This window comes from Zoogloea sp. JDB1, from assembly GCF_056724025.1.
In genome coordinates, this window is record NZ_CM161496.1 from 3,565,910 (window position 1) to 3,680,063 (window position 114,154).

A 114,154-nucleotide genomic window follows, 5' to 3' on the forward strand; every position below is an offset into this window, starting at 1 on the left:
GCGATGGCCTCGTCGGCGTGCAGCCGGCGCAGGCCCGTCACGCCGTTGGCCGCGGCACGGCTCGCAATGGCGTCCAGTTGCGGCAACTGGGCGTCGTCCGTCGCCACCAGCAGCTTGCCGGTGCGGCGGTGGGGAATGGGGCGCTCGGCGCAGTAGGCGTACAAGGCCTGGCGGCCCGCTACGCACAGGCGCGCGCGCCAGGAGTTCGTCGGGTAATAGAGCCCGGCATGGATCACCTCGCTGGAGCGGCTTGAGATGCCGCTGCCGAAACGTTCCGTGGCTTCGAGGATCAGCACTTCACGTCCAGCCTGGGCGAGGGCGCGGGCACAGGCCAGGCCGACGACCCCAGCGCCGATCACCACGCAGTCCACGCGCTCCATCAGAAGGCGATCCGGCCATCCGGCAATTGACCCGATTTCTCCAGCCGTTTGAGGCTCGGCTTGAGGTCGAGGCCGCTGGCGGCCTTGAGCTGCGCGGCGCGTTCGAGGAGTGCGGCCAGCGTGGTGTCCACCGGATTGCCGCCGCGGGCGAAGGCCACCACGTTGCCGCTGGGGCAGGGCGGCAGCGCGAACACGCGCCCGTCGAAGGCCTCGCCCAGGCGCTTGAGCTGCGTCTTGAAACCGCGGATCTGCCCGAACAGGTTGACGCTCAACAGGCCGTTAGGCGACAGCCGCGCCTTGCAGGCCTCGTAAAAGGCCTGGCTGGCAAGTTCGCCGGCGCGGGCATTGCGATCGAAGCCATCCACTACGATCAGGTCCCATTGGCTGTCATCGTTGGCGACAAAATGCGCGCCGTCGCCGAGCATCACTTGCAAGCGCTCGTCCTCGGGCGGCAGGCGGAAATACTGGCTGGCCACCGCGTGGACTTCCGGTGCGATCTCGACGACGGTCGTGCGGGCCTGGGGCAGGTGGCGATGGATGAACTTGGCGATGGAGCCGGCACCGAGGCCGATCAGCAGCACCCGTTCCGGCCAGGGCTCGGCCCTCAGCAGCAGGCCAGCCATCATCTCGCGGGTGTATTCGAGTTCGAGTGCGTCCGGTTTGCGGATGCGCATGGCGCCCTGCACCCACACCGAGCCGAAATGCAGGTAGCGGACGCCGGATTCTTCGCTGATATCGATGGGTACGGTCATGACGATTTGTTTGTTGCGCTGCGGTAAGATGGGCTTGAAATCATTGCGGAGCCTTACACCATGGCCACCTTCGAAAACCACGACGCGGAACTTCTGTCCATCGACCTGGAAATCGCCCGCCTGGCCCAGCTGTGCGACATCAGCCTGCTGGAGCCCGGCATCGCCGAGGCCGTGCTACGCGGCGACCAGAGCCTGTGCCCGTCGGAGAACCCGGTTGCCTGGGGCAAGCTTCGCGGCTTGTTGGTGCTGCATTATCACGTGGTCAGCGAAGTCGCGGCGACCGATGGCGTCGACGCGGCGGCCGACAGTGTACGGCGGGCGCTGGAACTGGTCATGGGGCGCATGAATCCGCAGCAGCGCTAACGCATTTCAGTTGGCGTTGTCTGCCCGGGCCGGGCTGTAAGGGAGCACGGTATAGCGGAACAAGGGCAGCCGCCCCGGCTCCACGTCCACCTTCACCCAGCCCATGAAGGGGGAACCGAACGTTTCCAGGCGGGTGAAGTTCTGTACCACTTCCCCGCTGGCCGGATCGCGCAGAGGTTTGTCGATGCGCTGGAAGTGCGTGTCGCCGTGCACCAGCAGGACCTCGCCGGCAAAGTGCTTCGTCTCGGCGAGGATCTGCTCCAGCTGCGCCCGGTAGCCCTTGTTGGGCTTGCCCTGGCTGAACTCTTCGATATCCGGGTTGGCCTGCATCGCCAGCATGACGCCTTCGAGGCCCCGGCTGCGGGCCAGCGCAAAGCCGTCGGCAATCCAGGCTTTCAGTGCCGCGCTGCGTTGCATGTATTCATCGCTGGGCTGGTTGCCGCGACCGTAATTGTTGTCGCTGCCGGGCACATTGAGGGACAGGAACAATACGGGGCCGATCTGCCAGCGCAGGTTCTCGCGGTAAGCCGCATGCTCGGGCACGCTGGCCTGGGACTCCACTTTCATCCGGTTATGTCCCAGCGTCCGGCCCGGTTCGGCAAAGAACATCCGGCGCAGCGTGGCGAGCCGCTCCAGCGGGTCGTAACCGCCGTTGCTGCTGCGGTGGCAGTCGGTCCATTCGTTGTCGCCGAAGGCGAAGACGAGCGGATGGAAGCTGGTCTGGAACAGCTGCAACCGGTCTTCGAACAAGGCGTCGTCGCAGCGCTCGCCGCCGTTCTTGATGTCGCCGTCGTGGAGCACGAACTTGAGCGGCTCGGCATTCATCTCGGCGATCAGGCCGGGCAGGGCGAGGCGCTCGAAGCGGTTGTACGGCGTATCGCCGAACAGGCCGAAGCTGAACGGCTCGGCGGCGGACGCCGATAGCGCAAACAGCGCGGCAGAGCCGGCGAAGGCGAGGCGGGCGAGGATCTTCATGCGGTCAGGCGTTTGAGTTCGTAGAGGGCTTCGAGGGCTTCCCGTGGCGACAGGGCGTCCGGGTCGATGCCCGCCAGCGCGCCGAGTACCGGGTGGCCGGTGGTTTCGGGCTCTTCCGGCGGCAGGCTGGCGAACAGGTCGGCTTGCGGGCCGGCGCTGATCTCGCGGTTCTCCAGCGCCCGCAGGCGGCGCTTGGCGTCGCGCACCACGGCCGCTGGAATGCCCGCCAGCGCGGCCACCTCGATCCCGTAGCTCTGGCTGGCAGGGCCTTCCTCCAGCGCGTGCAGGAAGACGATGCCATGGTTGTGCTCGACGGCGTCCAGGTGCACGTTGGCGCACTCCGGGTAATCCTGGGCCAGGCGGGTGAGCTCGAAATAGTGGGTGGCGAACAGCGTCCAGCAGCGGTTCTTGTCGAGCAGGTGGCGGGCGATGGCCACTGCCAGCGCGACGCCGTCAAAGGTGGAGGTGCCGCGGCCGATCTCGTCCATAAGCACCAGGCTCTGGTCGGTGGCGCCGTGCAGGATGGCGGCCGCCTCTGTCATCTCGACCATGAAGGTGGAACGGCCGGAAGCCAGGTCGTCCGAGGCGCCGATGCGTGTGAAGATCGCATCGACCGGGCCGATGCGCGCCGTGCTTGCCGGCACGAAGCAGCCTACGTGGGCGAGTAGAACGATCAGCGCGACCTGGCGCATGGTGGTCGATTTACCGCCCATATTGGGACCGGTGATCAGCAGCATGCGGCGGGTCGGGTCGAGGCGGGTGTCGTTGGCGATGAAGTTCTCCACCTGCCGTTCGACCACCGGATGGCGGCCGCCGACGATCTCGATGCCCGGCTGCTCGCTGAACGCCGGCATCGCATAGTTGTAGCGCGCCGCCGCTTCGGCAAAGGCCGACAGGCCGTCGAGCAGCGCGCAGGCGCGGGCGATGCGCTGGAAGCGCGGAATGTCGCCGGCGAGCTGGTCCAGCACGCCTTCGTACAACAGCTTCTCGCGGGCGAGGGCGCGCTCCTGGGCCGACAAGGCCTTGTCCTCGAAGGCCTTCAGTTCCGGCGTGATGAAGCGCTCGGCGTTTTTCAGGGTCTGGCGGCGGCGGTAGTCTTCCGGCAGCTCGCCTTTGGCGGCGTTGGCCGCGGAGATCTCGATATAGAAGCCATGGACCCGGTTGAACTCGACCTTCAGGTTGGCGATGCTGGTGCGCTCGCGCTCGCGGGCTTCCAGTTCCAGCAGGAAGGCGCCGCAGTTGGTCTGGATGCCGCGCAGCTCATCCAGGTCCGAATCGAAGCCTGCGGCGATAACGCCGCCGTCGCGTAGCACGGTGGACGGCTCAGGCGCGATCGCGCGGCTCAGCAGGTCGAGGGCTGCGTCCGGCGTGGCCAGTTCGTCGAGCATGTGCCCGAGCAGCGGTGCCTGCGGTGTGCCGAGGGCCGCGCGCAGCTCGGCCAGGCGGCCGAGGCTGTCGCGCAGCGCCGACAGATCCCGCGGACGGGCGCTGCGCAGCGCAACGCGGGCGGTGATCCGCTCCACGTCCGACACGCCGCGCAGGATGCGGCGCACCGGTTCCACCGGGCCTTCGCCCAGCTCACCCACCGCCACGTGGCGGTGGGCAGCGGCCGAGCGATCACGTAGCGGGTGGTGCAGCGCGTGGCGCAGCCAGCGGGAACCCATGCTGGTCGCGCAGGTGTCGAGCAGCGACAGCAGCGTTGGCGCAGCTTCGCCGCGCAGGGTTTCGGTGAGCTCGAGGTTGCGCCGCGTGGCGGCGTCCAGACGCAGGTAAGCGCTGTCCCGCTCGGCGACAAGGGCTGTGATGTGGGCCAGGGCCTGGCGCTGGGTGGCACGGGCGTAGTCGAACAGCGCCGCGGCGGCGGCGAGGGCCACCGGCATCTCGTCGGCGCCGAAGCCGGCCAGATCGCGGGTGCCGAAGTGGGCGGTGAGCAGGCGGCGGGCGGTTTCGGCATCAAACTGCCAGTCGGCCAGGCGGCGCAGGCTGGGGGCCAGGTGCTCCAGCAGCGGCAGACGCAGGCCATCGGGGATCAGCACTTCGGCCGGGCGCAGGCGCTCGAACTGGGCGGCCAGTTGCGGCGCATCGCATTCGAGCACGCGGAAATCCCCGTTGGCGAGGTTGAGCCAGGCCAGGCCCAGCACGCCCCGGTGCAGGTTGATGGCGAGCAGCGGCGCATCGGCCTTGTCGTCGAGAAGCGCCGCGTCGGTGAGGGTGCCCGGCGTGACGATGCGCGACACCGCGCGCTCCATCGGCCCCTTGGTGGCGCCCGGGTCGCCGACCTGTTCGGCAATGACCACCGACTCGCCCATCTTCACCAGCCGTGCCAGATATTGCTCGACCGCATGATGCGGCACGCCGGCCATCTTGATCGGCTGCCCGGCGGAGCTGCCGCGGGTGGTCAGCGTGATGTCCATCAGCCGCGCTGCTTTCTCGGCGTCCTCGAAGAACAGCTCGTAGAAATCGCCCATCCGGTAGAAGAGAAGGGTGTTGGGGTGCTCGTACTTGATGCGTAAGTACTGCTGCATCATTGGAGTATGGCCCTGCAGGAGCTCTTCGAGCGACTTCTGGTTGCCCATTTGTTCTTTTGTAATCAATCTATTGCCCAACTCTTCTAAAACTTGCCCGGCCTGCGGGCGAAGGAAAATCGTGCCGATTGCGCCGTTCGGCGTAACTTTTGGCGTAACCCGATAGTCTACCGGGGCAGGCGGTGCTGATCCACGGCGGCATTGCATCTTTTCCACATACGGGCAGGAGGTGCGGCGGATGCCCAGGTTTCCGGATGACTGTGGCAAGGGTGGCCGGGCGCGGATGCTGGCGGACATCGCAGACGAACTGGCGGCCACCCGTTGGGAGACGGGGCTGGATGCGCTGGCCCCGCGCGTTCTGGCCGCCTTGGCGACGGTGCCACGGGAAGCCTTCGTGCCGGAGGACGTGCGCTACCTGGCTTTTCGTAACGGACCGGTGGGTATCGGCCACAGCCAGACGATCTCGCAGCCCTTCATCGTGGCGTTGATGACCGAACTGCTCGCGCCGCGTGCTGGGCAGACGATCCTGGAGGTCGGCACCGGCTCTGGTTACCAGACCGCTGTGCTGGCCGAATTGGCAGGGCAGGTGTTCAGCGTGGAGATCATCGCGGCGCTGGCGCAGGAGGCGGGGCCTCGCCTCGCCGGCCTTGGCTACGCCAACGTGGAGGTCCGCCATGGCGATGGCTATGACGGTTGGCCTGAGCACGCACCTTACGACGGGATCATCGTCACCGCGGCGGCGCCGACCGTGCCGCCGCCTCTGGTCGAGCAACTCAAGCCCGGTGCGCGGTTGGTCATTCCGGTGGGCTTGAACCATGCCTTCCAGACGTTGAAACTCATCGAGAAACACGTGGATGGCGGCATCTCCAGCCGCAACGTGCTGACCGTCACTTTCGTACCGCTGACCCGGGATCTGCGGGACGACTGAGTCATCATGCACGTCCGCTTCCATTTTCTCGGTGTGCTGAATGACTTTCTGCCGAGGCCGCGGCGGGGGCGCCCGCTGGATGTCGAGTTCGTTCCGACTGCGACGCTCAAGCATGCCGTCGAGGTGCTTGGCGTGCCGCATACGGAAATCGGCATGGCGCGGGTGGGTGGGAAGCCAGCCGCGCTGGAAAACAGGCTGGAGGAGGGCGCGGAAGTCCGGTTGTATCCGGCTGATGCCTCGACGATGCCGCCAGGCGAGCTACGCTTCATCGCCGATGCCCACCTCGGCGCACTGGCCCACCGCCTGCGCATGGCGGGCTTCGATACCCTGTTCCGCAACGATTACGCCGACCCCGAAATCGCGGCTATCGCCAAGGATGAACAGCGCATCGTGCTGACCCGCGACCGGGCGCTGTTGATGCACAAGGCGATCGCCCGCGGCTGCTATGTGCATGCGCTCGAGCCGGATGCGCAGTTCCGCGAGTTGGCTACCCGGCTGCCGTTGGCACCGGCCTGCCGGCCGTTTTCCCGTTGCCTGGAATGCAATGCGCCGCTGCATCCGGTGCGGAAAGCCGATGTGCTGTCGCAACTGCCCGAATCGGTTCGCCTGAAGCACGAACGCTTCACCCGCTGCGAGGGCTGCGGGCGGGTGTTCTGGGAGGGGTTCCACTGGCGGCGCATGCGCGGCCTGCTGAGCGCCGTAGTCGATCGCGCAGGCGACAACGTTCAGGCAGGGCGTCCTGGCGCCTCAGACGCTATAATTCGCGATTACTCGTTTTCATCCAACGGAACCGCTGTGCACAAGAAAATCCTGATCCTCGATTTCGGCTCCCAGGTCACCCAGCTCATCGCCCGCCGCGTGCGCGAACAGCAGGTGTACTGCGAAATCCACCCGTACGACGTGTCGGACGACTTCATCCGTAACTTCGCGCCCCAGGGGATCATCCTGTCCGGCGGACCGAACTCGGTCTACGAGGCCACGGAATGGAAGGCGCCTCAGGCTGTCTTCGAGATCGGTGTGCCGGTTTTCGGCATCTGCTACGGCATGCAGACCATGGCTAGCCAGCTCGGCGGCAAGGTCGAGAGCTCCGGCAAGCGCGAGTTCGGCTACGCCGAGATCCGTGCCCGTGGCCATTCCGAGCTGTTCCGCGGCATTCAGGATCGGACCAACGACGAAGGCCATGGCCTGCTGGACGTGTGGATGAGCCATGGCGACAAGGTCACCGAGCTGCCGCCGGGCTTCAAGGTCATCGCCTCCAACGAATCCACGCCGCTGGCCGCGATGGCCGACGAAGTGCGCAAGTTCTACGCCGTACAGTTCCACCCGGAAGTCACGCACACCATCAAGGGCAAGGACATGATTGCCCGCTTCGTGCACGAGATCTGCGGCTGTGAGCACGACTGGAACATGCCGGACTACGTGAACGAAGCCATCGAGAAGGTCCGCGCCCAGGTCGGCACCGACGAGGTGATCCTCGGCCTGTCCGGCGGCGTCGACTCCTCCGTGGTTGCCGCGCTGCTGCACAAGGCCATCGGTGACCAGCTCACCTGCGTGTTCGTGGACAACGGCCTGCTGCGCCTCAATGAAGGCGAGATGGTCATGCAGATGTTCGCCCGCAACCTGGGCGTCAAGGTCATCCACGTGGACGCCACCGAGCAGTTCATGGGCCACCTGAAGGGCGTCTCTGATCCCGAAGCCAAGCGCAAGATTATCGGCCACGAGTTCGTCGAAGTCTTCCAGGCCGAAGCCGCCAAGCTGCCCAGCGCCAAGTGGCTGGCCCAGGGCACCATCTACCCGGACGTGATCGAATCCGCCGGCGCCAAGACCGGCAAGGCCCACGCCATCAAGAGCCACCACAACGTCGGCGGCCTGCCGGAAACCCTCAACCTCAAGCTGCTCGAACCGCTGCGCGAACTGTTCAAGGACGAAGTCCGCGAACTGGGCATCGCCCTCGGCCTTCCACATGAAATGGTCTACCGCCACCCGTTCCCCGGCCCCGGCCTGGGCGTGCGCATCCTCGGCGAGGTGAAGAAGGATTACGCCGACCTGCTGCGCCGCGCCGACGCGATCTTCATCGACGAACTGCGCGCCGCCGACTGGTACGACAAGACCAGCCAGGCCTTCGCCGTCTTCCTGCCGGTGAAGAGCGTCGGCGTGATGGGCGACGGCCGCACCTACGAGTACGTCGTCGCGCTGCGCGCCGTGCAGACCCAGGATTTCATGACCGCCCACTGGGCCGAACTGCCCCACAGCCTGCTCGGCAAGGTCAGCAACCGCATCATCAACGAAGTCCGCGGCATCAACCGCGTGGTGTACGACATCAGCGGCAAGCCGCCTGCAACTATCGAGTGGGAGTGATCCCAATGTTGCCGACGGCTGTCGGCAGTCGTGAGTAGCTTAGTAAGAACCCCGGCATTTGCTGGGGTTTTTGCTTTCAGGGACCACTGCATGGTCGCCAGGCACCCCAAGCCCCGACTATTGGGTGAGCGTCTTCTGGCGCCGGCGGATGTGTATCGGGTCGTGTCGCGCCGGACGTGGATTCGGCGCAAGTCCGAGGGGGGCCTCACGAGCACCGAGTTCGATGGGCTGTACCGGATGCTCCGCTGGCAGAGTTGGTGTTTGGCGATGCCCGGCGTGCCAGCGACTGGTGGCATTCCCCGAGAATGCGCCTCGATGACGCGACGCCGATGGATTTCGCGACCGACTCCCTCGGTTTCGAGGCCATCGAAAACTGGCTTCACGAGATTGACCAGGGGTATTTCGCTTGATCCTGTGGCGGATCAGCAATTACGCCGATCTGTCGGGGGTAAGGGGCCTCGTCCATCACGGGCGTTGGTCCCCTTCATCCAGCGGCCCTGGATTGCAGGATCATTTCGGCCGCTCGCTATCCTTTTGACGAACGGCTGTTGTCGAAGTGGCTTAAGCGGTTCCCATTTGCGGCGCACCGCCCACTCTTGATCCAGCCCAATATTTGCGTCGATCTGACGGTGGTAGACTACCCACCTCGGGCTTGATACTTGAATACGATGAGTTCATATCCGATCGACGTGATCAATCAGGCGTTGCATGCCCACGACCCCGATTGCGCTTACTGGCTGGAGCGCATCAATGCCTTGTTGAGGGATCCGGCCAACGGTCTGCACCGCAAGGCGCTGGAGCATACGCGGGATTATCTCGAGGATGCTTCCGGACTGGCTGATGGAGCCTGCGGCCGTCCCCCCAGCGACGACTGCCAATAGCCTCAACGGCTGGAGGGTGCCGGCCATGGACAAGGATGTCGAGCGTTACTACCGGAACTGGCGTGACGAACAGGACGGCGCCGCCCTGTATGCCGGACTGGCCGGTGCCGAAACCGATCCTGTACGCCAGGACCTGTTCCACCAGTTGTCCCAAGCCGAACTGAGCCACGCGGCCCACTGGCGTGGCAAGCTTGATGAAGCAGGTATCGGCGTCGAAGCCCATGCGCCGGGGCTGCGCACGCGAATGCTGGTGTGGCTGGCCCGGCGCTTCGGGCCGCACTTCGTGTTGCCGGCCCTGGCCACGGCGGAGTTCGCCGATCGCGACAAGTATGCCGGCCAGCCGGATGCGGAGGCCTTGTCCGGTGAGGAGCGTTCTCACGCGGCGATCATCGAGGCAGTCAATCGGCGGGGCGGGCATGTCGGCGCCGATATTGCGCGGGCCGAGCGTTGGCATGGCCGTGGTTCGGGCAACGAGTTGCGTGCGGCTGTGCTCGGCGCCAATGACGGCCTGGTCTCCAGCCTGTGCCTGGTGATGGGGGTTGCCGGTGCGGGGGCGTCGCCCAATACCATCCTGCTGACCGGTCTGGCCGGCCTCATCGCAGGGGCGGTCTCGATGGCGCTGGGGGAGTGGCTGTCGGTGACGAATGCCCGCGAATTCGCGTCTGCCCGCGTCGCTCAGGAGCGCCAGGAACTGGAGGAAAACCCGGAGGCCGAGCGCAAGGAACTGGCGTTGATCTTCCAGGCGAAGGGCCTGGCCCGTGCGGACGCCCAGCGGGTGGCCCACGACATGATGCGCGATCGAGATACGGCCCTCGATACGTTGGTGCGAGAGGAACTCGGCATCGATCCCGCCGAGATGGGCGGCAATCCGTGGAGCGCCGCGGCGGTGTCCTTCGCGTTGTTTGCGACCGGTGCGATCTTCCCCGTGCTGCCGTATTTCTTTACCGGCGGTTCGCCGGGCTTGGCCTGGAGCCTGTCCCTCAGCACGGCAGGACTGGGCGGGATAGGGCTGGCGACGTCCCTGTTCAGCGGGCGTGGCGCCGTGTATTCGGTGGTGCGGCAGATCCTGATCGGCGCGGCAGCGGCCGGCGTGACTTACGGCAGCGGTGCTTTGATCGGCGTGTCCATCGGCTGAAAGGCGCGTCTTGTCTTGCGTTCGGATGAACGGAGGTTCATGCTGAACGCGAAAGGAGGCGGTCAAAAATGCGTATCAGCTTCTTTGGTGCGGCCGGTGAAGTGACCGGCTCGTGCACCTTGGTGGAAACCGGCGACGTACGTTTCCTTGTCGATTGCGGCATGTTCCAGGGCGGTGGCGAAGCTCGGCTGAAGAATCAGCGCGCGCTGGATTTCGGCTTTGATGTCCGCAAGATCGACTTCGTGCTGTTGACCCATGCCCATATCGACCACTCCGGGCTATTGCCGCGCCTGGCCGTGCTGGGCTTCCGCGGACCGATCTACGCGACACCGGCGACCATAGACCTGCTCGAAGTGTTGCTGCTCGACAGCGCCCATATCCAGGAAAAGGAATCCGAGTGGCAGCTGCGTCACCAGCGACGCAGCGGCAAGAACGGGCGGGGCGTGCATCCGCCGCTGTATACGGTGGCTCAGGCCCAGACGACGCTGCCGCTTCTGCGGCCGGCGGCTTACGGCAAGCCCATCCGGCCGGCCGAAAGCGTGCAGGTGTGTTTCCACGATGCGGGCCATATTCTCGGTTCGGCCTGGCTGGAAGTGACGGTTGGAGGAGAAGGTAAGCCGCGCAAGCTGGTGTTCTCGGGCGATCTGGGCATGCGCGACCGGCCGGTCTTGAATGACCCGGAGCCCGTCGTGCCGGCCGCCGATGTGCTGCTCATCGAATCGACCTACGGTGATCGCCTGCACCGGCCCCTGCAGGAAACGGAAGACGAGATCGTTGCTGCCTTCGGCAGGACCCACGCCTGCCATGGCAACCTGATCATCCCGTCTTTTGCCGTCGGGCGTACCCAGGAGATCATCTACATTCTGGCGGATCTGGTACGCCGGGAACGGTTGCCGCCACAAAAGGTGTATGTGGATTCGCCGATGGCCAACGAGGCCACCCGCATTACGCTGGCCCATCCCGCGTTGCTCGACGATGAGACCCACGAGCTGACCGCCTGGCTGCGGGAGCACCCGGACAGAATGAAGGTGGAGTTCATCGCGGACGTCGAGGCGTCCCGCGCCCTCAACGAAGTCCGCAGCGGTGCGGTGATCATCTCTGCCAGCGGCATGTGCGAGGCAGGTCGTATCAAGTACCACCTGCGCGAGAACCTGCCGCGCAGCGAGTGCAGTGTGCTGATCGCCGGCTTCCAGGCCGCGGGAACCCTGGGGCGACGATTGGTGGACGGAGCACGGCTGGTACATATCTTTGGCGAAGCGGTGCCTGTGCGGGCGCGCATCTACACCGTGGGTGGTCTCTCGGCCCATGCGGACCAGGCCGGGCTCATCGACTGGCTCAAAGGCTTCCATGCGCCGCCGCGCCACACCTTCGTGGTTCATGGCGAAGCCGATGCGGCAGCCCACTTTGCCGAGGCGATCGGGGTACGGCTGGGGTGGCGCGATGTACATGTGGCGCAGCAAGGGGAAAGCGTGAACCTGTGAGTGGAGGAGAGTGCGGTGCCATCGCTCGTCTTCTTGCCCAGGATCAAAGTCAGGAGGAAATAGCTGAGTAAACTGCTCAACAATATGTGTGAGGAGCAGTGATGGCAAAGAAATTTCCGCTGCACCCGGCCCATCCGGAGCGCATCTGCTGGGGCTGCGACAAGTACTGCCCGGCGGATTCCTTGGCCTGCGGCAACGGATCGGGGCGTACCCTGCACCCGGCCGAGATGCTCGGTGACGACTGGTATTGCCATGGGGACTGGGGGTTCGGCCTGTCCGACGACGACGCCTCCGTCAAGAAGGCTGACTAGCAAACGCGTCCCCGCTTCCTTGCTATATGTGCAGCGTCGTTTCGCCTGTGTGGGAGATCGTCGCTGGGGATGGCCTCAGGGCTATTCGGTGAGGGCCTGCAGTAGATCGAGCGCGGGTTTGAAACGCAGGCCTTCCACCGCTGTCGCGATGGGGTCGATCGCGGCAGCGCCGAAACGCGCCACCAATCCGGCATGCAGGGCTTCGAACTCGCCGAGTGCAGCGAAGTCGTTGCTCCGGAGGGCGGCCATCAGGTGGGACAGGGTTTCGTCAGTAATCGGTGCGACGTTGTCAGCGGCTGCCGTCGCGGGGGACGATGACAGCCAGGGCTTGGCTGCGCGGAATAGCTGCGTCAGGGCTGCGTCAAGCTGAAGCAGGTCGGCCTCGCCAGCCGCTGCATCGCCGCCTTCGTAAACGGTTTCGAGCCGCGCGGCGAACTTCGCGACCGCCATGGCCGACAGATTGCCAGCACCGCCGCGCAGCTTGTGCATGCGCTGCCGTGCCGTATCGAGATCATGGTGCGCGAGCATCGTGCGGATTTCGTCGACGACATTGGAGAACTCGTCGCGCAGTCGCGTCAATGCAGACAGGAACAGCGCGCGGTCCCCGAGCAGGCGTCGGCTGACCGAAGCGGTATCGATGCCGTCGATGTCCGGGAATGCGTCTGTCACTCCCCGTTGTGCTTGGGGCACAGCGGCTGAGCCGGCCCTGATTGCATGACTCGCCCAGCGATGGGCGGTGGCGACCAGAGTGTCGAGTTCGAAGGGCTTGGTGAGAAAGTCGTTCATGCCAGCGTGCATGGCGCGCTCCCGCTGACTCGGCAAGGCGCCGGCAGTCAGTGCGATGATGGGAATTGTGGCCAGTGCGGGCACGGACCGGATCGCCTGCGTCGCGTCGATGCCGTTCAGCTCGGGCATCTGCACGTCCATGAGGACCAGATCGAAGGCATCCGGTGCTGCCGTGAGCTTGGCGATGGCAGCCCGGCCGCTTTCCGCCACCATGCAATTGGCACCTTCCAGTTCGAGCAGACGGCGTGCGATGTCCAGGTTCACGGGGCTGTCGTCCACGACCAGGACCCGCAGGCCGGCGAGCCGGGGGCCTTCGTGGTCGGCGAGCTTGGTCGGCAGTTCCTGAACCGCAGTGCCGTCCACTTCGAAGGGCACTGTGAACCAGAACTCACTCCCTTCGCCCAGTTGGCTGTCCACTCCGATGTGCCCACCCATCAGGCCTACCAGCTTCTGGCAGATGGCCAGCCCCAGGCCCGTACCGCCGTAGCGACGCTGGGTCGATTCATCGGCCTGCACGAAGGCGTCGAAGACCCGATCCCGTTGCTCGGGGGCAAGGCCGATGCCGGTATCGCGAACCGCGAATCGCAGGGTGATCCAGCCCGCCTCCTCGGTGAGCGCCTGTACGGACACCGCCACGTGGCCTGCCGACGTGAATTTGAGCGCATTACCGGTAAGGTTGTAGAGCACCTGGCTGACCCGCTGGGCGTCGCCGATCAGTGTGGAGGCGACTTCCGGCAGGGGCGCCCACTCCAACGCAATGCCCTTGGCGGCCGCCACCGGTGAGAGCACGTCCACCAGGTTGCTGACCACATTGTGGAGGACGAAGGGGCTGTGCTCCAGCTCGAAGTGACCGGCTTCGATCTTCGACAGATCGAGCACATCGTTGATCTGCTCCAGCAGTCCACGTCCGGCGGTGCGCAGATTGCGGACCAGATGGCGTTGGTCGTCGTTGAGGATGCCGCGCTCAAGGATCTGCACGGTACCCAGAATGGCATTGAGCGGCGTGCGGATCTCGTGGCTCATGGTGGCCAGAAAGGCGCTCTTGGCGGCGCTGGCTTGCTCGGCTGTCTCCTTGGCGGCCTGCAGCTCCCGCTGGCGCTCGAACAGCTCCGCGGTGCGCGCCTCGACCTCCCGTGCCAGATCCTGGTTGTAGTTGATCAGGCGTTGCCGGCTGGCCTCCAGTGCCGTTTCGGCGGCCCTGCGGGCCGTGATGTCCTCGATGGCGCCGGTCACATAGCTGACGGCGCCGTTGGCGTCGAGGACAGTGGATGCGGTGATGTGTACCCAGGCGATCTGTCCATCCTTGCGGATGAAGCGCTTCTCTGCGTCGTAGAGATGTCCGCCAGCCAGCAGGCGGGCGATCCGTTCGCGGTCTGCCGGCAGGTCGCCTGGATGGGTGATGTCCATGGGCCCCATGCCGTTGAGCAGTTCATCCCGGCTGTAGCCGGTAATCTGGCAATAGCGTTCGTTCACATCCAGATAGCGGCCACGGGCGTCGAGCTGGCCGGCTCCGACCGCCATGTTCTCGAAGAAACTGCGGAATCGCGCTTCGCTCTCCCGCAACTCCTCTTCATGCTGTCTCCGTTCCGTGACGTCGAGTACGACACCGCTGATGCGAAGCGGGGCGTGCCCCAGTTCCTCTCGCGATGCGTGGCCGAAAGCCGCCAGCCAGTGCAGCGAACCGTCGGGCCACACGACGCGGTACTCGCAGCGGTAGACCGTGCCGTTCGAGATGGCGTCGCCCAGGGCTGCTTGCATGATCTCCCGGTCCCCGGGATGAATGCGGCGGACGAAATCTTCCAGCGGTATGCTGCTGCGGGGCTCGATGCCGAACAGCTCCAGACAGCGAGCTGAAGCGACCACCATGTTGGTCTCTATTTCCAGGCTCCAGGTGCCGAGGTCGGCGCCGGCAATAGCCAGCGTCAGTGCGTTATCCCGTTCGACGACCAGTTCTTCAAGCTGCGCGCGGTGTTCGCGCAGCGCAGCCTGGCTGGCCTGTCGGCGGGTGTTCTCGCGCCATAGCATCAAAAAAATGGCGAGTAGGGTGAAGATGCCGAAGATGCCCCCTCGGACCAGGGTCGTGAGGGCATGGCCGGCGGTCTGCTCCTTGGTTTCCTGGCGTTGCCGGAGCAGGCGTTTTTCTTCGTCCAGGATGTCGCTGACAGCCAGCCGGATGTCGTCCATGTGGCCTTCGCGCCAGAAATCCCGGAGAGATGCCTGGCCGGCTTCGGTACCCAGTTTCTGGCGCTGGGCGATGGTGAGGTCCATGCCCGCCAGCTTTTCTGTGAGCGGGATTTCCAGTTCCTGCAGCCGCCGTTGCTGGGCTGGATTGTCGGCGGTGAGGCGCCGCACCTCGTTGAGGTGAGCGCGCAGGTCGGCAAGCGCGGCCCGGTGTGCCGTCAGGAAATGCTCGTCGCCGATGCCTGTATATCCTCGCTCGGCCGATTCTGCGGCGAGCAGGCTGGCCATGAACTGCTCCACCTCTAACATAACCTGCCAGGTGTGGTTTTCAAGGCGGTCGGCTTCGTCAACGCTGCGCAGGCGGTCGGTGACGATCCCGCCGACGATCAACAGTGCTGCAATGGCAGTGGCTACCGCAATCCGCGACAGCCAGCCGAAGCCGCCGGAGGGAAGGCGGTGAAGAACGATGCCGAGGGCCAGCAGCACGGAGCCAAGCGCCGTGTGTCCTGCCATGTTGCTGTACGGCCCGAGGCGATAGAAGGATTCGACATCGAAGAGATAGCCGAACACCGTCGTCAGTCCGAGGAAGCCCGCCAGCCCGGCGGCGTAGCGGCACAGGCGGTCGCCCAGCGGACTGCGGCTGGCCGCCAGGGCCAGGCCGCTCAGGGTGAGGCACATCGCCGATGCGGCAGACATCCGTCCTGACGTTTCACCGGTACCGCGACGGAAATCGATGAGCAGGTTGTCCAGCCCCAGGTCGAGCGTGAAGATCTCCTGGGCACCCAGGGCCAGCCCGAGCAGTGCCAACACGAGACCCATTCCGCGGGCGAGCTGCTGCGTGCCGGGGCGGGTAACGCAGAACAGGGCGACCCCAGCCAATATGAAACCCGCTGCGGTGTTGGCCTTCATCGATGCCAGCCCGGGGCTCAGCGAGCGCACTGTGGGGATATCCGCATACCAACCGGCGAGAACCACGATGCCGAGGAGTGTGACGCATCCGGCAAGAATGCGGATGACGCGTGCGAGCCGGCGTGCGTCGACTGGCTCGACGAAACCGGTCAGTGATGCGTGTTGGCTTGCAGTCTGTTGCATCGGCTCGCCCTGACGGAAGAGAACCTTATCTGGCGTACCGCCTTCCGGTTGATCCTCAGACGGCGGAGCGTTCAGCCGTATCGACCCGTTTCACGGAGGGCGACAGCAACACCTTGTCCACTCGGTTACGGTCCATGTCCATGACCTCGAAACGCCAGCCGGCGGCTTCGAAATGATCGGTTGGTGCAGGCACCCGGCCCAGCGCGTACATCAGGAAGCCTCCCAGCGTGTGGAAGGAACGTTCTTCCTCGCCCGGCAGATCGTCGGCGATGTCGAGCCCGGATTTCAGGCGCTCGATGCCCACGTCGCCGTCCACCAGCCAGGAACCGTCTTCCCGTTGCAGCATATCCCTGTCCTCCGGCGCGTCCGGCACCGACAGTTCGCCTACGATTGCAGCCAGCACGTCGGTGAGGGTAACCAGGCCCTGCACGTCGCCGTATTCGTCAATGATGAGTGCAAATTGCAGTTTTGCCCGCCGGAAACTCTCGAGCAACTGGGTCGTGGTGACCGATTCGGGCACGAACAGCGGCGGATGCAGCACGGATTCCACATCCGCCACCGAAATCCCATGGCCTGGCAACGCCTTCTTCAGCAGATCTCCGGTCTGCAGTACGCCGACTACGTGCTCCAGGCCACCGCGACACACCACCAGGCGGGAGAACTCGGTATCGACGATGCTCTGGCGGATCGCGACTTCGTCTTCCTCCAGGTCGATGAGCGACATGTCCCGGCGCGGCGTCATGATCGACGAGATGCGCTGTTCGTCCAGCCGGAGCACGTTGGAGACGATCTCCTGCTCGCTTTCGTGAAAGACCCCGGCTTCGGCGCCTTGTTCCATCAACACCTTGATTTCATCGTCGGTGACCGGTGGCTCCTCCTTGCGGCGGGCGCCGACGATGCGCAGGATGGCCGAACAGGAGCCGGACAAGATCACCACCAGCGGGTGGGTGAGGCGGGCCAACAGCATCATCGGGCGGGCGATGAGTGACGCGATGCCTTCCGGCGCCAGCAGGGCCAGGCGCTTGGGTACCAGTTCGCCGACAACGACGGAGAAATAGGTTAAGCCGATCACCGTGATGGTCAGCGCGATCCCCTTGGCGTAAGGGGCGAGGAGGGGGGCGCCAGCGAGCATTTCGGCCAGCGGATCGGCAACCGCGGCTTCGCCAATCGCACCGTTGAGAATGCCGACCAGCGTGATGCCGACCTGGATGGCGGACAGGAAGCTGGACGGCTCTTGGTGCAGGGCCAGCGCGGCCTGGGCCCCCAGGCTGCCGTCGTCGGCAAGGTTTTGCAGTCGCGCCTTGCGGGACGAGAGCACGGCGATTTCGGACATGGCGAAAACGCCGTTGAGAAGAATGAGCAGCAGGACGAGGACTAAATCCATCAGGTAAGCCGCCCTGCGGGATTGCAGGCAGCTTGTGTGTTGGGACGGCCTGCATTCTAGCGGGATGGCCCGCGGTTTGGGCCGTCCTGGTGCTGAGTGCGCAGGCGGGCAGGCGCCGCGCGTGACTGAATTCTCTGTAACCTACGCATCGTTGGATGCATGGCACGGACCAAGGCTGCAAGAAGGATGAAGATACTGATCGTCGAAGACGAGGCGAAGACCGGGAACTACCTCCGGCAAGGGCTGGCCGAGGCGGGTTTTTCCGTCGATCTCGTGCGGGATGGCATGGACGGCGTGCATGCCGGCCTGACCGAGGACTATGACCTGATCGTGCTGGATGTGATGCTGCCCGGCCTCGACGGCTGGCACGTGCTGCAGACCCTGCGTCGGGCCGGCAAGGAGATGCCGGTGCTGTTCCTGACCGCGCGGGACAGCGTGGACGACCGGGTCAAGGGCCTCGAACTTGGCGCCGACGACTACCTGGTCAAGCCCTTCGCCTTTTCCGAATTGCTGGCCCGCGTGCGGACGTTGTTGCGGCGGGGTGTCCGCAGCAAGGAGGCCGATGTGCTGCAGGTGGCCGATCTGGAGCTGGACTTGCTGCGCCGCCGGGTTTCCCGTGCCGGTCGGCGCATCGATCTGACCGCCAAGGAGTTTATGCTGCTCGAACTGCTGCTGCGCCGCCGCGGCGAGGTCCTGCCCCGTTCCCTGATCGCTTCCCAGGTGTGGGACATGAACTTCGACAGCGACACCAATGTGATCGAGGTGGCTGTGCGCCGCCTGCGCGCCAAGATCGATGACGATTTCGAACCCAAGCTGATCCGCACCGTGCGCGGTATGGGTTATGTACTGGAAGAACAGGAGGCGCAGTGATCCGCCGCCATTCCCTGACCTTCCGCCTGACACTGCTGTTTGCACTGGCGTCCACCGCGGTGCTGCTGGTGCTGGGTTTCATCGTCAAGGCTTCCGTCGAGCAGCATTTCCAGGAGCAGGACATGACGCTGCTGGAAGGCAAGCTGGAGTTGATCCGCCATGCGCTGGAGAGGGTACATAGCCCGGACGACCTGGATACGTTGGTGCAGCAGATGGACGATGCGCTGATTGGCCACCATGGGCTGGCGGTGGCACTGACCGGTACCGACGGTCGCACCCTCTTTGCAACCCGCGACAGCCCCTTCCCGCAAGCGCTGCTGGAACGGGTCGGCAAGCCGGATGCCGGCCGCCCTTTTGTGTGGGAGACGGCGGACGGGGTGCCGTTCCGCGGTATCGTCAGTACGTTGCCCAGCTGTATCGAAGGCGCACCGCCGGCAGTCGTCGCTGTGGCTACGGATATTTCCCATCACCGTCATTTCATGGATGGCTTCCTGCACAGCCTGTGGCTGGTGGTTCTTGGTGGCAGCGTTGCTACGGGGCTGCTCGGCTGGGTTGTAGCCCGCCGTGGCTTGGCGCCGCTGCGGGGAATGGGCGCGCTCGCAGCCCAGGTCAGTGCCCGCAGCCTGGACCGGAGACTGTCGGCGGAGGCGGTGCCCGTCGAACTGGCGGAGCTGGCCCGTTCCCTCAATGCCATGCTGGGTCGGCTGGAGGAGTCCTTCCTGCGTCTGTCGGATTTCTCTTCCGACCTGGCCCACGAGCTGCGCACGCCGGTCAGCAACCTGATGACCCAGACTCAGGTAGCCCTGAGCCGGACGCGTACGGCCGATGAGTATCGCGAGGTGCTGGAATCCAACGCCGAGGAATTCGAACGCCTGTCGCGGATGATCGGCGACATGCTTTTCCTGGCCAAGGCGGACAACGGCCTGATAGTGCCGGCCTACGAGACCTTCGAGCTGGCCGACGAGGTTGCGGCGCTGTTCGAGTTCTATGGGCCGGTTGCCGATGAACGGCACGTGGTGCTGCGTCTGCAAGGGCGGGGCACGGCGGGCGGCGATCGTCTGATGCTGCGCCGGGCGGTCGGCAACCTGTTGTCCAACGCCTTGCGTCACACGCCTGAGGGCGGACGTGTCGATGTGAAGATCGACACTGCTCCGGACTGCATGACCCGCCTCTCAGTGGAGAACAGCGGCGAGCCGATTCCAGCCGAACACCTGCCGCGCCTGTTTGACCGCTTCTACCGTGTTCGACGCGTCCCGCCACCACGAGGGCGACGGAGCCGGCCTGGGCCTGGCGATCACCCGCTCCATCATCCAGGCCCATGGCGGAACGATCGGGGCTCGGAGTGTCCCTCGGGGAAATGTCTTCGAGTTCGTTCTCCCCCCGGATTGAGTGGAAGCAAGTGCCTGCCGGGGCCCTTTGCGTACCTTGAAAATTTTTTTGAAATCCTGTCATCCAGCTTGCTGACGTTTGCGTTAAGGGAGTACAGGTGAGCGATCACCGGATTTAACAGGAGAAGTCGATGGGCAGTTATTGCAACGAGTCCTACGCAGAGTTTCTGGATTCCCTCAAGGCCGCGGGCGTCGTGATCCGCAACGAAAGCGAAGTTCGCGAACGTCTGGCAGAGTCCCAGCGCTGGCGTAGTGCCTTCATGACCCTGGCCGCCAATGGTCGTACGATCGGTATCGAGTTTTCGGTGGACAACAACAGCGCACCGACGGCTGTTCAGCGCATCATGGCAGCACATGCTTTCCCGGCCGAAAAGGAAGCTGCGTTCCTCGCTCAGCTCACCGCCGACCGTTAAGCTGTAACGCACCATCCGCACCGCAATAGTCCCGCGGTGCACGGAAAAAGCCTCCTACCCGCGCAAAGCGGGCGGAGGTTTTTTATTGCCTGAAAATCTTGAGTCCAGACAAAAAGGGGGGCGATCTGTTCGCCCCCCTTTTTGCGGGATTGCTGCTTGTACCGACGTCTTCACTGTGCTCCGGGCTCGGTCACGAAGGCGATCTTGCCCAGTCCCAAGCGGCTGGCCGAGGACAACAGCTGGGCGACGTGGTCGTACTCGGCGCGCTTGTCCACCTGCAGATGAAGTTCTGGCTGCGGCTGACGGGTCGAAACGCCTTCGAGGCGGCTCTGCAACTCGTCGGCAGCGACGTTTTCCCCATTCCAGGACAGGCTGCCGTCCGCCTTGATGGACAGGTTGATCTTGTCCGGTTTCACGTCTTCCTGCTGGCTGCTGGCCTTGGGCAGGTCGAGCTTGACCGCGTGGTTGATCACCGGGACGGTGATGATGAAGATGATCAGCAGAACCAGCATTACGTCCACCAGCGGCGTCATGTTGATCTCCGACATCACCTCGCCATCGTCGTCGAACTGGTTGCTGAAACTCATTGCGCTTCCTTCCGGGTCGGCAGGGGATGGATGCTGGCCGGGTTCTTGCGGACCTTGCCGCCGGTCACCAGGAAGGCATGCAGGTCATGGGCGAAGTGCTTGAGGCGGGCCAGGATTTCCTTGTTGCCGCGCACCAGGGCGTTGTAGCCCAGCACGGCAGGAATCGCGACGGCCAGGCCACCGGCCGTCATCACCAAGGATTCACCCACCGGGCCGGCGACCTTGTCGAGGGTGGCTTGGCCGGCGGCGCCGATGCCCATCAGCGCGTGGTAGATGCCCCACACTGTGCCGAACAGGCCGATGAAGGGAGCCGTGGCGCCGACCGAGGCCAGGATGGACAGCCCGCCCTGCATGCGGCCGGTGGAATCGTCGATGGACTGACGCATGGTGCTGGTCAGCCAGTCGTTCAGGTTGAGCACGCCGTGCAGCTCGTTCTGATGCGTGACGTGATGGGCGACAGCTTCGGTGCTGCGGCTGGCCAGGTCGTGGAAGGGGTTCTCGGCGGAGTTCGGGGCCAGTGCGGCCATGCCGGCGTCCATGCTGGTGGCGTGCCAGAACTGTTTGGCGGCGGTGCTCATGCGTCGCAGGCTGATGAGGCTCCAAGCCTTGACGAGGATCACCGACCAGGAGGCCAGGGACATCAGCGCCAGGATGATGGCGACACCGTGGGAGACACTGTCACCCTGGGCCCAGATATGGCCGAAACTGAAAGTGGATTCGTTCATGGGGATTCCTTCTTAGGACGCGGGGTTGAGTGTGAAATCGATGGGCACCTTGACGGTGCCTGCAACCGTCTGGTCGCCCTGGCGGGCAGGCACGAAGCGCCAGCTGCGCAGGACGGTGTCGCGGGCGCTTTCGTCCAGGCGCGTGAAGCCGCTGCTCTTGAAGACGCTGACGTCGGTCGGGCGTCCGTCGGCGCCGACCTGGACCTTCAACAGCACCCGTCCTTCCTCGCCCATGCGGCGGGACAGGCGCGGGTATTCAGGCGCGGGATTCGAGAGATAGGCTGCATCGAAGCGCGGCGGCACGATCGCTACCGGCGCCTCCTTGGCCGGGGCCTGGACGGGCGGCGCCGGAGGAGCCGGCTGCGCAGCGGGCGCCGTGGCTTCGACGGCGTTGGTGGCGGTTGCGGCGGAGGTCAGCGTCGGTTTACTGGGTGCAACGGTCGGCGGGGCAGGGCGCTGCTTGGCAACGGGTTGCTGCGGGCGCGGCTGAGGTGGCGTCGGCTTCGGGGTGTCGGGGGACACGAGGCTGACCGTCATGTACGGCTGCGGCGGCGTGATCGGCGGGGTCGAGCTTTCGAACTGGTAGGCGAACAAGCCCAGCAGTGCCAGGTGCAGAACGACCGCGACGCCGGTGCCCACCATGCTGCGACGCACAGGCAGGGGATTGTCCTGGCGCGAGAGCATCAGGACGGGGGCGGGCAAGGTTTGTTGCGGGTGAGCCGCCAGGGGCATGGCTGCGTTCATGTCAGTCTCCAGTCGGGCTTGCTTCCTGGCTGGCTTGCGACATGCCTGGGGCAGGTAGCTGGCTGGCTGAGAGTTAACGCATTGGTGTACTTCGGATGATCGACGAAATCGCTCGACTCAGAGCCCGAAATGCAAATGCGAACGATTCCTATTATATGGATGCCAAATTCCACCGTCAACGCTTTGTCCATACGGTCTTTGCTGTCTTTTCCCGTGTCATCGGGAATTTTTCCCATGGCGCACAGGACTGCCCTTGCGTAACCTGCGCTCGATCATAAAAAGGGAGACAAGCCTCATCATGCAACACGTCCGTCGTCAGCCAGCTCCATTTGCTTCCGTGGTTCTCCGCCCCCGTCTTCATCCCCTGGCCCTTGCCGTTCTGGCTGCATTTGCTGCCAGTGCTCAGGCCAACGACGACACCGTCGCACCGACCGTCGTAGTGATCGGCCAAACTCCGCTTCCGGGGTTGGAACTGCCGCTCGCCAAGATCGCTGCGCCGGTACAGACCGCCACGGACAAGGACATCGAGAAGCGACGTGCCCTCGATGTGGCTCAGTTCATGAATCGCCAACTCAGTGGCGTGCATGTCAACGAGGTGCAGGGCAATCCCTTTCAGATGGACGTCAACTACAGGGGCTATACCGCGTCGCCGCTGCTCGGAACACCGCAGGGCCTGTCGGTCTATCTCGATGGGGTGCGTATCAATCAGCCCTTCGGGGACGTGGTCAGCTGGGATCTGATCCCAAAGGCGGCAATTGCCTCGATGAACATGATGCCGGGCTCCAACCCGTTGTTCGGCCTCAATACCCTGGGCGGCGCGCTGGCCATCCAGACCAAGGAAGGGCGCACCCATCCCGGTACTTCGGTGCAGGTGACTGCGGGCTCCTACGGCCGTCGCTCGGTTGAGTTCGAACATGGCGGCTTCAACGACAAGGGGCTCGAGTGGTATGTCACAGCCAACCAGTTCCACGAGAACGGTTGGCGTACCAATTCGCCGTCCGACGTCCGCCAGGCGTTCGGCAAGTTCGGCTGGCAGAGCGCCAGGACTGACCTGGATCTGACCGTTTCCTACGCCGACAACCGCCTTACCGGCAACGGCCTGCAGGAGACCCGCTTCCTCGACCAGGATTACAGCAGCGTATATACCCAGCCGGACATCACCAAGAACCGCTCCCTGTTCTTGAACCTGACCGGCAAGCACAGCCTTGACGACACGACACTGCTGTCGGGCAATGTGTATTACCGCAAGATCAACACGTCCACCTACAACGGGGATCTCAACGAAGGCGCGCTGGATCAGTCGATCTACCAGCCCAGCGCATCGGAACGCGCCACGCTGGCCGCCGCCGGCTACTCCGGTTTCCCCACCAGCGGTGCCAACGCCGGCAACACGCCGTTCCCGTACTGGCGTTGCATCGCCAACGCGCTGGTCAATGAAGAACCCAACGAGAAATGCACGGGGCTCATCAACCGGACCCGCAGCGATCAGGAAAACCTGGGTTTCTCGGGGCAGGCCTCCTTCTCGTCCGATGTCCTTGGGCGCCGCAACCTGTTCATCGCCGGTGCCGGCTATGATCAGAGCAACGTGAGCTTCCAGCAGGGCGCCCAGTTCGGTTATGTGAATGCGGACCGTACGATCACGCCGGTCAATGCCTTTGCCGATGGTACGCAGAACTCCGAGGACGCCTTCGACTCCCGCGTGAGCCTGAACGGCCACACCCGCACCTGGAGCCTGTTCGCCACCGACACCCTGTCCATCAACGACTACTGGCACGCGACGGTTTCCGGCCGCTACAACCGGACGACGGTGAAGAACCGGGACAATCTAAATCCCGGTGGTGGTGCCGATTCCCTGGATGGCAATCATGTCTTCGACCGTTTCAATCCTGCGGTGGGGCTGAGCTTTACACCGTCCCGCGCATGGAACGCCTATGCAGGCTACAGCGAGGGCAGCCGCACGCCCACCGCAATCGAACTGGGCTGCGCCAACCCGGACAATCCCTGCAAGCTGCCCAACGCCATGGCGGGCGATCCTCCCCTCAAGCAGGTCGTGACGAAGACCTGGGATGTGGGCATGCGCGGCCAGATTGGCTCTGCGAGCCGCTGGAACGTCGGCCTGTTCCGCTCCGACAACCGCGACGACATCCTGTTCGTCGCCGATCAGCAGGCGGGTTACGGCTACTTCAAGAACTTCGGGCAGACCCGACGGCAGGGCGTGGAGGCCGGCGGCAGCACCCGCATCGGGTCGCTCAGCCTGGCGCTCAACTACACCTACCTGGATGCCACCTATCGCACCGCGGAGACCGTCGGTGCCGCCGGCAACAGCACCAACAGTGCCGGCCCGGGCCTCGAAGGCACTGTGGACATCAAGCCGGGTGACCGCATTCCGCTGATTCCGAAGCACATGGTCAAGGCATCGGTCGATTACGAGTTTGGCGAGGCGCTGTCGCTGGGTATGGACCTGATCGGCGTGTCGGGCTCCTATGCACGCGGCAACGAGAACAATCAACACCAGCCGGATGGGGTTTATTACCTGGGTAGCGGCAAGTCCGGCGGCTACGCGGTCACCAACCTCACCGCCAACTACAAGGTGAATCGCCAGGTGCAGCTGTTCGGGCAGATCAACAATCTGTTCGACCGGGAATACAGCACTGCAGCCCAGCTCGGCGCCACGGGTTTTTCAAGTAGCGGCGGCATCGTTGCCCGGCCTTTCCCAGCGGTTGGCGGCGAGTATCCGCTAGTGAGCTCTACCTTCTTGGCTCCCGGTGCGCCCCGCACCCTGTGGGTCGGCATCCGCTACAGCCTGTAATCGTCAGTTCCGGTTGCGGCAGATGGGTCGTGAAGCGGCCTGTCTGCCGTTTTGCCATGGGTGCGGCGTGGTCTTGCACGTCGGCGCAGGGGAGGGCGCGGGACTCCGCGCTTCGACAAGCCCCCCAAAAGCTGGCAGGATTCGGCCGACTCATGCAGCTGCCGGCAATGCGCTCGTCCGACCGCAACTGCCGTGGCTGTGTCGTAAACCCGGCCGAACTTTCATTGCATGATCTTCGAAGCACCTCCTCTTACCGCCCGGCCCTGCAGGCAGGAAACGCCATGAGCGCACGCCTGCGCGTCGTACTCGCGGATGACCATTCCGTCGTCCGCACCGGCTACAGTCGTCTGCTGGAGCTGGAGCCGGACATGGAGGTCGTCGCCGATTTCGGCGATGCGGATGCTGTCTGCCAGTGGTTTGCCGACCACACGGCCGATGTGCTTGTCCTCGATCTGTCGATGCCCGGCCGCGGCGGCCTGGAAACGCTGGCACGGGTCAAGGCACGCCAGCCCGGGCTTCGGGTGCTGATCTTCTCGATGCATGACAGCGCCTCGATGGTCGGCCAAGCGCTGCGTGCCGGGGCGGACGGCTACCTCACCAAGAGCAGTGAGCCCGATGCGCTCATCGAAGCGGTGCGTCGGGTCTCGCGTGGTGAGCGGGCCCTGTCGCCGGAAATCGCCGACGCGCTATCGTCGGATGCTCAGCATGCTCCACATCTGGCCCTGTCGCCGCGGGAGTTCGAGATCTTCAGGTTGCTGGCCGCCGGACGTACGGTGGAAGAGATCGCGGCCCGGCTCTTCCTGAGCGCCAAGACGGTTGCCAATTACCAGACTGCCATCCGCCAGAAGACCGGGTTGAACACCGCGCTCGACATGTACCGCCACGCCGAGGCCCACAGATTGCTCGGCGACACGGAGTAAGACGGGAAGGGAAGAAGGTTTCAGGCGAAAGGGCCGCTGAGGCCGCCCCGCCTCGACATTAGTGGTGAATGTCTTCCAGGCTGGCGACGGAGTCGAACTCGCGCTGGTTGGCCTCGTGGCGGAGTTTCACGAGGTACATGGTTCCCGCCACGAACAGCCCGAAGGCCACAACGACGGTGCTGATCGAGAAGCCGGAATGGATCAGGAAGGCGTACAGCCCGGTCATCACCAGGATGGACAGGTTCTCGTTGAAGTTCTGCACGGCGATGGAGTGGCCGGCGCCCATCAGAATATGGCCGCGATGCTGCAGCAGGGCGTTCATCGGCACCACGAAGAAGCCCGATAGGGCGCCGATCAGAACCATCAGTGCCATGGCCAGGTTCATGTCGGTCACGAAGATCATCACATTGACGATGACCCCCATGATGATGCCTAGCGGGATCACGCGTACCGAGGCCTTCATCGTGATCATCTTGGCAGCCATCACGGCACCGATCGCCACGCCGACGGCTACGACACCCTGCAGCATCGAGGCCCGGGACAGGTCGAGGTGCAGCGCCTGTTCCGCCCACTTGATCACGATGAACTGCAGCGTGGCGCCGGCGCCCCAGAACAGCGTCGTGGTGGCCAGGGAGATCTGTCCCAGCTTGTCGCGCCACAGCAGCTTCAAACAATGATTGAAGTCATGCAGCAGATAGACGGGATTCTTGCGCAGCACCTTGTGATCAACGCCCGTGTCAGGCACCTTGAGGTTGAACAGTGCGGCGGTCAGGTAAAGTAGGCCAACGATGGTCAACGCCATCTCGGGGACGGTATCGATGCCGGTGTCCACATAGGGTAAGTCGATGCCCAGCAGCGTTTGGGCGATGGCAGGCTTGATCAGCATGCCGCCGACCAGGGTGCCGAGAATGATTGCACCGACCGTGAGCCCTTCAATCCAGCCGTTGGCAACCACCAGCAGTCTGTGGGGCAGGTACTCGGTGAGAATCCCGTATTTGGCCGGCGAATAAGCCGCTGCGCCCAGGCCGACGATGGCGTACGCAGCCAGCGGATGCAGCCCGAAGAACATCGACGCACAGCCGAGTATCTTGATGGTGTTGCTGATCAGCATCACCCTCCATTTGGGCATGGAGTCGGCGAAGGCGCCGACGAAGGCGGCCAGCAACACGTAGGACAGCGTGAAGAAAAGCTTGAGGAGCGGCTCGTATTCCTGCGGCGCTTGCATCTCCCGCAGAACGTAGATCGAGGCGATCAACAAAGCATTGTCGGCAAGCGCAGAGAAGAACTGCGCCGCCATGATCATGTAGAAACCGAAAGGCATCGCTGGGATACGAGAGCGCGGTGATTTATTTTTTGGACCGCGCTTTATACCACGAAGGTTGTGACCTCTTCTGGCGACTGGATCAATGTTGTGATCCAATAGGGTATACATAAACCGGATTTATGAGCCATGGCTGATCGTCGACTTCAGGTGTTCCACGCGGTTGCCCGCCACGGATCCTTCACCCGCGCTGCAGAAGCGCTGTTCATGACGCAACCGGCCGTCACTTTCCAGATCAAGCAGCTGGAAGAGCAGTTCAACACACGCCTGTTCGACCGCGGGCACGGCCGGGTGGTCCTGACCGCCGCGGGCGAACTGGTGATGGCCTACGCAGAGCGGATCCTCGGTCTCACCGAAGAGCTGGAATCGCGCGTGTCCGAGCTGACCGACGAGTTGTCGGGGGTGCTGCATTTGGGTACCAGCACCACCATAGCCGGTTACTGGCTGCCTTTTCTGCTCGAAGGCTTCAAGCGGCGCTATCCGCGGGTGATCCCCAGGGTGTCGGTGGGTAATTCCCAACTCATCGAATCCCGCGTGATGGACCGCAACCTTGACGTCGGCCTCATCGAGATCGTCACCGAACAGCCGACGCTCGATCGGCGCGGTGCCGGGCAGGACGAACTGCAGCTGATCGTCGCGCCGGATCACATGCTGGCGCGGGAACTCAGCGTGCGTGCCGAGCAGATCGCACCGCATCCGCTGATCCATCGGGAGCCGGGCAATGCCATAAGGGATCTGGTGGACCAGTTCTTCGCTACTGCCGGGATTCCCTATGAGGATCTCAACGTTGCGGCAGAACTCGGCAGCCTTTCGTCGGTCAAGCATCTGGTCGCCCAGGGCTTTGGCGTCGCCATTGCATCGAAGGCGGCGATCCAGAGTGCGGTGAAGGCCGGACGTCTGGTCGGCATTCCGCTTGAGCCCCGCCTGCACACGCCGCTGGAAGTGATCCTGCTGAAGGACAAATTCCGCTCCCGCCTGGTCAATACCTTTGCCGATTTCGTCACCGAGGAGATCGGCCGCCTCGCATCGTCAAGAAACAACTGAAAAACCACCATGCCCCGTCCGATACGTGCCTCGATCAACCTCGAGGCCTTGCGCCACAACTATCAGCTCGCAAAGAACCGTTCCGGTAACGCCAAGGCGTTCGCCGTCATCAAGGCCAACGCCTACGGTCATGGGCTAGCCAATGCGATGGCTGCATTCGGCGACATCGCCGACGGATTCGCTTTGCTGGATATCGAAGAGGCGCGCCGGCTAAGGGATGCGGGGCTGCAGCAGCCGATCGCGCTGTTGGAGGGGTTTTTCGAGCCGGCCGATCTGGCCGAGGTGGTGGCGCTGGGGCTGATCCCGGCGATCCACGGCGAGGCCCAGCTCAAGATGCTGGAGCGGGTCCGCCTGGACGCGCCGATCGATGTGCTGCTGAAGATCAATTCCGGCATGAACCGTCTAGGCTTCACCGCCGACAACTTTGCCGCGGCTCTGGCCCGGCTGCAGGCCTTGCCGTGCATCCGCTCCATCACGCCGATGACCCATTTCGCCCGCGCCGATGACGAGGTGGGTATCACCGGCCAGCTCGGCGTGTTCCGCGCCCTGACCGCCGGCCTCGACCTACCGGTGAGCCTGGCCAATTCGGCCGCGCTGCTGCGGTTTCCAGAGGCCGCCGGACAGATCACCCGCCCGGGCATCATCCTGTACGGCGGCTCGCCGATGCCGGATCAGCAGGCCGCCGAGGACATCGGCCTGCGTCCGGTGATGACGCTGAGCAGCGAGATCATAGGGACGCAGAGCATCCAGGCCGGGGACAAGGTCGGTTATGGCGGCACCTTCACGGCCGATGGGCCGATGCGCATCGGCACCGTCGCCTGCGGTTACGCGGACGGCTATCCGCGCCATGCGCCTAGCGGCACGCCGATCCTGGTCGGCGGGCGACGGACCCGCGTGCTCGGCCGCGTGTCGATGGACATGCTGGCCTGCGACCTGACCCATCTCGAGGAGGCTGGCGTCGGCACGCCGGTCACCCTGTGGGGCGAAGGCCTGGCGGCGGACGAGGTGGCCACGGCTGCCGGTACGATCAGCTACGAGTTGTTCTGCGCATTGGCGCCGCGCGTGCCGGTGCAGGTGAAGGGCCTGGGGCGCTGATGGCCAAGGTCAAGACGGTGCATGTGTGCACCGAGTGCGGCGGCAAGTCGCCGCGCTGGCAGGGGCAATGCCCGCACTGCAGTGCGTGGAACACGCTGGTCGAGTCTGTCGTCGAGCCGGAGGCCCCGGTCGCCAAGCGCTTCTCCGCGCTGGCCGGAGATTCCGGCAGGCTGCAGACGCTGGCTGACATCCAACCGAAGGAGTCAGCGCGGGTTCCGACCGGTATCGAGGAGTTCGACCGTGTGCTGGGCGGTGGCCTGGTGCCCGGCGGCGTGGTACTGATCGGCGGCGACCCCGGCATCGGCAAGTCCACCTTGTTGCTGCAGGCCCTGGCCTTGTTGTCGAGCCAACAGCGTGCCCTGTATGTGAGCGGTGAGGAGTCCGCAGAGCAGGTGGCGCTGCGCGCCGCCCGTTTGCAGCTCGATGCTCGTGGTCTGCAACTGCTGCCGGAGATCAATCTCGAAAGAATTCTAGGCAGTCTGCGGGACGTCAAGCCCGATGTGGCGGTGATCGACTCGATCCAGACCATCTACTCGGAGACTCTGGGCTCAGCGCCCGGCTCCGTCGCCCAGGTGCGTGAATGCGCGGCCCAACTGACCCGCTTTGCCAAGCAGGGCGGCAGTACCCTGATCATGGTCGGTCATGTGACAAAGGACGGCACGCTGGCCGGGCCGCGCGTGCTCGAGCACATCGTCGATACCGTGCTGTATTTCGAAGGCGATACCCACTCCAGCTTCCGCTTGGTGCGGGCCTTCAAGAACCGTTTCGGTGCGGTGAACGAACTGGGCGTCTTCGCCATGACCGAGAAGGGGTTGAAAGGTGTGTCCAACCCATCGGCAATCTTCCTGTCCCAGCACGGCCAGCAGGTGCCGGGCTCCTGCGTGCTGGTTACCCAGGAGGGCACGCGGCCGTTGCTGGTGGAGATCCAGGCACTGGTGGACAGCGCCCACAGCCCCAGTCCGCGGCGCCTGTCCGTCGGGCTGGAGCAGAACCGGCTGGCCATGCTGCTGGCGGTGCTCCACCGTCACGCCGGTGTGGTGTGCTTCGACCAGGACGTGTTCGTCAATGCGGTCGGTGGCGTCAAGATTACCGAGCCTGCGGCGGACCTGGCTGTGCTGCTGGCGATCGTCTCGTCGCTGACCAATCGGCCCCTGCCGGCGCAACTGGTGGTGTTTGGAGAGGTTGGTCTGGCCGGTGAGATCCGGCCGGCGCCACGGGGCCAGGAACGCCTGAAAGAGTCGGCGAAGCTTGGCTTCACGATGGCGCTGGTGCCCAAGGCCAACGCCCCAAAGCAGGACATCCCGGGCATGCAGGTGATCGCCGTGGACCGCATCGACGAGGCCCTTGAGCGCCTGAAGGAGCTTGCGGATGCCTGATGGGCCCGCCGCAGCCCCCGAAATCTGCTGAAAAGCGCGTAAAACCTTGAGATTCGTGCCACAGGCGGAAAAGAGCAGGGTAAGCTACCGCCCGCGGGTGTGTAGAGCGCTGCAGGCGCAATGCGTCACCTGTTGCAGCTCCTGTATCCACCCATTTCTTTCACTACAAAAGACGAGCTATGAACAAGACTGAACTGATCGATGCACTGGCTGGCAAGAGTGGTCTTACCAAGGCCGACGCTGGCCGCGCGGTGGACAGCCTCACCGAAATCATCACCGAAACCCTGGCCAAGGGTGAGAGCGTGACCCTCGTCGGTTTTGGCACCTTCGCCGTTGGCGAGCGCGCCGCCCGCGTGGGCCGCAACCCCCAAACCGGTGCCGAGATCCAGATCGCTGCTTCCAAGCAGCCGAAGTTCTCTGCCGGTTCGAAGCTGAAGGACGCGGTCAACAAGTAAGCCGTCCATCGCGTGCCCGGGCACGCAAGGCAGTACCCAAGTGGCGACTCCGATGGAGCCGCCACTTTGCGTTTCAGGGCGTAAAAAAGCACCACCCGCGGGCGGTGCTTTGCTATGGTCGGATGCGTGATCAGCGGGTCACGATAGGCGCAGCACCGGTGCGGTTGCGCATGGCAACCTGGGCGTTGCCGGAGAGGAGGTTGACTTCGTCAGCGACGATGCGTGCCGCCTCGTCGAGCAGCAAGTCCTTCACGTCTTTGCGCGCCTTCTCGGCCGCCAGATCGGCCGCCAGGCTGCGTTCGCCGGACTGCAGGCCATCGTCCCGCAGCGCGGCCAGCTTGCCCTTCAGGTCGCCTTTTTCACGCTGCTTGAGGCGGTTTTCCCGGACCTCCTTTTCCTTCCGGCGTTCGGTTTCGTTGAGCGAGATCGACTTGCTTTCCCGTTGCCGGCGGACGTCGGCAATATCGTCCAGCAGGCTCTGGAAATCCTTGTCGGCAGCGGTGCGCGCCTGGTAACGGGTCTGCAGCGCCGGGATCACGTCCTTCAGATTGCCGGCCGGCTTGAAGCTGGCGGCGTCGATCTGCACCCAGGGCAGGGCGTTGTCGTAGCTCGACTCCCCGTAGTTGTCCGTGTCGGAAGCGGATGGGAACCGGATGTCGGGCGTCACGCCCTTGAGCTGCGTCGTTCCGCCGTTGATGCGGAAGAACTGGGCGACGGTCATCTTCAGCTCACCGAACTTCGGCTTGCTGTTCTTGGCGATCTCGTCGAGGTTGACCAGCGTCTGCACCGTACCCTTACCGAAGCTCGGCTCGCCGATGATCGGTGCGCGGCCGTAGTCCTGCAGCGCGGCGGCGAAGATCTCGGAAGCCGACGCCGACGCTCGGTTGATCAGTACGGCCATCGGACCGTCCCAGGCCGTACCGGCATTCTCGTCGCTCTCTACGCCGATCTTGCCGTCCGTGCGGCGCTGCTGCACAACCGGCCCCTTGTCGATGAACAGACCAGTGAGCTCCACCGCCTCACGCAGGGAGCCACCGCCGTTGTTGCGCAGGTCGATCAGCAGGCCGTCCACCTTGTCCTTCTTGAGCTCATCGATCAGGCGCGCGACGTCGCGGCTGGCGCTGCGGTAGTCCTTGTCGCCCTTGCGGCGGCCTTCGAAGTCTTCATAAAAGGTCGGCAGCGTGATGACGCCGATGCGGCGGGCGTTGGCGCCATCGCCGGACTTGATCACGGTTTTCTTGGCGGCCTGCTCCTCCAGTTTGATCTTGTCCCGGATCAGCGAAACCAGCTTGTGCTTGCCGTCCTGACCGGCGTCGGCAGGCAGGATGTCCAGCGTGACCTTGGTGTCCTTGGTGCCGCGGATCAGCTTGACGACCTCGTCCACCCGCGACCCGACAACATCCGCCGGCGCACCCTCCGCCTGGCCAACCCCGACGATGCGGTCGCCGACGGCGAGTTTGCCGGAGCGGGCGGCCGGGCCGCCGGGCACCAGCTCGCGGATCGTGATGTAGTCGTCCCGTTCCTGCAGCACCGCGCCGATCCCCACCAGCGACAGGCGCATGGAGATGTCGAAATCGTCCGATGCGCTGCGCCCAAGGTAGTTGGTATGGGGTTCGATGGACATCGCGAAGGCGTTCATGAAGATCTGGAACACGTCGTCGCTCTTGTTCTTCGACGCGCGGGCCAGATAGTTGTCGTAACGCTTGATGAGGGTTTCGCGGATTGACTTGTCGTCCTTGCCGGCGAGCTTGAGGCGCAGCCAGTCGTTCTTGACCCGCTTGCGCCACAAGTCCTGCACCTCGGCCTCGTCCTTCGGCCAGGGCGCCTTGTCGCGCATGTAGGGGTAGCTCTCGTTGACGCTGAAATCGAAGTTCTGGTTGAGCAGCTCGCGAGCCTTTTTCAGGCGCTCGGCGGAGCGCTGTTCATAACGCTGGAAGATCGCGAAGGGGATGGCCAGGTTGCCGCGCTGGATCGCGTCGTCGAGCAGTGTTCGTGCATCGGTAAAGGAGTCAATGTCGGCCTGGGTGAAATACAGGCGTTCGGGATCCAGGGCCTTCAGATAGCGGTTGAAGATCTTCTCGGACAGCGCATCATCGAGGGGTTGCGCCTTGTAGTGATAACGCCCGAGCAACTGGGCGCTCAGATACGCGGTCTGGGCCTGCTCGGTGGTCGGGGCGAGGCGCTGCGCAGCCGGAGCCTCCAGGGCTGTCGCCGGCGCCGAAAGCAGGACCGGTGTGGCGAAGGCGAGGGCCAGCAAGGACCGGATCAGGCTGATTTTCACTGTATTACTCCAGGAATGCGGGTGTTGCGAAAGGGAACAAAGCTACATGCTTCCGTAAGCCCCGTCGACAGCAGAAATTGCGAGATGTTCGTAAAGTTAGGCCAAATTTGGCGAGAATCTGTGTCGCGTGAACTTCTGCGACGCCACGCACTCACTTCGAATGGGTATGCACCGAGGCCCTTAGGTATAAAGCCACTCATCTCCCTGGAGGAAAGTCCGATGAATCAGGAAAGCTTCTGGAGCAAGCGTTATCAGGACGCCGGCGACGATTATCTGTTCGGCACCGAACCCAACCGCTTTCTGGCCCGGCGGGCTGAGCGTCTGCAGGATGGCAGCCGGGCCTTGTCGGTTGCCGATGGGGAAGGGCGGAATTCGGTGTGGCTGGCTGAGCAGGGGCTGGATGTGACGGCCATCGAGATCTCCGCGGTCGCTGTTGAAAAGGCCCGCCGCCTGGCTGCCGGGAAGCAGCTGGACGTACGTTTCCTGCAGGCCGACATGCTTGCACCGGGGTGGTCGCCGGCCGAATTCCAGGCGCACTTCGACTGGGTCGTCGGTATTTTCATCCAGTTCGTCGGCCCCGAGTGGCGGGAGCGGCAGTTCGAAGTCATGAAACAGATGACCCGGCCCGGTGGGCGGATCCTGCTCCAGGGCTATACGCCGAAGCAGCTCGAATACGGTACGGGAGGGCCGTCGGCGGTGGAGAACCTCTACACCGAGGAAATTTTGCGGGAGGCCTTCAGTGGCTGGGAAGTCGAGGAGCTCGTCGAATATGAAGAGGAAATTACTGAAGGCAGCGGCCACAAGGGGCGTTCAGCGTTGATAGGTCTGATCGCGCGAAAGCCATCTGTAGCGGGCTGAGCGGAATCCCACCTGGGGTATTTCACTTTACAGTCGTGAAATACCCCAGGTGGATCGAGCTCTTGCCGGCAGTAGGCTGTGGGGCTCGGCCTGCCCTGCACCCGCGAGGCTGCGCCCAGGATCGCGGTCCGCGTAATAATGATGCTTCAAACCAGATCCAGAAGGATGACCATCATGAGTACAAATCTCACGCGCCGCCGCCTTCTCCAACTCGGCATCAGTGGCGTGACAGTCATTCCGTTGGCGATCCTGGTCCGGGATGCCGGTGCAGCCACCAATCAGACACTCCGCGTGCAATTCAAGTATCAGGACAGTCCGGTGGACGGCAAGAGCTGTACCTCGTGCCTGGAATTCGTGCCGGGTAGCTCCCCTACGGCACCGGGCCGCTGCAAGCTCATTCCCGGTGACGATGAGATCTCGCCGAACGGCTACTGCACGTTGTGGAACACGATGTAGGCCGGCACTGGGACGACGGTCCGTGTGGAAAGCCATACGAAGCTGGTCGGCATCAGTGCGTATCACCGTCTTCGGGCTTAACCTGCGGAGGGTGGGGAGCGCTGGCTATCTGAGCCAGAAGATCCAGTGTGCGCGTCTCGGCATCCTTCGCCCGGACCGATTCCCGTTCGAGTTGCCGCTCAAGCATGTCAATTCGAGCTGCATGGGCGCTACTGATCGCGGTGCGCTCCAGCAGGGAACTATTTAGCACTGTAACTTCGGCCCTTAGGGCGTTGATGTCGGAGTCTTTGGCACTGGCTGCGGCGGCCTGTTCACGTGCATGTGAGGCCTGAGCCGCCGCGCGCTCCTCCGCTTCGTCGGTCTTCTTCCGTTGGGCGACAAGGGTGCTTTCCAGTGCGGCGGCGCGCTGCCGCCATTCCTGCACCGCTGCAGCGTGATCCTGGCGCAGCTGGTCGGTCTGGCGCATCAGATGCTCCCGCTCGCCGGCGGCGCGTTCCCGCTCGATGCGCAGCTCGTCGATCAGGCGATTGCGTTCGGCGGTGGCCTGTACGCTGAGCTCCATGAGCTGCAGGCGGTGCTCGTCGCGCAGGTTTTCGAGTTGCCGATGATTCTCAGCGATCGTCGCCACCTGCTGCTCACGCTGGGCCAACAGGTCCGCAATCATTGCTTCGCGGGCCAGCTCGGCTTCTTTCAGGCTGTCGAGCTCGGTCTGCAGGCGTGCGGTTTCCGCGCGTTCGTCACGTAGCCTGTCCTGGGCTTCGGCGCTTTCCCGGCGCGCCTGATCCGTGGCCAGCTGAAGTTCTTCGGCCTGCTTGTCGAATCCGGCTTTCAGCGTTTGCTCGGCGGCGGCCGCGCCTTCCGCCGACAGGGCGAGCAGGGCGTCGAAGAGGCTCTTGGCCTTGAGCTGCAGGCTTTCCGGCCAGCTTCCGAAGAACGGATGTCGACTCAAGGCCGAGGCTTGTGCCTGAGCTTCCCGCCATTCGCGGATGTAGGCCGAGACGATGCGCGTTGCGCCTTTGCCCAGTTGCTCATGGACCTTCAGATAGGTCGGATTCTCTCCGGCGGCAGCGAGGTCATTGCACACCGCTTCAACCATCTCATAGCTCACGGCGCTGGCCATCGCTTCATTTCCTTTGCTTTTGCATGGGGCTTTCGGGTCGTCCACATTACGTGGGCATGGTTTCATATATTGCGCAATTGCGCAATGTTTAATCCGGCAAGATGCAAATAATGTCGAGTTCTGTAATTATCGTTACTATATGCACATGATCAGCCGTGATTGGCTGCGAGATGTTTGAAGAGTCGATAGGCCACGATGATGAGCAAGACCAGATCCTCCCAAGATAGCGAAGCAAGCTTCGAACTCGTGGTGCCAGACGTCGGTCTGCGCATGGGCGCCAGTTTCCTGGCGCCGAACATCACCAACTCCCTTGGCGTAAGCAACGACAGGGACGCCGTGCTGGTGTGGCTCAACACCCGCGCCAAGAATGCCCACACCCGCAAGGCCTATCTGCAGGAGCTTCGTCGTTTTGTCACTTTCCTGGCGTGCCTGCGTGGCGTCGCGCTGGCGCAGGCGACAGTGGCCGATCTGGAAGCTTTCCGTGCGTGGTTGGCGATGCCCTACCTGCCGGAACAAGGCTGGCCGGCGGGCTACTTGCCGTTCAGGACCGATGGAGCCGGCAAGCTGCTGGGTTTGTCCATCGGTAGCCGCCGCCGGGCCGATATCACGGTTCGCGGTCTGTACCGTTTCCTACATGAGGGCGGTTACCTGCTCACCAACCCCTTCCTGCAGCTCGGTAAGCTGACCGGAGAGGAGATTTCCTTTGAGGAGTTGTCGCGCCTTGGCATGTCGCCCCAGCAGTACGCGCGCAAGCTGCGCCAGGACGCGATACGGGAAGACAACCTGGCGGCCGACAAGGCCTTTTCCTTCGACCTGTGGCGGTGGTTGCGTGTATTCCTCGATGCGCCGGAAAACACCTGGAGGATTCCGTCCGCGGATGACGAGCTAGAGCAGGGGGCTGATGCGGTTGAGCCGTGGCCGCTGGAGCGCCGGGCCCGCCTGCGCTGCATCCTGCTGTTCAGTTATGCGGCCGCGAGCCGGCGCGCCGAGCTGGCCGAGGCCACGATGAGCGCCGTCGTCAAGAGTGGTTCGCGCTGGGTCTGGAAGGTCGTAGGCAAGGGACGCAGCGCCACCGATGGCCCTGATCGTGTGACGCTGGACGAGGATGCCGTCGCGGCCTTGCAGCATTACCGCCAGACGCGTGGCCTCGGCAGCTATCCAGATAGCAGTGAATACGGCATCCCGCTGATCGCCAAGCTGAGTCCCAAACGGGCCCGCCGGGTCGAGCTCAAGACGGGCGAGGGTGTCACTCCCGGCTATCTGAACTCGGAGCTACGCCGCTTCTTCAATTTTGCCGCCCCCTTTGCCGCCCAGGTCGAGCCTCACTGGGAGATCGACCTCCGGAGCGCAGCGTCCCATTGGTTGCGTCATACCCGCGGTAGTCATTTCGCGCTGGGACATGTGTCTTTGGCGAGGACCGCCGAGCAGCTCAGGCACAAGGACCCGCGCACCACCAGCCGCTACTACGTGCATATGAAGGACGAGGAGCGCGGCGAGGCGGTGGATGAAGTCACTAGGCTGCTGAACGGCGTTTAGCCAGTGTGGGCTCCCGTCATGGGCGGTGATGGCGGCGTCTTGTCGCTGCCCCATCGGAGTCGATGTCCGTGTCCGCCCGGAGACTTCACGATTGGCGACGGGGCGGGTAATGTTCGCCTCAATGAGCAATGAAGAGCACGCAATCATTGGACATGAAGACTTGAGTTGGCTGTTGCCGGGGGCCACCGTCGCGCACTTCGCCAGGGTACTCCTGTGGCTGCTTGTGGCCGCGGTGCTGACTGGCCCGCCATGCGCTTGGGCCGACGAGGTGCCGCTACGTTATTTCCCTGCAGGTCCGATTTATGAATATCGCTGGAAGCTCCTTGAATTGGCGTTGGCCCATGGGGTTCCGGCAGGCGCGCCGCGGGTCCGACTCGCCCCCTATCCGGAGGAGGTGACCCAGAACAGGGGAGTGGCCTTGCTGCAGTCCGGCGCGATCGACGTCGTCGCCCTTGGTACCAATGCCGAGCGGGAAGCTCAGATGCGCCCGGTCCGGATCGACATCCTGCGCGGCATTGTCGGTTACCGGCTGCTTGTCATCCGTGCGGTGGACCAAGCGCGCATTGCCGGTATGGACGACCGGGCATTGCGTGCGCAACTCATTTTCGGCCTCAACAGCCAGTGGGCCGATCTGCCCATCCTGCGGGCCAACGGTTTTACGGTCGTTACCTCGAGTCGTTACGAAAATCTCTTCGGCATGCTCGCAGCGGGGCGCTTCGATGCCTTCACGCGGGGGCTCAACGAAGCCGCTAGGGAACTGGGCGAGCGCCGGGCGAGATATCCCGGCCTTGCGGTCGAGAACACGCGGGCGCTGTATTTTCCTTTTCCGGTGTACTTCTGGGTCCGTAATGACAACCAGGCGCTGGCCGGGCGGATCGAACGGGGCCTGCGACTGGCTCTGGCCGATGGTTCCTTTCGCGCCCTGTTCGAGAGCTACCATGCTGCGGAGATCGCCCGGCTCGTCCACGAACGGCGCCATGTGATCCGCCTCGCCAATCCGATCCTGCCCAGTCCGGCTGACGAGCCGGACACGCGCTGGTGGTGGCGGGATGGCGGTGCCTCCCTGGCGGGGCGGTGAAGAATGGCGACACCTCAGACTCTTTCCAAGCGGCTGCTCCGCACCATGTTGCCGGGCTATCTGATCATCGCACTGACGATGACGGCGGCCCAACTGACGATCCAGTACGTGAACATCAGCCGCAGTGTTGACGATGACCTGATCTCCCTGGCGCGAACGGTAGAACCCGGTATAACCACTGCGGTGTGGGAGCTCGATGCTGTACAGCTTGCGTCCATCGCCAAGGGTGTGCGGCAGAACGCCATCGTCACCGGCGTCCGCGTCGACTCCGCGGAAGATCAACAATTGGTCGAGGACGGCGATGTGCCGAGACCGGGCGACTCGGCGGGCCGGGCCATACTGAAGCGTTACAAGAGCACAACGCTGCCACTGGTTTACCAGGCCAAGGGTGTGGCACCACGCAGGGTCGGGCAGCTCACCATGTACTCGAATCGGGATGTGGTTCTGGACCGGGTGGCGTATGGATTTGGAGTCGTGCTGCTCGACTCCGTGCTGTTCACTCTCGGTCTGTGGCTGATCTTTCAGTGGACAGTCCGCTTTCGCCTGTCGCAGGCGGTCACCCGCGTTGCCAAGGCAGTGAAAAGCTGGCGCTTTCGTCCGGACGACGCACCCGTGGACAACATCGACTATCCCTACCGGGACGAGCTGGGTGAGTTGGTGAGCGCCTTCAACGACAGTCGCCGGCGGCTCTTCGATTCCTTGCGTGAACTCGACGCCCTCAACCGTAACCTCGAGACGATGGTTGACGCGCGCACGGCCGAGCTTACGAAAGCCAAGGAAGACGCCGAAGCGGCGACCCGCACCAAGTCGGAATTCCTCTCCAACATGAGCCATGAGATCAGAACGCCGATGAATGCCGTCCTCGGCATGCTCTACCTTGCACAGCAGGCCGAGCTGACGCCGGACCTGCGCAGCAAGCTCGCCAAGGCGCAGGGAGCTGCCCGCTCCTTGCTCGGCATCATCAACGATGTTCTCGATTTCTCGAAGATCGAGGCAGGCAGGCTGGAGGTGGAGGAGGTCGAGTTCGCCCTCGATGACGTACTTGAGCAGGTCACCGACGCGATTGGCTACGAGGCGGCCCGCAAGGGCATCGAATTCCTTATCCGCTACGACCCGGCGATTCCCACCCGCCTGCTGGGAGATCCCCTCCGCTTGGGGCAGATCCTTCTCAACCTGTGTGGTAATGCGGTGAAATTCACGGAGCAGGGTGAAGTGGAGCTGGCCCTTCACGCGCTCAGTATCCGCAACGATGCGCTCAGCCTGCAGGTGTGCGTGCGCGACTCCGGCATTGGCATGTCGGAAGAGGCGCAAGCGCGTATGTTCGAGCAGTTTTCCCAGGCCGACCAATCCACCACGCGCCGTTTCGGCGGGACTGGCTTGGGCCTGGCCATCAGCCGGCGTCTGGTTGAATTGATGGATGGGCGAATCTGGGTCGAGGAGTCCCGCCCGGGCAAGGGCACTTCGATCTGCTTCACGGTGCATCTGCGGGTCCCGCCGCAAGCCGGAACCGCCGCGCGGGGGCTGGCCGAACGGGCCGGACCACTGTTGAAGGGCGTGCGTGTGCTGCTGGTCGAAGACAACCACGCCGCCCGGGAGATCCTCGGCGAAATGCTGCATTTCCTTCACGTGGAAGCCACTGCGGTCGGCACGGGGATCGAAGCGCTAGCCGCGCTGCGCAACCCTGGCGCCACGCCTTACGATCTGGTCCTCATGGACTGGCACCTGCCGGGCGTGCACGGCGACGAGGTCGCCCGGTTGATTGGCAGCGATCCGTCCATTGCGCAGCGTCCGAAGGTAGTCATGGTCACTTCCTACGGTCGCGACGACGTCATGCGTCTGGCCGAGCGGGCTGGGGTCGAAGGCTTCCTGGTCAAGCCGGTTTCCCCGTCCATGCTGCTCGATACGTTGCTTTCGGTTCTGGGACGAGTCCGCCTCCTGCCACCCGCATCGGAAGGCCTGCCGATGGAGACTGGCGGCGGGCATGGCGGAACGGCTCGTCTGGCTGGTGCACGGGTGCTGCTGGTGGAAGACAACGACATGAATCGGGACTTCGCGTCGGAGCTGCTGCGTAGCGAAGGGATCGAGGTGGATGAGGCGCACAATGGTCAGGAGGCCGTGTTCAAGGTCAGCGAGCACGACTACGACGCCGTGCTGATGGACATTCAGATGCCGGTCATGGACGGACTCGAAGCGGCCACGCGGATCCGCGCGCTCACCTCTAGTCCTGCCCGCCAGCGTGTAGCCGAGGTGCCCATCATCGCTATGACGGCACTGGCCATGGAGCAGGATGCAGCACGCTGCCTGGCTGCGGGCATGAACGACCATATCGCCAAGCCCATTGACCCGCAGCGGCTATTCGAGGTCCTGCTCGCCTTCGTGTCCCCGAAGCTGGCGCAGCGTGGTGCCCTCCGGGCCTCGGAGGCGGTGTCGATGGCGGCCGGAGCCTGCCCGCCGGATCTGCTGGCGCTCACGTGTTTCGATGCAGAAGGGGGGATCCGCCGCATCGGCGGACGGCCCGAAGCCTACCGGCGGCAATTGAAGCGTTTTCGAGAGCACTATAGCAACGCGATCAGCGAGTTGCGCCGTCTGCTCCGAGAACGAGGCACAGCGGCGGCGGAGGCCTATTGCCATGCATTGCGGGGCGTGACCGGCAATCTTGGCGCCGGCCCGCTGTATGCTCAGCTCATGCTCGTCGATGAAGCCCTCAGGAATGATGTCCTGCCCGACGAAGTGGTGCTGCTCCGGGCAGAAGCGCAGTTCGTCGAGGCCATCGGGGAAATCGATGCGCTGACGTCCGCCAACAGCCGACTGGCCCAGGGAGAAGCGCGGCGGCTGGCGCCCGACGCGCTGCAGGAATTGCTGAAGCGCTTGGGTGATGCGCTGGAGTACGATCTAGGGGCTGTGGACGGTTTGCTCGGCGAACTGCGGGCCAGGGTTGCAGATACGCCGCTGGCGGCCGATATCGATGCACTGGCCGCCGAGATCGATATCTTCGACCTCGATGCGGCGCGGCACCGACTGGGCGAACTGAAGGCCGACGAGCGGACACCGAAAAATGAGTCAGCAGACAAGCAATAACAGACCTGTGGAAGAGCGCCCGCGCGTGCTGATCGTGGATGATGTCCACGAGAATCTGCATATATTGGTCGGTATCCTGCGTGACGAGTACGCCATTTCCGCCGCGACCAGCGGGGACAAGGCCCTCGCACTGGCCCATCGGCATCCGCAGCCCGACCTGATTCTGCTCGATGTCCGGATGCCTGGTATGGACGGCTATGAGGCGCTCGCCCGGCTGAAAGCCGACCCCGCCACCATGGGAATTCCGGTGATCTTTGTGTCGGCCCTGTCGGATCCGGAGGACGAAACCCGTGGGCTGGCAATGGGCGCCGCTGATTTCGTCACCAAGCCGGTCAGCCCGGCCCTCCTCAAGGCGCGCATCCGCAGCCAGCTCGAATTGAAGCGCTACCGCATCCCGCAGCCACTGGTGAGCATCGCGCCCCACGATGGCGGCGACCGCCAGAAGGCGATCCTGATTGTGGACGACGTGCCCGAGCACATCCACGGGCTGCTCGAAGCTTTGAAGGACGAATACCGCATCCTCGTGGCCTGTAACGGGAGCCAGGCGCTCGAAATCATGCAAGGCACGTCGCCCCCGGACCTGATCCTGCTCGATGTGGTCATGCCCGACATGGACGGCTACGAGGTGTGCCGCCGCGTCAAGGCGACCGCGGTCGGCAGCCGTATTCCGGTCATCTTCGTGACGGTCGTTGATGAGACCCGCGACAAGGTGAGGGGCTTTGAACTGGGCGCCGCTGACTACATCACCAAGCCCTTCGACATCGACGAGGTGCGTGCGCGCATCCGCACCCATCTCGAGCTGGCGCGACTGCGGCACGTGCTTGAAGACGTGGTCAGCCAGCGCACGACCATGCTGCAGCTCAGCGAGGAACGCTACCGCCACCTGGCCCATCGAGACGCGCTAACTGGCCTGCCCAACCGGATGCTGTTCGCTGAACAACTGGCTCACGCCATTCTGTCAGCGGAGCGGAGCGCTACGCCCTTCGCGCTGCTCTTCATCGACCTGGACAACTTCACAAGCATCAATGAAAGCCTCGGCCACGGCGTCGGCGATCAGGTGCTGCTGGAAGTTGCCAACCGCCTGCGGGTACTCTTTCCCGACAACGATGCCATCGCCCGCATCGGTAGCGACGAATTCAACGTGGTGATGGACATGGCCGTCTGCCATTCGCCGGTGGACCTCACTGCCCAGCGCGTGATCGATGCCCTGGCCAGGCCGTTCCAGCTGAACGGTGACAGCGTATATGTGGGCGCCAGCCTCGGCATCGCCCTCTATCCCAGTGACGGCACCACCGCCGAAGCCCTGCAGAGCAACGCCGACGCCGCGCTGCACCAGGCCAAGGCTCAGGGCAGGGGAAGCCTACGCTTCTTCTCCCCCGAGATGACCAACCGTGCCCGCCAGCGCCTGACGCTGGAAGCCGAACTGCGCCGCGCCCTCGACAGGGGCGAATTCCGCTTGCACTACCAGCCGCAGATCGACCTCGCCGACAATCGCCTCATCGGCCTCGAAGCCCTGGTGCGCTGGGTCCATCCCGAGCGTGGCATCATCTCGCCCGCCGAATTCATTCCCCTCGCCGAAGAAAACGGCCTCATCGTCCGCCTCGGTGACTGGGTGTTGGATGAAGCCTGCCGGCAGATTCGTGCCTGGTGCGACGCCGGACACGCACCGCGCCGCACGGCAGTTAACGTCTCTGCGGTGCAACTGAGCCGCGGACGCCTCGTAGACTCCGTCAAGGGCGCGTTGCAGCGCAGCGGCATCGCCCCGCAGCAATTGGAGCTGGAAATCACCGAGAGCTTCGTGATGGCCAACGAAGACGAGGTTTTCCGCTCCCTCGCCGAGATCAAAGCCCTTGGCGTGCGCCTCTCAATCGACGATTTTGGTACCGGCTATTCGTCCCTCGCACGTCTGCAACGGCTGCAGGTCCATAAGCTCAAGATTGACATGTCCTTCGTGCGGGATATGACCACCAACAGCGGCAACGCTTCCATCGTCAAATCCATCATCGCCCTCGGCCATGGGCTGGGCCTCGAGGTCGTTGCCGAAGGCGTCGAGACCACAGCCCACGCCGACCGACTGCGCGCGCTACGTTGCGATGCCGCGCAAGGCTACTGGTTCAGTCGCCCCCTGGCCGCCGATGCCGTGCCTGGCTTCATGAACAGCCACAAGGACGCACATCCTATTCCCCAGCCGGAGGTCCCAGGCGCGTTGCTGATCGTAAACCGGGAGCCCAGCGTCCGGTCGGCCCTCAGGCGTGCTCTACGCCGGGAAAACCGTCACACGCTGACTGCGGCCAGCGGGGAGGCTGCGTTGGCGCTGCTCGCGGAACATCAGATTGGCGTACTGATCGCCGATCAGCGCACGCCGGGGACAGGCGGGGCAGACCTGCTGTCCCAAGTCAGGCAAGACTATCCTGAGGTAGTGTGCATTGCCCTTTCCACCGTCGAGGACGAGGACGTGGCCCGCGAGGCTGTCCTGCGTGGGGATATCTTCCGTTTTCTTGCCAAGCCCTGGTCGGATGCCGAGTTACTGCAGGTAGTGGGGGCAGGGCTGCAGCAATGTGCGGCGCGGAGCGCTGTGTCAAAGAAGTGCTGAACACACGCTTTAACGCATTCCTGTATCTGGCTAATGTGAACACGTCCTAACGCGCTCACCGTTCTGCGCCACCGTTGCGCTTGCGCAGCCCCTGTGGAGGCAGCCCGTAGCATCGGTGCGGACCGGGACGTGGGTGTGCGTCGGCGTATCGCCGATGCGTGGGTCGGCTTGCGGGCGCTCCGCATCTTCGCGCGTGGCGAGAAGGCCACCGGACCGGAGGCGCTGAGCTCAACATCATCGCCGAGCGTGGGTTGGGGATGCCCAAGGCTTAGAGAGACGCAGCCTCCTCGCTACGCCCATTTTGGGTGTTATGCTCATCTGCAAAAAAGAAACCTCCGGCAGCGCTGGAGGTTTCTTTTTTTTTGGTGAATCCCGACGCGTTTCAGGGGTGAATTGATGTTGTGCTGCAGCATCTTTTCTGGAGCCCAATGAGACCGAATTGGAATCCGATGTCAGGATTACGAAAGGTTAAATGAAAAAAACGATATCCGTTGTAAAGAAATTCTGACAGAATCGCGCCCGAAATTCTATCAGGCAGATTCGGGCAGGAACAACGTCATTATTTTGAAATGCTTATCGATAAAACCTGAATAGGCTGGCTTTCATGTTGCATGCGCCACATTGGTGCGGGCAATTTGTCACTTTTGGTGCGTAGTGGGGAGAGGCGTAAGCAGGCCAATCGTCGCCGAGGCTGGCTTCCACAGCACTCAGGGGCGTTTCAGGTTGTGAGCAAATAAGCATTTCATGATGGTCTTAATTTCATCCTTTCATTGCTCGGTATCTGCCGGCGGATGGCACGCATGTATGGCCTTCAATTGGCAAGGCGTGCGATCCATTTTGCCGTGGGCAGACATTATTGCGGGCCGGAGCGTCTGGCAGGGTGCGATTGCCTCTGTCGCCGGAGGCTTGCCCGGGTGAAAACATGGCGTGCTGATTGTGGCTTTTTGCACCCGGATTCTGAGCACTCGAAAACTGCCGCATTTACTCAGTAAATGCAAAATGCATATTCACATTTGTATTTGAACTCTGAAAGAGGAATTGAACATGCTCGGCGCACAGGACGATCGGCCGGATGGAGGGGAAACCGCATCTGAACCCTATTCGCTCACCGAATTGCAGCACGCCTATTGGGTGGGGGAGCAGGAGGCCTACCGGTTTCATACCGTACCTTTCCTGTATCTCTGCTACTTCAGTGCGGAACTCGATATCCCGCGGCTCGAGGCCGCTCTTGGCACCGTACTGCAGGCCACGCCGGAGCTGTCCATCGAATTCCTGCCGGATGCCAGCCAGCGCATGGTGGAGCCGCCGGCTGGCGCCATTTCCTTAACGGTGACCGATTGGCGGGATCGCCCGCCCATCAGCGCGCTTGAACTGCAGGAATTCAACAAGCGGCAGATGGAAGACAAGCTGGAACTGCTCGGCAAGCACGTCCAGCTGACGGCCTTTCTCGACCGCGTTGCGGAAGGTTATTACCTCAATTTCGCCTTCCGCCTGATTTCCTTCGATGCCTATTCGGTCCGTCTTTTCTTCGACGCGCTGGCCCGCGTCTACAACGGGATGGGGTTGCCGACGCATCCGCGGGCGCCGTTCCCGGAGTTCATCGAGAAGCGCCGCAACGTGAAGGAAAGCGCGGCCTTCGAGCGCTCCTTCAAATACTGGCAGGACCGCGTCGAGTCCCTGCGCCATGCGCCGGAACTGCCGGTGGTCGAGCACGAGCGCATGCCCGAGCGGTCGAGCTTCAAGCGCGTGCGTTTCCTGCTCGCGCCGGAGCGCGTCGCGCACATCAACGCGCAGGCGCGTCAACTGGGCGTCAGCCTGAGCGCCGTGTTCTGCACCGCCTACGCGGACGTCCTGCGCCTGTGGTCGCGCAATCCGTCTTTCGCCATCAACATGCTGATGAGCCACCGGCCGTCGAACGACCCGCGCTACCAGCGGGCCTACGGCAACTTCGGCAGCACGCTGCTGCTGGAAGCTGCGGACACCCGCGGCAGCTTTCTGGAGCGGGCCAAGGCGCTGCAGATGCAGCTGGCACGGGACATCCGTCATGCGCGGGTGGCCGGCGTGGACGTGATCCAGGCCATGGGCCGCGTCGGGGCAGGCCTGCCGGTGATGCCGGTGGTGTTCGCCAGCTCGCTGGGCCTCGACATGCCCGAAGACATCCTGCTGCCGAGCGCGGCGGGCTGGGCCAGCTGTGGGGGCGGGCTGCACACGCCGCAGGTGTGGCTCGACTGCCAGGTCTACATGTACGGCGACGAGCTCGTGATGAACTGGGACTACGTCGAGGGCCTGTTCCTGCCCGGCGTCGTCGAGGAGATGTTCGAGACCTTCCAGCGCCACGTCGAAGCGATCATGGCGGCGGACGTGCCGGAGGAGGCGATGCTGCTGCCGCAGCTGCCGGCGGCCGCATTGCAGGCCCGCGAGACGGCCAACCGTACCGACAAGTTGCTGCCGGGGGGGCGCCTGCAGGATTTCTTCGCCGAGGCCTGTACGCATCATGGCGACCGGCCGGCGATCATTGCCACCGACCGGACCGTCGCGTACAAGGACCTGTGGTGCTGGACCACGAACCTTGCGGCGCGGCTCCGTACAGTGGGCGTCGGCCCCAACGATCTGGTGGCGATCGTGTCACGGCGCAGCTGGCGTCAGGTGGCGGCGACGATGGCGGTGGTGCAGTCCGGCGGGGCCTATCTGCCGATAACCGCCGACCAGCCCGTGGCACGCAAGGAATGGCTGATTGCCCGTCCGGGCGTGAAGGTCGTGCTGATCGAGCGCGATCTGGCCGACGGCCTCAAGGTGCCGGCCGGCGTCACGGCGATGCTGCTCGACGAGGTGTTGCCGGATGTGGTGCCGGAAGCTGCCGCCATCGAGCCCGTGCAGTGCGAGCAGGATCTGGCCTACGTGATCTTCACATCGGGCTCGACCGGGCAGCCGAAGGGCGTCGCGATCGACCATCGGGGCGCCGTCAACACCATCCAGGACGTCATCGCGCGCTTCGGCCTTGGCTGTGAAGACCGCCTGATCGGCCTGTCCAGCTTCAACTTCGACCTGTCGGTGTACGACATCTTCGGCGGTCTCGGTGCCGGTGCGGCGCTGGTGCTGCCGCCCCACAGCGAGACGCCCGCACCGGACGAATGGGCGGCTGTCGTGCGTAATCATGGCGTAACCGTCTGGAACACCGTGCCGGCGTCCCTCGAGATGTTGATCGAGTTCCTCGGGCCGCTGGCCACGAGCGAGCTGCAGTCGCTGCGCCTGGTGATGCTGAGCGGCGACTGGATTCCGGTGACGCTGCCCGAGCGCTTGAAGCACACCGTGCCGGGCGCGACGCTGATCAGCCTGGGCGGCGCGACGGAAGCGTCGATCTGGTCCAACTACTTCCCGGTCGACGGCGTGCCAGCCAACTGGAAGAGCATTCCCTACGGCTGGCCACTGGCCAACCAGAGCTTCCACGTGCTGAACCGTGATCTGCAGCCGGCGCCGGACTGGGTACCGGGCGACCTGTACATCGGCGGCATCGGTCTGGCGCGGGAGTATTACGACGATCCGCTGCGTACCGCCGAGAGCTTCATCGTCCACCCGCAGACCGGCGAGCGCCTGTACCGCACCGGCGACGTGGGGCGCTACCACGAGGACGGCTGCCTGGAATTCCTCGGCCGCCTGGACGGCCAGGTGAAGATCCGCGGTTTCCGCATCGAACTGGAGGAAATCGACGCCACGTTGGTGCGCTGTCCGGGCATCCGGGCCGCGGCGACGGTGGTCGTCCGCAAGGGCAGCGACAGCCGCCTGGTGGCCTTCTATCAGCCGGCCGGTCCGCGTCTGCCGCTGGCCGACGAGATCCGCGCCCACCTGGCCGCGAGCCTGTCCCCGTACATGGTGCCGTCCCAGTTCATGGGGCTGGATGCGCTGCCGGTGACGCCCAACGGCAAGGTTGACCGCAAGGCACTGACGGCATTGGCTGAATCGCTGAGCCATGAAGCCGGCCCGCGGCGCATGCCTGAGAGCGAGACCGAGCGGTGCCTGGCGACGCTGTGGTGCCAGCTCCTGGGCGTCGAATCCATCGGTGCCGAAGAGGAGTTCTTCGATCTGGGCGGCACTTCGCTGCTGGCAGTCCGCCTGATCAACGCCATCACCGCCGAGTTCGGCCGCAGCCTGCCGCTGGTGTCCCTGCTTCGCCACGGCACCATCGCCGCGCAGGCCCTCATGCTCGACAAGGACGTGAATGCGCGCAGCGAGCAGCGCAGCGCGCTGGCCGTGCTGCGTGAGGGGGAGCAGGGCGTCCTGGCGGTCGTGCATCCGGTGGGCGGCAACATCCTGTGCTACCGGGAACTCTTCGACATGCTGCCGCCGGGAATGGCATTGCTCGGGCTGCAATCGCCGGGCAACGGCAGTAAGCGGGATCTGCCGGGCCTGGCTGCCAGTTACGTGGATGCCCTGGCGGCGTGGACCAAGGGCCGGCGCATCCACCTGCTCGGCTGGTCGATGGGTGGCGTGATCGCCCAGGAAATGGCCCGCCAGCTGGAGATAAGCGGAATGGCGCCGGCCAGCGTGACGATGATCGACAGCTGGATGGGCGCGCGCCAGGGCGGCGAACAGCGGCTCGAAGGCGAGCTGCTGCTGCGCAACTTCCTGCGCGACCTGATCGGCGGCGAACTGCCACGGGACTTCGACGCGCTGGCGGAGCTGTCCGAGGCGGACCGCCCGGCCTTCGTCGTCCATACCCTGCAGCGCACCGGTGGGGTGGCCGTCTCCGAAGACGAGTTCCGCGTACTGCTCGCCGAGTACCAGGCCAACTACAACGCGTTGGTCAATCATCAGGCGCAGGTCACCGCGACGCCGGTACGGCTGTACCGGGCCAGCCGCAGCATGGACTTCCCGCTGCTGGCGCCGTTCGCCGTTCCGGAAATGGCCAACCTGCAGGTGATCGACTGGGAAGGCGACCACTTCTCGGTGGTCGGCCGCGCCTCCCTGGAGCGGATCGTGGTGCAGTCTCTCGGCCTCGCCGACGACGCCCGCTGCGCACAGCCGGAGGACGGCGCTTTACTGCCGGCCGGCAAACGTGTCTCCGACTCGGACAACTCTCAAATGGAATCGACCCTTCAATGAGCGAACACTTCGACACCCTCGTCATCGGCGGCGGACAGGCCGGGCTGGCGACGAGCTACCACCTTTCCCTCCAGCAGCGTTCGCACCTGGTGCTCGAACGGGGCGACATCCCCGCGCCGGTGTGGCGTGATGACCGCTGGGACTCCTTCACGCTGGTGACCCCGAACTGGGACTTTCGCCTGCCCGGCGCACCCTATGCGGGTGAGGCGCCGGACGGCTTCATGCCCCGCGCGGACATCGTCGGCACCTTCAAGGACTACGTGGAGCGTTTCCAGCTGCCGCTGCGCTGCCGGACCGAGGTGACGGCGGTCGAGGCCGACCCGCTCGGCTTCCGCGTGAGCACCGGCGACGGTGTCAGCTACACCGCGCGCAACGTGGTGATGGCGACGGGCCTGTTCCAGTTTCCGCGCCGCCACGGCATGGCCGACAAGCTGTCGCCGTCGGTCGCGCAGATCCATTCCGGCCTGTACCGCAATCCGGACGCCCTCGCGCCGGGCGGCGTGCTGGTGGTCGGCAGCTCCCAGTCGGGCTGCCAGATCGCCGACGAGCTCAATCGCGCCGGCCGCAAGGTCTTCCTGTGCGTCGGGCCGCACACCCGGGCGCCGCGCCGTTATCGGGGCAAGGACATCTTCGAGTGGATGAAGCTGTCGGGCCTGGCCGACCAGACCGTGGACACCCTCAGCTCCCCGAAGTTGAAGTTCGCGCCGAACCCGATCATGGCCGGTCGGCCCGATGGCAGCATGAACCTGCACCAGTTCGCCAGGGCCGGCATCCGCCTGCTCGGCATGCTGCAGGACATGGATGGGACGGAGATCCGTCTGGCGCCTGACATGCACGACAACCTGGCCGTCGCCGACCGCTTCGAGGCCGGCCTGCTGCGCCAGATCGACCAGTTGGTTGCCATGCGCCAGCTCGACCTGCCGGAGGAAAGTCTGCCGGCCGGCGACGAGGGTTTCGCCCAATCTCAGCCGAACCGCATCGACCTCGCTGCGGAAGGCATCACCACGGTGATCTGGGCCACCGGCTACGGCTTCGATTTCGGCATGGTGCGCTTCCCGGTGTTCGATGAGGACGGTTATCCCGTGCAGAAGCGCGGCGTCACGGCGCAGGAGGGCCTGTATTTCATCGGTCTGCCGTGGCTGCACAACAAGCGTTCCGGCCTGCTGAGCGGGGTCGGCGAGGATGCCGCCTACGTGGCGGAGCACATCCGTGCCCGTGACCTGAACGGGGAGGCTGCGAGTGAGTGAGTCCGCCCCGGCTCCGGCCGTTCCGCCCGCGTCCGGCCCGACCCCGAAGTCGGCCAGGAAGGTCAAGCTGATCCTTCTCGTCCTGCTGCTCGCCGCACTGGCCGTCGCCGGCCGCATGTGGTGGCGCAGTACCTACTTCGAGGAGACCAACAACGCCTACGTGGACGGCCACATCAGCGCCATCGCGCCGCGGGTCGAAGGCGTGGTCACCAAGGTGAAGGTCACCGACAACCAGCTGGTGAAGGCCGGCGATGTGCTGGTCGAGCTCGATCCGGCCGACTTCTCGGTGCGCGCGGACAAGATCAAGGCGCAGCTCCAGGAAGTGGAGGGCGAACTGCTGAAGCTCGATGCGCAGATCGAGCAGGGCGAGGCCCATGCGCGTGCGCTGGATGCCCAGTCGGCCCGCAACCTGGCGCAGATCGCACGCTTCAAGCGCGACGCCGAGCGCCAGATCGCCCTGAACAACAAGGAGATCAAGGCTGTCACCGAAACGGAGCTGAACGCCGCCGTCGCGGCGCGGGACAGCGCCTACGCCGACGAGGCCGCCCAGAAGGAAGAGATCAAGGCCGCCAAGGCCGGCGTGCGGGCGCTCCAGTCCGGCCGCGAGGCGCTGCTGGCGCGCAAGAAGGCCCTGGAGGCGGAAGTCCGCAACGCCGGCCTGCAGCTCGGCTACGCCACCATCAAGGCGCCGGTCGACGGCCGCATCGGCAACAAGGCGGTCGAGGTGGGCGCCCACGTGGCGGTCGGGCAGCGTCTGTTCGTGATCATCCAGGATGGCGTGTGGATCAACGCCAACTTCAAGGAGACCCAGCTGCGCGACCTGGCGCCGGGCCAGAAGGTGAAAGTTGCCCTCGACAGCCTGCCGGGGCAGGACATCGAAGGCCGCGTGGACAGCTTTGCACCGGCCTCCGGCGCCAAGTTCGCGCTGTTGCCGCCGGATAACGCGACCGGTAACTTCACCAAGATCGTCCAGCGGGTGCCGGTCAAGGTCACCTTCGCGCCGGAGACGCCGAAGGCCCTGCTGGACAAGGTGGTGCCGGGCATGTCCGCGCAGATCGAGATCGACCTGCGCCAGGGGCAGCCCGGGGCGGGCGCCCGATGAGCACTGCGCAGGCGGCGGGGGCGGCCGAGGTTTCCGGCCGGACCTGGCTCGCCATCGGCGCGGCGATCCTCGGCGTCTTCATGGCGGTGCTGGATACGCAGATCACCAACGCGTCGCTGCCGGAAATCCTCGGCTCCCTGTCGGCGTCCATGGAGGAAGGGTCGTGGATGAGCACGACCTACCTGGCAGCGGAGGTCGTGGTGATCCCGCTGACCGGCTTTTTTCTGCGGGTCTTCGGCGCGCGCGCCTACATTCTGGTCAATACGGTCCTGTTCCTGGTGCTGTCCACCTTGTGCGGCTTCGCCTGGAACCTGGAGTCGATGATCGTCTTCCGGGCCCTGCAGGGTTTCTTCGGCGGGGCGCTGATCCCCACTGCGATGACCCTCGTCATCACCCGGCTGCCGCCCGGCAAGCGTCCAATAGCGCTGGCTTGGCTGATGCTGGCCAGTACGCTGGCCCCGACGCTGGGGCCGACCGTCGGCGGCATCCTCACGGAGAGCTACGGCTGGCCGTCGATCTTCTTCATCAACTGGGCTCCGGGTATCCTGATGTTCGCGGGCGTCGCCATCGGCCTCGATCCCCAGAAGCATCACCTCGACCTGCTGCGCAAGCTGGACTGGGCGGGTATCGGCGGCATGATCCTCGGCCTCGGCGCACTGATCGTGTTCCTGGAAGAGGGCAACCGCAAGGACTGGTTCGACTCCAACTTCATCCGCACCATGGCCTTCATGGCCTTCGGTGGCATCACGATGTGGATCGGCACCCAGCTGCTGCGGGCCGAGCCCTTCGTCAATGTGTGGCTGTTCGGGCGGCGCAACTTCACGGTGTCGTCGGTCGTTGGCGCGGTGGTGGGCATGGGGCTGTACGGCTCGACCTTCGTGCTGCCGCTGTTCCTGGCCCAGATCGCCGGCTACAACTCGCGGCAGATCGGCGAGGTCATCATGTGGATGGGCCTGCCGCAGATCCTGGTCACGCCCTTCGCCGCGGTGTTCGCCAAGAAGTTCGACAACCGGATCATCTGCTCCATTGGCCTGATGTTGTTCTCGGTGTCCTGTTTCATGAACTCGACGATGACGGCCAGCACCGGCTACGACCAGCTGGTCACGTCGCAGGTGTTCCGCGCCCTCGGGCAGCCGCTGATCATCATCACCCTGTCGAACATCGCCATTCATCGCATCGAGGCCCTCAATCTGTCCTCAGCGTCCAGCCTGTACAACATGAGCCGGGTGCTCGGCGGCGCAGTGGGCACGGCCATCCTGTCTACGGCGATCACGATGCGCGAGCATTTCCATTCTGAGCGGCTGGTCGATTCGGTCACGCTGTTCTCGACTTCCACGCGGGAATACCTCGCCGCCTTGACGAAAGTGCACTTCCAGGCCGGCGGCGACGCGGTGCACGCGAGCCATCAGGCACTGGCCAGCCTCAACGGGCTGGTGCAGCGGGAAGCCTATGTGATGGCCTTCAACGACAGCTTTTTCATCCTCGGTTGCGTCTTGCTGGCTTCGGTGGGCCTGGTCTGGCTGGCCGACCGCATCGTCGCACCGAAGGACAAATAGGAGTGCCCATGAACAAGACACGTCCGCTGATCATCGCGCTGATGTCCCTGCTGGGCGGCTGTGCCGCCCAAGGGAACTTCGCGCCGGCGCCCGAACCGGTGACGCCGCCGAGCTACCGCAACGCACCGGCCGAGGTTCCGAACACGCTGCAGGCCGACTGGTGGCGGATCTACCAGGACCCGGTGCTCAACCACCTGGTCGAGACCGTGCAGGCGCGCAACCCGTACACCGAGGTGGCCCTGCTGCGTGTCGCGGAGGCCCAGGCCGGCGTGCAGTCGGCATCCGCCGATCTCCTTCCCAACGTGGGTTTCGGCGCCAGCGCCGACAAGAGCCACACTTCCGTCAACACGCCGCTGGGCAAGCTGTTGGGCGGGCGCACCATCGCCGGCAAGACCTACAAGCTCGGCGTCAGCGCCTCCTGGCAGCTCGACCTGTGGGGTCGCGTCGCCCAGGCCGTCGAGGCGGCCAAGGCCCAGGCCGGTGCGGCCGAGGCCGTCAAGCGGCAGATCGCGCTGGTGCTGGCCAGCGAGGTGGCTGTGGCCTATTGGCAGTTCCGCGCGGCGGACGCTGACCACGCACTGCTCGCAAAGATCCGCGAAGAGCGGGCGGAGGCGGTCAGATTGGGCGCGCTGCGCCTGGAGGCCGGGCTGGGCACCGAACAGGACTGGCTGGATGCCAAGGTCGAGCTGGCCAAGGTCAAGGCCGAGATGAGCGAGGTCAACGTCAAGCGGGCGATGGCCGAGCAGGAACTGGCCACGCTGATGGTCGAGCCGGTCAAGGATTTCCGCGTGCCTTCCGACCCGGCCTACCGCTTGCCGGCGATTCCGCAGGTGGCGCCGGGGCTGCCGGCCGTCATCCTGGCGCGGCGGCCGGACCTGATGGAGTCGACGCAGAACATCCGCGCCTTGCTGGCCGTGGAGCGCATCGCCGAAACCGCCTTCTACCCGTCGATCAGCCTCACCAGCGCCTATGGTTTTGCGTCGTCCCAGTTGAAGAGTGCGGTCAATCACAGCTCCCGCGAGTTCTCCATCGGGCCGCTGGCGCTGTACCTGCCGCTGTTCGACGCCGGCCGCAACCAGGCCAATCTCGACGCGGCCCGGTCCCGCTACCGGCAGGCGGTGGATGTGCACCAGGTCAGCGTGCTGATCGCGCTGCGCGAGGTGGACGATGCGCTGGTGCAGGTTGAGGCGGCCAACGAGCAGATGCGCACTCTCGGCTTGTCGCTGGCGGCCAGCCAGCGGGCGTCGGCGGTGGCCAAGGCGCGCTTCGAGCACGGCCAGAACACCTACCAGAAGGTCGCGTCGGCGCGGGCCGGCGCGCTGGCCGTCGAGCGCAGCCTGGTGCGCAGCCAGACGGAAGGGCTGCTTGCCACGGTCCGCCTGGTCGCCGCATTGGGCGGAGGCTGGGAGGCTGCGGAAGGCGCGAAGCCAGCCAAGGACGTGGTGGCCCGTTCCGACTGATGTTCCCCTACATCGGCGGGATGCTTACCGATGCAAAATCCCGCCAGCCGTCTTGTCCTGCCGCGTGCCGCTGTTTTCTGTGGGCACACTGAACGAGTTCTCCAGCATCCGCAATTCGGGTTGGTGCAGAACCGCCAGGTGCTCCAGTACTTTCTCGCCCTCCGGCAGGAGATGAATTTCCACCTGACGCCGGTCCTCCTGATTGACGCGTCGCTGGATCAGGCCCAGTTTCTCGCAACGATCCAGCAGGGCCACAACGCCATGGTGTTTGGCCTGCAGCTTTTCGGCGAGCTCGCTCACGCTGGCCCAGTCCTTTTCGCGCATGGCCTTCACGTGCAGGAGCAGCTGATACTGAAGGGACGTCAGGCCTTCCGCGTGGCAGATATCTTCGCTGAATCGCAGAAAGCGCCTCAGTTGGTAACGGACATGGGATAGCCGCCGGTAGTCGTCCTGGGAGAGGGCGACGGGCAGGTCGGAGGGGCTGTCCGATGAGGGCGAATTCGTGGGATTGCGGGGATCGGAACGCGACATTCGTATCGTGTGCAGCTGAATGAATCCCCGGATTCTAAAACGTCACCGCCTACGATTTCACATGATCTGCAGTGCCCACCGGAGCCGGATCGTCTCCCAGGAGCCGCTGCAAATCCCCGCTCCACCAAAGATCACAACACCACGCGAGAAACGCCAGCAGCGCTGCGACCACCAGCCAGAGTCCGGCGTTGATCTGTTCGTCGGCCAGATAGACGGCACACAGACGGGTTGGCGCGTCCTGATAAAGCAGGCCGACCACGGCTGCCATCCAGCACCAGTTGCCAAGAAAGAAGGCCTGCACGATGCGACCTGCCCGCGGCCACGAGTATCGAAATGCGGCACCGGCGGCGAGCAGCGAGGCGAACTTGGCCGCCTCCGCCCAAGGCAGGAGGCGCGCCGCGTCGATGGCACGGGGAATCATCCAGAACGACGTTGCCAGCACGCTGAGTGATAGCCCGGCGAGGCCGTAGGCATTCCACGCGCGGAGCGGCGAGGCTTGCGCTGATCCTCGGCCGCCGGCCAGCAACCATCCTGCGGCGGTAATCAGCGGCAACTGGACAAGCATGTGCCGCGTCATATGGCTTTCAAGCCAGTCGCGCACGGTGGGTATCGCCAGGAACAGCAGCAGACCAAGGGCGATAAAGACACTAGGGCGGTTTTTCATGAGCCGGCCCCGGGACGCGCTTCCGTGGCGTTGGCAGCCCCAACTCTTGCCAGCGCCTCGGCTAGTGCTGCGGCCGGATTGGCAAGGTCCATGATCCGTACCAGGCGGCCACGCCGGTCCACCACGTGTATTGCCGCATTGTGCTCGAAGCCGCCCAGCCCATCGGGGATGACGACGATCCCGAAGTTGCCGAGCAGCTTTGGCAGATCCGCGGCGTTGGCGAGCACTGCGAATTGCCACACGGCGCTGTCGGCGCGCTGGTGGCGAGCATAGGCAGCAAGCCCGGCTGGCGTGTCGTGCTCGGGATCGAAGCTGATGCTGAGCAGGCGGATACGGTCCTGCAAGCCGCGCGCACGGATCTCGGTCTGCAGTTGCTGGAACTCGCTCCCGAGCGCGCGGCATACCGTTTCGCAGCGGGTGTAGACGAAGTCGAGAAGGGTCACGCGCTCCGGATCGCTCAGGGACACGGATCTGCCGTCCGTGCCCAGCACAGCCAGAACGGGCAGCTGAACCGGGGCCTCCGAAACTTCAAGCCGGCGCGCATCTTCGCTGGTGAAGGCGCGCAGCCCATCGGTTGTCAGCGCCAAGGCAGTGCCTCCGGCCAGCGCAACGCAAAGCACGGCAAGCAGGGTCCGCATCTTGTCCCGTCCCGACTTCCGGCTAGCGGAATTGCGCCAGCTCGTCGCCCCCGGTCCAGGGCTTGCTGCGCGCCTTGGTGGCGTCACGTTCGGTCGCAACCGTCGCCGGACTGATTGGACTGGCCGCATTGCCCCACTGTTTCCGGACGTAGCTCGTCACTGCAGCGATTTCGGCGTCGTTGAGCTTCTCGCCGAAATTCGGCATGGCGCCCTGATAGCTCGCACCTTTCACCGTGATCGGACCATCGATGCCATGCAGCAGGATTTGCACAATCAGGCGCTCCTTCCCCGTGGCCCATTCCGAGCCGGCCAGCGGAGGGAATACGCCAGGAATCCCCAGCCCGGTGGCCTGGTGACAGGCCGAGCACTGCGCTGCAAAGATCTGAGCGCCATCCACCGGCGCGCCAGGTGCGGCCGCTACGGTGGCGGAAAGGTCCGAGAGCGTGCGCCGGTCGCCGAATTGCGGCGGTGTGCGGGGATTCGCAGTCGCTATGTAATAGATGGCCCAGCCCAGCAAGATGGCGACCAAGCCCAGCAGGAGCACGGGAATTGGCGTCGACGACTCGTGGGGTTCGGGGTTTTCGCGCAAATGGGAGTCATGAATGGCCTGCCCACGCTTTGAATGTAAGGTCATGGCTCTGGATTCCTATTTCGCCTGTGCGGCGTCTGGAATGGGGTAGGTGTGGTCAAGCGACAGGAGGTACTTGGCCAGCGCGATGGCTTCCGGCTTGGCGACGATGACGCCCTTGGCCGGCGCGAACGCAGGGGGGAGCGTCACGACCTTGTCGCCCGCAGCGGCCTGGGCCTTCAATTCGAACAGATACGGGAAGCCCGGCATGATGCTGTTCGGGGTATAGGCCCGCGGCTGGTACAGGTGGCCGAGTTGCCAGTCGATGCTCGGCTGGCGGGCGCCGATGTTGAACAGATCGGGGCCTGTCCGCATGGTGCCCAGCAGGTGAGGCTTGTCGTAATAGTAGTCGCCCGGCACGGGGGCTCTGCCCCAGCCACGCTTGGCATCCGGCGCCTGGCTGGCATCGCGTGGTTGCTGGGAATGGCAGTACACGCAGCCTTCGCTGATGTATTGCTGACGCCCGCGAGCTTCTTCCGGGCTGTAATCCTTCAGCTTTTGGGGAGGCTGGACCGACTGCAACTGGAAATAGGGCAGCACGACCAGGGCGCTGGCGGAAACGGCGAGGGTGACCAGGGCGCCGGAGATGAGCTTGAATTCGTTTTCCATGATTCAGGCCGCAAAAGGATTGCCGAGAATGACCGAGCCGGTACGCTTGGGACCATAACGCAAGGCCATGGCTGCGAAATGGAAGGCGAAGACCAGATGGCCGGCCGTCATCAGCGTGCCGCCGACCGAACGCGCTTTCAGATAAGGCAGGGTCACCGTCACCGAATCCATGAACGGACGCGTGGCATCGACCATGGCGAGACCTTGCAGGATGCCGCCGATGGTCAGGCCGACGAAGTAGATCGCGAAGCCGACAACGACCAGCCAGAAATGCCATTCGATCAGACGCGGATACGGCCACTCCCAGGCCATGATGCGCGGCATCACGAAGTAGATCGCGCCGAACATCACCATCGTCACGAATCCGTAGAGACCCAGGTGGGCATGGGCAACGGTGAAGTGCGTGAAATGCGTAATGGTGTTGATGCTGCGCAGTGCTTCAAAAGAGCCCTGGATCGAACTGAGCGTGTACATCAGGCCCCCCAGCGCGATGAAGCGCAGCGTCGGGGAGTGGGGGATGGCGTCCAGAACGCCACGGAGCGTCAGGAATTGATTCGTCGTGAAGGCCAGCACCGGCACGATCATCATCACGCTCTGGACGATCGACAGCGTCACCATCCATTCCGGCACCGGACCGCCGATCAGGTGGTGGCCGCCGACCTGGCCGTAAAAGAAGGCCAGCGCCCAGAAGCCAAGCAGCGAAAGGTTGTAGGACTGGATGGGGCGGCCGAGCACCTTTGGCAGAAAGTAATAAGTGGTCGCCAAGGCCATCGGCGTATAGAAAAGCCCCAGCACGTTGTGGCCAAACCACCAGTTCATCGTGGCCTGTTCAACCCCGAAATGAAGCCCCGGAAACTTGGCGACGACGAACAGGATGGGGAACCAGAAAAGGGCCGCGCCCATGTACCAGATCGACACGTACAAGTGCTTCTCGGTGCGCCGGTGCAGGGTAAGGATCAATGGCAGCCCGATCATCGCGCCGCCGGCCACGATCAACAGACCCAATTGCCAGGGGATCTCGAGCCACTCCATGCCGTCGTTGATGCCATTGCCGATACAGACCAGGCCGGCGATCAAGGCCGCGTTCCACAACACGGCCCCGAGCATCGCATAGCGCCCTCCGGCCAGTTTCGTCTTGAGGAGGCGCGGCAACATCCAGATGGCGATACCGAAAGACGCCATGGGCGCCCAACCGTAGGCGACGACATTGAGGTGCAGCGTCCGGATTCGACCGAAGGTCAGCCACGGCGTGTTGGTCAGCCAGTCCGGGTTGTGCAGCTTGAGCGAGCTGGTCAGCCCGGCAAACGATGCCAGCACCAACCAGACGACAGCGCAGCACAGAAAGATGAAAGCCGGTTGGGCGCTCGTGCGGTCCGCTTCGAGCCGGGCACGGAGCGCCCCCTGATCCGGCTGTGTGTGATCGGCACCACCATGGGCAACCACGCGTTGCAGTGCCTGAGCACCAGCCCGCGTAGCGCCCGGATCTTCGATATGACCGATCTCGCCGGCAGCAAAGATCGTGCGGGCGCCTTTGGCGTTGCGTTCGAACAGTTTCCTGCGCAACGACCAGATGAAAACAAGCAATCCTGTAACTGACAGGATGAATGAAGAAAGCAAGATAGTGACGGTATCCATGGCTCTTCCGTTGGGGTTCGGGGGTGACGACTCGCGGAGCTTCGGCTCCTGCTGATAGTTATTTGCGTGCTGCCAGCGGTGAAGTGCCTCGCCTCAACGGCCCAGCATGAATAGAGGGATGCCTCCGCGCCGCGGATAATTAGATCACAACATGATATAAATACAACCGCGCCGGCCACGTGGGTAAGGTGTAACCCCGTGGCAGGCCCTGTCGGCTTGAAAGAGGATGCTGCGCGTGGCTACCAGCGCAGGATCGAATTGCCGATCATGGCGCCGATGCCGGCGGGAATGAGCGTCCCGAGCAGATACCAGAAGCCGATGAACGGCGCGCCCATTTCCGGGCAGTGCAGGCAATAGACCACCGCGGCGACAGACCCGGAAAGAAGGCCCGCGGCGAATCCGGCCAACCGCGGGCGGGTTGGTGCCAGGTCTTTCATGGTGTGCAGCACCGCGGCGAACACCGGCAGGGAGAGCAGGGCGATCAGCAGCGGGCAGGATTTCCAGGTGTCGCCAAAGAAGAGCTTCGAGCGCTCCACCGGCTCCGCGTCGACCAGCGTGAAGGCAGCGACGGCCCAGATTCCCAGGACCGGGAGACCGAGAGCGAGCGGCACCCGGTCGATCACCGCGCCCGGCCGCGACAGGCGGAGTGCAGCGAACAGGCTCCCAGCGGCAAGACTGGCAACAAAACCGACCTTGATCCAGAACATCGGCAACAGCAAGGCCTGCGCGAGATCGTGACGCACCTGAAGCAGCGCGAGCATCAACAGGCCGGCGCCCGCCGCGCCCCAGCCGATGGCAACTGCGTAGCGCTGCGTGGCGGCAGGTGTGTTAACCGCCCCGGCGCCGGTGGCCAGCATGGTGATCAGATCATCTGTCTTCATAATGCACCTCGAATCTTGGCGGCGAGCGCTTTCAAGCCGCGATGGACGCCGATCTTGACCGCCGATTCCGACATCCCGCTCAAATCGGCCGCCTCCTTGACCGACAGGCCTTCCAGTTTGGTGTGCACGATCGGCAGGCGGAGCCGGTCGGGCAGATCTTCCAGCAACTTGTTCAGATCCCGGCGCGCCTCGGCGGCGTCGGAATCGACCGTGCTGAACAGCTCCATATCCTCGTCCAGCGGATCGTTCAACATCTCGTGCGTCGCCCGCCGCCGGAGCAGATCGACCAGCTTGTAGCGGGCGATGGCCTGCACCCAGGCCGACAAGGGCTGATCCGCCTCGTAGGTATGGCGCAGGTTATGGATGGCCAGCAGGGACTCCTGCACCAGATCCTCAACCTCGTCCGGCAAACGGGCCAGGCGCCGTCGCAGAAAGGCGCGCAGATGCGCGCTCAATTCCGTCAAAAACATCTTGTAAGCGGCATCGTCGCCGGCAAGCCCCTGCGTCAGCAGGTCTCGCAGGCGATCTTCCTTCGAACGAAATCCCGCTTCCCTATTCATTCGTTGCATCGATGCCTTTGGTTACAGCCACCGGAAAAAATATTTGCGATGCGCTGACAGAAAAAAATTCTGCCTGAGCTTGTAACCATTTGCCACCCGCCACCGAACTAACGGGTACGCAACGCAATAAACGGTCACCCGTTGGAAAGGGGCACCATGGACAACGATACCGCTCTCATTCATCCGCGCTGGGTCCGCATTACCCATTGGATCAACGCGCTTGCAGTCATTACGCTGGCGACAAGCGGCTGGCGTATTTACGACGCCTCGCCGTTCTTCCCATTCGCCATTCCCCCGCAATTCACCCTGGGGGGCTGGTTGGGCGGCGCCATCCAGTGGCATTTCGCGGCCATGTGGGTGCTGGCCGGCAACGGCCTGATCTACCTGGCGAGCAACCTCGTCAGCGGGCGCCTGTGGCGCAAGTTCTTCCCCTGGTCGCCGCGCGCCTTCATCGCGGACATAGTGGCCGCCCTGAAAGGCAAGCTGTCGCACGCCGACCCGAGCCACTACAACATGGTGCAGCGAGCGGCCTATCTCTTCGTGATGGTCGATTCGGTGCTGCTCGTCCTGTCCGGGCTGGTGCTTTGGAAGTCCGTGCAGTTTCCGCTGCTGCGCACGCTGCTCGGCGGCTACGAAGCGGCGCGGCGGGAGCATTTTTTGGCCATGGCGGCGCTGGTGGCCTTCGTCGGTGTCCATCTGGTCATGGTGGCGCTGGTACCCCGTACGCTGCTGGCCATGATCCGTGGCCGCTAGGGAGTGAATGACATGCCCAAGAACGTTTCCCGCCTGCTCATTGCCAACGGAGAGCGGCTGCTCAAGGACGCCCTGAAGGACATGGGGCGCCATCTCGAACAACCGACCCGGCGTGCCTTCCTGCAACGCTCCCTGAGCCTGGGCGGGCTCTCTCTGCTCAGTGGCTGTTCGATTGTCGATGAGGAAAGCGTCGAAGCGGCACTGATGAAAGTGTCGCGCTTCAACGACAAGGCCCAGGCCTGGCTCTTCGACCCCAACCGGCTGGCGCCGACCTATCCGGATTCGATGATCACCCGGCCATTTCCCTTCAATGCCTACTACGACGAGGACGAGATCCGGGAAGTGGACGAACAGGCGTATCGCCTGGAGGTCACCGGCCTCGTCGCCGACAAGCACCCCTGGACGCTGGCCGAGCTGCGGGCCCTGCCTCAGACCGACCAGATCACCCGCCATATCTGCGTCGAAGGCTGGAGCGCCATCGGCAAATGGGGCGGCGTGCCGTTTGCCAGCTTCCTGCGCCGGATCGGGGCGGACCTCAGCGCCAAGTATGTCGGCTTCAAATGCGTCGACGACTACTACACCAGCATCGACATGCCGACCGCGCTGCACCCGCAAACGCTGCTGACCCTGACCTACGACGGCCAGCCGCTACCGCCGCGCTACGGCTTTCCGATGAAGCTGCGCATGCCGACCAAGCTCGGCTACAAGAACCCGAAATACATCCAGGCCATTTTTGTCACCAACACCTACCCCGGGGGCTATTGGGAAGACCAGGGGTACAACTGGTTCGGTGGCAGTTGAGCAATCCCGCTCGACTGCCCTGAAGACCCGGCATCTCTGCCGATCATTCATCACCTCAAGGAGTCCGCCATGAAAACGATTGTTTCCAGCATTTTCGCCGCATGTTTGATGCTCGCCGGCAGCACCGCTTTTGCCGACGACATGATGAAGAAGGACGCAATGGCCACCGACGGTATGGCCAAGGACGGCATGAAGAAGGAAATGAAGGCCAAGGATCACATGGCCAAGGACCACATGGCCAAAGATGGCATGAAGAAGGACGCCATGAAGAAAGACGGCATGGCCAAGGACGCCATGAGCAAGGACGCAATGGGCAAGGACGAAATGAAAAAGTAAGCGCAGAGGGTGGGGCCGGCCATCTGCCATCGTCAATTCAAATAGCCGACCCCGCCACAGAGCCACATGCCCGCAGCGGAAAGATCATATGAAGCTGCAGGCAACCACGAATCGGGAGCGAATCATGTTCTTCCAGTTCCGATCCAGAAAATTCGGCCTGCCCGCGCGCCTCGCCAGCGTGGCCCTCGCGGTGGTTGCGATTCCAGCCCATTCCGCATCGGCACCCGCCGGAGGCAAGCCGGACAGCGCAGCGCCCGCGCTGCAGACGGCCGTCTTTGCCGGCGGCTGCTTCTGGGGCGTCGATGCCGTATTCCGGCACGTCAAGGGCGTTACCAATGTGGAATCGGGTTACGCCGGCGGCGGTGCCGACAAGGCCCATTACGACGCGGTGAGCAGCGGCCGGACGGGGCACGCCGAAGCCGTGCGCGTTGTCTTCAATCCGGCGCTCGTTTCATACCAGCAACTGCTGCAGGTCTTCTTCGTGGTTGCCCACGATCCGACACAACTCAACCGCCAAGGGCCGGATGTCGGCAGCCAATACCGTTCGGCAATCTTCTTTGCCGACCCCGAGCAGCAAAAGGCGGCAAGCGATCAGATCCAAAAACTGACCGTCGATCACACCTTCGGCAAGCCAATAGTCACGCAAGTTGCCGCACTGCAGGCGTTCTATCCCGCCGAGCAATATCACCAGAACTACCTGGCCCTGCATTCCACCCAGCCCTACATCGTCATCAACGACCTGCCCAAGATCGAACAGCTCCGCAAGCGATTCCCGGCGCTGTATCAATAAAACCAGCATCATCTTTCCCATGTATGCTTGATGCAGACATGGCGAGCGACGTGACGCCCGCCAGGAATCCGGCGCACCGCGCCAGTCACACGCTCAGTGAAAGGAGCAACCATGGGTCTGTTCGATCAAGTCGTAGGGGCCGTCATGTCCGGCCAAACTGCCGACGGCGCCGCCAATCCGCTGCTCGCCGGCATCATGCAACTCGTCAATGACCCGCAGATCGGCGGTCTGGCCGGTCTGGTCCAGGCCTTCCAGAACGGCGGCCTCGGCGAAATCGCCAAGTCCTGGGTATCGACGGGCCAGAACCTGCCCATCTCCGCCGAACAGATTCAGAGCGTGCTCGGCAGCAGCGGCCTGCTGCAGAACCTCGCCAGCCAGTTCGGCCTCAACAGCGAACAGGTTTCCGGCCAGCTTGCCGAACTGCTCCCGCAGGTTGTGGACAAGCTCACCCCCAACGGCACCATTCCCGAAAGCAACGACCTGGTGGAGCAGGGCCTTGGCCTGCTGAAGGGCAAGCTCTTCGGCTGACGCCGGCCCAAGCTAGCAGGGACGCTCGTCCGCCGTCTTTGCGCGGGCGAGTGTCCGCAGTCTCCATGCCGTCACAAAGAGCCACAGCGTCAGCACGCCCGAGGCAAGTCGTTCATGGAGACCTGCATAGCCCGGTGTGGCCTCGTTTGCCGACATCAACATAAGAAACACCAGGCCGGCAAAGCCGGAAGCAAACGAGTAGGCACTCAGCGACCGCAGCCTTGTATCGCCGCGGAAGAGCAGGGTGCCCAGCAAAGCGGCGGCGGCGAGTGACAGGAAGGCGATCGTTGCCGACAGGCTATGCAGCCGCTGACTGAGAACTTCCGGTGAGGCGCAGCCGGGCTCACAGGGGAAGATTCCGGCACCGATGCGGCCGATACCGTCCAGCGCCGCCAGCACCGCAACGAGCAGGGCAAGGCGAGGGCGCTCGGTAATACGGGCCACCGTCGCAAAAAACGCCGCCGCATAGGCGACGATCAACACGCCGCTCCCAACAAAACCACCCAGGCGCATCAAAACGCTGGTCGAGCTGCCCCGTTCACCAAGTTCGCTGATGTACTGGCTCACATGATCGAAACCGGGACGCAGCTCTCCGGCGAGGACGATTGCAGCCGCCCACAACACGGGGCCGAGCAAGCCGCAGAACAGGCCGATGCCGGTCATCTGTCTGGTGGGGCCAGCGCTCTTCAATGTCGGTGTCTGCAGATCCATCATCGGCTCGCCGTTGCCTCAATGCATTATCCGATGGCAGGCACCTGTTGCACGTGCCTGCCATCAAACGACGCCCCTACACGCGCTCGCGTTCTCTCCGGTCATCCACACCGGCAAAGCCACGCCCCTCGACCATCCTCATCAAATCCCGCGCCTCGTCCGCGATCATCCCGCAGGCCCACAGGTAGTGCTCCTGGTACTCCGCATCCATGCGCCGGAACATCTCGCCGGCGTTGCTGCGCGTCATCGCAAGCATCGCCTGCAACTGCGCGAGGCGGGCGCTGAGCTGGTCGACGAGGGTGAGGGTGTCCACGTTGTCCGCCAGCACATAGAGCGGCGCAGCGGGGGCGGGGAAGTTCAAGGGGGTATTCATGCTGCCGCCCTCCGTGCGCCGTATATCGAACGGGAAGAGGGGCAAGCAGGGAAAACAGATGCAATCGGCACGCGCGGACGTGCACGCCTTTGGACTTGAATGGTCATGGTGTGAAACTCCTTAGCTGCAATGAAGTTTCCGCACACTCCCGTTCCAATGGGGCGGCGGAACCGTGCAGGGTTGGAACTACCGGGCTAAGGAACCGGCCAGCCTTGCGGCTGCCCTGCACGGCCCGCCATTGGACAGGCGCAACCATGCAGCCGAAGTAAAAAGCCGCGAAAAACGCGGCCCTATCGGCCTTAGCGTATCCGGGGTTCCAATCCCGGTCACCACTGTTTAGGTGACGGCGGCGAGTATCAGGCTTGCATCAAGAGTGCGTCAAGCGAGGGATTCCGCAATTCGGGTGGGCGGGGGAGGGGGACAACTAGTCGCTGGAAATGAACGCCGACACGCCCAACGAAACAACCTGATATCGAGTGCCTGCCTTTGGCCAGCTGAGGAACTCAGTGGGTCCGCGAAGCGGGTTCGGCTTGAATTGTTAGGCACCACTGCTGATATCTCCGAGAACCGGCTGAGACAGACGGAAGCTCTCAGGCGCGTCAGGGTGCCATGGGAAAACGCCTTGCTCGGATGGCCAGATGAGCTGATACAAGGAAAAATCATCGCCTTGATACAGCCAGCAGTTAGAAAGTGCGTACTCCTGCCGGTTGGCCCGACTAGTTTCAACGAAGACGCACGGGTAACCCTGAATAATCTCGTTGCTCGGTTTGGCGAGGTCTATAGGATCGCCGCTGGCTGCTCGCTCGGCGACCAGGCTGACCAGACCATGTGCCGCTTTCTGCGGTAGGCCTAGCAGGATGATCTCGGGGTGATTGTATGAAGATTGCAGGCCGACAGAGTAAGAAAAAGCCGGACTCTCGTCGTCTCCGAAGACATAAGTGAAGTGCCACCCGTACTGCTCAATGTTTCGGAGCACGGATTCTTCATAGGAATTGTTGGGCAGCGGAAATGTCATGGGTGATGCCTAACCTTGTTTTCTGGCGACAGTTCTGCCGCATAACATGGGGATGCCGGATAATACGGCGGGGAAAGCAGCAGCCGATAGCATATCGCCCTGCCTGAAAGGCCGTTATCTGGATCGGGCTGCCACTGGCTACTCATGGCTGACTACTGTCCCTCAAACAGGTAAGTTCCGACCCTTTGCGGACCTTTGCGGTGTCCCCTCCTCAATGGCGGGTAACAATGTGCAGCGGTCGGTCGTAGCGTACGGTCAGCTGCAATTCATCGGCCAAAGCGGAAACACGGCCATGGCAGCAAACCGTCCGCTTAAGATTCTGACCTGATAGCCGCGGGGCTGAGCGTTCAATAAGAAATTGAGACAGTCGGTCGGTGATTGATTGCGGAAAGCCAATGCCAGAGGCTGACGCTGTTGGTGATACGTGTCGATAAATTTTACGTTTGGCGACATTAAACTGAAGTTAAACAAAAATATGCATTATTTTTCAATGCTCTATATTTCGGGCACCAACTTTGCTGATGCGAATCCGTCCGAAGCGCTCCGTGAGTACTTGTCGGCAATTTTCTAGATATGAATCTTGGAGGTGATATGACTGCTCCGATGCGAATTATCCTTGCCGCCTTGGCAATGGCCCTTGGCATAGCAGGGACGGCGAATGCTTCACCCGCGACATACACTTTTACGGGAGACGCAAGCGGTAGCGTGACCGACAGTACTGGGGTGACTACAGCCTTCACCAATACGACGTTCACCGTCGTGCTCTCAGCTGACACGACTGCAATTGACATGACTGGCCCGCCTTTCTTCAGGCTTTTCAATGTTGGCGGCACCTTCACTGAAGGAGCATTCAGCGCGTCGTTCGTGCCAACGATCACAATTGTCTCCTCAGCCGATCCCTCGCTGGAACTCATCAACTTTTTCAACGCAACCGTTGATAATGGGCTTGGCTTACATAACGCTCTGCTCAATGGTTACGATCTCTCGACCTCGATTGGCCCTCTACCCGGCGATTTCTTGACGCCCACGTTCAACGGCGGCAGTTTCGCGTTGATTGGCGGCGGTAGCGTGCAATTCACCGATAACACCGCACTGACTTTCACAGCAAATGTTGCCAGTGCAAGTGTGCCCGAACCCGCTACACTCTCCCTTGTTGGCCTCTGCCTAGCTGGGATTGGCTTTGCAAGGCGCAATAGGGCAGGATGAGCGAGTCGCTCTGTATTGCACACAGAGAGAGCCACCGGCCAAGTGTCTGGGGAGTCATGGATTAGTACTATCGTCAGCAATCGCATTCCTGACGTAGTGCGGTAGCCCTAGAGTCTGTTGACAATTACTGTTCTGCAAAATGCCGATGGCGTGTGCTTGTCAATTCGCCGTGCACATTCAATGACTTGCCGAGGGGCTGTTCACTGCGGGCAAGTTGTGGTCATATCCTGACTTTTCGGCAGAGTCAGGATGGTACGTGTGTGGTTGCGTGACGATCAGTTTGAGCGGATAGCCGCGTTGCTGCCAGGCAAGGCCAGGGATCCAGGGCGCACGGCGGCAGATAACCGGCTGTTTGTTGAGGCGGTGTTATGGATTGCTCGGACAGGCAGTCCGTGGCGCGATCTGCCCCCGCAGTTCGGCCCCTGGAATAGTGTCTATCAGCGCTTTGCGCGCTGGTCGCGCAGCGGCGTGTGGCATCGTGTTTTCGCCCAGCTGGCCCAGGATGCGGATTTTGAAGAGGTCTTCATCGACAGCACGATTGTGCGTGCCCACCAGCATGCAGCCGGCGCACCCAAAAAAAAGCGATCAAGCGCTCGGGCGATCCCGCAGCGGATTGAGTACAAAGATTCACGCCCTGGTGGAGGGGCTCGGATCGCTCGCCCGCTTCTGTTTAACCGGCGGCGAAGCCGGCGACAGCCCACAGGCTCTGCCCCTGCTGGGGGGGCTACAGCCCGCGTCGCTCAGTGCGGACAAGGCCTACGACACCGGTGCCATCCTCCGGCATCTCGCCGATCAAGGCATCGAGGCCGTCATCCCGCCGCGCAGCCATCGCCGTGTCCAACGCCATTTCGATCGTCATCAATACAAGAATCGCAACTTGATCGAGCGCTTTTTCTGCCGCATCAAGCAATTTCGCCGCGTCGCCACACGTTACGACAAACTCGCCGAACGCTTCGCCTCTTTCGTCGCAATCACTGCCGCCGTCATATGGCTGGCATGATTATCAACAGACTCTAGGGGCAGCGCATGGCCGGGTTGTGCGCGTAGGCCATCTGGCAATTATTGAAGTGTAGCGGCCATTCAGATGGCGGCTTTGGGAAAGTGGCGAACGGCAGTAGTTGGCCGAATGCAGACAGACAGTATCCGTGAAATGGATTTCCTCCGTTGTCGGGTGCTGCTTATGCTTATGTCCCCCATGTGGTCCTGCTGGCCCAGAGAATTCCATCCCAATGTGGGCAATCGCTATGAATTTCGTCACTTCTGCATAGGCCAGACGTGAACTGATTCACGCGTGGGTCCGAAACACATTGCATGCAACGCCAGGTTCCTTCGGACAGACTCGCAACCAAGCCCACCACCGCCCCAAAGTTCTTCGTGCACCGGTGCACGAAGAACTTCACCCCGTGCACGAAGACCTCACAGCGGTGCACGCTCAACGTGCACGCGTGCACGATCAACTCTCACGTGTGTACGTTGATCTCTCACGCCCCAAAGTTCTTCTCACACGCGTGCACGTTGATCGCGCAGCCGTGCACGTTGATCGTGCACGCACCGTAGCTCTTCTTTGAGCCGCGTTACATCAACTTCGCACCGCCGCAGAACATCCCTAGTCCCATCGGACGATGGTTGCGCCGTCCATCCCTAATAGTCTGCATCCCGCAGGCTGGGCCGGGGTGGGGTGGGCTTGTGTCGCCCAGGGCGGGTGGGCGGTTCAGGGGACAGACAATGGCGTTTCGCTTGCAGGACAAGGTCGCTTTCGTGACGGGCGGTGGTACGGGTATTGGTGCGGCGACGGTGGTCCGTTTTGCGCAGGAGGGCGCGACGGTGGTGGTCTTCGGTCGGCGTCGTGAGCCGCTGGATGCGGTGGTGGCGTCTATCGTGGCGGCCGGTGGCAAGGCCGAGGCGGTGGTGGTGGACGTGAGCGACGAGGCGGGTTTTACCGGCGCGCTGGCAGATTGGCGCGCCATGGGCAGCCGGACGAGCTGGTCAGCGCGACCCTGTTCCGACTAGGGTTTAGGCGCAGATAGCCAGTGGAGCATGGCGGCGAACAGCGCGGCCGGTTCGACCGGTTTGGCCAGGTGGTCGTTCATGCCCGCCGCCAGGCAGCGCTGGCGGTCTTCGTCGAAGGCGTTGGCGGTCATGGCCAGGATGGGCGTCGCGGTGTGGGCGGGCTGGCGGCGGATCGCCGTGGTGGCGTCGAGGCCGTTCATGCGCGGCATCTGCATGTCCATCAGGATCAGTGCGTAGGCGTTGGCGCCGGCCATGGCCACGGCCTGTTCTCCGTCGGCCGCGAGGTCGACGCGCAGGCCGGCGTCCTCCAGCATCTCGCGGGCGACTTCCTGGGTGACCGGTTCGTCCTCCACCAGCAGCACGCGGGTGCCGGCGTAGTTGCTGCGGATCAGCGCTTCGGCGTCTTGTTTCTGCACGGGCGCGGCGGTGCTTTCGTCGGCCAGCGTGTCGAGAGGCAGTACCAGCCAGAAGGTGCTGCCGTCGCCCGGGCGGCTGTCGACGCCGAGCTGCCCGCCCATCAGGTGGGCAAGACGCCGGCTGATGGCCAGGCCGAGCCCGGTGCCGCCGTACTTGCGGGTCATCGAGCCGTCGGCCTGCTCGAAGGCATTGAAGAGGCGCTCTTGATCCTGCGGGGCGATGCCGATGCCGGTGTCGGTAACCGCGAAGCGCAGGCGGGCGTGGTGAGTTGCGTGTTCGATGCTGTGCACGCTGATCGTGACGGAGCCTTGCTCGGTGAACTTGATGGCGTTGCCGGTCAGGTTGAGGAGGATCTGGCCGATGCGCAGCGGGTCGCCTTGGCAGCATAGCGCGCCGAGCTCCGGCGCCAAGTCGATGCGCAGTTGCAGGCCCTTGTCTTCAGCCTGGCGGCCGATCAGTGCGATCAGGCTGTCCACCACGTCGCGCACGGTGAAGGGCATGTGCTCCAGTACCAGGCGGTCGGCTTCGATCTTCGACAGGTCGAGGATGTCGTTGATGACTTGCAGCAGATGCCGCGAGGCCTGGCCGATCTTGTCGAGGCGGTCGCGCAGGCGCGGGGTGGTGGCTTCGCGCAGGGCGAGGCTGGTCATGCCGAGGATGGCGTTCATCGGGGTGCGCAGCTCGTGGCTCATGTTGGCGAGGAACATGCTCTTGGCACGGCTGGCCGCTTCGGCGGCTTCCCGCTGGTCGCGGGTGCGCAGGGCCTCGATGCCGAAGCCGAGGTTGCGGGCCAGTTCTTCCAGCAACACCACTTCCTGCGGGTTGAATACGTCCCGGTCGGCGGCGTACAGGGTCAGCGCGCCGATGGTGGTGCGGGCGACGTTGAGGGGCAGGGCGATGCTGGAGCGAAAGCCGGCCCGGTTGCCGTAGTCGCGCCATGGGGTCATCCGCGGGTTGGTCTGAAAATGCTGGATGATCTGGGTGAGGCCGGTCCGCACGGCGGTACCGGTGGGCCCGCGCCCGATCGGGAGGGCTTCGTCCCACGACACGCGGATGTCCGCCAGGTATTCGGCGGCGTGTTCTCCGAACTGGGCCACCGGGCGCACCGAGCGCGCTTCGTCGTGCTCGCGGAAGCCGACCCACACCATCTGGTAGCCGCTGGTTTCGACGATCAGGCGGCATACGTCGGACAGCAGCTGCGCCTCGCTTTCGGCGGAGAACAGGGCCAGGTTGCAGTCGCTCAGCAGGCGGAGCGCGCGGTTCAGGCGGAGTTGCTCGCGGATCGAGTCGCCACGTTCCTGGTTGAGCTGGTGCAGGCCGTTCTGGGTGTCGGCCAGGCGGCTGAGGACGCTGCCTTGGGCGCCCTTCACGGGGGCGATGAGCTTGGGGGTGTCGCTTTTGCCGAGCTCCGCGATGGCGGCATAGACCTCGAGTACCGAGCCGCCCAGGATCTTCTTCTGGCGGCGATGGACGCTGTACGCGAGGGCGACGAGCAGCACCAGCATCAGCCCGAAGGCGGAACGGATCTGGAGGGCCTGATCCTGTGCGGCCTGCACGTCTTTCAGCGTGCGTTGGTCGAGCATTTTTTCGAATTCGCCTATCGGCGCCATGATGCCGGCCTTGGCCTGGTGGTAGGCGGTGTCGTGAAGCATCAGGATCGCCCGCTCCCGTCGGGCCGTGAGGTCGGGGCCGTCTGCCTCGATCAGGGCCATCGCTGCGATCTCGGTACGGGTCAGGGCGTCGGAGTTGATCTTGGCTTCCTGCAGCTTGGCGAATTCCTCGTCGGTGACGCCGGCGCGATGCATCAGGGTGAGCAGCGGCACCGCTTCGCCGCTGGGGCGAGGGCGACGGTCATCGGCCAGGACCAGGTCCCAGTAGATGTTCTTGTAGTCTATCGGGCGGGCGTGGCGACCGTCGCGGATGTCGAGGATTTCCTGATAGTGGGCCTTGTAGAGCGGGGCGCTGGTGACGATGTAGGTGCGTACCATCCGCGTCAGATCGTCGGAGGACTGGCGCAATTCTTCTGCGAGCTGGAAGGATTGCTGCCGCAGGTCACTGGCGCGGTCGACCTGCTTCTCGGCCCGCACATAAGCCATGAAGGTCATCACCATTACGACGAGCAGGCCGAGGGTCAGCCAGATGTGGCTGGAAAACCGGGGCAGGGTGCCTTGGGCTGGCGGCATACGGGCAAGAGCGTGCGCGATGAAACGGACTGGGCAGGAGACAGAGCCATTATCGCCGATATGGGTATGCGCTCACCCTCGGGAAGTGTGTCCTGCGACACGCCGGGCAGCAGGAACAACGCTTCTTGTATTTCCGTCAGCACCGGGGTGCGGCTTACCGACGCGGCTCCAGCCTGATCTGCCGGTAGGGCAGGTCGTCCGTCAGCGCGCCGTCGCGCAGCCAGTCCAGCGGGATGCGCCACAGGGAGTCGGCGAAGCGGGCGTTGAAGAAGGCGAAGTGGCCGATGGATTCGAGCCCGAGGGCCTCCGGCTCGATGCGCAGGTGGGTGGACGGGCTGCGCTCGTAGTAGCGGAGCAGCCGGTGAATGGCCGGTACGGTGCCGAACTCGTCGTCGCTGGTCAACAGGGCCAGCGTGGGTGCGGTGACGCGGGAAAAGGATTCGACCAGTTGTGTGCGCGCTTCGGCCGATAGCGCCTGCGGGCCGGAGCGGTAGATGTCCTCGAAGCGCGGATGGGGAGCGACCCAGTCGCGCACGACGCCCCGCGGCGTATCCTCCAGCCAGCCGAGCCGCTTGCCCGGAAAGTAGCCGAACAGGGCGGTCAGGGTCGGCATCACCACGTGCCAGCGCAGGTACATCGCCAGCCGTTTGTGCTCGGCGTAGTCCCGCCAGTAGGCAAATTGCGAGCCCATCGTGAAAACGCGCTCGATCAGGTGGTTGGACGGTGCCATGCCGACCAGGAAGCCGCCGACGCTGTGGGCCACGACGTGGATGGGATGTCCCGCGAAGCGCTGGCTGGCGAAGCGGAGTACGCCTTCGAAGTCCTTGCTGCCCCAGTCCAGCCAGCTGGCCTCGAAGCCGCGCATCCGATGCGGCCGCGAGCCGCCGATGCCGCGGTAGTCGTAGGTGATGACGTTGAATCCCCGGCCATGCAGAAAATCCGCAAAGCGGCTGTAGTAACGGCTATGGACGGAGGTGGCCGGGTTGATGACGACGACCGGCGCGGGGCCGTGGCCTTCGCTGGGGCTGCGCGCCCAGGCGTGGGCCTGGAGACGGAAGCCATCCACCGCGGGGATGGCCACCTTTTCGGGGGTGATGGGTGTTGCTTGCATGATTGGGGCAGGGGGTATCGGGATGGCCTTGAGCCTACGGCCGCCGATGCGTGGGTTCAACCGAGTTTTTTGTCAGCATGCATTCCTCTCCGGAATGCAGGACCGCCGCCCGTCGCGCTGGTCCTGCATCCGTCATTGCCAGCCGAAGCGCCGGCTGTAGAAGCTCTTCATGGCCTGGGTCAGCACCATGTAGCCGGCCAGGATCGCCGCCAGGATGGGGAAGTAGGACCACGGCAGGGCCTGCAGCTTGAAGTAGTGGGCGACCGGCCCCATCGGAATGAAGACACCGACGGCCATGATAAGGCCGGTGGCGATCATCAGCAGGCCGCCGGGACGGCTCTGCACGAAGGGGATCTTGCGGGTGCGGATCATGTGCACCACGAGGGTCTGGGTCATCAGCCCTTCGACGAACCAGCCGGACTGAAACAGGGTCTGGTGTTCCGGGGTGTTGGCGCCGAAGACGAACCACATGACCAGGTAGGTGGTGATGTCGAACACCGAGCTGACCGGCCCGAAGAACAGCATGAAGCGGCCGATGTCGGCCGGGTTCCAGCGCTGGGGATCGCGTACCAGCTCCTCGTCCACGTTGTCGAAGGGAATCGCCACCTGCGAGAAGTCGTAGAGCAGGTTCTGCACCAGCAGGTGCATCGGCAGCATCGGCAGGAAGGGGATGAAGGCGCTGGCCACGAGCACCGAGAAGACGTTGCCGAAGTTGGAGCTGGCCGTCATCTTGATGTACTTGAGCATGTTGGCGAAGGTCTTGCGCCCCTCGATGACACCTTTCTCCAGCACCATCAGGCTCTTTTCGAGCAGGATGATGTCGGCAGCTTCCTTGGCGATATCCACCGCGGTGTCCACCGAGATGCCGATGTCGGCGGTGCGCAGGGCCGGCGCGTCGTTGATGCCGTCGCCCATGAAGCCGACCACGTGGCCGTTGCCCTTGAGCACGCGGACGACCCGTTCCTTGTGGGCTGGTGTGAGCTTGGCGAAGATGTCGTGGATCTCTACGGCCTCGGCGAGCTGGGCGTCGTCCATCCGTTCCAGGTCGGAGCCGCGCAGCACCTGCTGGGTCGGCAGGCCGACCTCGCGGCAAATCTTGGCGGTGACCAGCTCGTTGTCACCGGTCAGCACCTTGACCTTCACGCCGTGGGCGAACAGGGCGTTGAGGGCCGGTTCGGTGGACTCCTTGGGTGGATCGAGGAAGGCCACGTAGCCGATCAGGGTCAGGCCGGCCTCGTCGGCGACGCCGTAGGACTCCGTGTGCGGGGGCAGCTCCCGCGCGGCGACGGCCACCACGCGCAGGCCGTCCTCGTTGAGGTCGGCGGTCACCTCGCGTACGCGGGTCAGCAGCTCGGGCGTCAGTGCCTCGTCGACCTCGCCGTGGCGGACCCGCTCACATACCGCCAGGATCTCCTCGACAGCGCCCTTGCAGATCAGCAGGTGATGATCTTCATGCTCGGCAACGACCACCGACATGCGGCGGCGCTGGAAGTCGAAGGGGATCTCGTCCACTTTGCGGAAGTTGCTGGCCGGGTTGAGCTCCCGGTGCACCTCGGTGTGTTCCAGCACCGCCACGTCGAGGAGGTTTTTGAGGCCGGTCTGGTAGTAGCTGTTGAGATAGGCCGCTTCGAGCACATCGTCCGACTCCTCGCCCCACACGTCGGTGTGGCGGGCCAGGAAGATCTTGTCCTGGGTCAGGGTGCCGGTCTTGTCGGTGCACAGCACGTCCATCGCGCCGAAGTTCTGGATCGCATCCAGGCGTTTGACGATGACCTTCTGGCGGGACAGGATCACCGCGCCCTTGGCGAGGGTCGAGGTGACGATCATCGGCAGCATTTCCGGGGTCAGGCCGACGGCGATGGACATGGCGAACAAGAAGGCCTCGGTCCAGTCGCCCTTGGTGAAGCCGTTGATGAACAGCACCAGCGGCGACATCACGAACATGAAGCGGATCAGCAGCCAGGCGACCTTGTTGACGCCGGCCTGGAACTGGGTCGGCGCGCGGTCGGTGGCGGTCACGCGCTGGGCGAGGGCGCCGAAATAGGTGCGTGCGCCGGTACCGACGACGACCGCGGTGGCCGAGCCGGACACCACGTTGGTGCCCATGAAGACGATGTTGTCCAGCTCAAGCGGATTGGTCGCCGACAGGTCGCGCAGGCGCGCGAACTTCTCCACCGGCAGGGATTCGCCGGTCATCGCGGCCTGGCTGACGAACAGATCCTTGGCTGACAGCACGCGGCAGTCGCCGGGAATCATGTCGCCGGCCGACAGGGCTACCAGGTCGCCGGGCACCAGTTGGGCGATCGGCACTTCCTCCCGGTGGGCCGGGTGGACGTGCAGCTGGATGTCGAAGTAGCGGCGGGCGTCCTCGGCGGCGTCCTCGCTGAGGTCGCGGCGGATCACCGTGGCGGTGTTGCTGACCATCGCCTTCAGCTTGTCGGCGGCGATGTTCGACTTGCGCTCCTGCCAGAACCGGATCGCCACCGACAGCACGACCATGGTGCCGATCACCAGGGTGGCTTTCATGTCCTCGGTGACGTAGGAAATGACTGCCAGCAGGGTCAGGAGCAGGTCGAAGGGCGTCCTGTAGCAGTGCCAAAGGTGCAGCCACCAGGGCAGCGGCTTTTCCTGCTCGACCTGGTTGAGGCCGACCTGTTCGCGGATCAGCTCGGCCTGGGCGGCGCTGAGGCCGTCCGGATGGCTGTCGAGCTGCTTGAGCAGCGCGTCCGGCGCGCTGCGGGCGGCCTCGGCCAGAGTCTGGGCGAGGGATGGCGGGACTTCGCGGCTGACCGTGGTGCGCGACAGGCTGTCGAGCAGCGCGAGACGACGGAAATGACGGCCGAAGCCGCGGCTGCGGACGAAGGCCGCAAAGAGTTCCTTGAGAAACGTGAGACGCATGGAAACCTCCCGCTCCGCGTACCTTCCTTCCGGGAACGCGGAATGGCTAGCCCGATCCGGCCGGGTCGGGTTTCTGTAACCACAGCAGAAGCTTGGCGTAGAACAGTTGCGGCACCACCGGCTTCGACAGGAAATCGTTCATGCCGGCGTCGAGACAGTTGGTCCGGTCTTCGCTGAAGGCATTGGCGGTCATCGCCAGGATGGGGACGTCCTGCCATCCTGGGATCCGGCGGATGCGGCGGGTTGCTGCAATACCGTCCATGCGGGGCATCTGCATATCCATCAGGATCAGGTCGTAGGCTTTCATTTCCGCCTTCTCGACAGCCTGCTGTCCGTCGTCCGCGGTCTCCACGACCAGTCCGGTCGTGGCGAGGAGATCGACGACCACCAGCCGGTTGATCGGCTCGTCCTCCACCAGTAGCACGGTCTTGCCTTTGCAGGCTTCGGCCAGCCGGGCCTCGACCTCGCCGGGAGCCAGCCGGGGCTGGGCGGCATCCGGCCGGGTGCTCTTCTCCAGCCGGGCGGTGAACCAGAAGGTGCTGCCGTCCCCGAGGCTGCTCGTCACGCCGACCTCGCCCCCCATCAACTCCGCCAGGTGTTTGGTGATGGCCAGGCCCAGACCGGTGCCTCCATATTGGCGTGTGGTCGAGCTGTCGGCCTGTTCGAAGGCGACGAAGAGGCGCGCGCAGGACTCCGGCGCAATACCCACCCCCGTGTCCTGAACGTCGAAACGCAGGAGCACCGATTCCCCATCTTCTTCGACCAGGCTGGTACGTATCGTGATGCTGCCGGCCGTCGTGAATTTGAGGGCGTTGTTGGCGTAATTGAGCAGCGCCTGGCTCAGCCGGGTCGGGTCTCCGAGCAGGTGCCTGGGGAGGCTCTCTGTGTCCAGCCTGAACCTCAGCCCCTTGGCCTGTACCCGTGGCGCGATGATGGACGCGATATTGCCCAGCAGGGCCTCGATCATGACGTCGGTTCTTTCCAGCGTCAGCTTGCCGGCCTCGATCTTGGACAGGTCGAGAATGTCGTTGATGACGCTCAGCAGATGATCCGCCGCGGCGTTGATCGTCTTCAGGCGGTTGCCCTGTTTCTCGGTGACGCCTTCCCGCATCAGCAGATGGCCCATGCCCAGGATGGCATTGAGCGGGGTGCGGATCTCATGGCTCATATTGGCCAGGAAGACACTCTTGGCCTGCGTCGCGGCGTTGGCGGAATCCCTTTCCTTCTGGGTGCGGAGGCTCTGGATGCCGAAGGCCAGATTGCGGCCGATTTCTTCGAGCAGATCCACCTCCTGCGCGGCAAAAGCGTTGGGGGCAGCGGAATAGAGAGCCAGAGCGCCGATGACTTTTTGCTGGCAGGTCAGCGGGAGCGCAATCACGGACTGGTAGCCGCGTTTCAGGACGGCCTCACGCCAGGGGGCCAGGGCCGGATTGACCTCGGCGTTCTGCACGACCTGTGTCAGCCCCGTGCGGATGGCAATGCCGGTGGGGCCCTGAAACGGGCTTTCGTCATCCCAGGAAATGTAGAGGCCGTCCAGGTAACCATTTTCATGACCGGACACGGCGACGGGCCGGACCGACTTGCCTTCGTCCTGTTCCGCGAATCCGACCCAGGCCATCATGTAGCCGCCGGTGGCGACCATCAGCTGGCAGATCGCGCCGAGCAGGGTCGGTTCGTCGGTGGTGTGGGCCAGCAGCAGGTTGCAGTCGCTCAGCAGGCGCAGGGAGCGATTGAGGCGCCGCTGCTCCCGTTCCGCCTGCTTGCGCTCGGTAATGTCACGCGACGATGCGTAGAGCAGTTCGACCCCGTCGATCAGCAGCGGCTGGGTACTCACTTCCACATCGACGCAGACACCGTCCTTGCGCCGGTACTCCATCTCGAAGGCCGTGGACGCGTGGCGAAGGAAGAGTTCATCGATCCGCTTTTGCACGTCGTCTTCGGCATGGGCATCCCATTGCGCGATGTTCATGCCGACCATTTCTTGCGGGGTGTATCCGAGCAGCCTGCAGAAAGAGTCGCTAGCCTCAAGCACGCAACCCTGGCGGTTCAGGATATGCACGCCGTCGCTGGCGTTCCTGAGCAGCACCCTGGCGCGCTGCCCTTCGCGCTGGGAATCGATGAGCATACGCTGGGAAAACAGCGTGAAGAAGGTCGTCACGCCGGCGAAGGCGAGCAGCGCAGCGAGCATCTGCCACACCTGCTGATGCCAGCCCTGCAGGTAATCGTCGTGGGCCATGCCGACGATCAGGTGGAAGGGGCCGGACGACATGCGCCGGTAGGTGATCAGGCGCTCGACCCCGTCGGCAGTCTCGTCCGTGTGGTAGGTGACGGGGCTTGTTCCGGACGCGATCGCCGCTATCAAAGACTTGTTGTAGATGGGCGCCCCGAGCCGTCCGATGGGCGCGTCGAGCACGGGATAGCGGGTGATCATGTCGTAGCGCGCATCGCGCAGCACGGCAAGCCCGTGGGCGCCATAGCCGATCTTGCTCAACTGCTCGTAGAAATACTGGACCGGGATGGCAATCGCCACCACGCCGGCAAAGCGGCCGTCCGGATAGTTGTAGCGCAACACTGCCGGGATCACCGGTATCCGCGAGACCCGTCCGATGACCGGATTGCCAATGAGAACCCCAGCATTCGGATTGTTGCGGAAGAGGGGGAAGAAATCCCGATCCACCCAGGAAACCTCCTTCGGCTTGACCTGGTCGCCCAGGACGACGTTGCCGGCTTCGTCACTAATGCGGATCTTCGCACCCGACGCTAGCCGGGCTTCCAGCCGTTTGAGAAAGCGGTTGATCTCCTGGAGCTCAAGCTTTCCGTGGGCACGCAAATCGTCTTCCAGCTTGTCCACCACGGAGCTCAGGCTGAGCCGGATGCCGCCGATGCTTACCGCCAGGCTCTCGTCCAGGGCCGTGGCGATGTTCTCGTTGATGATTTCGGCGCGCTTGTCGTACTGCTCTCGACTTTGATGGAGGACACCGGCTGTCACGAGGATGGCGACCGCATTCAGCGCCAGCCAGAAGGCCATGAGACTCCGTCCGACCCTCGAATTGCCACTGATCGGCAGGACACGTGACAACCCCGGCAAGGTCATGATTGTGTGCAGGCTCTCCAGCGCGTATGCGGCGAACTATACGCCAAAAAAAATCCGGCCGATCAATCGCTGCCGGCAGCCGGAAGTAGAGGTTTCTGAGTTTCTTGATCAGGCACATAAACTTCTGAAAATTACTGTTTTCAGAAGTTGCGAGATCGGCTAAACGGCGCCTTTCGCAGGCTCTACTTCGCCTGCAAGTTCTGATAACGACACGTCCAAAGCTCTCGCTATCTTGACCATGGAATAGCCCGGAACACGCCGACCCTGCTCGACATAACCGTACAGGGTCGGATACGGAACCCCCGAAAGTCTTGCCAGCTCAGGCAACGTGACACGCCGACGATAACAGAGTGTCCGGACGCGATGCCCGAATTGCCGTAACCACTCTGCCTCCAACTCCCAAGGCCGCATGACCACCCCAGTCCTGCAGCCTCATGGCCACAGCCACACCCATCACTTTCCCGCGCTGCTGGCGATCACCCGAGCACGAGCCCAGCGCGCATGGTTCGGCAGCACCCCGGCCCAGCCAATGACCCGCGTCACACCGTTTGACGATCTATCGGCCAAACGTGACATTTTCCCCATCATTCCAAGGACGACGGTTCTCGACTCGCCACTCTGTAAAACCAGATGGATCCTTCGTAACCCAAACGTAGTGATGAGTACGCCTCAACAGCCAAAAGCAAAACGAACGAACAAGCTTTTGCACATCAATCCCCATTAGAAAACCCAATCACACCAGCGCGGTATTCGTGGCGAAAATAGGGTATAGCGTTTGATTTAAAACGTATCAATTGAAACGTTATTATTGATACGTTTTTATTGAGACAGTTCGCGGTCAAACGCCATGACCGGAGGCCGAATATCCGCCGCAGCATACCGCACAGGAGCCCCAGGATCGGCGATACGAACCGTCCCGGCATCCACCACCGCCGAAAGTGCGCTTTTCGTTTCTGAAGCCTGCTGACGCTCCGAACCCTTTTTACCGTCCGGATCGAAATCAATGAAGAAGCCGTGCGCAACAATCTGCTTGCACAGCTCCGCCGGTACATCAATGCGCGTTGCCTGCTGACTCCAGCACCGGCAATCCCGCGCAGTCGCCACACACGCAGCCGGGATGGGCGCCGTCGTCGCTTCCGTCACCTTGTCGAATCGCGGCGCAGTATAGGGCAACCCCTGAATCCGCGGTTGATACGAGGCCACCATATCAACAGGCGGTCTAACCTGGCCACCCTCACCCGCAATGCCCTGCGCACCTGGCACACCCGGATTACCTGGCCCAAACGGATTTTTCTGAGTCATTTCCTCGTGCATCCGGGTATAGATCCGATAACCGATTAACGGACCGGCAATAAACGCAAAAACAAGAAAATAAGCCGCCTTCGGAATACGGTGCTTTTGCTTTAAATGCAGCGAAGAAGACTTGTAAAGAGAAAATACCTTTTTCGGTAACTTGTAACGACGAGACGCCGATAAATCACGCGCGGATTTACTTTCAACGTCACCACACTCGGACCACTCATAAAGAAACCGACCGAGAACCGTATCCCGAATATGGATATGTTGACCAACCAGCTTGCGAATATTGGCGTCAAGCAATCCTGGGTTTTGCGTAATCAGCCAGAAATCGACGCCGGTATGTCGGTGCGTTTCAAAAGCCGCGACATGCGGCGGCACCTTGGAGCCCACACCACGAGGACGATAAACGTTTTGCGCCTCATCAATGACAATGATCGAGTTCGCCGGGAAATTGAAAATAGGCCGCTTGACCGTATCATCTTCCGGCGTCGGTTCCTCGCGCGTCCATTCCTCAACCGGCGGCGTCGGCTGATGATCAACTTTCAACTCCGGAATGCCGGATATAAATAGAGGCCGATTACCCTGCTCTTCCAACAACATCGACACCGCAAGCGCAGTCTTGCCGGTGCCCGGAATACCCGTAATCAAGGTAATCACGATACCAGCTTCCCAAGATACGCAAACGACGCCATAGCGGCGCGATACGTAATTGCCGCAAGGATGACACCAAACGCCGTGGCAAAGCCCGTCATGGTCAATATATTGAGCATGTCCGCAGGGATCTGACCCCACATTGACGTTACTTGATCCTTCACCTGCCCCGCCAATTGACTGAGCGTTTCGAACGATACCCAGCCGATACCCAACGACGAGAGCACCCGCTTTGCAAATGCACCCAGGGAATGATCCAGCCAGTCAAACCAATTATCAAACATTTAGCCCCCCTTGCTGCGATAACCAAAGACGATAAATCCAGCAATGAGCCAACCCATTGCGATCACTACAGGCTTTATAACGCCCGCAAATTGACAGATCATCGAGAAATCAAAGGTTATTGACTTACCTAGCACCGTCGCTGTTTTAACAGCTGGACATGATGATCCGCCCGGCAAATCTGCATTCGAAAAATTCAATTGCACTTTCTTTTCGCCGACTGGATCAGACGTCGCCGGAGGATCTCCCGCCCGCATCGCTTTGCAATTCGCCTCAAATGTCGCCTTTGCCGTAGCGCATTGCACCGGATCACCGTCACACGCAGGCGCCGCAGTCCCCGAAGAGCACGCGCCGGAAAAAGATCCATCCTTGCACATCGGTGAGCTTGGATTTGATGCACAGAACGACGCATCGCCCTTCGTCCCCGTCCCAGAGCCCGAGGCAGACGGATCAGGCTTAGAGGTACTCTCCGACGTGGTACTCGTCGAAACTTGCGTGCCACTACTATTAAACGTCGTCGTCGTCGTGGTCGTCGTCGTTACGCAATTCGTGCCGTCACATTTGACGGTCTGATCGGATCGCACTTCCGTTTTCGTTCCATCCGCATTTGTCTTTGTAGTCGTCGTCGAGCCTTTCGCCTGCGTATTAGTAATCTCCGTGCAAACGACATTGCCATTTACATACCCAAAGCCCTTGCCCGATTTTACGCAATCGTACTCAGGCGTATTATTCGTTTTAGTAACACTGTCCTTGTCGCCTGCCGTGCAGGAAACGCCGGTATAACGGGGATTACCACGTCCGTACCAAGCGGCACCCGACGCCCCACCTTCAAGATTCTCCGTGCTCATTTGGCAACCGCTTTGACAAAACGTAAGCGGTATTTGACCTGCTTGAGTCGTCGCTCCGGAAAAAGCACCATCACCGCCAGCTAAATTCGACGCACTGTATTGACCATTGTTGTAATACATTCCCGACTTCGATTTACACGGATCAACCTTAATGCAATTAGCACCATCCCACGACGGCGACGAATCCGGACAATACGAAAAATACGCAGTAGAAAGACCGCCCACGTATGTACTTCCCGAATATGTCCAAAGAAATCTAGCAATTTCCTGACACGTCCCTCCATTTTGACTATCCGGACACGGACCAGACGTGTAATAACACGATTTAGAGATTGTATCGGTACTTTTCGCCTGCGCATCCATGCAAAGCTGAATCGCAGTTTTGCCATCCGAGGAATGCCTATCGCCAGCAAAAGACAACGACGACACAGCGAATAAAAAAAGACCTAGAACGCAAAAAAATAGGCGAATTCCACTCATTTGAGCAAAATCCAGATAGGCAACAAAATAGCCATAAATCCGGCGACAAAATACATATCGACCAGCATTACAGCAGCCTCCTCAAAACATTGACTGCCCACGCTGTAGCCATAGCGACAGCAATCATGCCGCCCATACTCAAACCATCTTGAAAATTCTGGGTTTTCTGTTCGGCAGTCAGCTCAACAAAGCCGGATACAGCAGTACATCCGACAATCTGATAACCCTGCGGAAGCGGCGCGGCATAGCTGGCCGCGTCAGTGGCAGTATCAAGGCAGGGAGATACGACAACGAAGCCCATAAGGCCTCCAACGTTAGCCCCGACCCCGAAGGGCCAGGGCATCTGGGGACAGGCCTTACAGCGCCCGACGCAGCAGCTTGAAGGCGAAGATGGCACCGATCGCGACGAGCACAAGGGCACCGATCGTGCCAACATCGCCCGGAATGGCGCTCAGCTTCGTGGTGACATCGGCGGGAATCTCCGCATGCGCCATACCAGCCAGCGCCAGCAGGCTACCGCCAGCAGCCGCACGGGCGGCATTGATCTTGGCCAATTGGTTTTGAAGATGCTTTTTCATTTCAGTTACTCCAGTGACCCAATAAAAGGAATAGACGGCGAACGGGTCAATTCGACGACCATTTTGTTATCGAAAATGCTCACGCAAAAAACGATAAGACCAAAGTGCAACCTCGCACCAAAAAATAAGAGCCCCTACATATGGAACATCATCGAGCCATAAAAGAAGCTCAATTTGCCACGGCACCATTTTCGAACAACCTCCTATCTAAATCCCAAAAAGAACCAATTGCGTAATCCTGATCGAGATTCCATTCGGCGGTTTCCGTAGCCTCCACAAAGTCATACAACCGGCCCGCTTCACCGAGCAAACGGGAATAGGTCAGATCCTCGCGGAGGAATTCCCCAGTGCTGCGGCACTGAATAACAAAAACCTGCACCAATTCCCGCGCCATGATCAGGCCTGCGTCTTCAAAGGCTTGATATCCACCAAGACTTGCTTGCCGGCACCCTTACCGTTCGTGACCATTTCGTAGGTCAATTCGGCTTCAAACGGGAAAAGCAGGTGCTTGATGCGCTGAAAATTGCCCGAGTCGCCCCAGGCGAAACCCTGGGTAGCGGAGCCCTTGGCGGAGCCAGAACGCTCGTCCAAACCTACTTCCACATAAATCGTGGTGGAGTCATACGCCTTGCCTTCAACGCTATCCTTGAAGAACTTGGCACCCGTCACACGGCCTTTGCTGGTGAATTGCATTGTCATATCTCCATCGTTTCAAGCCTGCTCATAATGTCCGTTTCAGACGGGCAGGCAGCCGTCGCGGACTGGTGGATCGCTTCAGGGGCGAAGCGGTAATCGGGGAGCTTTGCCCACTTGGGCAAACGGGATTCATCCTTGAGACGCGTGATCAGATTGAGCGCCTGTTCTTCCGGCGTGGCACCCTCCTCCAACTCCATAAGGACGTGGAGATCCGCGCCGCACTGGCGGGTAATCCAACGCTCTTTCCGTTCCTTGGAGACGACGGCAGTCTCGCGCACGGTGCGGATGCGGTCCTGCTGTTCGCTGATCCACGCGAACGCGGGATACGCCCCAGCGAGATACGCCCCCGGCGCGGTCAGCACATCGAAGGGAATGATCCGGTCCGCGGACTTGAATTCGACCTCGACCCGACACCACTTCGATTCCGGTGAACCGAGCTGTTTGCCCTTCTCATAAACGCGGCAGAACTTGCCCGAGGTGCGCACACCGATATAGGGGTATGACCGGGATGAAGGGAAAACATATACATATCCCCTGTAAGTCTTTGTTTTGTATGAGTGCAAATTTCAACGTCGGATCGTTGAGTATCTGCATGACCGCGGGAAAATACCTTAGACTGACATCCGTCCGATAACGACGGTGGAGTGTCAGGTGGCATCTCTTGAGAACACGGCGTACCCCCAGTTCCTGAGCTTCTACTCCCAAGATGATTTGGAGCAGTTTTTCCCGCTCCCCGAGGATGACATTCCTTGGCTACACGCCAAAGCACGGTCAGCTTCTGCAAGACTCAGTCTGGCAGTATTGCTCAAGTGCTTTCAGCATCTTTGGCACTTCCCTCCAGAAGAGTCCATCCCGCCTGAAGTCATCAATCACATCCGCAAACAGCTGAAACTCGGTGACTCGATCGCTTTCGATTACTCAGATGGAATGAGGCTGTCTCGTCGTCGAACGGCAATTCTTGAATATCTCAAGGTGCAGTCTTTCTATGCCGGCGGTGCGAACTCGATGGCTCGGACCGAACGCCTTGCTCTCGATGCTGCTGAGCTGCTAGATCAACGATCCGACATCATCAATGCCATGATCGAGGGGTTGATCATGGTGCGATACGAACTCCCGGCCTTCTCGACGCTGGAGGATCTGGCTGAGAGAGCCCATGTCGCGGTGCAGACGCGGATTTTCGAATCGGTTTCTGGGCGCATCGGCGACGCGCACCGTGAAAACCTAAAAGCGCTCCTGCAGACGGACAAGTTCGAGCAGCGCCAAAGTGAATACAACCGGCTCAAGAAATCAGCGAAACGCCCGACCCGCAAGCACTTGGAAACACTGGTTGATCACCTGGAGTGGCTGGAGTCGATCCCTGGGTTGGAGAGGGTCTTCGAGGGAATCCCGGACACCAAGGTGCGTTATTTTGCCGGACAGGCGATGGTCTACGATGTATCGGAACTGAAGGAGTGTGGCGAAGCCAAGCGTTACACGCTGATGGTTGCTCTGATCCACCGCATGCAGGTTCGCGCCCGGGATCAGCTGGCTGAAATGTTCCTTCGCCGCGTGGCCACCATCCACAAACGCGCGAAGGAAGAGTTGGAAAGGATACAGATCGACCAGCGAGGCCAGGTTGAGCGCCTTGTCGGAACATTGGACGGTGTGTTGTCGATTCTGGCGGACGAGCCAGACAATGCCGCTGCCGGCGCCCAAATTCGAGAGTATCTTGAGCCTGCGGGAGGCGTCGAACAGATTCGAGAGCGCTGTGCTCAGATACAGGCCAGTAGCGGCAATAATTATCTGCCGCTGATCTGGAAGCACTTCCGGCCTCATCGCTCGTTGCTCTTCAGGCTCGCACATCTTCTCGATATTCGTCCGAGCAGCCAAGATCGAACATTGATCGACGCGCTTGAAGTCATCAAGCTGTATCAGGACAAGCATCGCATTGACTGGATCGGGGACAGTGTTAACCTCTCGTTCGCTGCGGAGCGCTGGCGCAAGCTTCTGCGCACCGGTGATACGACCGGTGTCCATGCTGGAATCAGCCGTCGTCACCTGGAAATCTGCGTGTTCTCACACCTGGCAGAGGATTTGCGTGCGGGGGATCTCAGCATCGCCGGCTCCGAGGAGTTCGCGGATTACCGTGATCAGTTGATACCTTGGGAAGAATGCCAGGCACTCCTTCCCGCCTACTGCGAGAAAATCGGACTTCCGCTCAAGGCCGACGACTTTGTGAAGGGACTACGCGACGCACTCAGCAAGACAGCGCTGACGTTGGACGAGAGGTTTCCCGAATGCCATGGTGACGTGGTTCTGAATGCCTTCGGAGAGCCGGTGCTGCGTAAGACGACTGCCCGCGAAATCCCGCAATCCGCGGTGGCACTGCAGAATGCGTTGACGGAACGCATGCCCGCACGGCACATCCTTGACGTGCTGGGAAACATCGAGCAATGGGTGGGATTCACCCGACATTTCGGCCCGCTTTCCGGCAACATGGCCAAGATCAAGCAGCCTGCCGAACGCTATCTGCTGACTATCTTTGCCATGGGTTGCAACCTGGGTCCTAGTCAGGCCGCGAGGCATCTCAGCAACAACGGCATCACGCAGCACATGCTCTCGTTCGTTAATCGCCGCCACTTGTCGATCGAGAGCCTCGAAGCCGCGCAGCGCGAACTCAACGAGGTCTATCTTCGGCTGGATCTGCCCAAGATCTGGGGGGACGGCAAGACCGTTGCCGCCGACGGTACGCAATACGACTTTTTCGACGAGAATCTGCTGGCCGGATACCATTTTCGGTATCGCAAGATGGGCGCCGTTGCTTACCGCCACGTTGCCAACAACTACATTGCGGTGTTCCGGCACTTCATTGCACCCGGTGTCTGGGAGGCTATCTACGTCATCGAAGGGTTGCTCAAGGCGGGCCTGTCTGTCGAATCCGATACGGTGCATTCCGACACTCAGGGGCAGTCTTCGACGGTTTTCGCCTTTACCCATCTTCTGGGCATCAAGCTGATGCCCAGAATCCGGAACTGGAAGAATTTGACGCTCTACCGACCTGAAAAGGCCGCGAAATACGAACACATCAACCGCCTGTTCTCCGGTGTGGTGAACTGGGAGTTGATCGAGCGCCACTGGAAAGACCTGATGCAGGTTGCGCTTTCCATCTACGCGGGCCGGATCTCTTCCGCCACGCTGCTCCGTAAGCTGGGCTCCAGCAGTCGCAAGAACCGTCTTTTCTTCGCTGCCCAGGAGTTGGGGAATGTCGTTCGGACTATGTTCCTGTTGGAGTGGATCGGCAACCGGGAGATGCGTCAGGAGATCACGGCCAACACCAACAAGGTCGAGTCCTATAACGGCTTTGCAAAATGGGTCTCATTCGGTGGAGACGTCATCGCCGTCAATGAGCCGGACGAGCAGCAGAAGCGGTTGCGCTACAACGATCTCGTGGCTTCAGCGCTGATTCTCCATAACACTGTCGACATGATCCGGACACTTCAACGCATGAAGCGGGAGGGATGGAAGATTTCGGACGAGGAAGTGTCCTTCCTGAGTCCCTACCAGGTGGCGCACGTGAAGCGTTTCGGGGTTTACAGCCTCAAACTCAATCGCAAGCCCGAAGCCTGGATTGGCGATACCACGTTCAAAGAGGCCGCGGCCTCCGTCCAATATGCGCGGCAGGCAAAAACCAAGGTTGAATCAAAATGAAAATACCGCCTCCGAACTTTTTGACAACGCCGTACGGCGACGTGAACGCTGCCAAACTGGTCGATCTGCAAGACGGCTATGACACAACTGAGTTGCTGAGGCAGGTTGAACACTTGGAGCCGATCATGCGGCGCCTCAAACAGAGCAATGGGATTCGAGACGACATCCTGCGCCTTCACCGTATGGCCCACACGGTGATCAACGGTGCTCCGCTTAGTGAGCCCTATAAGGAGGATTTGTGGGAGGCGGCGGCTGCGCTGGTAGAAGAGCTTCAGTCGGTGGCCAGGGCGTGCTGCGACATTGCAGACGCGATTCAGCCCCTCGCGGATCTTGAACCCCACCTAGAGGATTGATCGGCATGGGTCTTCACCTACCTGCGCATGATGCTTCCGCGAGACTCCGCCCAGTTTCTGCAGAAATCCAGGCCTGCAGCATCGAATTCAGTCTGTAGCGATGCAGTGAGGCGTCGGCCGTCACAGTAGTCAGCATCGTTGGAACTGATGAAAAGGACTGAGGACGCGCCGGAGTTCTGGAGGTTTTCCCGGGCGATACGCAGTGCGAATTCGGTGATCACACAATCCGGCAAGCTGGATTTGCCCCGCTTCGCAGGCGCAACGCCTTTTAAGGAGCGCATGCCCGCACGTCGGACATCTTCGTCGGAGGTCGGGAGCTCTTGGGCGGCATTGATCAGGTCTCGCGCAAAGCTTACGCAATCCGCGATCCATTGGGCCGCGTCATGAGTCAAAGGGCTCGGCGTTCGGGCTAACAGAATGTCCAGTGTCTGGTGTGCATGGGAGAGATTCGACAGCGTCCGGGAAAGCTCTTGAACCGCGTCATCCTGGACCTTTGGTAGGTTCAGTTCGAACTCTTCGCGAACCAGCGAAGGGATGACGATACGGAATTCCTGAGCTTGAGCGCGTACCCTGCTGGAGACATCGACGAGTGCTCGTGCGCTCTCCGGGGAGAATTCGCGTCGGACTGGCGATCGAACGATATCCAGCAGGACACAGGTATCGAGAATGAAGACCCACGGCTGACGAACGTCCTCATCGCCGGTGCTCATGCGTTCTGCTCGGCAAATTTCAACAGGCCTCGTCCGAACTCATATTCGATGGCCAGATCACTTGCACGCTCGAAGGTCCAGCCGCCTTGCTCCATCAGCCATCGCTGCAGCATGTCCGTGTCCAGTTCGCATCGGTCTTGATGGCAGCGCAGAAGAAAAGCAAACCAGCGCTCCCTGTCCAGCGTGTGGGCCGAGCCTGTTCCATGGTTGGCCAGAATGCTGAAGCGCCGCAAGGCGTCCCCTGCCGCGGGGCTGACCCATGCCGTAAAGGGCTTCAAGTCGTCGGTGAGTTCGCATTTGAGCCCCAATGCCACAGCAGTAGGTTGTATCGCGCTCGTGGTCAGTTCAACCAGGACTGCGTTGTACTCCTGGACGGACAACTGACTTTTTTCGAGCGGGACGATGTTGACGACCTCCGCCTTCTCGCCGTCAGTCAGCATGGCGACCCCGGAAGCGGGTAGCCCTCCAGAACCATCCCTCTCGAAAACAAGCAGCGATCTATCGCCGAACATGCGGGTATTTTCCTGCTCCTTGGCCTTGTCGCGTAGCCAGTGCGCGGGCAAGTGCTCTTGGATCACATCTCCCAAGCGCTCAAGGGCCGGAGAAAGGCCGCGAACCGTCAGTTCCCGAAAAACGAGGAAGGAGCCCAAATCGTTATCCATGTGAATCAATCCCAGGTGGTGTTGGTCGCAGGTTCGTGAAAACTCGTTTCGAGTCCGCAGTGATTGTCATCCGCAAGCTGATACATCGTGTCGATCAACTCATAGATCGTTTCGTCAAGTGCCTCTCTGGATACAAGGGGAATCGCCAGTTCGTACTCGGAGCCCTCCGCGTTGAGACGGCGCATGTTCAAGGGTTCGAAGCAGTGCTGTTCAATGGCTTGGCGGGCCCGGTTCATGCCGCGCACAGACTCGCTCAGACGGATCAGCGTGAGTTTTACGCGGACAGTGGCAGTCTCGGACGCAAGGCGTGACTCCGCCGGCGCGGTTTTATCTTCAGCAGGCACCTCCCGCAAGATCAACCCCTTCTCGAATCGCGCCTGCAGCCCGGAATCCACTGCATCGATGTAACGCATGGCCGACTTGATGTCCTTCCAGCCGACATAGGCCATCAAGTCCTTCACGTCCCAACCGCTGGCCCGGGCCCACCCTGCAAAGCCTCGGCGCAGTGAGTGACTGCTGTAGTCTCCCGATTCCTCGATCCCCGCAGCAGCAAAGATCTCCCGCAGCAGCGGGATCAGGCTTCCCGGATGCAGTCCCGTCGGCGCGAGGCTTCCCCATCGCCCAATCTTCCGAAAAACCTCACCTTCGACGAGTCCCGCGGTTGCGATCCATGTCGAATATGCGGTCACGGGACAGAGTCTCGACAAGGCCGGACATTGGAAGCGCCGTCCCGCAAATTCCCTGTCTCCTTTGCTTCGCGGGAGATAGCAGGTCAAGCCTTCGCCCGGGACGACCTCGATGTATTCAATGCGCAGACTGGAAAGTTCGTCCGCTCTAAAGCCCCGCCAGAAACCAACGAGGACAAGTGCCCGATCGCGGGTATACCGGAGGAGCGCCCGTCGATCGTCAGATTCTTGAGCAAGGGCAATCCCTCGGTTAAGCCAATCGACAATATGCTGCAGACGGTCAAGTTCGAGGGGTTTGGCCTGCTTCTCCTGACTGGGATGGAGCGCACGGATGCCCTTGAGAACCTGGCGAATCAGGGGGGCTTTGGTCGGATCAACGAAACCGTGATCGGCATGCCACCGTGCCAGCGCTGCCAAACGCTGGCGCAGCGTGCTGGACGCAAGCTTGCTGCCGTAGTCGGCCAGATAGCGGGCAACTGAGTCAGTGGTGGCCGGCAAGAAGCCTCCCCATTCGACCTCGAAGTGTCGCAAGGCCGACTCGTAGCTCAGTCGGGTGTTTTCCCGCTGGGCAGCTTCAAGGTATTGGTCAAGGCGGTTCATGAAGCATCAAGGGTATGACAAAACCACCACAGGGGAAACAAGCCAAATCCCGTAAAAGGCTATGGGTGAATGAGCGGACTCGCAAGCCTGTCGGCCGCCGTTGAATGGGGCTGCCGGCAGGCTTGTGTGGATGAGCGCTCAGGGAAACATCAATTAGTCCCAGGTGAATCCTCGCCTTCAATGTCTTCATCTGAGCCGTGTGCCAAGCGATATAGCAGTGGCAGCACAAGCAGAGTAAGGATGGTCGATGAGAGGATGCCACCAATCACGACAGTGGCCAGGGGGCGCTGAACTTCCGCACCCGTCCCTGTTGCGATCGCCATCGGCACAAAACCCAGGGATGCCACCAGCGCCGTCATGAGAACGGGGCGCAGACGGGTCAAAGCCCCTTCGCGGATCGCGGGATCAAGCGCCTGGCCTTCCTCGCGCAGGCTGCGGATATAAGCAATCATCACCAGGCCATTCAGTACCGCAACGCCGCACAAGGCAATGAAGCCCACTGCCGCCGAGATGGAAAGGGGAATGTCACGTAGCCACAGGGCAATGATGCCTCCGGTCAGTGCGAACGGGATGCCCGAAAACACCAGGAGGCCATCCTTTATGTTGCCGAACATCGCAAAGAGCAACACAAAAACGAGAAGCAGCGCAACGGGCACGACGACTTGCAGGCGTGCCGTGGCGGACTGCAGGTTCTCAAAGGTGCCTCCCCACGTTGTCCAGTATCCTGCGGGTACCTTGATTTGTGAGAGACCCCGTTCGGCCTCCCCAACGAAGGAACCGATATCCCGACCTCGTACATTGGCACTCACCACGATTCGTCGTTTGCCGTTTTCCCGGCTCACCTGGTTGGGGCCGGGGGCCAGGTCCAGGGTGGCGATCTCGGCCAGTGGAATGAAATTCGCCCGGGTCTCTCCTGCGGCACCGCCGCGTGGCAATGGAATCGGGAGCCGCCTGATCGCCTCCAGATCACTCCTCAGGTTGTCGGGCAGCCGGACCTGGATGTCAAAACGACGATCGCCTTCGAAGACGGTCCCGGCTTCACGACCACCGACCGCAGTCGCCACAGCATCCTGCACATCCCCGACATTCAGCCCGTAGCGGGAACTCTTGTCCCTGTCGATTTGAACGGTCAACACTGGCAAGCCCGTGGTTTGCTCCACCTTCACTTCGGAGGCTCCATTGATTTTTTCCAGCATGGCGGCAATCTCCGTGGCCGTTCCATTCAGAACGTCCATGTCGTCGCCAAAGATCTTGATGGCCACATCACTTCGGACACCGGAGATCAACTCGTTAAAACGAAGCTGGATGGGTTGAGAGAACTCATAATTGTTTCCAGGCAAGGTGGCCACTTCGGCCTGAATGGCTTCCAGCAAGGTGTCACGCGCTCGCCTGGGCTCGGGCCAGTCCTTCTCGGGCTTGAGCATGATGTAGCCATCCGAGATGTTAGGCGGCATCGGGTCCGAAGCGATTTCGGCCGTCCCCGTCCGTGCAAAGACACGCTCGACCTCTGGGAATTTCTCTTTCAGTCGGCTCTCCAGCTGCCGCTGCATGGCTACCGACTGCGTCAGGCTGGTACCCGGGATGCGCAGGGCCTGGATGGCGAAATCACCTTCATTGAGATTCGGAATGAACTCGCTGCCCATCCGCATGGCGATCAGACCACTGAGCATCACTGTCACGAGGGCAAACGTGAGCACGACGGGCTTGGCGCTCATGGCCCACTGGAGTGCAGGTGCGTAGGCCTCCTTGGCCAAGTGCATCAGGCGGTTCTCCTTCTCGGACACCTTGTCACCGATGAAGAGAGCCACCGCGGCTGGGATGAAGGTCACCGACAGGATCATCGCGCCCAGGAGTGCAATGACGACGGTAAAGGCCATCGGATGGAACATCTTGCCCTCGACGCCGGTCAGGGCAAAGATCGGCAGGTAGACCACCATGATGATCAGTTGCCCAAAAAGCAATGCTCGACGCGACTCGCGCGAGGCTTTGAAAACCTCGTGGAAGCGCTCCGTCCGGTTCAGGGGACGGCCCAGGGATGCCCGCGCATGGGATAGCCGGCGGACACAGTTCTCGACGATCACCACGGCACCGTCGATGATGATGCCAAAATCGAGCGCGCCGAGACTCATCAGGTTGGCACTCACCTTGTTGGCCACCATGCCTGAGAACGTAAACAGCATCGCCAGAGGGATGATGCAGGCGGTGATAAGTGCGGCCCGGATGTTGCCGAGGAACAGGAACAGGATGGCGATGACGAGAATGGCGCCTTCCAGGAGGTTCTTTTTCACCGTGGCAATCGCCTTGTCCACCAGCGTGGTGCGGTCATAGACGGTGACTGCCTCCACCCCGGCAGGCAGGTTGCGGTTGATCTCCTCCATTTTCTTGACCACGGCCTGGGAAACTGTGCGGCTATTCTGGCCGATCAGCATGAAGACGGTGCCGAGCACCACCTCACGACCATTATCGGTGGCAGCCCCAGTGCGAAGCTCCCGGCCAATGCCTACCTCGGCCACGTCACGGATGCGGATCGGGAGACCCTGCGCGGTGCCGATGATGACGTTGCGAATGTCCTCTTCGGTCTTCACCTGCCCGGGCGCGCGAACCAGGTATTGCTCCCCTCGTTTTTCGATGTAGCCGGCCCCGACATTGCCATTGTTACGTTCCAGCGCGGTGACGATCTCTTGGAGCGTCATGCCGTAGGCCGCCAGGCGTTCCGGCAAGGGAGCGACCTGATATTCCTTGGCATAGCCGCCAATGGAATTGATTTCCGTCACGCCCGGCACATTGCGCAGTTGTGGCTTGATGATCCAATCCTGTATCTCCCGCAGGTCGATGGGGGTGTAGGGGCTGCCATCCGGTTTCCTGGCGTCTTCCTTTGCTTCCACCGTCCATAGGTAGATTTCGCCGAGCCCGGTCGATATCGGCCCCAGGGCTGGCGATATGCCGGCGGGCAGCTTGTCCCGCGCGCCTTGGATCCGTTCGTTCACCAGTTGTCGTGCGAAGTAGATGTCGGTCCCATCCTTGAAGATCACCGTCACCTGGGACAGACCGTAGCGAGACAAGGAGCGTGTCTGGACCAGGTTGGGCAGACCGGCCATCACCGTTTCGATGGGGTAGGTCACCCGCTGCTCCGTTTCAAGCGGGGAGTAGCCCGGGGCCAGGGTATTGATCTGGACCTGGACATTGGTGATGTCGGGCACGGCGTCGATGGGAAGCTTCTGGTAACTGAAGACCCCCAGCGCAGCCATCCCGAAAACCGCCAGAAGGATGAGCCAGCGCTGTTCAATGGAAAAGCGAATGATGCGTTCAAACATGATCGTTCACCTTTCCCTCAGTGCTCGTGTTCAGCCGAGCCTTTGCCGATTTCCGCCTTGAGCACGAAGCTGCCGGCAGTGGCATAGGGGGTGCCTGTCTTGAGTCCGGACAGGATTTCGGTGCGTGCTCCATCGCTACGCCCGATCTTGACGGGCTGCGTCACAAAACCATCATCGACTCGGACGAACATAACGCTCTTTCCGTCCATGCTTTGGATCGCTTCCGAAAGCACGGCGACCGGCACTTTGGTTTCGTTCGAGATCACTTCCACGTTGACGAAGAGGCCAGGACGCCAGCTTCCCTGGGGATTCGAGAGGAGCACCCGAGCCCGTGCCGTACGGGTTTGCTCACCGATGAGCGCGCCCACATAGGCCACGGTGCCGGTCGCCGTAGAGTCGAAGGACGAAGCCTTGATGGAGACCTTTTCTCCAACCCTGACCCGGGCCAGATCCTTGGCCGGCACACTGATTTCCGCCCAGACAGTGGTCAGATCGGAGACCGTGAACACTTGGCCGTCCTCCTTGACCGCCTCACCCAGGGCTATGTGCTTTTCAACGACCATTCCATCAAAGGGAGCACGCAGCACATAGCGGTTGAGGCCGCCATCCGCATCCACACTGGCACCGATGGCGGTGAGCTTCTGCTGCACGTTGGCAACGGCAATTTCGGCCTCACGCAACACCTGTTGTGCCTGCAGGTAGTCCTGCTCGGCGGAGATTTTTTGCTCCCACAGCTTCTGCTCCCGCTCATAGGCTGTTCTGGCAAAGCTCAACCGCTTCTGAGCCGCCATCAACTCGCTACGTTGTTCAGAAAGCGCCGGGCTTGCCAGTACGGCCAGCACTTGCCCTTTCTTGACGATCTGTCCCAGATTGGCCGACACACTCTGCACGACCCCGGCAACACGCGGAACGACGTGCGCTGTGCGATCCTCATTGAAGCGAATTTCCCCGGGGAGTTGCAGAGATGATCGAATCCGGGCTGGGCCGGCTTTGTCGATCTCAATTCCTGCGGTCTTGATCTGCTCGTCGCTGAGCTCGACCTTGCCTTCCTCTCGGTCCGGTGGAATCTCCGTCGCGGGCTTGTTATGGTGTTCCGCGTCATCATGTGCAGCATCGTTGGCGTGGGTGCCGTCTGCCTTGGCTGCCTGTCCGCTGTGCAGAATGAACCCTCCTGCTACTCCGCCAAAGGCGATGATCAGGGCTACGGCGATCAGGTGCTTTCGGCTGATCCGGGTCGTCATGTTCTTCAGATTCATCTTGGAATCCTCCTTGCGTTATTCAGAGATACGATCAGCCAGAAGGCGATCGATTTCGGCCGAGGCCCGATGGGTGTCGGTTACGGCGCGCAGGTATTGGTTACGTGCCTGGAATAGCGTCCGCTGGGCATCGAGGACATCGAGAAAGCTGAATTTGCCCAGCTCAAAACCCTTCGCTGCGTTCTCGTAGGCCAGTTGCGCCCCGGGCAGCACGTCGCGTTGTAGGGATTCGAGCTCAAGTCGGCTGTTGCTCAGCCGCTCACGGGCCTGCAGGACATCACCGGTAAGCCGGACCCGCAGGGCGGTATGTTCGTCCCGCGCCTTGTCTTCCCGCTTGAGGGCTTCGAGGAGGTTGCCGCGGTTGCTGTCGAAGACGGGAATTGGGATGGACACGCCCACGAGGAGTTGATCTCGACCAAGCTCCTCGGCACGTTTTACCCCGACGCTGATTGTTGGGTCAGGAATGCGCCGGGCACGCTCCAGCGCCGTGACAGAGGTGCGCCGCGTGATCTCGACTGAGGCCCGCTTTAGGACGGGTGATGCCTCGATACGCTGCTCGACCGTGTTGGAAGACGGTATTGGCGGAAGCGTGTCAACGTCACCTTCTGCACGTTCGAATCGCGGGATCGGATTGCCCCAGAGCCCTGTCAGCCGCTGACGGGCAACCCGCAGCTCACCTTGAGCCTGAGCCAGTTCGACCCGGACCCCGGCTTCCGCGACACGCGCCTTGGTCTCCTCGACGGGAGAGACTTTTCCGGCGATGACACGCTTGGAAACCGCAGCTGTGGCTCGCTCCGCGAGGGTGACGGTCTCTTTTGCGAGCCGGGTTCGCTCTTGTGCCGAAAGTACGTCAAAGAAAGTGCTGATGACCAAGGCACGGATCTCGGCACGGCGAGTGGCCAGTTCGATGTCAGCGAGGTCGCGGCCGCGCTCGGCGATCGCAATCCGGGCGCTCCGCTTGCCTGCGAGCTCAATGGGCTGGTTGAGCTGTACGGTTGTGGTGCGCGTCGTGGCGCGGGTGTCCTCCACAAGATACTCGATGGATGGATTGGGCCGTGCGCGTCCCTGGATCTCAGCGCCTTCGCTGGCTTCGCGTTCGCGAAGGGCTACGGTGATGTCAGGGTTGGCCCGAAGGGCCAGATCGAGCGCTACGGCAAGCGTCAGCGGACCACCGGCTTCGATGGGAAGTTGATTGAGGACGACAGTCTGGGAGGAAAGCGATGCCGGCGCCTGAGCCTGAGCATGGGCACCGAATGCGGTCGCAAAAAGGACCGCGAGCAGCGGAAAAGCGGTTCTGAATGGCACGGGGGTGCGCATTGAAATCTCCTTGTTGTGCAGTCGTCGGCAGAAACCGACAGGACGACGAAACAGATGAGATCCGGCGCGAGCGCAGCCTGACGGCGGGCTCTAAGTGGAACCTAAGTGGAAACTAAAGCAGGTCGCTGCGCCGAATCAGAGCGCAGCGATCCAGTTGGGCCGTTCGGGGCCTGGGGGAATGTGGGTGCGAAAGAAGGCTGGCGTTGATTCCGGTGTAGAGGGCACCGGACACCGAGGCAGGCAGAGTGTGTCCTGCCCGAGAATTTTGAGAGCGCTGTAGTGGCACAGCCCACAGTCTCCGTCGATGGAGACACCTTCGCCAGAATCAGATGGCTTGGAGGCCTCCGCCTTCGATGCTTTGTGCTCGTGACTATGATGTCCGAAATGGTGGGCTTTTTTGCCTGCCTCATGCTGGCAATAGGCGCCTACCGCTGACCAGCTAAGCTGGAGCGGCATGAATACAGCCAGAAGGACGGCAACCCAAAAACGCATCATCAGAAGTATACCGGAAGACGCTCCAACTCAAAGATGAGCCTTGGTGAGTTTATCGGCGGGATGCTGAAGGCGCAGTAGTCGCAGCCCGTTGCCGACGACAAGCAGGCTCGCCCCCATATCGGCGAACACCGCCATCCACATGGTCGCGCTGCCCAGCAAGGCCAGGACAAAAAAAGCCGTCTTGATTCCCAGCGCCAGAACGATGTTCTGCCAGAGCACCCGGTGTGTCGTGCGCGAGAGCCAAATGGCTTCAGGAATCCGGCGCAGATCATCGTTCATGATCACGACGTCGGCAGCTTCCAATGCGGTGTCCGTGCCAGCAGCCCCCATCGCTATACCGATATCGGCGCGCGCCAAGGCCGGCGCATCGTTGATCCCGTCACCGGTCATCGCCGTGGGGCCACGTTCTTTCTGCAAAGCCTCAATGGCATTGAGTTTGTCATCAGGCAACAGGTTGCCGCGTGCGTCGTCCACACCGGCCTGCATGGCGACCGCTTTGGCCGTCGCCTGGTTGTCGCCGGACAGCATGATCGACTTCACGCCCAAGGCGTGCAAAGCCGAGATGGCCTCCTGGGCGTGGGGTTTGATCGTGTCGGCGACGGCAAACATCGCCAGCACCCCCCGTTCGTTGGCCAGGAGTGTCATCGTGCGACCTTGCGCCTCGTGCGCAAAGAGTCGGGCCTCGACAGCGGGATTGCACAGCTTCCGCTCTTCGATCAAACGGTGGTTGCCGAGAATCAGGTCTTGGTCATCGATACGCCCTTGGACACCGCGCCCTGGCAACGCTGTGAAATGGTCGGTCGTGTTTGAGCTTGGCGCCAGTGCGCTTGAAATAGCTTTCGAGACGGGATGATCGGAGTGGGCGGCCAGGCTACCGGCCCACTCCAAAATCAGTTTTTCGGGCACGGTCGGGTCCACGATTTCGGTGGCAACCAGTTTCGGTTTGCCTTCGGTGATCGTCCCTGTCTTGTCGAGGGCGATGACTTTGAGCTTGCGCGCTTCTTCAAGGAAGACGCCGCCTTTGATCAAGATCCCCCGGCGCGCTGCAGCGGCGAGTCCGCTCACGACCGTGACGGGGGTTGCAATCACCAAGGCGCAGGGGCAAGCGATCACAAGGAGAACCAAGGCCTTGTAAAAGGATTGAGTCCAGCTCCATCCCAATAGCCATGGAGTGAGCAGCGCCACGGCCAGTGCGATCACGAAGACGGCCGGCGTGTAGACTGTCGCGAAACGATCGACAAAGCGCTGCATGGGCGCCTTGCTGCCTTGCGCCGTTTCAACCGCATGGATGATCCGGGCCAGCGTGGTATCGCTGGAGCGCGCCGTCACCTTGAATTCCAATAGCCCCGATTCGTTGATCGTGCCCGCAAAGACGGGGTCGCCGACGGTCTTGTCCACAGGCAGGCTCTCACCGGTGATGGGTGCCTGATTGACCGCGCTGTTCCCCGCCGTCACGACGCCATCCAGAGGGATACGGACCCCGGGCTTGACCCTGATGACGGTAGCGAGCGCGACATCGCGGGAGTCCTGCGCACGCCAGCTGCCATCGGGCTGCTTTGCCTCGGCGGTTTCGGGCGTAAGCGCGAGCAGGCCCTTGATCGCATTCCGTGCCCGATCGACCGACCTGGCTTCGATCAGTTCTGCAATGGCATACAGGGCCATCACCATGGCTGCCTCGGGCCATTGCCCAATGGCAAAGGCACCGGTCACCGCAACCGACATCAAGGCATTGATGTTCAGACGGCCCTGGGACAGGGCAGCCAGTCCCTTGCGATAGGTTGAAAACCCCGCCATCGCGATCGCCATGGCGGCCAAGCCCATCCCGGCAATCTCGGCCATAAGGTCGTTGGGCATTACATAGGCCAGGAGTTCTGCACTCAACGCCAGAGCGAGTGCCGTCGCGAGAAACGCGGTGCCGCGGAAAACGCCACCGTGCCCTATGCCCGCCGGCGCATCCGGCTCGACCGGAGATGAAGCAAAGCCTGCCTTGCGGATGGCGTCGATGATGCTCGGCAGCGCATCATCGGGCGCATCGATGCGCAGGGTGCGGGCCGATAAATCAAAGCGAAGCCCGCTGATCGCGCCGATAGGCTCGACCGCCCGGCGGATCTCGCTCTCTTCAGTGGGACAGTCCATTGCCGGAATGCGGAGCAGCAAACCGCCTTCTGTACTGTCGGCTTGTGGAGGCGTATTCGTGGAAGGCGCCTCAGGGGCGTGACACGTGCCGCTACACCCGCAGGATGAGGGCTGCGTCTCGGATCGCAGGCTGATGGGCAGGGGTTTCATGGTGATCTCCGGTTGCCGCCATTGAAAACCCTGTAGTAACTCCAGAGTCAAGCGGGTAAGGTGATGACCTTCCTCGATTCACTTTTGAGCCCACGCCGGGCTTCAGGCCTTGCAATGAAAATCGGTCAGCTCGCCCAGCAGACAGGTACGCCGGTGGACACCATTCGTTACTACGAGCGCGAAGGGTTGCTCCCGCGTGCTGCGCGGACGGAAGGCAACTATCGGATCTACGATGCCGTTCATCTCGAACGCCTCGCCTTCATTCGGCGATGTCGCTCCCTTGACATGACGCAGGACGAAATCCGGGTGCTCCTGCGTTTCAGGGACACTCCGTCGGAGAGTTGCGAAGACGTCAACGCGTTGCTCGATGCCCATATCGGCCACGTTGCCGAGCGGATACGGGAGTTGCAGCAGTTGGAAAAGCAGCTTCAGACGTTGCGCGAGTGTTGCCAGGAAGGCCGACAAGCGGCCGAGTGCGGGATCTTGAACGAGCTATCCCATGGAGGGGCAGAGCTCACCACGCCCGCCGCATCGGAGAGCCATCTCGCCGCCACGCATGCCGGTGGGCGACAGCATGTGCCCCCAAGACAGGGAGGCGGCGCGTGATGGTTGAAGGTGCCTTGCGCAACCCCAGGGCCATCATCTGCCGCGTCTCAGGCGTGAGGCGTCGTGAAGCGACGCGATTCGCGTTGGGAAGGATCGCGCATGAGAAAAGGAATTGCACGCATTCTCATTTGGACGCAGAATCAAAAAAAGACATTCAACGGTAAGACCCCTCATGCAAGCCCTGCGTCTCCTTTCAATCGTTCTGTTTTCTTTGGTTGCGACGGTCTCGATCGCCCAAGTTGCGCCTCAAGCGACGCAAGACAAGACCAAGCAGATCTGGCAGCTGCTGGATTACCTTGCCGTCGACTATGGCCGTTCCGTTAATGAGGGACAGGTCGCCAACGAAGCCGAATATGCCGAGATGCAGGAGTTCGCACAGGCCGCAGAACGACAGTTGGCCGAATTGCCAGCGGTGCCGGCCGCTCCGACCCTGGCGAGCGATGCAGCGGCGCTACGTGCGCTCATCGCACAAAAGGCTTCGGCCGCATCTGTGGGAGAACAGGCACGCAAATTGGCAGGCGGACTCATCGCGGCCTATCCGGTCTCGATGGCCCCCGGCAAGTTGCCCGATCTACAACGGGGCGCCACGCTCTATCAGAGCCAATGCGCGTCGTGCCACGGCGTCTCGGGGCATGCGGACGGCCCACTCGCTGCCAAGCTGAACCCACCTCCCATCGCGCTGGCCGACCACGAACGCGCCCGGGAGCGCAGTGTGTTTGCGCTTCAGCAGATCATCACGCGAGGTGTGGCGGGAACGTCCATGCCGGGATTCGTACAGCTCTCGGACGAAGACCGCTGGGCACTGGCCTACTTCGCCTCGACGCTGTCGTACTCCGAGGCCGATCAGCAGGCAGGGGCCAAATTGTGGGCCGCGCAACCTGCCCTCCGTGAGGCCGTGCCGACCCTGGCGACGCTGAGCCAGCATTCCGAGGCAGCGCTCGCCAAGACCGTCGGCGCCGATGCCGCTCGCCAGCTCACCGCCTACCTACGGAGCACGCCCCAGTTACTCGCAACGTCAAACACGGGCAGCATACAGATCGCGAAAGACAAGCTGAGGGAGAGCGTTGTCGCGCTGGACAACGGAAACGAACGCTTGGCCTCGCAGCTGGCATTGTCGGCCTATCTGGATGGCTTCGAGCCCGTCGAGCCGGCGCTGGCCGCCAAGAATCAAGCGCTTTTCCACGACATCGAAAAGACGATGGGGCTCTACCGCAATGCACTGACTGCCGGGCAGGTCGAGCGTGCCCACGACATTGCCCAGCAACTGCAAGCCCAGCTCGATGAAGCGCAGGAGGCCTTGGGGGGCACCAAAGACGCCCTCTCGACCTTCCTTGGCGCATTGACCATCCTGCTGCGGGAAGGCCTGGAAGCCTTGCTGGTGGTCGTCGCAATGATGGCATTCCTGAAAAAAGCGGATCGCACCGATGTGCTGCCCTACGTGCATGCGGGATGGATGACAGCGCTCACCGCCGGGGGCCTGACCTGGCTAGTGGCGACCTATGTCGTGGATGTGAGCGGCGCCAGCCGCGAGATGACGGAGGGGGTTTCCGCCGTGTTTGCCGCCGTTGTACTCCTGGCGGTGGGCATGTGGATGCACCAGAAGAGTCTTGCGGGTCGTTGGCAGACCTATGTGAAGGAAAAGCTGTCGTCCGCGCTGAGCAAGAAATCGGCGCTGATGCTGTTCGTGTTGTCCTTCGTCACCGTCTATCGTGAAGTCTTCGAAACAGTCCTCTTCTATGCAGCGCTCTGGACCCAGGACAATGGCGTCTATCTGCTGGCCGGCCTCGCCTCCGGCATCGTCATCCTGGCGGCGGTCGCAGCGGTACTCCTGCGTTCCGCGGCACGTCTGCCGATCAGCCAGTTCTTTGCCTTCAGTTCAGCCCTGGTCGGGGCGCTCGCCGTCGTTCTGATGGGCAAAGGTGTGGCCGCACTGCAAAAGGTCGGCGTCCTGCAGATCACGCCCCTCTCCATACCGCGCATTGATGTGCTGGGTGTTTACCCGTCGATCCAGACCGTTACCGCACAGGTCCTGATCCTGCTCATTATTGTGGCAAGCGTCGCCTACAATCTGAGGTCGCAACGGGCCGCCACGCAATCGTGATAACGTCGTTGTCCCCCGGCCTTTGGCGAGGACAGGACGGCGATGCTGACTCACTGGGAACTGGAACATTACCGACAGCTGTACCGCAATCAGATTGACCGACTTGTCGAGACCTTGACGGTGCGCCTCCTGCCGACCTTTGACTCCGTACACGCGGAAGTCGAGGCGCTTCAACAGGAGGCGTACCGAGCGAGCCGTGAGTGTGCCAACGATGGCAACTGGCTCGATCCGCAAATGGCTCATGAGGCTGCTTTCGAAGCGTCGTTAGCGCATTTCGACATCGTTCTCGATTTGCGCCAGGGGCTTCAGAACATGTTCGCGGTCAGTCTCTACCACCTGTTTGAGCAGCAAGTCCGGGCGTTCCACGTTCGAGTCCTACACCAAAAGCCGCTCAAGTTCGGGCCCGATGTGCTCAAAGCGTGGGACAAGACGCTCCCGGATCCGGTCCTGAGCATGGACCAGCGTTCTGGCCTGGATGAACTCCGTCTGCTGGCCAATACCGTCAAACACGGAGATGGCACGTCGGCTCAAGAACTCTATGCGGCTGCGCCCCATCTTTTTCTGGCTGATTGGGAGCAGGATGCGCTCGATGACCCGACGGTCATTGTCCATAAACCGGACATCGGGACGCCGCTCTTCGGGCAGGACCTTTTCGTTCGTCCGGGCGACATACATCGCTACCGGCAACTCCTCAACGGCGTATGGTCAACCTACTTGGAGGCGTTTCACGGGAGGGGGTAGCCTGTCAGTCGCAGCTGACGCGTGTAGAGGTCCTTGATGACGTACATGGGGGCCGTGGAGTCTCTAGTCCGCGATCACCTGACCCACGCAGCTCACGAAACGGAAAAATCGTACGCTAAGGTGCGCGACGGCTTTTGACCTAGCAGCAGTGCAAAGCCGCGATCAGTGGGCAGGAGACATTGCCGTGGTGCGCGTTGCACTCGCTCACCAACTTCGACAGCGCCACCTCCATTTGCTTGAGGTCTGCTAGGCGGGCACGTACATCAGCCAGGCGTAGAGCAGCCAATTCAGCCGCCTCGCCGCAATGCGTGCCGTCCTCCAGCCTCAGGAGTTGGCTGATTTCCTCCAGGCTGAACCCCAAGCGCTGGGCTGATTTCACAAACTTCACCCGCGCCACGTCCGTCTGCCCATAGCGGCGGATGCGTCCATACGGCCGCTCCGGCTCCGGCAGCAGGCCCTTGCGTTGATAGAAGCGGATCGTCTCCACATTGACCCCGCCTGCTTTGGCGAAGGCCCCGATGGTCAGGTTCTCCGAAGCGTTCTCCATGGCGCTTGACTCCGTAGTTGACTACGGAAATAACGTTACAACATCAAGCGAAATCCCGGAAGGAGAACCTGATGTTGGAACCCAAGAACGGCCGTGGCGCACTGGCGACCGGCGGCGTAGCGGCCGTCCTCGCCTCGACCTGCTGCCTCGGCCCGCTCGTGCTGGTCGCGCTCGGCTTCTCGGGTGCCTGGATCGGCAATCTGACCGTGCTGGAACCGTACCGACCGTTCTTCATCGGTGCGGCGCTCATCGCACTGTTTTCCGCCTGGCGCAGCATCTTCCGCCCGGTTCAGGCCTGCACGCCGGGTGAGGTGTGTGCCGTGCCGCGGGTGGCGAAGGCCTACAGGGCGATCTTCTGGATCGTGGCCACCTTGGTTTTGGTTGCCCTCGTTTTTCCCTATGTCCTGCCGCTGTTCTACTGAAAAAATATTGTCATGAAAAAACTCGCAATCCTGATCACCCTGGCCGCCACCCTGAGCCCCCCTGCCTGGGCTGCATCCCAAACCATCACCCTGTCTGTGCCCGGTATGACCTGCGCCGCGTGCCCAATCACGGTCAAGAAAGTACTTACCAAGGTGGACGGCGTGAAAAAGGCCGAAGTGCGCTACGAAAATCGGATAGCCATCGTCACCTTCGACGACGCAAAGACCAACGCCGAAGCCTTGACCAAGACCATGGCAAACGCGGGCTACCCCGCTACCGTCAAGCAGTGAGGACGCCATCATGGCCGAAACAATCGCCTTCCACATCGATGGCATGACGTGCACGTCGTGCGCCGAGCATATCCAGGAGGCTCTGGGGAACGTGCCCGGTGTGCGCTCGGCCTCAGTGTCCTATCCGCAAGGACGGGCCGAGATCGACATGGACGCGGACATGAGCTTGGACCCGTTGGTCGCGACCGTGACAGAGCTTGGCTACCGCGCACGGATTGCCGACTCGGCAGGCAAACTGACCGGCGGACTGTTGGACAAGGCGATGGGTTGGCTGGGCGGCGATACGAAGCGCGGTGGCAGCGAGCAGATGCTGCATGTCGCCGTGATCGGCAGCGGCGGTGCGGCGATGGCGGCGGCCTTGAAGGCCGTGGAACGTGGAGCGCGCGTTACGCTCATCGAACGCGGCACTATCGGTGGCACCTGCGTCAATGTCGGTTGTGTGCCCTCCAAGATCATGATCCGCGCCGCACACATTGCGCATCTGCGCCGCGAAAGCCCGTTCGATGAAGGTCTGCCTACCGCAGCGCCGATCGTGCTGCGCGAGCGGCTGCTGGCCCAGCAGCATGGCCGAGTAGAAGAACTGCGCCACGCCAAGTACGAGGGCATCCTGGCGAGCACCCCGGCCATCACCATGCTGCGTGGCGAAGCCCGTTTCAAGGACGTGCGTACGCTGATCGTAGCGACTGGTGACGGTGGCACGCACGAGGTGAGCTTCGAACGCTGCCTCATCGCTACCGGGGCCAACCCCGCGACCCCGCCAATCCCCGGCTTGAAGGACACGCCTTACTGGACCTCCACCGAGGCGCTGACAAGCGACCGCATTCCCGAGCGGCTGGTCGTAATTGGCTCGTCCGTGGTCGCGGTCGAGCTGGCGCAAGCCTTCGCCCGCCTGGGCAGCCAGGTCACGATCCTGGCGCGCAGCACGCTGTTCTTCCGTGAAGACCCGGCCATTGGCGAAGCCATTACGGCCACCTTCCGCGCCGAGGGCATCGAGGTTCTAGAGCACACCCAGGCGAGCAAGGTCGTCTATGCTGACGGGGAATTCATGCTCACCACCGGACACGGGGACGTGCGCGCCGACAAGCTGCTGATCGCCACCGGCCGCACACCGAACACCCGCAGCCTCAATCTCGATACGGCAGGCGTCGAGGTCAATGCGCAAGGGGCCATCGTCATCGACCGCGCCATGTGCACCAGCGCGCCGCACATCTACGCAGCCGGTGACTGCACCGCCCAGCCACAATTCGTCTATGTGGCAGCGGCGGCCGGCACACGCGCCGCGATCAACATGACCGGCGGCGACGCGGTGCTGGACCTAACAACGATGCCGGCGGTGGTATTCACCGATCCACAAGTAGCGACAGTGGGTTACAGCGAAGTGGAGGCACAGCGCGACGGCATTGAGACCGACAGCCGAACGCTCTCGCTCGACAATGTGCCAAGGGCGCTCGCAAACTTTGATACGCGCGGCTTCATCAAGCTGGTCGCCGAGGTCGGCACGGGGCGGCTGATCGGCGTACAGGCGGTAGCCCCAGAAGCGGGCGAGCTGATCCAGACGGCGGCGCTGGCGATCTGCCACCGGATGACCGTGCAGGCGCTGGCCGACCAGTTGTTTCCCTATCTGACCATGGTTGAGGGACTCAAGCTCGCGGCGCAGACCTTCAGTAAGGACGTGAAGCAACTGTCCTGTTGCGCCGGGTGAGAACTGGGGTGTTCGATGTGGATGCTCTGCCGCGGCTGTGTTTCGTGCCGGCGGCCTTCTCATGCGGGGATCCGCCTGGCCCCGCTGACGCGGTAGTGCCGGGCGCTGGACGCGCCGGATGCCCGCCCTATCGGACCGAAGGCAAATACCCAGTTGACGCGTTTGCAAACAATCTTAGCTGGATTCGGTGGTGGTCCCCCGACATTGTCTGAACTAGACTTCATTAAGTGAAAATGAGTTGTGCTTTCATGTGTGGTGTGAAATGACCCGGCGACGCCGAAATTCTCGAGCCAATCAATCAGTGGAGGGCGATAGTCGCCACGCTGGAAAACCTTGCCGAGCGTTGTGTTGGCGCACTAATGCCATGGTCTCATCCGATCATCGCAGCACTTGCAGCAGGTTCCGTTTGGGAGGCGCAGACCTCGATCAAAGTGAGCCCGATGCCAACGGACGTCGTCAGCCTGACGCTGTGGCGTGTTAACCATGACCCGCCACTTCAAACAACTAATCTGTCATCTGTTGATTGGGGTATTTCTGTTCGCGCAAATGGCGGTTGCGTCGTATGCCTGTCCTCAGTCCTCTCCGGTTGGATTGAATCAAGTATCGGTATCCATCATGTCCTCGGACGACAACCCATCCATGGACATACCCGCCTGTTGTGACGGGATGGAGCGACCGGACATGGCTAATCCCAATCTTTGCACCGAACATGCCCATTTTGGTCAGCTGAATGATCAGACGCAGATCCCGACGCTGCCTGCAATTCTGCTGACCAGCCTCTATGTCGTTTCCACAGCATCCGAGCTGAATTTCCGGTTCCCGCCTGCCGCCTTAGCCAACTTCCTCGCTGAGTCGTTCCCACCGCACGCCATCTTGCACTGCTGCTTCCGCATTTAGGCCTCCCGACGACACTGTGCTGACGACCTGAGCGGTCGATACAGCACAACGGTTCTGCTCCCCCGTGCTTGTGACCTTTAGGCTCGCTCGCATGGGGATTCGCCCGAGCTGATTCGTTTCCATGTCTGGAGGCTCCGTGTTCGCCGACTCGCTCCGCGCTGTCCATTGGCTTCGTTTGTTTCGCTCTTGCACTGGCCTTAGGCACCGCGGTCCCCAGTACCGAGGCTCGACATATGCTGGATGTCGGCCAAGGCCCTGAGCTTGGCTCAGGCCTCCTCTTGCTGGCTCCGAACGCTGGTCATCCCCGCTGCCTCTGCGAGATGGCGATGGCTGCCGGCCTGTTCCAAGGTTTGGCGACATGATCACCGTGCCGCTCCGATCACTGTTCGTGATCTCGGCCGACCTGCGGCGGCGGTGTCACCTCAACCCTGAATCGGAAATGGAGGTGATTCAGATGTGGTAGATCGACCCAGAAAAGCAAATGCAATCAATCTAATCCATGCGAAGGAGAATGATCATGCGCAAGCTGTTGATACCCTTGTTACTGGCTGTCTCACTGTCCGCTTTGGCCGCCGGCGAGCGGGTCACGGCACAGACCATTGAGCTCAAGGATGGTGGCAAAGTCTTTGTGAAAAAGGACGGGACGATGGTTCATATCGACGCCGCCGGCAATCGCGTCAAGATGCGGAACGGTGTGACGATGGAAGCCAAGGACGGAGCCAAGTACGTGATGAAGAACGATGCCCTGTGGAAGACAATCACCGAAAAGGGAACGCTGAACCCGAAGTTCTGAGGTGGTGGCGGATGGTCTTCGGACCATTCGCTTCAACTCGCGTTCAGAGGCCCTTGAAGACGTCCCGGTGCATCTTGATCGTGGCGGCGGGAGCGCGCTTCTTAGTGTGGTTCTTGGCCATGTCTTCCGCCCACAGGCTGGTCTCGAAACCGAGCTTTTCGTAGAAGCAGAGAACTGCGTTGTCGTTGTCCGCATCGACGACGATCAATCGCGCAGCAGACAAGCCCGCCGTATTGAGAATGTCACCGAGGAGGAGTGCCATCAAGGCGCCGCCCACTCCCCTGCGTTGCAGATCCTGATGGACCGCAAGTCGCCCGATCTTGACGGCGGGAAAGGCAGCAAGTTCGATGTGCTCACCGAACCCCAATTCGAACTTCTCGGAGTCGTTGAGCTTGATCGCGTCGTTGGCGAGCGTGAAGTAGCCGACCGGACCTTCGAACTGCTGATGGAAGACCACGTTGGTGAAGCCCAGTCTGGCTTCATGCAAGGCCCGCGCCTGTGTGGTCAGGAACTCGTCCAGCCGGGGCTTTCCGCAGGTGAATGCCCCAAGGGTCGCGGGCTCAACCTCCGTGATCGGGAGGTAGCCATACCCCTCTTCAGGCAGCATCAGCCGGGGGCAGCGCGATCCGGTACTTGTCGAGGAAGTGGGCTTCTTTGGCGCGCCGAGCCGCAGCGGCCAGATGTACCGCGCGCTCCTGAACAGCCTGAGTCGGCCGGACAGACTCCACGGACACGACAAGCCGCTTCTTCGCCTTGAGGGACGAAGCGTGTTTCTTCATAAGAAGGCTGCGGGCGGAGTGTTTCATGGTAAGGGCACAGTACGTAAGAACGCCTTCCACGCGGCGGGAAGGCACTCGGATACTAGATCAAAAAAGAGAATGTATCCACTGGATATATCCGGCAGATAGCGCACTCCGCTCATGAAGCCACAGTGTGGTGGTTCAGTATGATGAGCCGCGGTCCCGGACAGTAATGTGCGGCAGGAAGGCCTCCTGCAGTACCTGACGTATTGAAGCGCAGGTCCGTCGGTCATCGTCCATGAGGTTCATGTAGAGCTCGGCGGTCAGTTCGATCAGGTAGGTGTGTTCCCGAAGATGGGCTTCCCGATCAGGGCTCGCACAGGCCTTGAGCCAGCGCTCCTCTAACGCGTAGCTGCGATACGCGCAGTCGATGAACTGGGCAAACAAGGCCGTGACCGTCTCGGCGTCTCCCGAATCCGTCGCCTGGAGCGTTTGCAGTCCGAGGGTCTTCAGGCGACGACTCGTCGCTTCAAGCAAAAGGTCGTTTGACGAAGAGAATTCATCTGAGCAGATCATGGCCGTGAGCCTGCAAACGGATCAGTCCGCGCTGTGGGGCGTGACGATCGATGTCGGTATCCACATCTCGAAAATGTTGCTGTCTTCCCCCGTCCGACCCTCGATGTCGCCTTGGTGCGCGCGGAGGATGGAACGGGTGATCGCAAGGCCCAGTCCGGCGCCATCGCCCGAATGGCGGCGCGATGCGTCCACACGGTAGAAGCGATCAAAGAGACGGGACAGGTGTTCTGTCGGGATAGGCTCCCCGGTGTTCTCGACGGCGAGGTGGACGGTTTCGGTGTCGGTGTTGTCGCATATGACGCTGACCGTTACGGTGATGTGCCCACCCGATGGCGTGTAGCGAAGCGCGTTGGATAGAAGGTTGCCGATGGCGCGTCGGAGCATCAGCCGGTCTCCGGTCACCCATCCTGAACCTTCTAGCTTGAGGGCCACGCCGTTCTCTTCGGCCAGGGCCCCGTAAAAATCGAACAGGGCCATGACCTCGTCCGCCAGATCAAAGGTTTCCTGACCTGGCACGATGAGACCATTTTCCGACTTGGCCAGGAACAGCATGTCCGAGATCATGCGCGAGAGGCGTTCGTACTCCTCGGCGTTGGATTCCAGCACTTCCCGGTACTCGCCTGATGTGCGGGTCTTCGAGAGTGCCACCTGGGTTTGCGTCATCAGGTTGCTGACTGGCGTGCGGAGTTCGTGGGCCAGATCGGACGAGAAGTCCGAGAGACGCGTGAAGGACTCCTCCAGCCGGGCCAGCATGTCGTTGAGGGATTCGGCCAACTCGGCCAGTTCGACCGGCACGGTGTCCACTGGCAGGCGCTGGTCAAGATGCTGGGCGCTCACTTCCGTTGCCCTCCGTCTCATCTCGCGCAGAGGTGCCAAGCCTCGGCGGGCGACGAACCAGCCGAGCAGACCGGTTGCGGCCGTGCCGCCCACGATGACGAGCCACAGTGTCCTCATGAACGAGTCCATGAAATTGCGGTGATGGGAGATATCTGTCGCCACTGCGACAACGGCCGGCGGCCACGACGGCACCCCGGTCGGCACCTCGGCCGCAATGCCCCGGAAAGGCATTTGTCCATCCACTTGCCAGACGTAGGGGTGATTGACCCCGGCCGTCTTGACACGATCCAGCAGCGGTTGAGGGAAAGGCGCGCCTTCGGTCGCAAACAGGGTGCGCCCATCCGGTCCCTTGAGTGCGACGACCAGGCCGTGATGTCCGATCAGTGAGTCATCCATCTGCTGGGGAATGGCCGCCAGGTCCGTGGGTGAGCGGACCTTCGCCATGGCATGGCGAATCAGTTCAAGTTTGCCGGTCAAGGCCTCCATGTCCTGTTCTTCGAAGTGGTGTTCGACGGACTGGGCCACGATCAACCCCAGAACCAGCAACACGGCCGTCGAGGCTGCCGCAAAAAGCAGGGTCAGGCGGAAGGTCAGGGACTTGCGGCGGACGCTCGTGCGCACTATTCGCTCTCCTGTTCTTCCAGCACATAGCCCATGCCCCGCACAGTGCGAATCAGCTTGGGCTCGAAGCCGTCGTCGATCTTGGCGCGAAGGCGGCGCACGGCCACTTCGATCACGTTGGTGTCGCTGTCAAAGTTCATGTCCCATACCTGCGATGCGATCAACGAGCGCGGGAGCACTTCGCCACGTCGTCGTAGCAACAGTTCAAGGAGGGCAAACTCCTTGGCGGTCAGATCAATCCGCCGACCTGCTCGGGTGACACGCCGACGCGGGAGATCCAGCTCGAGGTCGGCTGCTCGCAAGGCATCGACTTCCTTGTTCTTCACACCACGGCGTAGCAGTGTGCGCACCCGGGCCAGGAGCTCCGAGAAGGCGAAGGGCTTCACGAGGTAATCGTCAGCGCCCAGCTCCAGCCCCTTGACCCGGTCATCAACGCTGTCTTTGGCGGTCAGAAACAAGATCGGCATCTCCTTGCCAGCCTTGCGCAGGGCCTGCAGGACGCGCCAGCCATCGAGTCCCGGCAACATCACGTCGAGCACGATGAGATCGTAGGCTTCGTTCATTCCACAATGCAGTCCGTCCATGCCATCCCGGACCAAATCCACATTGAAGCCGGCCTCGACCAGCCCTTGCTTGAGGTAGTCCCCGGTTTTGGGTTCGTCCTCGACGATCAGTATTTTCATGGTCTTCCTCGCTTCCCGCTCATACGGCTGGCGCTAGTGTGGCGCAACGCACTTCCGTTTTTTCCAAGATTACAAAGATGTAATTCGTGGGTCAGTCTCCTGTCGGTTTTTGCGCCGCACACTGCTCGCCATGGGAACGCCAGATTCCCAAGCCCTCCTTTTGACCCCATGGAGAAGACCGATGCGATCCTTTCTGCTCGGGCTGTCTGCGCTTGCCTTGATGAAAAGCGCCTGGGCGGCCGCGCCGCCCTCGCTGGAGGCCCCCTCCAGTACATCCTCTTATGTGTCCTCCCTGTCGGATTACCACGCTTGGTCGGAACCGCCGGTCGGGCCGTGGCGCGCCGCCAATGAATCGGTCCAGCGCGGAATGGATGCACATGCAGCCCCCTCTACGCCTGACCAGCCCGCTGAGGCTCGTGAAGCCCGTGAGGCTTTGCAGAAAAAGGGCGATGCGGCGCCGACGACGCCGGCCATGCCGCCTGCCGGCCATCATCATTAGGAGGCCGCCATGCGCTCATACCTATCCGTACGCCCCCTGGGGCTGATCAAGACCCTGACCGTGCTGGTGCTCGGCACGCTGACCCTCAGCGGCTGTGCCAGCTTTTCTGAGGACGGAGGCTTCGGCACGGTCCGGGATACGACCCGTGCCCGAATCGGCGCCGATGCCCGCTGGGCCAGAGACGATGCGGACCGCAAGGAGGTCGATGCCCGCGTCGCCGAATTGCTGACCAAGCCGCTGACGGTGGAGGACGCGGTTCAGGTCGCCATCTATAACAACCGCGGGCTGCGCGCGTCGTTCTACGAGCTTGGCATCAGCGAAGCTGAAATGGTCCAGGCCGGGCGGCTGCCCAACCCCCATTTCTCCATGCTGCGTGCCAGTCGAGCCGAGAATGGTGTGCGCGAGTTCAAGATCGAACAGGTACTGACCTTCAACCTGTTTGCGCTGATCACGATGCCCATGGCTGTTGAGGTCGAGAAGCGGAATTTCGCCCAGACCCAGCGCATGACGGCGCTGGAGGTTGCCCGGGTGGCCTCGGAGACGCGCAAAGCCTACTTCGGTGCGATCGCCGCGGAGGAGTCGGTGCGTTACCTCCGGAAAGTCAGGCAAGCTGCAGAAGCGGGTGCCGGACTGGCTCGCAAGATGGCCGAGGTCGGTAATTTCAATCGCTTGCAGCAGGCGCGTGAGCAAGGCTTCTATGCCTCAGCCGCTCTCGATCTGGCTCGCGCAGAGCAAGCCCATATCGCGGCGCGGGAACGCTTGACCAAGCTGCTCGGTCTGCCGTCGCCACAGTCGATTCGGCTCCCCGAGCGCCTGCCGGATCTGCCCAAGGCACCCGACGAACTGCCGGCCGTTGAACAGACCGCGCTTGATCAGCGCCTGGATCTCCAGGCCGTCCGTCTCGAAACGGAAGCGCTGGCCAAGAACCTTGGCCTTACCCAGGCCACGCGCTTCATCAACGTGCTGGAGTTCGGTCCGGCGCGCGTCCTGGAGGGGACGCGGGACAGTGGCTACAAACGCGGCTACGAAGTGAGTTTCGAGCTCCCACTCTTCGATTTTGGCGGCAGCAAGGTCGCCAAGGCCGAAGCCATCTATGGGCAAGCAATCGAACGCGCGGCCGAGGCGGCAATCAATGCCCGTTCGGAAGTCCGCGAAGCCTACTCGGCGTACCGCAGCAGCTTCGATATCGCCAAGCACTACCGGGACGAAATCGTACCGCTCAACAAGCGGATCGCCGAAGAGAACCTGCTGCGCTACAACGGCATGCTGATCGGGGTGTTCGATCTGTTGGCCGACGCCCGTTCCCAGATCACCAGCGTGAACAGCTACATCGAGTCCTTGCGTGACTACTGGATCGCCCAAAGCGATCTGCAGATGGCCCTGATCGGTAAGCCGTCCCTGGCTCCTGCCGCACGCACCGCACCGGCCAGCACCGGCCGTCCGGATCACTGAACCGAAAGGACATCCGATGACATCACGTCGCGCATTTATCCAAAGTCTGGGGCTGACCGGAGGTGCCGTTGCCGCGGCTTCGGTGAGTCCGGTGGCCATGGCCGCCTTGCCGGAACTGATCACGAAGAATGATCCAAACACGGCACCGCCGCATCTTCCCCGCGGAGTCACTGGCGCAGGCCGGCCCTACAACCCGGTGGTTACCCTCAATGGTTGGACCCTGCCATGGCGCATGAACAAGGGGGTCAAGGAGTTTCACCTCGTAGCCGAACCGGTTGTGCGCGAGATCGCCCCCGGGATGAATGCCCACCTATGGGGTTACAACGGACAAAGCCCCGGCCCTACCATTGAAGTGGTCGAAGGCGATCGGGTCCGCATTTTCGTCACCAACCGCCTGCCCGAGCACACCACCATCCATTGGCACGGACAGCGCCTGCCCAATGGAATGGATGGTGTCGGCGGGCTCACCCAGCCTCAGATCCCGCCGGGCAAGACCTTCGTCTACGAGTTCGTGGCACGCCGCCCGGGTACCTTCATGTATCACCCCCACGCGGATGAGATGACCCAGATGGCGATGGGCATGATGGGCTTCTGGGTCACCCATCCGAAGGACCGCCATCCGCTCATCGATGACGTAGACCGGGACTTCTGTTTTCTCCTGAACGCCTACGACATCGATCCGGGCAGCTATACGCCCAAGGTGAACACGATGCTCGACTTCAACTTGTGGACCTTCAACAGCCGGGCCTTCCCGGGCATCGATTCCCTCAACGTGCGCCAGAACGATCGCGTGCGGATCCGCGTGGGCAACCTGACGATGACGAATCATCCGATTCACCTGCATGGCCATGAATTCACGGTGACCGGCACGGATGGTGGCCCGACCCCCAAGGGCGCCCGCTGGCCGGAAGTGACCACCGACATTGCTGTCGGGCAGATGCGCCAGGTCGAATTCATTGCCAGCGAACCGGGGGACTGGGCGTTCCATTGCCACAAGAGCCACCACACGATGAATGCGATGGGGCACGACGTGCCGACGATGATCGGCGTCGATCACCGGGAGGCCGCCAAGCAGATCACCGATCTCATCCCCGACTACATGGTGATGGGTGAGCGCGGCATGGCTGACATGGGGGAAATGGAAATGCCGCTGCCGGACAACACCCTTCCGATGATGACAGGCCAAGGCCCCTATGGCGCGGTGGAAATGGGCGGCATGTTCACCGTCCTGAAGGTCCGTGCCGAGCAGAAAGCCGGCGATTACGCCGACCCCAGCTGGTACAAGCAACCGCCCGGAACCCGCGCTTACGAATGGACGGGGCCCGCTGCC

General features: G+C 62.5%; 100 protein-coding genes and 1 pseudogene (2 of these 101 cut by a window edge). 51 read left to right on the forward strand and 50 right to left on the reverse strand.

The features are described from left to right. Together AC1PPK_RS16065 and AC1PPK_RS16070 are read right to left on the reverse strand one after the other, a co-directional pair. Positions 1-380, reverse strand: the 5' portion of a protein-coding gene (locus AC1PPK_RS16065; RefSeq protein ID WP_481114031.1) for an NAD(P)/FAD-dependent oxidoreductase. The gene continues 727 nt to the left of window position 1, outside the view; 380 of the gene's 1,107 nt are visible here — the first part of the coding sequence; it begins with the start codon at positions 378-380; its stop codon lies beyond the left edge, outside the window. Continuing rightward, the gene (locus AC1PPK_RS16070) at positions 380-1,132 is read right to left on the reverse strand and encodes a fused MFS/spermidine synthase (RefSeq protein ID WP_481114032.1); all 753 of its coding nucleotides are present in this window, start codon (positions 1,130-1,132) and stop codon (positions 380-382) included. The genes AC1PPK_RS16065 and AC1PPK_RS16070 overlap by 1 nt, the downstream gene beginning before the upstream one ends. A 60-nt stretch (positions 1,133-1,192) precedes the next feature. Here AC1PPK_RS16070 and AC1PPK_RS16075 point away from each other — a divergent pair, with 60 nt between their 5' ends. Beyond that, positions 1,193-1,495: a hypothetical protein gene (locus tag AC1PPK_RS16075; protein WP_481114033.1), complete on the forward strand. Its 303-nt coding sequence runs from the start codon at positions 1,193-1,195 to the stop codon at positions 1,493-1,495. 6 nt (positions 1,496-1,501) lie between these two features. On the opposite strand, the gene AC1PPK_RS16080 is transcribed toward AC1PPK_RS16075, so the two are convergent. Together AC1PPK_RS16080 and mutS are read right to left on the reverse strand one after the other, a co-directional pair. Continuing rightward, the gene (locus tag AC1PPK_RS16080) at positions 1,502-2,470 is read right to left on the reverse strand and encodes a hypothetical protein (protein ID WP_481114034.1); all 969 of its coding nucleotides are present in this window, start codon (positions 2,468-2,470) and stop codon (positions 1,502-1,504) included. Further along, the gene (gene mutS / locus AC1PPK_RS16085; protein WP_481114035.1) at positions 2,467-5,046 is read right to left on the reverse strand and encodes a DNA mismatch repair protein MutS; all 2,580 of its coding nucleotides are present in this window, start codon (positions 5,044-5,046) and stop codon (positions 2,467-2,469) included. Before mutS ends, AC1PPK_RS16080 begins: the two co-directional genes overlap by 4 nt. A gap of 187 nt (positions 5,047-5,233) precedes the next feature. Between mutS and AC1PPK_RS16090 the strand changes: the two genes are divergently transcribed. From AC1PPK_RS16090 to AC1PPK_RS16125, 8 genes and pseudogenes are all read left to right on the forward strand, one after another. Next, positions 5,234-5,923, forward strand: a complete 690-nt coding sequence (locus tag AC1PPK_RS16090) for a protein-L-isoaspartate(D-aspartate) O-methyltransferase (protein ID WP_481114036.1) — start codon at positions 5,234-5,236, stop codon at positions 5,921-5,923. Positions 5,924-5,929: 6 nt separating this feature from the next. Next, positions 5,930-6,598 (forward strand): annotated as a pseudogene (locus tag AC1PPK_RS16095) (Mut7-C RNAse domain-containing protein); the annotation flags it as partial. A gap of 120 nt (positions 6,599-6,718) precedes the next feature. After that, a complete protein-coding gene (guaA, locus tag AC1PPK_RS16100; RefSeq protein ID WP_481118232.1) occupies positions 6,719-8,281 on the forward strand; it encodes a glutamine-hydrolyzing GMP synthase in 1,563 nt (520 codons plus the stop codon). Positions 8,282-8,538: 257 nt separating this feature from the next. Next, entirely contained in the window at positions 8,539-8,691 is a 153-nt protein-coding gene (locus tag AC1PPK_RS16105) for an antitoxin Xre/MbcA/ParS toxin-binding domain-containing protein (protein ID WP_481114037.1), read from the forward strand. 258 nt (positions 8,692-8,949) lie between these two features. Then, positions 8,950-9,162, forward strand: a complete 213-nt coding sequence (locus AC1PPK_RS16110; RefSeq protein WP_481114038.1) for a hypothetical protein — start codon at positions 8,950-8,952, stop codon at positions 9,160-9,162. A gap of 25 nt (positions 9,163-9,187) precedes the next feature. Continuing rightward, positions 9,188-10,297, forward strand: coding sequence for a VIT1/CCC1 transporter family protein (locus AC1PPK_RS16115; protein WP_481114039.1), 1,110 nt, complete (start codon positions 9,188-9,190; stop codon positions 10,295-10,297). A gap of 68 nt (positions 10,298-10,365) precedes the next feature. Next, positions 10,366-11,778 (forward strand): MBL fold metallo-hydrolase RNA specificity domain-containing protein, encoded by a 1,413-nt coding sequence (locus AC1PPK_RS16120; RefSeq protein WP_481114040.1) that lies wholly within the window; start codon positions 10,366-10,368, stop codon positions 11,776-11,778. 101 nt (positions 11,779-11,879) lie between these two features. After that, positions 11,880-12,089 carry a DUF3079 domain-containing protein gene (locus AC1PPK_RS16125; protein ID WP_481114041.1) on the forward strand — a complete coding sequence of 70 codons (210 nt, stop codon included), beginning with the start codon at positions 11,880-11,882 and terminating at the stop codon, positions 12,087-12,089. 81 nt (positions 12,090-12,170) lie between these two features. Here the strand turns inward: AC1PPK_RS16125 and AC1PPK_RS16130 are convergent, their stop codons facing one another. Both AC1PPK_RS16130 and AC1PPK_RS16135 read right to left on the reverse strand, forming a co-directional pair. Beyond that, positions 12,171-16,148, reverse strand: coding sequence for a PAS domain S-box protein (locus AC1PPK_RS16130; RefSeq protein ID WP_481114042.1), 3,978 nt, complete (start codon positions 16,146-16,148; stop codon positions 12,171-12,173). A gap of 55 nt (positions 16,149-16,203) precedes the next feature. Beyond that, a complete protein-coding gene (locus AC1PPK_RS16135) occupies positions 16,204-17,532 on the reverse strand; it encodes a hemolysin family protein (RefSeq protein WP_481114043.1) in 1,329 nt (442 codons plus the stop codon). A gap of 186 nt (positions 17,533-17,718) precedes the next feature. On the opposite strand from AC1PPK_RS16135, the gene AC1PPK_RS16140 reads away from it, so the two are divergent. From AC1PPK_RS16140 to AC1PPK_RS16150, 3 genes are read left to right on the forward strand one after another with little or no spacing between them, the layout of a single operon-like run. After that, on the forward strand, positions 17,719-18,402 hold the full coding sequence (locus AC1PPK_RS16140; protein WP_481114044.1) for a heavy metal response regulator transcription factor: 684 nt from the start codon (positions 17,719-17,721) through the stop codon (positions 18,400-18,402). Continuing rightward, entirely contained in the window at positions 18,399-19,892 is a 1,494-nt protein-coding gene (locus tag AC1PPK_RS16145) for a heavy metal sensor histidine kinase (protein WP_481114045.1), read from the forward strand. Before AC1PPK_RS16140 ends, AC1PPK_RS16145 begins: the two co-directional genes overlap by 4 nt. Positions 19,893-19,921: 29 nt before the next feature. Continuing rightward, positions 19,922-20,203 (forward strand): hypothetical protein, encoded by a 282-nt coding sequence (locus AC1PPK_RS16150; protein WP_481114046.1) that lies wholly within the window; start codon positions 19,922-19,924, stop codon positions 20,201-20,203. Positions 20,204-20,373: 170 nt separating this feature from the next. On the opposite strand, the gene AC1PPK_RS16155 is transcribed toward AC1PPK_RS16150, so the two are convergent. From AC1PPK_RS16155 to AC1PPK_RS16165, 3 genes are read right to left on the reverse strand one after another with little or no spacing between them, the layout of a single operon-like run. Next, positions 20,374-20,790, reverse strand: a complete 417-nt coding sequence (locus tag AC1PPK_RS16155) for an ExbD/TolR family protein (RefSeq protein ID WP_481114047.1) — start codon at positions 20,788-20,790, stop codon at positions 20,374-20,376. Next, complete coding sequence (locus AC1PPK_RS16160) at positions 20,787-21,515, reverse strand: MotA/TolQ/ExbB proton channel family protein (protein WP_481114048.1); 729 nt, start codon at positions 21,513-21,515, stop codon at positions 20,787-20,789. Before AC1PPK_RS16160 ends, AC1PPK_RS16155 begins: the two co-directional genes overlap by 4 nt. 12 nt (positions 21,516-21,527) lie before the next feature. Beyond that, entirely contained in the window at positions 21,528-22,259 is a 732-nt protein-coding gene (locus AC1PPK_RS16165) for an energy transducer TonB (RefSeq protein ID WP_481114049.1), read from the reverse strand. Between the two features lie 337 nt (positions 22,260-22,596). Here AC1PPK_RS16165 and AC1PPK_RS16170 point away from each other — a divergent pair, with 337 nt between their 5' ends. Next, on the forward strand, positions 22,597-25,068 hold the full coding sequence (locus AC1PPK_RS16170; protein ID WP_481114050.1) for a TonB-dependent receptor: 2,472 nt from the start codon (positions 22,597-22,599) through the stop codon (positions 25,066-25,068). Positions 25,069-25,349: 281 nt separating this feature from the next. After that, positions 25,350-25,988 carry a response regulator transcription factor gene (locus AC1PPK_RS16175; RefSeq protein ID WP_481114051.1) on the forward strand — a complete coding sequence of 213 codons (639 nt, stop codon included), beginning with the start codon at positions 25,350-25,352 and terminating at the stop codon, positions 25,986-25,988. 58 nt (positions 25,989-26,046) lie between these two features. On the opposite strand, the gene lplT is transcribed toward AC1PPK_RS16175, so the two are convergent. Continuing rightward, positions 26,047-27,309 (reverse strand): lysophospholipid transporter LplT, encoded by a 1,263-nt coding sequence (gene lplT / locus AC1PPK_RS16180; RefSeq protein ID WP_481114052.1) that lies wholly within the window; start codon positions 27,307-27,309, stop codon positions 26,047-26,049. A gap of 129 nt (positions 27,310-27,438) precedes the next feature. Here lplT and AC1PPK_RS16185 point away from each other — a divergent pair, with 129 nt between their 5' ends. The 4 genes from AC1PPK_RS16185 to AC1PPK_RS16200 all read left to right on the forward strand — a co-directional run bounded on the left by AC1PPK_RS16185 (position 27,439) and on the right by AC1PPK_RS16200 (position 31,279). Next, positions 27,439-28,353: a LysR family transcriptional regulator gene (locus AC1PPK_RS16185; RefSeq protein WP_481114053.1), complete on the forward strand. Its 915-nt coding sequence runs from the start codon at positions 27,439-27,441 to the stop codon at positions 28,351-28,353. A gap of 9 nt (positions 28,354-28,362) precedes the next feature. Then, complete coding sequence (alr, locus tag AC1PPK_RS16190) at positions 28,363-29,448, forward strand: alanine racemase (protein ID WP_481114054.1); 1,086 nt, start codon at positions 28,363-28,365, stop codon at positions 29,446-29,448. Further along, the gene (gene radA, locus AC1PPK_RS16195; protein WP_481114055.1) at positions 29,448-30,824 is read left to right on the forward strand and encodes a DNA repair protein RadA; all 1,377 of its coding nucleotides are present in this window, start codon (positions 29,448-29,450) and stop codon (positions 30,822-30,824) included. Before alr ends, radA begins: the two co-directional genes overlap by 1 nt. Positions 30,825-31,003: 179 nt before the next feature. After that, positions 31,004-31,279 carry an HU family DNA-binding protein gene (locus tag AC1PPK_RS16200; protein WP_079433745.1) on the forward strand — a complete coding sequence of 92 codons (276 nt, stop codon included), beginning with the start codon at positions 31,004-31,006 and terminating at the stop codon, positions 31,277-31,279. Between the two features lie 130 nt (positions 31,280-31,409). Here the strand turns inward: AC1PPK_RS16200 and AC1PPK_RS16205 are convergent, their stop codons facing one another. After that, complete coding sequence (locus AC1PPK_RS16205) at positions 31,410-33,560, reverse strand: carboxy terminal-processing peptidase (protein ID WP_481114056.1); 2,151 nt, start codon at positions 33,558-33,560, stop codon at positions 31,410-31,412. Between the two features lie 219 nt (positions 33,561-33,779). Between AC1PPK_RS16205 and AC1PPK_RS16210 the strand changes: the two genes are divergently transcribed. Then, positions 33,780-34,418 (forward strand): SAM-dependent methyltransferase, encoded by a 639-nt coding sequence (locus AC1PPK_RS16210; protein ID WP_481114057.1) that lies wholly within the window; start codon positions 33,780-33,782, stop codon positions 34,416-34,418. A 174-nt stretch (positions 34,419-34,592) separates the two neighbouring features. Continuing rightward, on the forward strand, positions 34,593-34,874 hold the full coding sequence (locus tag AC1PPK_RS16215) for a high-potential iron-sulfur protein (RefSeq protein WP_481114058.1): 282 nt from the start codon (positions 34,593-34,595) through the stop codon (positions 34,872-34,874). A 52-nt stretch (positions 34,875-34,926) separates the two neighbouring features. Here AC1PPK_RS16215 and AC1PPK_RS16220 read toward each other — a convergent pair whose 3' ends face one another. Beyond that, positions 34,927-36,039, reverse strand: a complete 1,113-nt coding sequence (locus AC1PPK_RS16220) for a DNA-binding protein (RefSeq protein WP_481114059.1) — start codon at positions 36,037-36,039, stop codon at positions 34,927-34,929. A gap of 150 nt (positions 36,040-36,189) precedes the next feature. On the opposite strand from AC1PPK_RS16220, the gene AC1PPK_RS16225 reads away from it, so the two are divergent. The 9 genes from AC1PPK_RS16225 (at position 36,190) to AC1PPK_RS16265 (ending at position 54,744) form a co-directional block, all read left to right on the forward strand. Beyond that, positions 36,190-37,530, forward strand: coding sequence for a tyrosine-type recombinase/integrase (locus AC1PPK_RS16225; RefSeq protein WP_481114060.1), 1,341 nt, complete (start codon positions 36,190-36,192; stop codon positions 37,528-37,530). A 160-nt stretch (positions 37,531-37,690) separates the two neighbouring features. Continuing rightward, complete coding sequence (locus tag AC1PPK_RS16230) at positions 37,691-38,608, forward strand: substrate-binding periplasmic protein (RefSeq protein ID WP_481114061.1); 918 nt, start codon at positions 37,691-37,693, stop codon at positions 38,606-38,608. A 3-nt stretch (positions 38,609-38,611) separates the two neighbouring features. Beyond that, positions 38,612-41,686, forward strand: a complete 3,075-nt coding sequence (locus tag AC1PPK_RS16235) for a hybrid sensor histidine kinase/response regulator (RefSeq protein WP_481114062.1) — start codon at positions 38,612-38,614, stop codon at positions 41,684-41,686. Then, positions 41,664-44,279 (forward strand): EAL domain-containing protein, encoded by a 2,616-nt coding sequence (locus AC1PPK_RS16240; RefSeq protein ID WP_481114063.1) that lies wholly within the window; start codon positions 41,664-41,666, stop codon positions 44,277-44,279. The genes AC1PPK_RS16235 and AC1PPK_RS16240 overlap by 23 nt, the downstream gene beginning before the upstream one ends. A 1,044-nt stretch (positions 44,280-45,323) precedes the next feature. Further along, complete coding sequence (locus AC1PPK_RS16245; RefSeq protein WP_481114064.1) at positions 45,324-49,379, forward strand: non-ribosomal peptide synthetase; 4,056 nt, start codon at positions 45,324-45,326, stop codon at positions 49,377-49,379. Continuing rightward, positions 49,376-50,626 carry an NAD(P)-binding domain-containing protein gene (locus AC1PPK_RS16250; RefSeq protein WP_481114065.1) on the forward strand — a complete coding sequence of 417 codons (1,251 nt, stop codon included), beginning with the start codon at positions 49,376-49,378 and terminating at the stop codon, positions 50,624-50,626. The genes AC1PPK_RS16245 and AC1PPK_RS16250 overlap by 4 nt, the downstream gene beginning before the upstream one ends. Then, positions 50,619-51,728, forward strand: a complete 1,110-nt coding sequence (locus tag AC1PPK_RS16255; RefSeq protein ID WP_481114066.1) for an HlyD family secretion protein — start codon at positions 50,619-50,621, stop codon at positions 51,726-51,728. The genes AC1PPK_RS16250 and AC1PPK_RS16255 overlap by 8 nt, the downstream gene beginning before the upstream one ends. After that, a complete protein-coding gene (locus AC1PPK_RS16260; protein WP_481114067.1) occupies positions 51,725-53,284 on the forward strand; it encodes a DHA2 family efflux MFS transporter permease subunit in 1,560 nt (519 codons plus the stop codon). Before AC1PPK_RS16255 ends, AC1PPK_RS16260 begins: the two co-directional genes overlap by 4 nt. 8 nt (positions 53,285-53,292) lie before the next feature. Further along, on the forward strand, positions 53,293-54,744 hold the full coding sequence (locus AC1PPK_RS16265) for an efflux transporter outer membrane subunit (protein ID WP_481114068.1): 1,452 nt from the start codon (positions 53,293-53,295) through the stop codon (positions 54,742-54,744). Positions 54,745-54,768: 24 nt separating this feature from the next. Here AC1PPK_RS16265 and AC1PPK_RS16270 read toward each other — a convergent pair whose 3' ends face one another. The 8 genes from AC1PPK_RS16270 to AC1PPK_RS16305 form a co-directional block, all read right to left on the reverse strand. Continuing rightward, a complete protein-coding gene (locus tag AC1PPK_RS16270; RefSeq protein ID WP_481114069.1) occupies positions 54,769-55,275 on the reverse strand; it encodes a MarR family winged helix-turn-helix transcriptional regulator in 507 nt (168 codons plus the stop codon). A 49-nt stretch (positions 55,276-55,324) separates the two neighbouring features. Beyond that, on the reverse strand, positions 55,325-55,939 hold the full coding sequence (locus AC1PPK_RS16275; RefSeq protein ID WP_481114070.1) for a hypothetical protein: 615 nt from the start codon (positions 55,937-55,939) through the stop codon (positions 55,325-55,327). Continuing rightward, positions 55,936-56,526 (reverse strand): SCO family protein, encoded by a 591-nt coding sequence (locus tag AC1PPK_RS16280; RefSeq protein WP_481114071.1) that lies wholly within the window; start codon positions 56,524-56,526, stop codon positions 55,936-55,938. The genes AC1PPK_RS16275 and AC1PPK_RS16280 overlap by 4 nt, the downstream gene beginning before the upstream one ends. Before the next feature lie 73 nt (positions 56,527-56,599). Beyond that, a complete protein-coding gene (locus AC1PPK_RS16285) occupies positions 56,600-57,211 on the reverse strand; it encodes a c-type cytochrome (protein ID WP_481114072.1) in 612 nt (203 codons plus the stop codon). 12 nt (positions 57,212-57,223) lie between these two features. After that, positions 57,224-57,814, reverse strand: a complete 591-nt coding sequence (locus AC1PPK_RS16290) for a cbb3-type cytochrome c oxidase subunit II (RefSeq protein WP_481114073.1) — start codon at positions 57,812-57,814, stop codon at positions 57,224-57,226. Between the two features lie 3 nt (positions 57,815-57,817). Next, positions 57,818-59,449: a cbb3-type cytochrome c oxidase subunit I gene (locus AC1PPK_RS16295; protein ID WP_481114074.1), complete on the reverse strand. Its 1,632-nt coding sequence runs from the start codon at positions 59,447-59,449 to the stop codon at positions 57,818-57,820. Positions 59,450-59,688: 239 nt separating this feature from the next. Further along, positions 59,689-60,330 (reverse strand): NrsF family protein, encoded by a 642-nt coding sequence (locus tag AC1PPK_RS16300; RefSeq protein WP_481114075.1) that lies wholly within the window; start codon positions 60,328-60,330, stop codon positions 59,689-59,691. After that, positions 60,327-60,890, reverse strand: coding sequence for a sigma-70 family RNA polymerase sigma factor (locus tag AC1PPK_RS16305; protein WP_481114076.1), 564 nt, complete (start codon positions 60,888-60,890; stop codon positions 60,327-60,329). The genes AC1PPK_RS16300 and AC1PPK_RS16305 overlap by 4 nt, the downstream gene beginning before the upstream one ends. A gap of 156 nt (positions 60,891-61,046) precedes the next feature. Here AC1PPK_RS16305 and AC1PPK_RS16310 point away from each other — a divergent pair, with 156 nt between their 5' ends. From AC1PPK_RS16310 to AC1PPK_RS16330, 5 genes are all read left to right on the forward strand, one after another. Continuing rightward, a complete protein-coding gene (locus tag AC1PPK_RS16310; protein ID WP_481114077.1) occupies positions 61,047-61,643 on the forward strand; it encodes a cytochrome b/b6 domain-containing protein in 597 nt (198 codons plus the stop codon). Positions 61,644-61,655: 12 nt separating this feature from the next. Beyond that, on the forward strand, positions 61,656-62,444 hold the full coding sequence (locus AC1PPK_RS16315) for a molybdopterin-binding protein (RefSeq protein WP_481114078.1): 789 nt from the start codon (positions 61,656-61,658) through the stop codon (positions 62,442-62,444). A gap of 69 nt (positions 62,445-62,513) precedes the next feature. Beyond that, positions 62,514-62,780, forward strand: a complete 267-nt coding sequence (locus tag AC1PPK_RS16320; RefSeq protein WP_481114079.1) for a pentapeptide MXKDX repeat protein — start codon at positions 62,514-62,516, stop codon at positions 62,778-62,780. Positions 62,781-62,868: 88 nt separating this feature from the next. Further along, positions 62,869-63,570, forward strand: a complete 702-nt coding sequence (gene msrA / locus AC1PPK_RS16325) for a peptide-methionine (S)-S-oxide reductase MsrA (protein ID WP_481114080.1) — start codon at positions 62,869-62,871, stop codon at positions 63,568-63,570. Between the two features lie 96 nt (positions 63,571-63,666). Further along, positions 63,667-64,098 carry a YidB family protein gene (locus AC1PPK_RS16330; protein WP_481114081.1) on the forward strand — a complete coding sequence of 144 codons (432 nt, stop codon included), beginning with the start codon at positions 63,667-63,669 and terminating at the stop codon, positions 64,096-64,098. Positions 64,099-64,110: 12 nt separating this feature from the next. Here AC1PPK_RS16330 and AC1PPK_RS16335 read toward each other — a convergent pair whose 3' ends face one another. The 3 genes from AC1PPK_RS16335 to AC1PPK_RS16345 all read right to left on the reverse strand — a co-directional run bounded on the left by AC1PPK_RS16335 (position 64,111) and on the right by AC1PPK_RS16345 (position 66,197). Continuing rightward, positions 64,111-64,812, reverse strand: coding sequence for a DUF998 domain-containing protein (locus AC1PPK_RS16335; protein WP_481114082.1), 702 nt, complete (start codon positions 64,810-64,812; stop codon positions 64,111-64,113). Positions 64,813-64,885: 73 nt separating this feature from the next. Further along, positions 64,886-65,182, reverse strand: coding sequence for a hypothetical protein (locus AC1PPK_RS16340; protein WP_481114083.1), 297 nt, complete (start codon positions 65,180-65,182; stop codon positions 64,886-64,888). Positions 65,183-65,720: 538 nt separating this feature from the next. Next, a complete protein-coding gene (locus AC1PPK_RS16345; protein ID WP_481114084.1) occupies positions 65,721-66,197 on the reverse strand; it encodes a DUF4262 domain-containing protein in 477 nt (158 codons plus the stop codon). 591 nt (positions 66,198-66,788) lie between these two features. Here AC1PPK_RS16345 and AC1PPK_RS16350 point away from each other — a divergent pair. The 3 genes from AC1PPK_RS16350 to AC1PPK_RS16360 all read left to right on the forward strand — a co-directional run bounded on the left by AC1PPK_RS16350 (position 66,789) and on the right by AC1PPK_RS16360 (position 69,413). Next, positions 66,789-67,403 carry a PEP-CTERM sorting domain-containing protein gene (locus AC1PPK_RS16350; RefSeq protein ID WP_481114085.1) on the forward strand — a complete coding sequence of 205 codons (615 nt, stop codon included), beginning with the start codon at positions 66,789-66,791 and terminating at the stop codon, positions 67,401-67,403. A gap of 249 nt (positions 67,404-67,652) precedes the next feature. After that, positions 67,653-68,403 (forward strand): IS5 family transposase gene (locus tag AC1PPK_RS16355; RefSeq protein ID WP_481114086.1). Its coding sequence is split into 2 segments (ribosomal slippage): positions 67,653-67,981 and positions 67,980-68,403, totalling 753 coding nucleotides; the frame shifts between segments, so codons are not numbered across the junction. A gap of 725 nt (positions 68,404-69,128) precedes the next feature. After that, positions 69,129-69,413, forward strand: a complete 285-nt coding sequence (locus AC1PPK_RS16360; protein ID WP_481114087.1) for an SDR family NAD(P)-dependent oxidoreductase — start codon at positions 69,129-69,131, stop codon at positions 69,411-69,413. Here the strand turns inward: AC1PPK_RS16360 and AC1PPK_RS16365 are convergent. The 4 genes from AC1PPK_RS16365 to AC1PPK_RS16380 form a co-directional block, all read right to left on the reverse strand. Beyond that, positions 69,410-72,013, reverse strand: a complete 2,604-nt coding sequence (locus tag AC1PPK_RS16365; protein ID WP_481114088.1) for an ATP-binding protein — start codon at positions 72,011-72,013, stop codon at positions 69,410-69,412. The two genes, AC1PPK_RS16360 and AC1PPK_RS16365, sit on opposite strands and share 4 nt — an antisense overlap. 154 nt (positions 72,014-72,167) lie before the next feature. Further along, positions 72,168-73,124 (reverse strand): alpha/beta hydrolase family protein, encoded by a 957-nt coding sequence (locus AC1PPK_RS16370; protein ID WP_481114089.1) that lies wholly within the window; start codon positions 73,122-73,124, stop codon positions 72,168-72,170. A 132-nt stretch (positions 73,125-73,256) separates the two neighbouring features. Then, on the reverse strand, positions 73,257-76,022 hold the full coding sequence (gene mgtA, locus AC1PPK_RS16375; RefSeq protein ID WP_481114090.1) for a magnesium-translocating P-type ATPase: 2,766 nt from the start codon (positions 76,020-76,022) through the stop codon (positions 73,257-73,259). Positions 76,023-76,068: 46 nt separating this feature from the next. Further along, positions 76,069-79,050 carry a response regulator gene (locus AC1PPK_RS16380; protein ID WP_481114091.1) on the reverse strand — a complete coding sequence of 994 codons (2,982 nt, stop codon included), beginning with the start codon at positions 79,048-79,050 and terminating at the stop codon, positions 76,069-76,071. Between AC1PPK_RS16380 and AC1PPK_RS16385 the strand changes: the two genes are divergently transcribed. Continuing rightward, a complete protein-coding gene (locus tag AC1PPK_RS16385) occupies positions 79,049-79,279 on the forward strand; it encodes a hypothetical protein (RefSeq protein ID WP_481114092.1) in 231 nt (76 codons plus the stop codon). The two genes, AC1PPK_RS16380 and AC1PPK_RS16385, sit on opposite strands and share 2 nt — an antisense overlap. On the opposite strand, the gene AC1PPK_RS16390 is transcribed toward AC1PPK_RS16385, so the two are convergent. The 9 genes from AC1PPK_RS16390 to AC1PPK_RS16430 form a co-directional block, all read right to left on the reverse strand. After that, positions 79,276-79,527, reverse strand: a complete 252-nt coding sequence (locus AC1PPK_RS16390; protein WP_481114093.1) for a helix-turn-helix domain-containing protein — start codon at positions 79,525-79,527, stop codon at positions 79,276-79,278. The two genes, AC1PPK_RS16385 and AC1PPK_RS16390, sit on opposite strands and share 4 nt — an antisense overlap. Before the next feature lie 408 nt (positions 79,528-79,935). Then, positions 79,936-81,072 carry a zonular occludens toxin family protein gene (locus AC1PPK_RS16395; protein WP_481114094.1) on the reverse strand — a complete coding sequence of 379 codons (1,137 nt, stop codon included), beginning with the start codon at positions 81,070-81,072 and terminating at the stop codon, positions 79,936-79,938. Continuing rightward, the gene (locus tag AC1PPK_RS16400) at positions 81,069-81,350 is read right to left on the reverse strand and encodes a DUF2523 domain-containing protein (RefSeq protein ID WP_481114095.1); all 282 of its coding nucleotides are present in this window, start codon (positions 81,348-81,350) and stop codon (positions 81,069-81,071) included. The genes AC1PPK_RS16395 and AC1PPK_RS16400 overlap by 4 nt, the downstream gene beginning before the upstream one ends. Continuing rightward, positions 81,351-82,316: a virulence factor TspB C-terminal domain-related protein gene (locus tag AC1PPK_RS16405; RefSeq protein ID WP_481114096.1), complete on the reverse strand. Its 966-nt coding sequence runs from the start codon at positions 82,314-82,316 to the stop codon at positions 81,351-81,353. It abuts the gene before it with no gap. Positions 82,317-82,743: 427 nt separating this feature from the next. Continuing rightward, entirely contained in the window at positions 82,744-82,977 is a 234-nt protein-coding gene (locus tag AC1PPK_RS16410; RefSeq protein WP_481114097.1) for a hypothetical protein, read from the reverse strand. A 55-nt stretch (positions 82,978-83,032) separates the two neighbouring features. Beyond that, positions 83,033-83,254 carry a major capsid protein gene (locus tag AC1PPK_RS16415; protein WP_481114098.1) on the reverse strand — a complete coding sequence of 74 codons (222 nt, stop codon included), beginning with the start codon at positions 83,252-83,254 and terminating at the stop codon, positions 83,033-83,035. Between the two features lie 169 nt (positions 83,255-83,423). Further along, a complete protein-coding gene (locus AC1PPK_RS16420) occupies positions 83,424-83,648 on the reverse strand; it encodes a hypothetical protein (protein WP_481114099.1) in 225 nt (74 codons plus the stop codon). Positions 83,649-83,650: 2 nt separating this feature from the next. After that, positions 83,651-83,947, reverse strand: coding sequence for a hypothetical protein (locus tag AC1PPK_RS16425; protein ID WP_481114100.1), 297 nt, complete (start codon positions 83,945-83,947; stop codon positions 83,651-83,653). A 2-nt stretch (positions 83,948-83,949) separates the two neighbouring features. Then, entirely contained in the window at positions 83,950-84,435 is a 486-nt protein-coding gene (locus tag AC1PPK_RS16430) for a replication initiation factor domain-containing protein (protein ID WP_481114101.1), read from the reverse strand. Positions 84,436-84,601: 166 nt separating this feature from the next. Here AC1PPK_RS16430 and AC1PPK_RS16435 point away from each other — a divergent pair, with 166 nt between their 5' ends. Both AC1PPK_RS16435 and tnpC read left to right on the forward strand, forming a co-directional pair. After that, positions 84,602-87,637 (forward strand): Tn3 family transposase, encoded by a 3,036-nt coding sequence (locus tag AC1PPK_RS16435; protein WP_481114102.1) that lies wholly within the window; start codon positions 84,602-84,604, stop codon positions 87,635-87,637. Further along, positions 87,634-87,990 carry a Tn3 family transposase post-transcriptional regulator TnpC gene (gene tnpC, locus AC1PPK_RS16440; protein WP_079436229.1) on the forward strand — a complete coding sequence of 119 codons (357 nt, stop codon included), beginning with the start codon at positions 87,634-87,636 and terminating at the stop codon, positions 87,988-87,990. The genes AC1PPK_RS16435 and tnpC overlap by 4 nt, the downstream gene beginning before the upstream one ends. A 17-nt stretch (positions 87,991-88,007) precedes the next feature. On the opposite strand, the gene AC1PPK_RS16445 is transcribed toward tnpC, so the two are convergent. The 8 genes from AC1PPK_RS16445 to AC1PPK_RS16480 form a co-directional block, all read right to left on the reverse strand. Next, entirely contained in the window at positions 88,008-88,700 is a 693-nt protein-coding gene (locus AC1PPK_RS16445; protein ID WP_481114103.1) for a PIN domain-containing protein, read from the reverse strand. After that, complete coding sequence (locus tag AC1PPK_RS16450) at positions 88,697-89,362, reverse strand: hypothetical protein (protein WP_481114104.1); 666 nt, start codon at positions 89,360-89,362, stop codon at positions 88,697-88,699. Before AC1PPK_RS16450 ends, AC1PPK_RS16445 begins: the two co-directional genes overlap by 4 nt. Before the next feature lie 5 nt (positions 89,363-89,367). Continuing rightward, positions 89,368-90,648, reverse strand: a complete 1,281-nt coding sequence (locus AC1PPK_RS16455) for a site-specific integrase (protein ID WP_481114105.1) — start codon at positions 90,646-90,648, stop codon at positions 89,368-89,370. A 149-nt stretch (positions 90,649-90,797) separates the two neighbouring features. Further along, a complete protein-coding gene (locus AC1PPK_RS16460; RefSeq protein WP_374486416.1) occupies positions 90,798-93,962 on the reverse strand; it encodes a CusA/CzcA family heavy metal efflux RND transporter in 3,165 nt (1,054 codons plus the stop codon). A 17-nt stretch (positions 93,963-93,979) separates the two neighbouring features. Next, the gene (locus tag AC1PPK_RS16465; protein WP_374486415.1) at positions 93,980-95,218 is read right to left on the reverse strand and encodes an efflux RND transporter periplasmic adaptor subunit; all 1,239 of its coding nucleotides are present in this window, start codon (positions 95,216-95,218) and stop codon (positions 93,980-93,982) included. An 18-nt stretch (positions 95,219-95,236) separates the two neighbouring features. Continuing rightward, complete coding sequence (locus AC1PPK_RS16470) at positions 95,237-96,535, reverse strand: TolC family protein (RefSeq protein WP_481114106.1); 1,299 nt, start codon at positions 96,533-96,535, stop codon at positions 95,237-95,239. A gap of 135 nt (positions 96,536-96,670) precedes the next feature. Further along, positions 96,671-97,030 (reverse strand): DUF2946 family protein, encoded by a 360-nt coding sequence (locus AC1PPK_RS16475; protein ID WP_481114107.1) that lies wholly within the window; start codon positions 97,028-97,030, stop codon positions 96,671-96,673. A gap of 27 nt (positions 97,031-97,057) precedes the next feature. Continuing rightward, positions 97,058-99,316 (reverse strand): heavy metal translocating P-type ATPase, encoded by a 2,259-nt coding sequence (locus AC1PPK_RS16480; protein WP_374486413.1) that lies wholly within the window; start codon positions 99,314-99,316, stop codon positions 97,058-97,060. A 114-nt stretch (positions 99,317-99,430) separates the two neighbouring features. On the opposite strand from AC1PPK_RS16480, the gene cadR reads away from it, so the two are divergent. The 3 genes from cadR (at position 99,431) to AC1PPK_RS16495 (ending at position 102,764) form a co-directional block, all read left to right on the forward strand. After that, positions 99,431-99,922, forward strand: coding sequence for a Cd(II)/Pb(II)-responsive transcriptional regulator (gene cadR / locus AC1PPK_RS16485; protein ID WP_079436221.1), 492 nt, complete (start codon positions 99,431-99,433; stop codon positions 99,920-99,922). Between the two features lie 172 nt (positions 99,923-100,094). Next, positions 100,095-102,023, forward strand: a complete 1,929-nt coding sequence (locus tag AC1PPK_RS16490) for an FTR1 family protein (RefSeq protein WP_481114108.1) — start codon at positions 100,095-100,097, stop codon at positions 102,021-102,023. A gap of 42 nt (positions 102,024-102,065) precedes the next feature. Next, on the forward strand, positions 102,066-102,764 hold the full coding sequence (locus AC1PPK_RS16495; RefSeq protein WP_079436219.1) for a hypothetical protein: 699 nt from the start codon (positions 102,066-102,068) through the stop codon (positions 102,762-102,764). Between the two features lie 139 nt (positions 102,765-102,903). Here the strand turns inward: AC1PPK_RS16495 and merR are convergent, their stop codons facing one another. Beyond that, positions 102,904-103,311 (reverse strand): Hg(II)-responsive transcriptional regulator, encoded by a 408-nt coding sequence (gene merR / locus AC1PPK_RS16500; RefSeq protein ID WP_079436218.1) that lies wholly within the window; start codon positions 103,309-103,311, stop codon positions 102,904-102,906. 71 nt (positions 103,312-103,382) lie between these two features. On the opposite strand from merR, the gene merT reads away from it, so the two are divergent. The 5 genes from merT (at position 103,383) to AC1PPK_RS16525 (ending at position 107,416) form a co-directional block, all read left to right on the forward strand. After that, a complete protein-coding gene (merT, locus tag AC1PPK_RS16505; protein WP_374486410.1) occupies positions 103,383-103,733 on the forward strand; it encodes a mercuric ion transporter MerT in 351 nt (116 codons plus the stop codon). A 12-nt stretch (positions 103,734-103,745) separates the two neighbouring features. Further along, positions 103,746-104,024 (forward strand): mercury resistance system periplasmic binding protein MerP, encoded by a 279-nt coding sequence (merP, locus tag AC1PPK_RS16510; protein ID WP_374486409.1) that lies wholly within the window; start codon positions 103,746-103,748, stop codon positions 104,022-104,024. Between the two features lie 10 nt (positions 104,025-104,034). Beyond that, positions 104,035-105,726, forward strand: coding sequence for a mercury(II) reductase (gene merA / locus AC1PPK_RS16515; RefSeq protein WP_481114109.1), 1,692 nt, complete (start codon positions 104,035-104,037; stop codon positions 105,724-105,726). 483 nt (positions 105,727-106,209) lie between these two features. Then, complete coding sequence (locus AC1PPK_RS16520) at positions 106,210-106,623, forward strand: hypothetical protein (protein WP_079436212.1); 414 nt, start codon at positions 106,210-106,212, stop codon at positions 106,621-106,623. A gap of 517 nt (positions 106,624-107,140) precedes the next feature. Continuing rightward, positions 107,141-107,416 (forward strand): CopK family periplasmic copper-binding protein, encoded by a 276-nt coding sequence (locus AC1PPK_RS16525; protein WP_374486945.1) that lies wholly within the window; start codon positions 107,141-107,143, stop codon positions 107,414-107,416. Positions 107,417-107,459: 43 nt separating this feature from the next. Here the strand turns inward: AC1PPK_RS16525 and AC1PPK_RS16530 are convergent, their stop codons facing one another. From AC1PPK_RS16530 to AC1PPK_RS16550, 5 genes are all read right to left on the reverse strand, one after another. After that, positions 107,460-107,903, reverse strand: coding sequence for a GNAT family N-acetyltransferase (locus AC1PPK_RS16530; protein ID WP_481114110.1), 444 nt, complete (start codon positions 107,901-107,903; stop codon positions 107,460-107,462). A gap of 109 nt (positions 107,904-108,012) precedes the next feature. Continuing rightward, positions 108,013-108,195 (reverse strand): hypothetical protein, encoded by a 183-nt coding sequence (locus AC1PPK_RS16535; RefSeq protein WP_079436208.1) that lies wholly within the window; start codon positions 108,193-108,195, stop codon positions 108,013-108,015. Between the two features lie 162 nt (positions 108,196-108,357). Further along, complete coding sequence (locus AC1PPK_RS16540) at positions 108,358-108,732, reverse strand: hypothetical protein (RefSeq protein WP_481114111.1); 375 nt, start codon at positions 108,730-108,732, stop codon at positions 108,358-108,360. A 21-nt stretch (positions 108,733-108,753) separates the two neighbouring features. Beyond that, positions 108,754-110,190 (reverse strand): heavy metal sensor histidine kinase, encoded by a 1,437-nt coding sequence (locus AC1PPK_RS16545; RefSeq protein ID WP_481114112.1) that lies wholly within the window; start codon positions 110,188-110,190, stop codon positions 108,754-108,756. Then, complete coding sequence (locus AC1PPK_RS16550; RefSeq protein WP_374486942.1) at positions 110,190-110,873, reverse strand: heavy metal response regulator transcription factor; 684 nt, start codon at positions 110,871-110,873, stop codon at positions 110,190-110,192. Before AC1PPK_RS16550 ends, AC1PPK_RS16545 begins: the two co-directional genes overlap by 1 nt. Positions 110,874-111,054: 181 nt before the next feature. Between AC1PPK_RS16550 and AC1PPK_RS16555 the strand changes: the two genes are divergently transcribed. The 3 genes in view from AC1PPK_RS16555 to AC1PPK_RS16565 are tightly spaced (at most 16 nt apart) and all read left to right on the forward strand, a layout consistent with a single transcriptional unit that may run on beyond the window. Next, a complete protein-coding gene (locus tag AC1PPK_RS16555) occupies positions 111,055-111,372 on the forward strand; it encodes a hypothetical protein (protein ID WP_481114113.1) in 318 nt (105 codons plus the stop codon). Positions 111,373-111,381: 9 nt separating this feature from the next. Continuing rightward, a complete protein-coding gene (locus AC1PPK_RS16560) occupies positions 111,382-112,824 on the forward strand; it encodes a TolC family protein (protein WP_481114114.1) in 1,443 nt (480 codons plus the stop codon). 16 nt (positions 112,825-112,840) lie between these two features. After that, a protein-coding gene (locus AC1PPK_RS16565) for a multicopper oxidase family protein (protein WP_481114115.1) crosses the window boundary here: on the forward strand, positions 112,841-114,154 show its 5' portion. The gene runs 108 nt beyond the window's last position; 1,314 of the gene's 1,422 nt are visible here — the first part of the coding sequence; the start codon lies at positions 112,841-112,843; the stop codon falls past the right edge of the window.

What these genes read in the sequence shown, in the direction of transcription:
- radA (WP_481114055.1), top strand. Translation starts at nt 29,448, where the DNA reads ATGGCCAAGGTCAAGACGGTGCATGTGTGCACCGAGTGCGGCGGCAAG.
- AC1PPK_RS16090 (WP_481114036.1), top strand. Translation starts at nt 5,234, where the DNA reads ATGCCCAGGTTTCCGGATGACTGTGGCAAGGGTGGCCGGGCGCGGATG.
- AC1PPK_RS16460 (WP_374486416.1), bottom strand. Translation starts at nt 93,962, where the DNA reads ATGTTTGAACGCATCATTCGCTTTTCCATTGAACAGCGCTGGCTCATC.
- AC1PPK_RS16115 (WP_481114039.1), top strand. Translation starts at nt 9,188, where the DNA reads ATGGACAAGGATGTCGAGCGTTACTACCGGAACTGGCGTGACGAACAG.
- AC1PPK_RS16535 (WP_079436208.1), bottom strand. Translation starts at nt 108,195, where the DNA reads ATGAAGAAACACGCTTCGTCCCTCAAGGCGAAGAAGCGGCTTGTCGTG.
- AC1PPK_RS16165 (WP_481114049.1), bottom strand. Translation starts at nt 22,259, where the DNA reads ATGAACGCAGCCATGCCCCTGGCGGCTCACCCGCAACAAACCTTGCCC.
- AC1PPK_RS16260 (WP_481114067.1), top strand. Translation starts at nt 51,725, where the DNA reads ATGAGCACTGCGCAGGCGGCGGGGGCGGCCGAGGTTTCCGGCCGGACC.
- AC1PPK_RS16275 (WP_481114070.1), bottom strand. Translation starts at nt 55,939, where the DNA reads ATGAAAAACCGCCCTAGTGTCTTTATCGCCCTTGGTCTGCTGCTGTTC.
- AC1PPK_RS16560 (WP_481114114.1), top strand. Translation starts at nt 111,382, where the DNA reads ATGCGCTCATACCTATCCGTACGCCCCCTGGGGCTGATCAAGACCCTG.
- AC1PPK_RS16240 (WP_481114063.1), top strand. Translation starts at nt 41,664, where the DNA reads ATGAGTCAGCAGACAAGCAATAACAGACCTGTGGAAGAGCGCCCGCGC.
- AC1PPK_RS16320 (WP_481114079.1), top strand. Translation starts at nt 62,514, where the DNA reads ATGAAAACGATTGTTTCCAGCATTTTCGCCGCATGTTTGATGCTCGCC.
- alr (WP_481114054.1), top strand. Translation starts at nt 28,363, where the DNA reads ATGCCCCGTCCGATACGTGCCTCGATCAACCTCGAGGCCTTGCGCCAC.
- AC1PPK_RS16135 (WP_481114043.1), bottom strand. Translation starts at nt 17,532, where the DNA reads ATGGATTTAGTCCTCGTCCTGCTGCTCATTCTTCTCAACGGCGTTTTC.
- AC1PPK_RS16380 (WP_481114091.1), bottom strand. Translation starts at nt 79,050, where the DNA reads ATGGCCTTCTGGCTGGCGCTGAATGCGGTCGCCATCCTCGTGACAGCC.
- AC1PPK_RS16450 (WP_481114104.1), bottom strand. Translation starts at nt 89,362, where the DNA reads ATGGATAACGATTTGGGCTCCTTCCTCGTTTTTCGGGAACTGACGGTT.
- AC1PPK_RS16475 (WP_481114107.1), bottom strand. Translation starts at nt 97,030, where the DNA reads ATGATGCGTTTTTGGGTTGCCGTCCTTCTGGCTGTATTCATGCCGCTC.
- AC1PPK_RS16245 (WP_481114064.1), top strand. Translation starts at nt 45,324, where the DNA reads ATGCTCGGCGCACAGGACGATCGGCCGGATGGAGGGGAAACCGCATCT.
- AC1PPK_RS16305 (WP_481114076.1), bottom strand. Translation starts at nt 60,890, where the DNA reads ATGAATAGGGAAGCGGGATTTCGTTCGAAGGAAGATCGCCTGCGAGAC.
- AC1PPK_RS16550 (WP_374486942.1), bottom strand. Translation starts at nt 110,873, where the DNA reads ATGAAAATACTGATCGTCGAGGACGAACCCAAAACCGGGGACTACCTC.
- AC1PPK_RS16150 (WP_481114046.1), top strand. Translation starts at nt 19,922, where the DNA reads ATGGGCAGTTATTGCAACGAGTCCTACGCAGAGTTTCTGGATTCCCTC.
- AC1PPK_RS16270 (WP_481114069.1), bottom strand. Translation starts at nt 55,275, where the DNA reads ATGTCGCGTTCCGATCCCCGCAATCCCACGAATTCGCCCTCATCGGAC.
- AC1PPK_RS16340 (WP_481114083.1), bottom strand. Translation starts at nt 65,182, where the DNA reads ATGAATACCCCCTTGAACTTCCCCGCCCCCGCTGCGCCGCTCTATGTG.
- AC1PPK_RS16070 (WP_481114032.1), bottom strand. Translation starts at nt 1,132, where the DNA reads ATGACCGTACCCATCGATATCAGCGAAGAATCCGGCGTCCGCTACCTG.
- tnpC (WP_079436229.1), top strand. Translation starts at nt 87,634, where the DNA reads ATGAAAATACCGCCTCCGAACTTTTTGACAACGCCGTACGGCGACGTG.
- AC1PPK_RS16235 (WP_481114062.1), top strand. Translation starts at nt 38,612, where the DNA reads ATGGCGACACCTCAGACTCTTTCCAAGCGGCTGCTCCGCACCATGTTG.
- AC1PPK_RS16225 (WP_481114060.1), top strand. Translation starts at nt 36,190, where the DNA reads ATGATGAGCAAGACCAGATCCTCCCAAGATAGCGAAGCAAGCTTCGAA.
- AC1PPK_RS16250 (WP_481114065.1), top strand. Translation starts at nt 49,376, where the DNA reads ATGAGCGAACACTTCGACACCCTCGTCATCGGCGGCGGACAGGCCGGG.
- AC1PPK_RS16405 (WP_481114096.1), bottom strand. Translation starts at nt 82,316, where the DNA reads ATGTATTACAACAATGGTCAATACAGTGCGTCGAATTTAGCTGGCGGT.
- AC1PPK_RS16495 (WP_079436219.1), top strand. Translation starts at nt 102,066, where the DNA reads ATGCTGACTCACTGGGAACTGGAACATTACCGACAGCTGTACCGCAAT.
- AC1PPK_RS16540 (WP_481114111.1), bottom strand. Translation starts at nt 108,732, where the DNA reads ATGATCTGCTCAGATGAATTCTCTTCGTCAAACGACCTTTTGCTTGAA.
- mgtA (WP_481114090.1), bottom strand. Translation starts at nt 76,022, where the DNA reads ATGCGTCTCACGTTTCTCAAGGAACTCTTTGCGGCCTTCGTCCGCAGC.
- AC1PPK_RS16490 (WP_481114108.1), top strand. Translation starts at nt 100,095, where the DNA reads ATGCAAGCCCTGCGTCTCCTTTCAATCGTTCTGTTTTCTTTGGTTGCG.
- AC1PPK_RS16295 (WP_481114074.1), bottom strand. Translation starts at nt 59,449, where the DNA reads ATGGATACCGTCACTATCTTGCTTTCTTCATTCATCCTGTCAGTTACA.
- AC1PPK_RS16555 (WP_481114113.1), top strand. Translation starts at nt 111,055, where the DNA reads ATGCGATCCTTTCTGCTCGGGCTGTCTGCGCTTGCCTTGATGAAAAGC.
- AC1PPK_RS16210 (WP_481114057.1), top strand. Translation starts at nt 33,780, where the DNA reads ATGAATCAGGAAAGCTTCTGGAGCAAGCGTTATCAGGACGCCGGCGAC.
- AC1PPK_RS16415 (WP_481114098.1), bottom strand. Translation starts at nt 83,254, where the DNA reads ATGAAAAAGCATCTTCAAAACCAATTGGCCAAGATCAATGCCGCCCGT.
- merR (WP_079436218.1), bottom strand. Translation starts at nt 103,311, where the DNA reads ATGGAGAACGCTTCGGAGAACCTGACCATCGGGGCCTTCGCCAAAGCA.
- AC1PPK_RS16465 (WP_374486415.1), bottom strand. Translation starts at nt 95,218, where the DNA reads ATGAATCTGAAGAACATGACGACCCGGATCAGCCGAAAGCACCTGATC.
- AC1PPK_RS16370 (WP_481114089.1), bottom strand. Translation starts at nt 73,124, where the DNA reads ATGCAAGCAACACCCATCACCCCCGAAAAGGTGGCCATCCCCGCGGTG.
- msrA (WP_481114080.1), top strand. Translation starts at nt 62,869, where the DNA reads ATGAAGCTGCAGGCAACCACGAATCGGGAGCGAATCATGTTCTTCCAG.
- AC1PPK_RS16480 (WP_374486413.1), bottom strand. Translation starts at nt 99,316, where the DNA reads ATGAAACCCCTGCCCATCAGCCTGCGATCCGAGACGCAGCCCTCATCC.
- AC1PPK_RS16390 (WP_481114093.1), bottom strand. Translation starts at nt 79,527, where the DNA reads ATGCGGCCTTGGGAGTTGGAGGCAGAGTGGTTACGGCAATTCGGGCAT.
- AC1PPK_RS16300 (WP_481114075.1), bottom strand. Translation starts at nt 60,330, where the DNA reads ATGAAGACAGATGATCTGATCACCATGCTGGCCACCGGCGCCGGGGCG.
- AC1PPK_RS16160 (WP_481114048.1), bottom strand. Translation starts at nt 21,515, where the DNA reads ATGAACGAATCCACTTTCAGTTTCGGCCATATCTGGGCCCAGGGTGAC.
- AC1PPK_RS16290 (WP_481114073.1), bottom strand. Translation starts at nt 57,814, where the DNA reads ATGGAAAACGAATTCAAGCTCATCTCCGGCGCCCTGGTCACCCTCGCC.
- AC1PPK_RS16155 (WP_481114047.1), bottom strand. Translation starts at nt 20,790, where the DNA reads ATGAGTTTCAGCAACCAGTTCGACGACGATGGCGAGGTGATGTCGGAG.
- AC1PPK_RS16125 (WP_481114041.1), top strand. Translation starts at nt 11,880, where the DNA reads ATGGCAAAGAAATTTCCGCTGCACCCGGCCCATCCGGAGCGCATCTGC.
- AC1PPK_RS16385 (WP_481114092.1), top strand. Translation starts at nt 79,049, where the DNA reads ATGAGACTCCGTCCGACCCTCGAATTGCCACTGATCGGCAGGACACGT.
- AC1PPK_RS16410 (WP_481114097.1), bottom strand. Translation starts at nt 82,977, where the DNA reads ATGGGCTTCGTTGTCGTATCTCCCTGCCTTGATACTGCCACTGACGCG.
- AC1PPK_RS16215 (WP_481114058.1), top strand. Translation starts at nt 34,593, where the DNA reads ATGAGTACAAATCTCACGCGCCGCCGCCTTCTCCAACTCGGCATCAGT.
- AC1PPK_RS16365 (WP_481114088.1), bottom strand. Translation starts at nt 72,013, where the DNA reads ATGCCGCCAGCCCAAGGCACCCTGCCCCGGTTTTCCAGCCACATCTGG.
- AC1PPK_RS16315 (WP_481114078.1), top strand. Translation starts at nt 61,656, where the DNA reads ATGCCCAAGAACGTTTCCCGCCTGCTCATTGCCAACGGAGAGCGGCTG.
- merT (WP_374486410.1), top strand. Translation starts at nt 103,383, where the DNA reads ATGTTGGAACCCAAGAACGGCCGTGGCGCACTGGCGACCGGCGGCGTA.
- AC1PPK_RS16185 (WP_481114053.1), top strand. Translation starts at nt 27,439, where the DNA reads ATGGCTGATCGTCGACTTCAGGTGTTCCACGCGGTTGCCCGCCACGGA.
- AC1PPK_RS16345 (WP_481114084.1), bottom strand. Translation starts at nt 66,197, where the DNA reads ATGACATTTCCGCTGCCCAACAATTCCTATGAAGAATCCGTGCTCCGA.
- AC1PPK_RS16335 (WP_481114082.1), bottom strand. Translation starts at nt 64,812, where the DNA reads ATGATGGATCTGCAGACACCGACATTGAAGAGCGCTGGCCCCACCAGA.
- AC1PPK_RS16285 (WP_481114072.1), bottom strand. Translation starts at nt 57,211, where the DNA reads ATGACCTTACATTCAAAGCGTGGGCAGGCCATTCATGACTCCCATTTG.
- AC1PPK_RS16200 (WP_079433745.1), top strand. Translation starts at nt 31,004, where the DNA reads ATGAACAAGACTGAACTGATCGATGCACTGGCTGGCAAGAGTGGTCTT.
- AC1PPK_RS16400 (WP_481114095.1), bottom strand. Translation starts at nt 81,350, where the DNA reads ATGTTTGATAATTGGTTTGACTGGCTGGATCATTCCCTGGGTGCATTT.
- AC1PPK_RS16470 (WP_481114106.1), bottom strand. Translation starts at nt 96,535, where the DNA reads ATGCGCACCCCCGTGCCATTCAGAACCGCTTTTCCGCTGCTCGCGGTC.
- AC1PPK_RS16075 (WP_481114033.1), top strand. Translation starts at nt 1,193, where the DNA reads ATGGCCACCTTCGAAAACCACGACGCGGAACTTCTGTCCATCGACCTG.
- merP (WP_374486409.1), top strand. Translation starts at nt 103,746, where the DNA reads ATGAAAAAACTCGCAATCCTGATCACCCTGGCCGCCACCCTGAGCCCC.
- AC1PPK_RS16350 (WP_481114085.1), top strand. Translation starts at nt 66,789, where the DNA reads ATGACTGCTCCGATGCGAATTATCCTTGCCGCCTTGGCAATGGCCCTT.
- lplT (WP_481114052.1), bottom strand. Translation starts at nt 27,309, where the DNA reads ATGCCTTTCGGTTTCTACATGATCATGGCGGCGCAGTTCTTCTCTGCG.
- AC1PPK_RS16080 (WP_481114034.1), bottom strand. Translation starts at nt 2,470, where the DNA reads ATGAAGATCCTCGCCCGCCTCGCCTTCGCCGGCTCTGCCGCGCTGTTT.
- AC1PPK_RS16420 (WP_481114099.1), bottom strand. Translation starts at nt 83,648, where the DNA reads ATGGCGCGGGAATTGGTGCAGGTTTTTGTTATTCAGTGCCGCAGCACT.
- AC1PPK_RS16110 (WP_481114038.1), top strand. Translation starts at nt 8,950, where the DNA reads ATGAGTTCATATCCGATCGACGTGATCAATCAGGCGTTGCATGCCCAC.
- mutS (WP_481114035.1), bottom strand. Translation starts at nt 5,046, where the DNA reads ATGGGCAACCAGAAGTCGCTCGAAGAGCTCCTGCAGGGCCATACTCCA.
- AC1PPK_RS16455 (WP_481114105.1), bottom strand. Translation starts at nt 90,648, where the DNA reads ATGAACCGCCTTGACCAATACCTTGAAGCTGCCCAGCGGGAAAACACC.
- AC1PPK_RS16265 (WP_481114068.1), top strand. Translation starts at nt 53,293, where the DNA reads ATGAACAAGACACGTCCGCTGATCATCGCGCTGATGTCCCTGCTGGGC.
- AC1PPK_RS16425 (WP_481114100.1), bottom strand. Translation starts at nt 83,947, where the DNA reads ATGCAATTCACCAGCAAAGGCCGTGTGACGGGTGCCAAGTTCTTCAAG.
- AC1PPK_RS16120 (WP_481114040.1), top strand. Translation starts at nt 10,366, where the DNA reads ATGCGTATCAGCTTCTTTGGTGCGGCCGGTGAAGTGACCGGCTCGTGC.
- AC1PPK_RS16140 (WP_481114044.1), top strand. Translation starts at nt 17,719, where the DNA reads ATGAAGATACTGATCGTCGAAGACGAGGCGAAGACCGGGAACTACCTC.
- AC1PPK_RS16310 (WP_481114077.1), top strand. Translation starts at nt 61,047, where the DNA reads ATGGACAACGATACCGCTCTCATTCATCCGCGCTGGGTCCGCATTACC.
- AC1PPK_RS16525 (WP_374486945.1), top strand. Translation starts at nt 107,141, where the DNA reads ATGCGCAAGCTGTTGATACCCTTGTTACTGGCTGTCTCACTGTCCGCT.
- AC1PPK_RS16445 (WP_481114103.1), bottom strand. Translation starts at nt 88,700, where the DNA reads ATGAGCACCGGCGATGAGGACGTTCGTCAGCCGTGGGTCTTCATTCTC.
- AC1PPK_RS16130 (WP_481114042.1), bottom strand. Translation starts at nt 16,148, where the DNA reads ATGCAACAGACTGCAAGCCAACACGCATCACTGACCGGTTTCGTCGAG.
- cadR (WP_079436221.1), top strand. Translation starts at nt 99,431, where the DNA reads ATGAAAATCGGTCAGCTCGCCCAGCAGACAGGTACGCCGGTGGACACC.
- AC1PPK_RS16175 (WP_481114051.1), top strand. Translation starts at nt 25,350, where the DNA reads ATGAGCGCACGCCTGCGCGTCGTACTCGCGGATGACCATTCCGTCGTC.
- AC1PPK_RS16520 (WP_079436212.1), top strand. Translation starts at nt 106,210, where the DNA reads ATGACCCGCCACTTCAAACAACTAATCTGTCATCTGTTGATTGGGGTA.
- AC1PPK_RS16360 (WP_481114087.1), top strand. Translation starts at nt 69,129, where the DNA reads ATGGCGTTTCGCTTGCAGGACAAGGTCGCTTTCGTGACGGGCGGTGGT.
- merA (WP_481114109.1), top strand. Translation starts at nt 104,035, where the DNA reads ATGGCCGAAACAATCGCCTTCCACATCGATGGCATGACGTGCACGTCG.